This window comes from Methylobacterium sp. Ger2507 (genome assembly GCF_055231875.1).
Genome location: NZ_JBUYVC010000001.1, coordinates 2376158 through 2489674, shown reverse-complemented (window position 1 = coordinate 2489674; position 113517 = coordinate 2376158). Strand labels below are relative to the sequence as shown.

The window sequence follows — 113517 nt, the reverse complement described above, 5'->3', positions numbered from 1 at the left end:
CTGGCGGCCGAAGCCGGTGCCGCCGAGAACCAGGATGGCATCGCCGGTCTGCTGACGCAGCGCATCGGCGATGGCCTCCGGCGTGTCGGCTGCGATTACGGCGTCGATGCTGGCACCCGCCCGGGCGGCCAGGGTCGCGAGCAGCGGCGACAGGGAGTCGGCTTCGGCAGCCCGGACAACGATCAGGCTCAAGCGGGGCCGGCGCAGGGCTACGCTCGCGAATCCGGCCGCCTGCAGCGCGAGCCGGTTCAGGGCCGTGATCCGGTCTCCGACGGAAAGGAGACGCGCACCCGATGCGATCTCCTCGCCCGCCCGGCGGACACCTGCACCGGCCGGGGCATCCGCCACCACGACGTCGCCCTCGATCGCTTCGGGCGACAGGATCGTGTCGAGGCCCTCTGGCATCCCGGCGCCGGCCTCGACCCAGATCAGGGGATGGGGAGCGGGAATCGGCGCGTACGGAGAGGCGCCGACGATCGCCTCGGCGCGCACAGCCCATCCGTCGCGGAGCGCGGTCGGTTGGGCGGGATAAGCTCGCGGCGCTTCGAGGTCAGCCGCGCTGATGCCGCCAAGGGACTCGCCGAGCGGGACCGCCTCGGGCGGGATCGGGACCAGGTTCGCCGTCAGCTGCTGCACGGCCTCGTCGAGCGGCATCAGGGCCGCGGAGGCGGCGCGGTGCGGGGGCGACCCGTGATCCGATGCGGCCGGATCGACCTCCGTCTCGATGGCGCTGCGGGCGTGAGCGATCATGTCCCGAGCGATGCGCTATCGCCGGGCGATGATCAAGCACCTCGCAGGCCTGCCGCGTCACCGGGTCCCGCCCGGGCGCCGCGACATCCTGCGGGCGGATCGTCTAGGCTTGCTGTCTGCACTGCACATCCGGTCTGTGACGAGAGGAATGCCTTGCGGCGTATCGGCCAAGTTTTGGAGCCTGTCGGCAAAGCCACGGCGGGAACCGCTTCGACTTTTCGGACACTCGCCTTCTGCTTGGCGACAACCCTGGCGGTCGGCTTCCCCGCCGAGGCGCAGATGCGCGGGCATGGCGGCCCCGTCCGCGCGCTCGCGGTGGCGCCGGGTGGCGGCCTCGCGATCTCCGGCGGCTTCGATCAGGCCGCCATCCTGTGGGCGATCGACACCGGCACGGCCCTCACCGTGCTACGCTTCCACGATGGGGCGGTGAACGCGGTCGCCGCCCTCCCCGATGGTAGCTTCGTCACGGCGTCGGAGGATGGCCGCATCGCTGTGTGGCGCGCCGGGCAGCCCGAGCCGGAGCGTGTCTTTTCCGAGCATGCCGGACCGGTCGCGGCGCTCGCGCTCTCATCCGACGGCAGCCAACTGGCCTCGGCCTCGTGGGACGGCACGGTCCGCATCCGACCCCTGACCGGCGGCCCGGCGCGCGTGCTCGCAGGCCATCAGGGCAACGTCAACGCGGTCGGCTTCCTGGCCGATGGACGACCGGTGTCGGCCGGCTACGACACCACGCTGCGGATCTGGCCCCGGGCCGACGACCCGCAGGGCGTGCCGATGGTGCTCACTTTGCCGAGCATCCTGAACGCCCTCGCGGTGATGCCGGACGGGGAGATCGCGGTTGCGGGCGGGGACGCCGTCGTGCGCCTGCTGCGGCCGGACGGGCGCACGCGCGCGGCCGTCGATGTCGGCCCGAACCCGGTGATCGCCCTGGCGCCCTCCCCCGACGGGAGCCGAATCGCCGCCGCCACGGCCGGCGGTGCCGTCGCGGTGATTGATCGAAGGCGGGGGACGATCCTGCATCGCCTCGTTGGACCGGGACTCCCGGTCTGGTCTCTCGCCTGGCGGCCGGACGGACGGGAACTCCTCACCGGCGGCGGCGATCGCCTGATCCGGCGTTGGAACGCCGAGACCGGCGCGCCGATCGGGCCCCTGGCGATGCCGCGTCCGGCCGACGCGCTCGCGGCCTATCACGACGACCGCGGGGCGGAGGTGTTTCGCGCCTGCGTCGCCTGCCACACCCTGACGCCCGAGGACGGCCCGCGCGCCGGGCCGACCCTCGCCGGTATCATGGGGCGCCGGATCGCGACGGCGCCGGGCTACCGCTACTCGGAGGCGCTAAAGGGTATGGATATCGTCTGGGATGCCCGGACCATCGCCCGGCTCTTCGAGGTCGGCCCCGCCAGCTACACGCCGGGCACGCGCATGCCGGAGCAGACGATCACCCGTGCCGAAGACCGGGAGGCCCTGGTGAAGTTTTTGGAGAGCGCCACCGCCCTCCGGTGAGCCGGCGTCACAGGTCCTTGATCATGTAGCGGGCCTCCGCGCCGTAATCCGCGAGCTTGGCGGCGAAGGCGGCCCCAGGCGCCCGGACCGCGAAGCCGAGGGCCTCCCAGAACCGCACCGACCGGTTCACCGCCACCAGGGCGAGGCGGGCGTATCCCCGTGCGCGAGCCCGCTCGCCCACCATCGCCGCGCCCGTCCGGGCGTGACCGTGCCCCGCCGCGGCGGGCGCGATGCCGAGATCATGCAGGTAGACGCTGTTCGGCTTGTCCAGGGTCGCGAGCGGCCGGTTGAGAGCCGGAATCGACCCGAGCGGCCAGGGATAGGCGATCGCGTAGCCGGCGATTCCCGTCTCGGGATCGCACAAGGACAGGCACAAATCGGTGCCCCGGGCGAGCCGTTCGCCGAAATGCACGGCGTCCTCGGGATGGTCGGGAAACAACCGGTCGGCCAGGGCCACCACCGGCGCGAGGTCGCCCGTGTCCATGCTCCGCCAGCGCCGTTCCTGCATCCGAAGACGGGCCTAGATCGCCTCACCCCGGGCGGCGCGCTCGCGCAGGTAGTCCTCGGTGGTGCGCGGACGGTCGCGTTCCGGTCCGGCATGCGGATCGAAGCCCTGGTTGACCGCGACCTCGACGCGACAATCCTCGCACATCATCAGCGCCTGGACGCGTGCCTCGCCGGCTTCGCCCCGGAACATCCAGTGGCGGTCGCGCAGCTTCTCCACCACCCGCTCGATGGTGCTGCGGGTCCCGAACGGCTTGGCGCAGGTGATGCAAGCGAAGGGCTCCTCCTCCTTGACCACCCGGCGCGGCGCCTTCCAAGCCTCGAAATCGACGCCCGGCCGGAGATCGATCACGTTTTCCGGGCAGGTGTTGGCGCACAAGCCGCACTGGACGCACAGGCTCTCCTCGAATCCGAGGAACGGGCGGTCGGCGCTGTCGGACAGGGCGTGGGTGGGACAGGCGCCGACGCAGGCGAGGCAGAGGGTGCAATCGTCGGTGCGGAAATGCAGGCCGCCGAACGGCGCGCCCGCGGCCAGATCGATCCGCGCCACCGGCGCGGGGGCCGCTGCATGCATTTCGTTGAAAGCGAAGCGCAGCACCTCGCGCTTTCCGCCCACCGGCATGAAGCGTGAGGGCGCCTGCGCCGACACGCCTGCAATCCGAACCGCCAGGGCCTCACCCAGGGCGTCGGGGTCGTCAGTCTCGATCAGCGAGACGACGGGGTCTCCGCCCTCGCCGCCATAGCCGAGGCCGCGAGCCAGGGTGTCGCCGAGGGCGACCGCGCGGCGCAGGCTGTCGAGATCGTGCTTGGGGCGGGCACGGGCGAGGATGCGCACCCCGGCGGCGCCATAGGCGAAGAGGGCGGCGAACGCCTCGGGACCGAGCTGGGTGATTTCGTTGACCCGGACCGGGAGGATCGCGGCGGGCAGTCCATTGCCGTGGCGCGCGAGCGCATCGATCAGCGGTTCACCGTGCTCGCCGTCGTGGAACAGGACCACCGCGTCGCGACCGCCCGCGGCCCTGTAGGCCCCCATCAGGGTGCGCAGACGGCGCATGAGCGCGTCGGCCGGCGGCAGCGCATAGGCGGCCGCTCCCGTCGGGCACACGGAGGCGCAGTTGCCGCAGCCGGCGCAGATGTAGGGGTCGATCGCGACCGTATCACCCGCCGGCGAGATCGCGCCGGTCGGACACACCTCGAGGCAGCGGGTGCAGCCGGTGATGCGCGAGCGCGAATGGGCGCAGAGCTCGGCATGGAAATCCACGAACCGCGTCTTGTCGAAGGTGCCGACGAGATGCGACGCCTCGGCGATCACCCGCTCGACCGCCGCCGGATCGCGCGGGTCGGCCCGCAGGTAGCCGAGGCGGACCTCATGGGCCGGAAACAGAGCCGTGCCGCCGCCGACATCGACGACGACGTCGCAGGTGGAGTTCGCTCCATGACGGCCGGGTCCGAACACGAGGTGCGAACGTGAGGACGGAGCCGGCAGCGCATAGTCGTCGATGCGCAGATCGAAGGCACCGAGACGTCCCTTCGCGCCCACGATGGTACCCTTCACCACCGGGAAGTCGTTGCGCTGTGGCGGTTCGACGTCCTCCGGCCGGCTCAGCAGAACCGTGACGTCGAGATGCTCAGCGAGCCGCCGCCCGACCTCGATCGCGGTGGCATTACGCCCATAGATCAGGGCGACACCCTGGCTCTCGATCGGCACCGTGGCGGCATCCGGCACGGGCTCGGCGCAGGCGGCGAGGAGGGCCGCCATTTTCGGGCCGGCCTGATCGGCCTCGGTGGACCAGCCCGCATTCTCGCGGATCTTGGCGTAGGAGACCCGATCGTCGGCACCCAGTTCGGAGGCGACCTCGTCGAACAGCGGCGATTGCAGGGTGCACGAGACCGTCACCGGTCGCCCGGATTGCAGGGCGGAGCGGAACCGGTCGAGTTCACGGCCGCAGAGCTGGTCGGCGGTCTTCACCTCGCCTGAACAGCCCCGCCCGATCGTGCCGGCATCGAGCGGCATCGTCTTTTCGCAGGAGCAGGCGAACACGATACGATCGGACAAGAACAGACCCTGGATTCAAGTGCTCGGGAACGGGCGGGAGCGGATCGGACCGATACCGGGCGGCATCGCTGCCCCTTCGCGTCCGGCTCCGTATCTTATATACTCAAACGGTTCAAAACTACGATCCGACACACGGGCGCAGGGACCTTGCGTCAGGCGCTGATCTTCCGGGCCGCGCTCGCGCCATTCTCTCCGTCTTGTTGCCCGGCCGCCGACAGCACATGTGGTCACCGAAGTTCGACATCCATTCCGGCCCGAACGCGGGATCGGTTCCGCCTCCTGGATCGACCCGTCAGGTCTCACGTTCATGATCGCTTCTCCGACGGCCTCACCCCTCAAGTTCCGGCCGGCGACGGATCTCGCTCTGCCTCCGTCCCTGACGGCGCGAGTGGTGCCGGCCTCCCGCCATGCTTTTGCCGAAGCGTGCGCGATTGCGCGCCGGGAGGGCGCGGAGGCGGCCGGGATTCTGGTTCTCGCCGAGCGGTCGGATGTTCTCGACGTCGCCGTGGTGCTGGTGCCCGAGGAGCCGCTGGCCTCGGCGCGGCGCGCCTTCCTGGCGGCCATGATGGCCCTGGCCGACGCGGTCGGCGCGCACGGCCCACCGGAAATGCCGCTGACCTTCGGCTGGCCCGATGTGCTGATCTTCGACGGGGCGCGTCTCGGCGGCGGTCGCCTCGGTTGGCCGGAGGCCTGCTCGGAGGAGGTCGTGCCCGACTGGCTCGTCTTCTCTGCCATGCTGATCCTGAGTAAATCGGGTGCTGGCGATCCGGGCTTGACGCCGGGATCGACTGCCCTCGACGAGGAGGGGTTCCCACCCGATAGCCGCAACGCGCTGGTGGAGAGCTTCGCCCGGAACCTGATCCGGACCTTCTCGCTCTGGGAGGAAGATGGGTTCTCCGGGATTGCGGCGCGTTACCTCAGCCATCTGCCGACCCCTGCCGGGATGCCCGTGCGGATCGACCGGACCGGCGATGTCATCCTGGGCGGCGAAACGGGAGAAGCCGGGGCGGGAAAAGCCGGGGCGGCTGAGACCGAATGCTGGCCGCTCGCCTCTCTCCTGCGCGCGCCGGGCTGGCAGGACCCGGCGACCGGGACAGTCCGTCTGTGAGTTCGCTCCGGCTTCCGCGTACCCTGCGGCTCGATGTGTCCGACACCTTCGTGTTCACCCACGCCGCCGAACCGGGCGAGTGGGCCGTGACGGGCTCGTTCCTGTTCTGGGATCAGGACCTTCCGAACCTGGAGGGGAAGGCGCGCGCCGCGTTCCGCTCTGGTTTCGTCGGCGTCTCCTCGCTGGGGTTCTCCACCCTCGTGGTGGTCAGCGAGGCCACCGAAGCCGAGCGCGACGCGGCGGTCGAGGATCTGGCCCGGCACATCCACGAGCGCCTTGGCGCTCCGGATCGGGCCATGGCCCGCGCGGCTGCGCGCGAAGAGATCGATTTCGCCGCCACCCTGTGCGGGGTCCCGGTGGGGAGCGTGGTGGCGATGCACCGGACGCAGGTCGACGGAGCGATATCGGAAGCCTTCCGCACGCTCCATCAGCGCGATGCGGGGACCCCCGGGGCCGATCGCCTGCATGCCCATGCCCGGGCCTTTCGCTTCGTCGAGACCGATGACGAGGAGCCCGAGGAGCGGGCCGATCTGATCGGTCTCGCCCGAGATCGGCCGGGGACGGGATCCTGATCGATGGCCTGCTCGCAACCACCTTGTCCGTCGCCCTTTCCGCCGTCAGGAGCCGCCCCCCAATGACCGAATTCTGGGTGTCCAGCGGCCACCACCTGACGCAGCGCACCGAGGGGGGCGGCCTGGCCGTCACCGACGAACTGATCCTCGCCTACCTCGCGCGGCCCGAGCTCGCGCCGCCCGAGGAGGCCTGCCGGGCGGAGCGGAGCCTCTACGCCGATCTGCTGGCAGACCCGCGGCGGACCGTACCGCCTGAAATGGTGGCCGCGATCGCCGATGCGGATGCGCGGGAGAACTGGACGGTGCTGCTGGCCTTCCGCGACCGCCTGCTCGCATCGCGCTCGATCGAGGCCGCCTATCTCGGGCTGGTGCGGCAGGGATTGCAGGGCACGCCCGCCTTGTTCCTGAATCAGCTCGTGCACCTGATCCTGCGCAATGCCCTCGACGGCTGCGATGATCCGTTCGTCCTGCGGGCCGCCGAACTGATGTTCCGGCCGCAGCGGGTCAGTCGCCTCGACGGAGCCGTCCTGCTTGCCGATGCCGAGGTGATCGAGGCGCGCGAGGGCAGCGCGCCGCTGTCGCCTCTGGTGGCCATGCTGGGCAAGGAGGCGGCGAATGAGCTCGACATCCTGAACGCGGAGAATGCCTGGACCTACTGGAGCCGGTCCGACGCCTTCTCGATGGCCCTGAACCTCGGATCGAGCGCCCGGAGCCGCGACGGACTGGCTCGCGTGATCGAGGCCTTCCTCCGGCATCTCCTTCATGTGGACGTGCGCGTCACGCCGCTCGACCGCCTCGACGATTCCGATTGGCGCTGGTTCGTCGGGCTCGATGCCGAGGCGACCCGGATCGGCAACGCCCTGTGGCGGGGGGAGGCCGCCTCGCCGGCCGATCAGGAGCGGGTGGTCGCCCTCTTCAGCCTGACCTTCGAGGATCGGATGCGGGTCGATTCCTCTGTCGGCGACAGGCCCGTCTACCTGCTGCTGGCCGCGACGCCCGCCAATCTCGTGACGATGAAGCCGCAGAACCTGATCGTGGGCCTGCCCCTGAACGACGCCACCGGAGCCAGCTGATGCAGAACGACGGCGACCGTGTTGACCCTCCGGGTGAAGGACCGATCCCGGTCGCACCCGCACATGCAATCGTGTCCGAGCAGGAACGGGTCAGGCCCGACAACCATTTCGAGGTCGGCATCCTGGTGGCGCGACGGCGCCTGCGAGGCCCCTGGGCGACCCATGCCTGGCTGCCCGTCGCCGCTCTTCCGGCGGCTCCCCCGGTGGCGGCCTGGACCCGGCTCTCGGAGACCGAGGAGGAGGCGGTATTTTATGCCGGTGCCTACGACGTGCTGCTCCATCCGGCCGAGACCTCGCATTACCGCGACAACCTCGTCTCCGGTCGCCCGTCCCTCTGGGTCGCCCTGCGCAAGCTCGGCGAGGATGCCTATGAGATCGCCGCCGTGACGGCCGATCCCTACGAGGGCGAAGCGATGGCCGAGGGGATCGGCGAGATCGTGGAGGCGGTGCCGATGCCGACGGAATCGCAAGGGATCCTGCTGGCGTTCTTCGAGGCGTTCCACGTCGAGCGCAAATTCGAGAAGCGCAAGCGCGATCGGGCCGATCCGGAGGCGCTGGCGCGGGGCGGCCGGGGGCGCGGCGAATGAGCGACGGTATTCTCTCGCGCTGGGCGAGGCGCAAGCAGGCCGTCCGACAGCAGGAGCGCGCGCGAGCCGTTCCGAAAGCGGACGAGGCGAGTGGCGCCGTCGAGGCCGATAGCGAGGCCAGGGCACTTTCGGATATCGAGGCGAATCCCCAGGCGGATGAGGAACTGGCCGAAGCCATCGCACGCCTGCCGAAGCTCGAAGATCTGACAGCCGAGACCGACCTCGCGCCCTTCCTCCGGGCGGGCATCCCCTCCGCCCTGCGAAACGCCGCTCTGCGCCGGATGTGGTCGGTCGATCCCGGCATCCGCGACTTCGTCAGCGAAGCGCGGGAATACGCTTATGACTGGAACACGCCGGGCGGAGTCCCGGGCCTCGGGCCGATGCTGCCGACGGACGACATCAAGGCCATGGTCGAGCGGATCATGACGGGCGCCGGTCCGAAACCCGCGCCGACACCGCTCGAACCCGGGGACACGCGCGAGCCGGACGCGGACCCGGACACCCAACGGACCGCCGAGGACCAGGATGTGGTCGAACTCGCCGAGACGCTGCCCGCGCCCGCTGTTTCCGACGCCCATCGCCCGCACGTTGCAGCGCCGGAGCCGCTTCCGATCACGGTTGCGGGGGAAGAGTTTCAATCGCCCACAATCGTTTCGCGCATGCGACGCCATGGCGGCGCGATGCCCAGCTAATTCGTACAAACGCGATTGCGGTGGCGGCAAACGCTTTTTATTATCAATACAAACTGGGCTGCACGACGAAGTCGAGTGACCGGGTACCTGTTGGATTGAGGCGGCGCGTGCGTTCCGGCGCGACGCTTTCGGAGCTGTCAGCGGAGATGGGTGTCGGTATCGGGGATTCGATCATCACGGCCGACGCGCGCGAACTCGTCATCGACGAGGTCGATCAACTTCGCGCCCAGCAATACGATCTTCTGGCCGTCCTGCTTGGCCGCCCGCCGAACGGCGCTCTGCTCGATGCCCTGAAGGGGCTCAAGGGGGGCGACAGCGTGCTCGGCCGGGAGGTCGGCATTCTGGGCGAGGCCGCCGCTGCAACGTCCGAGGCGGCGGCGGAGCGGGAATATTTCGCGCTGTTCGTCGGCGTCGGGCGCGGGGAGCTTCTGCCCTATGCGTCCTACTATCTGACCGGGTTCCTCAATGAGCGACCCCTGGCCCGGGTCCGTGAGGATCTCACGGCTTTGGGGATCGAGCGGGATCCGTCGATGACCGAACCGGAGGATCACATCGCGATTCTCTTCGATGTGATGGGGGGGCTGACGTCCGGCCGGTTCACGGCAGGGCCGGATGCCGCGCGCGACCTCTTCCTCCGGCACATCGCGCCGTGGGGGATGCGGTTCTTCACCGATCTGGAGCGCGCCAGGGCAGCGCGCTTCTATCGTTCGGTCGGGGCATTGGGACGGGCCTTCCTCGAGATCGAGGCGGCCGCTTTCGCGATGGATGCCTGAGGCATCCATTCCAGTGGGATTGGGGCGTCGGACCTGAACAGGTCGGAGCCCGTCAGGGAGTTTGGGCGATGGGACAGGATCAGAAGGACCAGCTCGGCCGTCGCCAGTTCTTTCGCGCCCTCGGTGGCGGCACGGTGGCGGCCGCGGTCGGCGTTTCCACCGCGCCGCTGACCGCGACGGAAGCCCAGGCCTACGACCCGGGCACGGACGAGACCCGGTCGCGCTATCGCCTCAGCGACGAGGTGAAGGCGTTCTACCGGACCAACGGCTACGAGACTCTCCAGAACAGCACGAACGCCGGAAAGAAGTGAGCCTGCGATGCTGACCAAGCGCAAGAGCGGCGAGGCGAGCCGCACCAAGCACCAGGCCGTTGCGGCCGGCCTCGCAGCCGGCGTGCTGGATCGCCGTGGATTCCTGAAGAAGTCCGGCCTGACTGCAGGCGCTCTGGCTGCGGCCGGAACGATCCAGCTCGGGTCCGTGCGTCAGGCGCGGGCTGCGGGCGCATCGGCCGTCGGCCCGGACGTTCAGATCAGGAAGAACGTCTGCACCCACTGCTCGGTGGGCTGCACGGTGACGGCCGAGGTGGTCAACGGTGTCTGGGTCGGCCAGGAGCCGTCCTATGCTAGTCCGATCAACCGCGGCACTCACTGCGCCAAGGGCGCGGCGATCCGTGAGCTTGTCTCGTCCGACCGGCGCCTGAAGTATCCGATGAAGCTCGTCGGCGGGCAATGGCAGCGCGTGTCCTGGGAGCAGGCGATCGAGGAGATCGGCGACAAGCTGGGCGCCATCCGCGAGAAGAACGGCGCGGATTCGGTGTACTGGCTCGGCTCGGCCAAGTTCACCAACGAGGCCGCCTACCTGATGCGCAAGTTCGGGGCCTTCTGGGGCACCAATTCCGTCGACCATCAGGCGCGTATCTGCCACTCGACCACGGTGGCGGGCGTCGCCAACACCTGGGGCTACGGCGCCCAGACCAATTCCTACAACGACATCCGCAACGCCAAGACGATGATCATCCTCGGCGGTAATCCGGCCGAGGCGCACCCGATCTCCATGCAGCACGTGCTGTCGGGCAAGGAGATCAACCGCGCGAACATGATCGTCATCGATCCGCGCTTCACCCGGACGGCGGCCCACGCCACCGAGTATGTCCGCATCCGCTCCGGCACCGACATTCCGGTGGTGTGGGGCATCCTCTGGCACGTGTTCCAGAATGGCTGGGAGGACAAGGAGTTCATCGCCCAGCGCGTCTACGCCATGGACGATGTCCGCAAGGAAGTCGCCAAGTGGACGCCGGAAGAGGTCGAGCGCGTCTCGGGCGTGCCCGGCGAGCAGCTGCGCCGCGTCGCGGAGAAATTTGCCAAGGAGAAGCCCGCCACCCTGATCTGGTGCATGGGCGCGACCCAGCACACGGTGGGTACCGCCAACGTGCGCGCGCTCTGCATCCTGTGTCTCGCCACGGGCAATGTCGGCAAGCCCGGCACCGGCGCCAACATCTTCCGCGGCCACACCAACGTGCAGGGCGCCACGGATTTGGGCCTCGATGTCACCTCGCTGCCGCTCTATTACGGTCTGGTCGAGGGCGGCTGGCGCCACTGGGCTCGCGTCTGGGACGTGCCCTACGAGTGGCTGCAATCCCGCTTCGACGAGGTTCCGGCCGCGGCCGGGCGGAAGGCCCGCTCGCGCAAGGAGAACATGGAGGCACCCGGCATCACCTCGACGCGCTGGTTCGATGCCGTGAACCTGCCGCCCGAGCAGATCGACCAGTGCAGTCCGATCAAGGCCTTCATGGTCTTCGGCCATGGCGGCAACACCGTGACCCGCCTGCCCGAGGCGATCGAGGGCATGAACAAGCTCGAGCTGCTGGTCGTCGCCGACCCGCATCCGACGACCTTCGCGGCCCTCGATGCCCGGCAGGACAACACGTACCTGCTACCGATCTGCACGTCGCTGGAGATGGACGGCTCGCGCACGGCCTCGAACCGTTCGCTGCAATGGGGTGAGCAGATCGTGAAGCCGGCCTTCGAGTCGAAGAACGACTACGAAGTGCTCTACCTCCTGGCCAAGAAGCTCGGCTTCGCCGAGACGCTGTTCAAGAACATCAAGGTCGAGAACAACGTCCCGTCGGCCGAAGATCTGCTGCGGGAGATCAACCGCGGCGGCTGGTCGACCGGCTATTGCGGCCAGAGCCCGGAACGGCTGAAGGCGCACATGCGCAATCAGCACAAGTTCGACCTGATCACCCTGCGGGCGCCGAAGGACGATCCGGAAGTCGGCGGCGACTATTATGGCCTGCCCTGGCCTTGCTGGGGCAAGCCCGAACTGCGCCACCCGGGTTCCGCCATCCTGTACAACACCTCTCTGCACGTGAAGGACGGCGGCAGTACGTTCCGGGCCCGTTTCGGCACCGAGCGCAACGGCCAGACGTTGCTGGCCGAGGACAGCTTCACCAAGGATTCCGATCTCACCGACGGCTATCCGGAATTCACCTTCGGGGTGTTCAAGAAGCTCGGTTGGGACAAGGACCTGACTGCGGACGAACTCGCCACCATCCTCAAGATCGGCGGCGACAAGCCCGACACCGTGAGCTGGGCCACCGACCTGTCGGGTGGCATCCAGCGCGTCTGCCTCGATCACGGCGTGATTCCGTTCGGCAACGGCAAGGCGCGGGCCAATGCCTGGAATCTGCCCGACCCGGTGCCGGTGCACCGCGAGCCGGTCTATTCGCCCCGTCCCGATCTGGTGGCGAAGTACCCGACCCGGCCCGACGAGCGGCAGTTCCGCATGCCCAATATCGGCTTCTCGGTGCAGAAGGCGGCGGTCGAGCGCAACGTGGCGCGCGACTTCCCCATCATTCTGACCTCCGGTCGTCTCGTCGAGTACGAGGGCGGCGGCGAGGAGACCCGGTCGAACCCGTGGCTCGCCGAGCTTCAGCAGGACATGTTCGTCGAGATCAACACCGGCGATGCCGCCGAGCGCGGCATCAAGGACGGCGGCTGGGTCTGGGTCACGGGCGCCGAGAACAGCTCCAAGGCCAAGATGAAGGCGCTCGTCACCGACCGTGTCGGCAAGGGCGTGGCCTTCATGCCCTTTCACTTCTCGGGTTGGTACGAGGGCAAGGACATGCGCGACTACTACCCGAAGGGCACCGACCCGGTGGTGCTCGGCGAGAGCGTCAACTCGGTGACCACCTACGGCTTCGACCCTGTGACGGGCATGCAGGAGACGAAGTGTACCCTATGCCAGATCAAGGCCGCGTGAGAGGAGCGCATCCACCATGGCCCGTATGAAGTTCCTCTGTGACGCAGACCGTTGCATCGAGTGCAACGCCTGCGTGACCGCGTGCAAGAACGAGCACGAGGTGCCCTGGGGCATCAACCGTCGCCGCGTCGTCACTCTCAACGACGGAAAGCCCGGCGAGCGCTCGGTCTCGATGGCGTGCATGCACTGCACCGACGCGCCCTGCGCCGCCGTGTGCCCGGTCAATTGCTTCTATACCACCGCCGACGCGGTGGTGCTGCACTCCAAGGATATCTGCATCGGCTGCGGCTACTGCTTCTACGCTTGCCCGTTCGGCGCGCCGCAATATCCGCGCGTCGGCAATTTCGGCTCGCGCGGCAAGATGGACAAGTGCACCTACTGCTCGGGCGGTCCGGAACCGGACCTCTCGGTCGCGGAGTACGAGAAGTACGGCTCGAACCGGCTCGCCGAGGGCAAGCTGCCGCTCTGCGCCGAGATGTGCTCGACCAAGGCCCTGCTCGCTGGCGACGGCGAGATGATCGCCGAGATCTACAAGCAGCGCGTGATCAAGCGCGGCTACGGCTCCGGCGCCTGGGGCTGGAAGACCGCCTACCGCGAGACCGTGGCGATCTGATCGCCGCGGAAACGACCTCGGGACCTCTGCTTAGGCGGAGGTCCCGCATCACGCCATCGAAAGGAACGCCGATGCGGCGGGCAGTCACGCTCCTCAGCACCCTCGTCGTCGCAACGACGCTCCTGGCCGCGCCGGCGGCGTTCGAACCGGCTCGGGCACAGAACCCGATCACCCGGGACGGGCAGAACCCGATGGGCGCCAGGCCCACGGCGGATTCCGTCAACGAGGAATTCCTCTTCAAGAACGCCGACAAGATCACGGGGCGCATCAGCATTCCGGATCAGAAGGCGGCGAACCTCATCCAGCCGCAGGGTCGCGAGTACCAGTCGTTCCGCGAGCGCTACCTGCCCTGGATCGGCGCGGCCTTCATCCTCGGCATGATCGCGGCCCTCGGCGTGTTCTTCCTCTGGCGCGGACGCATCCTGACCGAACACAGCCAGGAATCCGGCAAGAAGATCCTTCGGTTCAACACGTTCGAGCGTTTCACTCACTGGATGACGGCCGTGTGCTTCATCATCCTGTCGCTCTCCGGCCTGAACTACATCTTCGGCAAGCGCCTGCTCATGCCGCTGATCGGCCCCGAGGCCTTCGGCGCCCTGGCGCAATGGGCCAAGTACAGCCACGTCTACCTCGCCTGGCCGTTCATGTTCGGCGTGGTGATGATGTTCGTCGTCTGGATCAAGGACAACATCCCGAACCGCCTCGACTGGGCTTGGATCAAGGCCGGCGGCGGCTTCATCGGCAAGAAGCACCCGCATGCCGCCCGCTTCAATGCGGGCCAGAAAGGCGTGTTCTGGATGGTCGCTGGCTTCGGTGTCGCCATGAGTGTGACGGGCCTGATGATGCTGTTCCCGTTCGCGCTGCTCGACATCAACGGCATGCAGGTCATGCAGGTGATCCACTCGCTGATCGGCATCGCCTTCATCGCCGGCATCCTCGCCCACATCTACATCGGTACGCTCGGCATGAAGGGCGCCTACGACGCGATGGGCAGCGGCAAGGTCGATCTCGCCTGGGCGCGTGCCCACCACGATCTCTGGGTCGAACAGGAGCAGGCCAAGACCGCAAGCGGTCCGCAACTCTCCGGACGCCACCCCGCCCCTGCCGAATAATCGAAGCCCCAGCCTGACGATGCCCAAGCGGCGAGGACCGAGACCATGAAAGCCTTCATTCTTGCCGTGATCGCGGCCATCGGGCTCGGCGTCCTTGCCATGTACGCGCTGACGAGCAATCAGAAATTCGCCTACCAGGCCTTCGCGACGTCGGGGGCGCGCGTCTCGGAGCCGGGAACCAATCTCGTCGGCGAGAAGTGGAACGGCGACCCGAACACCAACGACACCGGTGAGTCGGCCCATGGCAAGGCGACCGGCGAGCCCTCGCATCCCAAGCGGTCCTGAACCGACAGCCCATCGCCGAACGTTTCCCGCGCCCAAGATTCCAGCGCCCAAGATTCCAGCGGCCGAGATTTCAGGGACCCGAGCATGACCCGACGCCTGCCTTTCGCCGCGCTTCTCCTGTCGGGCTGCCTCGTGGCACCGGCCGCCTTCGCCCAGGATGCGGCGCCCGCGCCCACCTCGTCGAAGGGGCCGGCCAACCTGTGCCAGGAGCTGGTCGCCTTCGTAAAGCAGCCGGAAGAGAAGAAGCAGGAGGCTGCGACGCCGGCAAAGCAGGCCACCGCCGTCTCCAACGCGTCGGGCAAGAGCGATGGGCAGCCCTCCCCGTCCGGCGGAGAGCCGCAGCAAAAATCGGGGCTCAGCGGGCCGGCAAATCCCGAGACCAAGGCACCGACCAGCGATACGCGTGCGCCGGTCAGCCACGGCAAGACGGTGCTGTCCCAGGCCAATGCCAGCGCGAAATCTCCGCTGGCGCCCGGCGCCCCTGCCCCGAGCCCAAAGCCCGATCCAGCCTTGGTTGCCAAGATCGAGGCAGCTGCCGGATCGAACGATCAGCCGGCCTGTCGTGCGGCCGCTCGGTCCATGCGCGTCGCGGGCGTGATCATGCCGCCGCCGCTCCTGGCCCTGGCGGCCCTCGATCCGAAATTCTTCTCGACGCCACAGCCTTAAGTCGCCCACCTGGCCCTGCATCAGCGCGGGGCTTGGCCTGACGCTCGTCGTCCATCCGAACGATCGCTCAGGCGACGATCGAGGATTGCTGCACGCCTGAGGGCGTGTGCAGGCCGATGCGCCCATCGTTGCCGCTCGCACGCGCGTCACGGGTGAAGAAAGCCTCCAGCAACTGTTCCAACTGACGGTTCGGCTTCTTCATGCCGGTGATGAAGCGCGATATCCGGGGCTGATTGACCCCGAGTTCCCAGGCCAACCGCGCCTGGCTCCATCCCGATCGATCCAGAAATTGACAGACGTCTGACGGTCGGACCGGCATCGCTCCACCTTTCGCGATCGGCTGTGCGATCCCACCCCAGGTTAGGGAAGGCAAATGACGCGTTCCAGGGTCGGCCACGGCTTAATCCCGTCGGTGATGATCAAATACGCGTGATGAGGCGGATCGTTCGGATACCTTTGCGAGAGCGGGGGTTAGGTATGGCTGGTCAAGAAATCGATCCGAGAGGAACCCCCAAATGCGGTCTATGATGATCGGTGCCGTATTCGCCGCTTTGCTGCCGATGGCGGCCCATGCGGAAGGTGATGCGGCTGCGGGCGAGAAGGCCTTCGCACCGTGCAAAGCCTGCCACGCCTTCGGTAAGAACGGGGTCGGGCCGAACCTGACCGGCGTCGTCGGCCGCAAGGCCGCATCCGAGGAGGGCTACAACTATTCCGCCGCCCTCAAGGGCTCCGGGATCACCTGGGATGAGGCCAACCTGCACGAGTGGCTGAAGAACCCGAAGACCAAGGTTCCGGGCACCAAGATGGTGTTCGCCGGCTACCCGGACGACAAGAAGATCGACGACGTCATCGCCTACCTCGCCTCGAAGAAGTAGGCTCGAACGGGGTGTCGCCGCGTCCCGTTTGGTAGGCGGCGGCCCGTTCACGAGACCAGTTTGAGAAAAAAGCCGCCGGCATCGCGCCGGCGGCTTTCTTCGTTTGAACCCCGTGCCCGGATTATCGCGGAGCCGGAGCCGTCTCAGGCGGGACGGCCGGGGCCGTAGGCATGGGAGTCGCCGGGTTGGCCGCGACCGTGTCCGTCGCCCGGGCGAGTTCCGGGTAGGCCTCGATCACGTGGGCGCCGTTGAGTGGCTTGCTGACCCCGTTGTGGCAGGTGGCGCAGTTCACCTTCGGCACGTCGCCGAGCACGCCCAGCCGGTTCTTTGGAAAGGTCGAGAGCAGCGGCTCGAGATAGTTGCCGTTGATGTCTCGCACCATCCGGATGCCGTGCCAGGCAGTGACCCGCTGGGGTGTGCTCTGCGACCAGTCCGAGATCGCACGCGTGTTGTGGCAGAAGGTGCAATTCACCCCGAGGCCCTCCGACATGTGGATCATCAGGGCGTAGGTCTTCTCCGCATCCTGGATAGGCTTGCCCTTGGTGGTCGGCAGCGCCGTCGTGGCGTTCACCCGGATCGCGTTGTTGTCGATGGTCTTATCGGCGAGATACTGGGTGAGGGTGTCGTAGGGCAGCGAAGCCAGCCCGACCGAGGGAGCGGCGAGGTTCTGCCCGTTGTTGCGGGCGATGAAGCCGCCGGGCCGGTTCGGGCCCGGATCGGTGAACCAGACGTTGCTCGGCACCGGCTGGCCGCGGTGGCAGGTATAGCAGGTGACGCCGGCCCCACCCGTATGGCTGTCCTTCCAGTCGGTGTTGAGAGCTTGCGTCATCTGCAGCATCCGACGCGCGACCTTCTTCTGGTAGAGGCTGTCGTCGGCCATGTTCTCGGTGTTGTGGCAGTAGGTGCAGCCCTGCTCCGGGCTGACCCATTCGGTCATCGAGGCCATCAGGCGATTGAACTCGTTGACGCTGACGTTCTTGAGGACCTGCACGTTCTCGTAGGTCGTGCCCGCTAATTCTTCGCCGGGTTCGGCGGGATCGGCGGGAGCCGGGGCGAGGTTGGCCGCCTTGGTCTCCGCGGCGCCGGCTCGGGTGTGGATCTGCGCCATCGCGGTCCCGCGAAAGCCGCTCTGCTGAACCGCCAGCGGCGGTCGGTCCCAATCGGTCAATCCGAACATCGCAACTGTGAGAAAGAACGCGATGGAGGCCCCGAGGACGATGAAGAAGGTCTTCATGGGGCTCCCCCCGTGAGGCTGCTGGGCGAGACGGCGAGCGGATCGACGACGGGCGGATAGACCTGCGGGTAGGAGGGGGCGACCCCGTGCTTGACCGCCCACAGGTACCAGTTGTCGACCACCGTGCCGGTGAGCAGGATGCCGATGCCGCCCGTCAGGGTGGTGAGGACCGCGAACCACCAGGCCCAGCGGTGGACCGATTCCATGGTGGCGTTGAAGCCCATGGTCCAGCGCCAGAACAGGGCGGCGCGCTCGGTGGCGGTGCCGCGATCGACGATCTGGTCGATCTCGCGCTCACCGCCGAAGCGGCTCACCGCCAGGATGGTCCCGCCATGCATCGCGAACAGCAGCGTCGACCCATACAGGAAGACGATCGAGAGCATGTGGAACGGGTTGTAGAAGAGGTTGCCGTAGCGCAGCGAGAAGGCGGCGGTCCAGTCGAGGTGCGGGAAGATGCCGAAGGGCACCGCCTCGCTCCAAGACCCCATCAGGACCGGGCGGATGAAACCCAGCACCAGGAATAGCCAGATCGCGGAGGCGAAGGCCCAGGGCACGTGATAGCCGAGGCCCAGCGCCTTCGCCCTGCGGAACAGGCGCAGCCACCAGAGCAGCACCGAAGCGGTCAGGAAGAAGCCCGCGATGAGCCACCATCCGCCCTCGGCGAGCGGCGGCAGCACCTTCAGGCCGTATTGCGGGCGTGGCGGCTCGAGCGCGAGCCAGGGCAGTTGCCGGACGAACTGGACCGGGTCCCAGTTCACGGAGGCCCACATATTGAGGCCGATGATCTCGAACGCGATCAGCCCGCAGACGAAGGAGAGACCCCCGAGATAGCCGATATAGATCGGCCCGACCTGGGCGTTGCCGATCAGGCCGAACAGGTAGGAGTTGAACGGCGTGCCCCAGCGCTTGTCGACATCCACGGGGATGCCGTGTTCGGGCTGAATCGGACGGACTTGCACTTCGGAAAAGATGTTCTGGTAATAGGCCATGGCGTCACGCGCCCCCCTGTCCCGAGATCAGTTTCGTGCCAGCTCAGCGCCAGACGGGCAGGTTGAGCCACCAGCCCCACCATTCGGGCCAGCCGCGGGTCCAGATCGGACCACTGATCACGATGCAGACGGCACTCCAGAACCCCGCAGACAGGGCCAGGAACAGGCCGAGGCGGTGGATGCCGAGCGTCCCGATCGAGTAGCCGATGGTATCGCGGAAGAAGGTGTCCTCGTGCTCGGGCGTCTTCACCACCTCGCCCTTCCCGGGATTGGTGGAGGACAGGATCAGCGAGCCGTGGAGCGAGAGCGCCAGCGTCGTGGTGAAGAAGAACGTCACCGCCAGCATGTGCGCCGGATTGTAGTGGAAGTGCAGGTATTGGTAGCCGGTGTTCGACACCCAATCGAGGTGCGAGAGGATGCCGTAGGGGAAACCGTGCCCCCAGGCGCCCATCAGGAGCGGGCGGACCACCACCAGGGTGACGTAGGCCAGGATCGCCACCGAGAATGCAAAGGGCACGTGGTAGCCGATGCCGAGTTTGCGGCAGATCTCGACCTCGCGCAGGGCCCAGGACGAGAAGGCCCCGACCGCGCAGAAGGTGATGATTTGCCAGAGGCCGCCCTCCTGCAGGGGCGCCAGGGCGAGGCCGTATTTGAGGTCGGGGGGCGCGATGTTGATCTGCCAGACGTTCCACGTCGGCCCGAGCGCTGCGCCGTAGATGATCAGGGCCGTGCCCAGCACCGAGAAGAACAGCGTCGTGACGCCGAAGAACCCGACGTAGAACGGCCCGACCCAGAAATCGAACAGGTCGCCGCCCATCAGGGTGCCGCCGCGAATGCGGTATTTTCGTTCGAAACTCAGCATCGCCATCGCGACCTCCCCCGCTCCACCACATCTCTCCGGCGATGGTCGACGGGGGGCTTGCAGGCCGCCCGCCGATCATCCGTGCTCGAGGTGCGCGCCGGTCAGGCGGGCATCGTGGGCAGAACCAGCGTCTGCGCATTGGCGGCGCGCGGCGCCTTGGGGCCTTCCAGCCAGTTGAACCGGTCTGTGCTGAGCAAGATGAAGTGAATCAGCAGCGCCAGAATGAACAGGAAGGTGAAGAGCGCCACGAGCGTGCGGCGCGGATCGAAGAGAAGCCAGACCTTGTGCATGATGAGGGTCCTTCTCAGGAGAGCAGGGAGACGACGCCGTGGGCGGCCGTCTCGAGGGCGGCGTAGCCCTTCGGTCCGGGCAGCCACGGGCGCCACAGCCACACGAGGATGTGGGCGACCACGGCGATCGCCGTGAAGATGATGAAGCTGGTCAAGAAGATCGCGTGGAACTCCTTGGCTTCCGGTTCCGTCAGCCCGGACAGGCTGCTCGGTTTTTCGACAATGCCATTGGCCATCGGTTCAAACCTCCGCTGTGACTGGTCGCGCCCGCAGGTTCGGGCACGGGGGGTGACGCCGGACCGCGCGGAGCGGCCTCGGCGGTCCTTCCCGCCTGTTGGGACGGGAGGTCGATCGGGGGCGGGCGAAGCGCCTCGACCCGAAGGCGAACTCAGCCCATGAACACGAACGGGATGGCCGAGACCGCCATGGTGCGTGCCTCGGCGAAGACCGAACGGCGCTGTTGCGGAAGCGCGGTCTCGGCTTGCGGGATCACGCGCTGCACCAGGGCTGCGGCCAGAAAGAACGGGTAGGTGGTGGCCAGGAGGATCCGGGCCTGGACCTCGTCCTGATGCAGGCGCGACACCGAATTCAGCGAACGTTGCATGGGATGATCTCCTCGTGGCGCTCCGCGGCGGGACGCGTCCGGTTTGGGACGCGCGGGGTCGGTCTCGACCGGCCGGACGGCGCCGCGCCGCTCCAGCCGGAAAGGGAATGGGGGGCGAGACCGGGACGCGCGCTCATGCGGCAGCTCCGAGGCTCGCCTCGGCGCGGGCGCGCTCGACATGGTCCGGGTCGACGCGGACCGCGCCGGATTGCCGGGCCACCCGCTCCGCGGCATCGCGCAGGCGTTTGGCCGCCGAGATTCGCACCAGCACCGGATGGGCCTCCACCAGCGCGTCGAGGCGCGCCCGGGCCGCCTCGTCCCAGGGCAATTCGCGGTGCAGACGCGCGGGCGTCGCCTCGACCTTGTCCATGTCCCGGGCCAGCGGCAGAATGTGGAAGAGCATGTCGAAGAGCGCGTTGCAGACCTCCTGAACCAGGTAGGTCGCGCCTGAAAACCCCATGAAGGGCGTGCCGGTGTGCCGCCGGATGATCGCACCCGGGAACGAGGCCGGCACGAAGACCGCGCGGGCGCCGGCTTCCGCCGCGTACATCCGCTCGTTGAACGAGCCGAACAGCACCAGCGGCGGGTTTGTCGCGATCAGGTCGCGGATCTCGGCGTTATCGGTCTTCTGTCCGGCCTTGCGGGACACGGCGAAATGGCAGGGCAGGCCCATCTCGTCTTCGAGGAAGTGGCGGACGCCGCGAGCGTAGGTGTCGGACGCGACGATCCCGAAACTGGCGGTCCCGAAGAAATCCTGGGTCACCGAGCGCCACAGGTCCCAGACCGGCTTGATCGTGGTGTGCTTCTCGCGCTCGATGAACGGCTCCGGGTCGAGGCCGAGTGCATCGCCGAGCGCGCGCAGGAACCGCGTCGTCGAGTGGATGCCGATGGGCGCCTGGAAGTACGGACGCTCCAGGGCCTCGCACAGCAGGCGGCCGAACTCACGGTAGAGGCAGATGTTGGCATCAGCGTTCACCAGGGCGGGAACGTCGGCGAGATGCGAGCCGAGCGGGAACACCAGGTTCACCTCGGCGCCGATGCCTTCGACGAGGCGACGGATCTCGGCCAGATCCGAGGGCATGTTGAAGGTGCCGTAGGCCGGGCCGATGAGATTGACCCGCGGCTTGACACCTTCCTGACGGGCGGGCCGGACCGGGATGCCCTTCTTGGCGAAGCGCTTGGCGCCGTACTCGTTCCAGAGCCAAGCCATGGCCCGGTCGGCCGCCTGCCACTGGTCCTCGTCGATGGTACGGGGCAGGAAGCGCTGGAGGTTGGTACCTTCCGGCGTCACCCCCCCGCCGATCATCTCGGCGATCGAGCCGGTGACGACGACGCTCGGCTGGGCCGGATCGAGGGTGGCGTGAGCCCGCTTCATCGCGGCCTCGGTGCCATGGCGGCCGAGTTCTTCCTCCGCCAGCCCCGTGACCACGATCGGCAGTTCGTGCGGCGGCAGGGCATCGGTGTAGTGCAGCACCGAGGTGACGGGCAGGTTCTCGCAGCCGACCGGTCCGTCGATGACGACCTGCAGGCCCTTGATGGCGGTGAAGACGTAGACGGCGCCCCAGTAGCCGCCGGCCCGATCGTGATCGAGGACAAGCATCAGGCCATCTCCCCGATCGGCGAATGGTCGAACTTTCCTGGGGCGGGCTTGGCGCGCACGGCCGAGGCGACGTTCTGGCGAAGCTTGGGCACATCCTCCCAGATGCCGGCTGCGTGACCTTCGCCGACCCCATCGAAGAAGGCCCGCATCGTATCGAAGCGACCGCGATTGCCGAGCGCCGCGTTGATCACCTTGGCCAGCGATCCGGCGCCCGCCACGCCCATCAGCGGGCGGGCCGAGATCAGGTTGGTGAAGTAGAGGGCGGGTATTCCCATTGCCTTGGCCTTCTGCACCACGGGCGTGGTGCCGATGGCGAGATCGGGCCGCGCATCCATCATGGCGCCAAGGTCGTCCTCCAGGGAGGCGCGGTAGCGCACGGTGACGCCGCGCGCCTCGAGCCAGGCCTGGTCGGCCTCCGAATAGGGCGTGCGCGGACAGGCGGTGCCGACATAGGCCAGATCCGCACCGCTCTCGACGAGGAGGCGCCCGACCAGGAGTTCGGAGCCTTCGTAGCCCGACAGGGTGATCCGGCCCCGGATCGGGCTGGCGGCGAGCGCGCCCTTGATCATCGGCAGCAGCCGGTTCTTGGCGGCCCCGACGGTGGCGCGGGGGACCGCACAGGCCTCGCCGATCCGGTCGAGCCAGTCGGCGGTGCCGTCATGGCCGACCGGAGCCGAGCCCACGATGGGGCGCCCGGCGGCGGCGAATTCCCGGATTGAGGCTGTGTAGAACGGGTGGATCGCGGCGACCGCGGTGCAATCGAGGGCGGCGTAGAGTTCGCGCCATTCCCGCGTCGGCACCACAGGTCCGGCCGCGAGGCCGAGTGGCTCCAGCAGACCGCCGATGACGACCGGGTCGGCCGGGAACATCTCGCCGAGCAGCGCCACGGTCGGGCGCTCGGACCGACCGGCGCGGGGCGCCTGGACGGGGCCTTGCTCGGCCTCTGTCCGGGCGAATTTCAGCATCGCCCCAGCAAGGACGTCCTTGGCCTCGGCATGGGTCGGCACCCCGAAGCCCGGCACGTCGATGCCGATGATGCGGACCCCGTCGATCTCCTTCGGGAGAAGCCGCAGGGGCACGCCCGAGGCGGTCGGCACGCAGAGATTGATGATGACGACGGCGTCGTAATCGGCGGGCTTGGCAACCTGGAACACCGCCTCGCGGATGTCCTCGAACAGCTTGCCGGTCACCAGCGTCTCGGAGTTGAAGGGCACGTAGCCGACGCTGCGCTTGGCGCCGTAGAAGTGCGACGTGAAGGTCAGCCCGTAGACGCAGCAGGCCGAGCCCGAGAGGATCGTCGCGGTGCGCCGCATGCGCAGGCCGACCCGGAGCGAGCCGAAGGCCGGGCACATGCTCTGGGGCTGGTCGTGCGGACCCGCCGGGTAGTCCTTGCGGAGCTGCTCCAGGGTGTCGGACAGGCCGGCCGCCTCGGCCGCTGCCCGCATCGTCGCCTTGCCGGAGTGACACCCGAGACCATCGGCCTTCGTGGCGGCGATGTTCACCACCTCGGCCGGGGCCACGATGGGCACCAGGGTCGAGGCCGGGCGCTCCTTGCGAGCGCGAAGATCGGCGATGTCGAGGGTGACGGCCATGCGCGTCAGACCTCGTCGTACACGACTTCGAGGGACGGCTTCACGACCTGGGTCGTGCCGCACATGTCCTCGAAGGTGGCGGGCACCAGGGTGACGCCCCGGCCGACCGCTTCGCCCTTGAACAGGCCGAGCAGGCCGTCCTGGCTCAGGGGCGTCGGGTGGTTGGCCGCAGCGTCGTGAACGTTCTGGGCGAGATCGGCGAAGAGCGAGCCCCAGGGGCTCTCGGGCCGGCCGATGATCTCGTAGTTCGCGCTCTTCTTCCGGATGTCGTCATGCGCCGGGATCGAGGCCAGAACCGGGATGCCGACCGCCTCGGCGAAGGCCTGCGCCTCACCGGTGCCGTCGTCCTTGTTGATGACGAGGCCGCCGACGCCGACATTGCCGCCGAGCTTGCGGAAGTATTCCACCGCCGAGCAGACGTTGTTGGCCACATAGAGCGACTGCAGGTCGTTCGAGCCGACGACGATGACCTTCTGGCACATGTCCCGGGCGATCGGCAGGCCGAAACCACCGCAGACCACATCGCCGAGGAAGTCGAGCAGGACGTAGTCGAACCCCCACTCGTGGAAGCCGAGCTTCTCCAGCAATTCGAAGCCGTGGATGATGCCGCGCCCACCGCAGCCGCGCCCGACCTCGGGGCCGCCGAGTTCCATGGCGTAGACGCCGTCGCGCTTGAAGCAGACATCGCCGATGGCGACCTGTTCGCCGGCGAGCTTCTTCCTCGTCGAGGTTTCGATGATCGTCGGGCAGGCGCGGCCACCGAACAGAAGCGAGGTCGTGTCGCTCTTGGGGTCGCAGCCGATGAGCAGGACCTTCTTGCCCTGCTGGGCCATCATGTAGCTGAGGTTGGCCAGGGTGAACGACTTGCCGATGCCGCCCTTGCCGTAGATCGCGATGATCTGCGTTTCCTTGGTCGCCGTCACCGGAACGGGGTCCGGCTCGATGCCGGCCTCGGCCCGCAGCGCTTCGGAGACCCCGTTCAGCTGCAGATTCGTCAGCTGGATGTTCATGCCGCTCTCCAATCCAGGATCATCTTCAGGCATTCGGGCTCGCCGAAAGCCCTGCGGTAAGCGTCCGGAGCGTCCGAGGCCGGGCGCCGATGGGTGATGAGGCCGTCGAGGGAGAGACGGTCGCGTTCGACCAGGGACAAGGTCGCGGCGAGGTCTTCGGGCCGCCACTGCGCGGCGACGCGGATGCGGGCTTCGCGCAGGAAGGCGGGCGCGAAGTCGAAGCCGAGGCGGCGCTCGTAGAACCCGGCGAGCACGATCTCGCCGCCGGGGGCGAGACGCGCGATCCCGCTATCGAGGATCCTAGCGTCGCCGCTGACATCGAGGATCGTGGCGTAGTCGTGTCTGGCATCCGCCTCGGGGGTGCTCACAGCGTAGGCGTCTGCGCCCGCGTGGCGGGTCGGATCGATCTCCCAGACCTGCGGCGTGCCGCCGAGGGTCCTGGCGAGGCGGGCGACCAGTCGCCCAAGCACGCCGTGCCCCACGACCAGGAGCGGCCGGGTCAGGTCGATGCCCGCGAGGGCGTGGTGGGCGGTCGCCGCGAGTGCGATCAGGGTTCCGCGCTCGCCCCAGGCCCGATCGATGGGGACGAGGCGGTCGCCGGCACTGACCAGATGGGAGGCTGCGCCGCCGAAGAGGCCGCGAACGGGTCCGAAGCAGCGGGCTCCGGGCACGAACACTGTCTGTCCGACCCGGATACCGGAATCCGCGCCGGCCTCGACCACTTCGCCGACCGACTCGTAGCCGGGCACCAGCGGATACCCCATGCCGGGAAAGGCCGGCATCGTCCCGGACCAGAGCAGGCGCTCGGTACCGGTGCTGATTCCGCTCCACCGGATCGCCACCACCGCGTCAGCGGCCGTCGGCGTATCGAGGTCGAGAGTTTCGAGGTCGAGCCGGCGGGGGGCATGAAGAAGCACGGCGTTCGTCTGCATCGAGCCTGCCCTCCCCTCATCCGACGATTCGGTCCGTTTGGCTTCGAACTCGATGTGTCATCCTAGATAGACACTTTCGAACGTCAAGCAGAACTTACGTTATTCGGTGTCTTAACGGGTGGACACCAGCATGCGGGTCAGGAGCGGGCGCCGGGTCGCGACCTCGCGGATACGCTGGAACCCCGCTTCGGCCAGCAGCGCGGTCAGTTCCGCAGCGGTGCGGCAGTGACCGCTCCCCATCGCCAGCAGGTAGAAGCCGAAATACGCATCGGTGATCGGCTCGGCCCCGGCGGTGCCGCTCATCGGTTCGGCCAGCACCAGGCGTCCGCCGGGCGGCAGCGCCGTCCAGGCCGCTCGCAACAGCCCTCGCACCGTCGCGTCGTCGTGGTCGTGCACGACGCGGATCAGGCTGAGTGCGTCGGCACCCTTGGGCAGTGGATCGATCAGAAAACTGCCGCCGACGGCTTGAGCCCGCTCGGCGAGGCCCGAGCGGGCGAATTGCGCCGCGGCGCGCCGTGCCACTTCGGGCAGATCGAACAGCCTGAGCGCGAGGTCGGGCGCTGCGGCGGCGGCGGCCGACAGGAAGGCGCCTTCGCCGCCGCCGACATCCAGCAGGCAACGATGCCGCTGAAACGGATAGGCCTCGACGATGTCTTCGGCGATCAGCGCCTGCGAGGCCGACATCAGCGCGCTGTAGGGGGTCACGGCCTCCGTCGACAGCTCGGCCCCATCGCCTCGCGCGTACGGCCAGTAGCCCGCGAGCCGGGTCGGCCCGCTCTCGCCGCGCAGGAGTGCGACCGGATCGGACAGATCCGCGTAGAGCAGGGCGTGATGCTCGATCATGCGGCCGATCGAGGGGTTCCCGATAAGCGCCGCCCCGAGATCGGCCAGGACGAAACATCCATCCGGCAGGCGCCGGATGAGATCGAGCGAAACGGCCGCCTTAAGGAGGCGTGCCGACGCCTCGCGGGACAGATCCATCCGGGCTGCCAGGAGATCGGCGGGAACCGGGCCCTCGGCGAGCAGTGCGAAGAGATCGAGCTTCAGGCAGGCAAACAGCGTCTGTGAGTAGGTGAAGCCCGCGCACAGATCGAACAGCGCCCGGGTGTTCGACCGCGCGATGCGCCGGGTCAGCGGAAAGCCGGCGGCCCAGCGCTGGAATCGCGGATCGGCGATGATGCGGGCTCTGAGCGTGTACCAGCGGGACCGCACGCTGCGGGGGCGGAGGGTGGGCGGCGCCCCGGCCGTCGCACCACCGGCCACGTCAGGCGAGTTCCCGCGCCAGGCTTGCCGGCAGGAACAACCGCGTCTGCGCCACGATCTCCGCCCGCAGGATGTCGGCACCGGAGCAATCCGGTATGACGTCGACGGCCTCGCGGACGAGGCGCTTCAACCGGGCCAGCGCGCCGCTCATGCCGAGCAGCGCTGCTGCATTCGGCCGACCGAGGGTCGAATCACGCCCCACCGGCTTGCCGACCTCCTCCTGGCGGCAGGCGACGTCGCGCAGGTCGTCGGCAACCTGATAGGCCTCGCCGAGGCATTCTCCGAGGAGCCGCCACGGCAGGGATGCCGCACCGGCGGCGGCGGCGCCCGTCACGGTCGCGGCCGCGAACAGGGCTCCGGTCTTGGCCTGCTGATATTCCGTGAGCGCCACGTTCGGTTCCGATTCCCAGGCCTGTCCGGCGGCGATGCCGGCGGGGGAGCCGGCGGCGCGGGCGACGAGCCCGACCAGGGCCGCCAGGCGCTTCGGACTGCGCGCCGCGCCGCGAGCCAGCGTCTCGAAGGCGGAGACGATGAGGGCGTCGCCGGTCAGTACCGCCAGGGGCTCGCCGAAGGCTGCGTGGACCGAGGCCTGCCCGCGCCGCAGGGGCGCGTCGTCGAAGCAGGGCAGATCGTCATGCACCAGGGATGCGCAGTGCAGGAGTTCGATCGCCGCCGCCGCCGCGTCCGAAGCCGCCGGATCGTCGTCGCCACAGGCACGGGCCACCGAGAGGCACAGGCGCGGACGGATGCGGTGCCCGCCCGGGAAGACCGCATAACGGATCGACTCGGCTAGGCGGGGTGGGGCGCCGGGCGCTTCCAGATGGGCGACGGCGGCGTCGAGGGCCTGCTCGATGCGACGGTTGGCGTCCATGACCCGTCTCTCCCTGTCACTTGTTCTTGCTAAAACAAAGTGTCAGTATTTATTGACACTCGTCAAGGTCGATCGGTGTGACGGGAGAGGCGCACGTGAAGGTCGTGATCATCGGGGCCGGCATCGGAGGTTTGGTGGCGGCCCTGCGGCTGGCCCATGCCGGGCTCGACGTGACGGTGATCGAGCAGGCCCTTCATCCCGGCGGCAAGATGCGGCGGGTTCCGGTCGGGGGAACGGCCGTCGATGCCGGCCCTACGGTCTTCACCATGCGGTGGGTGTTCGAGGAGATCTTCGCCGAATGCGGTGCGGATCTCGCCGCCCATGTGCGTCTGGAACCGGCCGGCATCCTGGCGCGACACGCCTGGGGGCCGGACGAGCAGCTCGACCTCCATGCCGATCCCGAGGCCTCCGAGGCGGCGATCGCCACCTTCGCCGGGACGGGGGAGCGGGACGGGTATCGCCGCTTCCGCGCCCGGGCCGCCGAGGTCTACGCCACCTTGGAGCGACCGTTCATCCGGGGCGAGCGCCCGAGCCCGATCGACCTGACGCGACAGGCCGGGCTCTCGGGCCTCGGCGACCTCTGGCGCATCCAACCCTTCACCACCCTGTGGAGCGCGCTCGGCGACTACTTCGCCGATCCGCGCCTGCGGCAGCTGTTCGGGCGCTACGCGACCTATTGTGGCTCGTCGCCCTTCGCGGCGCCCGCTACCCTGATGCTGGTGGCGCATGTGGAAAGCCAGGGGGTCTGGCACGTCGGCGGCGGCCTCAGCCGGCTGGCCGCCGTGGTCGCGGATCTCGCCGCCGACCGGGGCGCGCGCTTCCGCTACGAAACCTCGGTGCGCTCAATCGCCATCCAGGGCGGTCGCGTGGTCGGGGTCGACGTCGATGACGGCGAGCGGCTGGCGGCGGATGCGGTGGTCTGCAACGCCGACGTCGCGGCCCTGGCCGACGGGCTTCTCGGGCGCGAGGCCGCCCGCGCCGCCGACGCGGTACCGGCCGGCGATCGTTCGCTCTCGGCGGTCACCCTGTGCCTCCAGGCGCGGACCAGCGGTTTCCCGCTCGCCCGGCACACGGTGTTCTTCTCAGGCGATTACGCGGCCGAGTTCGCCCGCATCCGCGCCGGGCACCTGCCGGACGACCCCACCGTCTATGTCTGCGCGCAGGATCGATCCGACCTCGCCGCTCCGTCCGACCGGCCCGAGCGCCTCCTCTGCCTCGTCAATGCCCCTGCCCGGCCCATCGGCCCCTCGGAGATCGAGACATGCGTGACCACGATGCGGCGGCGCCTCGGCGCGAGCGGCCTGACCCTCGCGGAAACGGCGGAGCCGGTGACGACGGGACCGGCGGATTTCGCGCGGCTGTTTCCGGGGACGGCGGGGGCTCTCTACGGCCGAGCCTCCCACGGCTGGATGGCGTCGTTCAAGCGCCCGGGAGCACGCACCCGGATCCCGGGCCTGTACCTCGCCGGGGGGAGCATCCACCCGGGGCCGGGGGTGCCGATGGCGGCGCAATCCGGGCGGATCGCGGCGGACAGCCTGCTGCGGGACCGGACTGGCGCCCGCGCTTCGATACGCGGGTGGATCGCGACGGCTACGTCTGGTGGTACGTCGACGCCCTGAGCGCGGACGGGCGACAGGGCCTGACCATCATCGCCTTCATCGGCAGCGTGTTCTCGCCCTACTACGCCTGGGACCCGACGCGCGATCCCTTCGACCACTGCGCCGTCAACGTGGTGCTCTACGGCGAACGGGCCAACCGCTTCTGCATGACCGAGCGGGGGCGCGCCAGCCTCAGGCGCGACGCCGATCACATCGCGATCGGCCCGAGCGGGCTGTCGTGGGATGGCACGACGCTGACCATCCGGATCGACGAGGTGACGGCGCCGATTCCCACGCGGGTGCGCGGCACCGTGCGGCTGCGGCCCGGCGGCATCACGCCCGGGCCGCATCACCTCGACGCCGCGGGCCAGCACCGCTGGTGGCCGATGGCGCCGTCCTCCCCGGTCGAGGTCGCCCTCACCGAGCCGGATCTGAATTGGCGCGGCACGGCCTATTTCGACACGAACCACGGCGACACGTCCCTGGAAGCGGCGTTTCGCGATTGGACCTGGTGCCGGGCGGACCTTCAGGACGGGGCGGCGATCCTGTACGACGTGCATCGCCGCGACGGCTCGCGCCAGGACCTGACCCTGTGCTTTGCCGCCGATGGGACACCCCGGGACATCGATCCGCCTCCGCGCGCCGCGCTTCCGGCGACGCGGGTCTGGCGCATGCCGCGGCAGACCCGCAGCGACGACGGCCGCGCCGACATCGTGCGGACCTTCGAGGACACGCCGTTCTATGCCCGCTCGCAGCTCAGCGCGACCCTGCGCGGCGAGGCGGTCCGGCCGATGCATGAGAGCCTGTCCCTCAGGCGATACGCGAATCCGCTGGTTCGCCTGATGCTGCCGTTCCGGATGCCGCGCCGGGTGGGGTGATCGTCGGTCAGCCCGAACGGTCTCCAGACCGCTCGGACGCCTCCGCCTTCTCCAGGGCGGCGGCACGGTCGCGCCGAATGCTGCGCTTCAGGACCACGAGCTGCCAGATCGCCAGCCCGAGGGCGAGGGCGAAGACCAGCCCGATATCGAAGACGGCAAAGAGCGGATCGCTCACGGGCTGACCGGCACCGCGCCCTCGCGCTCCCGCAGGGTCTCGATCAGATCAAGGACCCGGGCGACCTGACCGGGCACGTTCCACCAGGCCGGCGGCACCGGCACGGGCTGGGCCGCGACGGCCTCCACCAGGAAGGCGGTTTCGGCGAGTGGCGAGGCCGTATGATCGGAGATGGACGCCAGCGGCAGCAGGGCGCGGGCCATCAGGACGGCCTTGCGCCGGCCGGGCACCCGGGCGCGGATCGCGACGGGGTCGAGGTCGCCCCTTTCCAGATCCCGGCCGATCTCGGCGTAGATCAGGCGGGCGGCGCGAATGGCGGGCCGGCAGCCGAGGGGCAATCCGGGGATGCCGGCCTCGGCCCGGGCGTAGAGCGCATCCGCGACGGCGAGCAGGCGGGCGACCAGGGCCTGGAGGGCGGGGCTCGCGACCGGGTCGGCGAGGAACGCGTCCGGGTCGAGGCCGACCTCCCGCATCCAGGAAAGCGGCAGGTAGAGCCGTCCCGCCCGGGCATCCTCGCCGATGTCGCGGGCGATGTTGGTGAACTGCATGGCGACGCCGAGGTCGCAGGCCCGGGCGAGCACGACGGCGTCGCGCACGCCCATCAGCACGGTCATCATCGCGCCGACGCTGCCGGCGACCCGCGCCGCGTAGGCGGTCAGGTCCGACAGGGTCTCGTATCGACGCCCCTGCGCATCCCACGCCAATCCTTCGATCAGCGCGCCGGGCAAGGCCTGCGGCAGATGATGGGCCGCGACCAGATCGGCCATCGCCCGGTCGGCTGGAGCGTCGCTGGGAGCTTCGTCGTAGATGCGGGCGAGGCGCGCGGCGAGGCGGGCCAGGGCCGCCGGCCGGTCGCGAGCCTGTGCGTCGTCGACGGCATCGTCGGAGAGGCGGCAGAAGGCATAGAGCCCGTAGGCCGGGCGGCGCACCCGGGCCGGCAGCAGGGCGGAGGCGGCGAAGAAGCTGCGCGAGCCTGTCCGGATCGCGGCCCGGCAGGCGGCATGATCGGCCGCATCCGCGTGCGGAATCGCCCAGAGCGGTGCCCGGACCGGGGCGTACCGAACGGCTTCAAGCGTAGAGACGCGCATCCGGCACCACCGTGTCGAGGACTTTGGCCGAGGACAGGACGCCGGGCAGCCCGGCGCCCGGATGGGTGCCCGCGCCGACGAGATAGAGGTTCTTGAAGGCCGACGAGGCATTGTGCGGCCGAAACCACGCCGATTGCGTCAGCACCGGTTCGAGGCCGAAGCCGGACCCACGGAAGCTCAGAAAATCGCTGGCGAAATCCGCTGGTGTCGTGACCCGGGTGGTGACGATCGATCCGGACAGGCCCGGCATGACGGTGGCGTCGAGGCTGTCCGCGATGGCCTGCCGGTAGGGCTCGGCACGCTGCGACCAGTCCTGCCCGCCGGCGAGGTTCGGCACCGGCGACAGCACGTAGAAGGCGTCGCAGCCGGGCGGTGCCAGGAGCGGATCGGTGGCGGTGGGGCGATGCAGGTAGAGGCTGAAATCCGGCGCCAGGACCTTGCGGACGAAGATGTCGGCGATGAGCTCGCGATAGCGCGGCCCCATCAGGATGGTGTGATGCGCGAGGTCGGGGAATTTGCGGTTCGTCCCGAAGTACCAGACGAACAGCCCCATCGAGGAGGACGAGGCCTTGAGCTTCGCCCGGTGCCAGGATCGCCCCGCCCCGCCGAGCAGGGTCAGGTAGGTCGCGGCCGAGTCGGCGTTCGAGACCACGATGTCAGCGGGAATGGCGGTCCCGTCGGTCAGCGTCACCCCCGTGGCGCAGCCCGCCGCCACGTCGATGCGGGCCACCTCGGCCCGGTAGCGGATCGTCCCGCCCTGCCCCTCGATCAAGCCCAGGAGGCCGTCGACCAGCCGTCCGGTCCCCCCCATGGCGAAGTGCACGCCCCAGCGGCGCTCGAGGTGGGCGATGAGGCAATAGATGGCGCTGGCCCGGAAGGGAGAACCGCCGATCAGGAGCGGATGGAAGCTGAAGATGGTGCGCAGGCGCTCGTCCCGGATGTAGCGCGCCACGAGATCATAGACCGAGCGATGGCCGCCGAGGCGCAGCAGGGACGGGGTGATCCGCAGCATGTCGCGGACGGAGGAGAAGGCCACGTGCCCGAGATCTTCGAAGCCGACCCGGCAGATCGCGGCGCTGCGCTCCATGAACCGTTCGTAGCCGTCGACGTCCTCGGGCGAGAACCGGGCGACCTCGGCCCGCATCGCTTCCGGATCGCCGCTGTAATCGAAGGTGGCGCCGTCCGGGAAGCGGATGCGGTAGAACGGCAGCATCGGCGCCAGGGTGACATCGTCGGCCATGCGCCGCCCGCACAGGGTCCACAATTCCTCGAACAGGAACGGCGCCGTCACGATGGTCGGCCCGGCATCGAAGGTGAAGCCGTCCTGTCGATGGACGCGAGCCCGGCCACCGGCCTGCTCCAGCCGCTCCAGCACCGTCACCCGGTAGCCCCGCGCACCGAGGCGCACCGCCGCCGCCAACCCGCCGAAGCCGCTGCCGATCACCACCGCGTGCGGGCGCGGAGACCGGGTCGTCGCGAGGCTCGGTGAGTCTGCGAGTGTCAACATAGAGTGACACTATTCGCGGGAACGCGTCCGTTGCAAGCGCTGATTTGGCCAAACCGTTCTGTCGGTTCGAATGCCAGCCTGCCCGTCATACCGATGCCGACGGATGGGACGCGACGGTTGGAGAACATCAGGTTCGTCGCGAAATCCCTCGGAGGAATGCAGGTTGCCAGGGTCAGCCCAAAGGTCCACTCGGATCGCGCGCAGCGTTTCACGCGCAAGGTTCGAACCGTTGCGTGATGGGAGTCGATCACCCCTTTGTTTGAGAGGATCGATGCGGGATCAGCGGTCGTCGCGGTGCGAGCGCCCATTCGCGGCACGGTTCCTCACGTGAGTCCTGCGCGTATCGAGACTGGATACGGATGGTGCGTGATCGACGCGATGTACCCGCTTTCCGTACCGTCATGTCGCGATGATGGTACGTTATAGGACCGAAAATCCACGCCCCGATATTGCAAAACTGTATCACGTTAACGTAAGACTTCGTAAAAAGCCTAGGTATAAAAGTCTATATGTAGCTTTAGCCTTGATTTCGCAGGTCGAATTGATTGAACCGCAACTTTCGGCTGTTTTGGTCGGCGCGCGGCAGGGGCACCGTTCCGAAGTTATAGCCGCAACGCAGCAGAGCCTTCTCATGTCTTTGCGGGCCTGAATAAAGAATTTTTTGCAGACCAATGGCGGAGGTTCGAAAAAAGTTAGGATAAATCAGGTTTTGAGAGCGTCAGGAATAAATACTTCACAGGCAAGACGGGTAATCACCAAAACGAATCCTGGCTTGTTGCTATTCATCAAACGGTGTTCCAAGAACAATCCAGCGCATACGCTTCGCCTCCGGTCAGCCATCTGATTGCAAATCGGTTGATGTGTCTTGGGTTTTCTCAGTTTCGCAGCGATTTTGGGCGGAGGATTAACGGTCGCAGTGACATGGCCGATCATAGGGCTGTGGTCTTTGCTTGCCGCGCCGTTCGGTGCCAGTTTTTTCACCCTGGGTGCGGTTCTGGTGATCGAGCGTCCTGCTGAGGCCGCGTCACGGCAGAAAGCCGAAGCGGGTGAGACGGAAGCCGGTCTCGGCAAGCCTTCGGACGCGCGTGGACCGCGAGAGATGATGTCTGTCGAGACGAAGGGATCTTCGCGGTAATTGGGACGGCAGGGACTTCGGTCTGGCCCTGATCGCCTCCACGCGATCCGGACCATCCTTGCGGGAATCGCAGGTCGTTTCCCTCAGCGTCGGGCTTCGCTCGCCATCCGCACCGCGAGGCCGGCCAGCACCGTTCCCATCACCCACCGCTGGACCATCGCGAAGGACGGTCGGCGCGTCAGGAACGTTGCCATCGCACCGGCGGATACGGCGATCGCGGCATTGACCGAGAGGCTGAGCACGATCTGCACCGTGCCGAGCACCAGGGCCTGGACGAGGACGCTGCCTTTCGTCGGATCGATGAATTGCGGCAGCAGCGACAGGTACATCACGGCGATCTTCGGATTGAGCAGGTTGGTCAGCAATCCCATGACGAACAGCCGGCGCGGGCTGTCCTCGGGCAGTGTCCGGATCTCGAACGGCGAACGCCCGCCCGGTCGCACCGCCTGCCATGCGAGCCAGAACAGGTAGACCGCCCCGGCCATCCGGATGGTGTCGTAGGCGAAGGGAACGGCCAGCAGCAGGGCCGTGATGCCGAACGCCGCGCACAGCATGTAGACGACGAACCCGAGGGCCACGCCGCCGAGCGAGATCAGGCCGGCGGTCCTGCCTTGGCAGATCGACCGCGAGATCAGGTAGACCATGTTCGGCCCCGGTGTGAGGGCCATCCCCAGGGCGATGGCGGCGAAGGCCAGCAGGCTGCTCAAATCAGGCATCGGAAGCTCTTTCGCTGCATCGGTCTCAGGCGGGTGATCAGGGACTATCCCGGGCCGAGCCGACATCCCGCCCGGGCCGCACGGTACCATCACGTGCCGCAGGGAATCCGGTATCGTCGATCGGCGGCCTCGCAAATTCCGTACCTTCGCCAAGCCGGGGGCCAGGGCGGTTGGCGCGGCCCTTGCGTCGGCCCACGGGCAGCGCAGAGCCTTTGGCTCTCATGGGTTGGCGTGCCCATCCGAGGAAGCCCGTCCCGGACGGTGCTGCCCGCTCCGACTGCATCATGCCTTCTCCCGATGCAGTCCTGCGTCCGGCAGACCCGAGGGTTCGCGGCATCTTCGCATTCTGCGAATGTCGGAGAGCATCATGTGCGAACGTGACGGCCTGTTCTTCCAACGCTTTTCCCGGCGCGGCCTCCTTCGCGGGATGGGAACCGCCGGCGCCGCCATCGCGCTGCCTGCCCACTTGGCGGCCCTGATGGCGCCGGCCGCTGCCGCGGGCGCCATGACCACCGTCAAGGCCACCCACGGCTCCGGCTTCTGCAACCTCGGCATGTTCCTCGCCCACGAGCGCAAGCTGACGGAAACCGATGGAGTTACGCTGGACTTCGTGGTGACGCCCTCCAATGCCGAGATCACCACGATGTTCGGGGCCGGGCTCGTCGACATGTCGATGATCCCCTACTCGAATTTCATGACCCTCTTCGACGCCGGCGCGCCGGTGAAGATCGTCGCCGGCGGCGGCGTCCAGGGCTGCATGATCGTGGCGCGGGAGGGCATCCGTTCCGCTGCCGACCTGAAGGGCAAGACCCTCGGAACCTTCCAGGCCGACACGCTCGAGGTGCTGCCGTTCGATTACCTGAAGAAGGCCGGCCTGACCTTCCAGGACCTCGACGTGCGCTATCTTGATACCTCGCCGGAGCTGGCCCAGGCCTTCATCGCCGGTGCGGTCGATGCGATCTGCCACATCGAGCCCTATGCGACCCAGTGCCTCCAGTCGCGCAAGGGCGCCACGCTCCTGTCGGATGGAACCGACGTCTACGGCGCCGGCTATTCCGACTGTGTTCTGGCAGCCCGGACGCCGTTCATCGAAGCAAATCCGGCTGCCGTACGGGCCGTGATCAAGGCGCTGTTCACCGCGCAGGCCCAGATCGAGTCCGATCGCGATGCGGCCCTGAAGGACACCGTCGGCAGCTACTACAAGACCACCATGGCGGCTGCAGTCGATGCTTCCGCCAAGCAGCCGGTCTGCACCGACCAGCGCAATCAGACCGACTTCATCATCGCGCGCGGCCAGTCGATGAAGGAGATGGGCTACGTCAAGACGGCGCCGGGCCGCGAGGCCTTCGACTGGCGCCTCATGGAGCAGGTCATCGCCGAGAACCGGCCCCTCTACGATGGGCTCAAGCTGAAATCGGCCTGACGCACCTTGCGGTCACCCGACCGGATGCCGGACCCGATTCCCGATCTCCCGAAAGGCAGCCTCATGGCAGCAACGGATGCCTCCCTCGGCGCGGTGGCGCCGGTTCCCGTGCGCGCGGCCCAAATGGCCCCCACATCGGTGCCCTCCCCGACGCCAGCGCGATACCCCCAACTCCGCTCCGCTCTGACGACGCTCGGCTGGAGCATCGCCTCCCTCGGCTTGTTCGCCGGCCTGTGGGAGACGCTGTGGGCGCTCGGCTTCCTCAATCCGCTGCTCCTGCCGCCGCCACACCTGTTCCTGTCCGACCTGCCCGGGACCCTGACATATTTCGACCGGGCCAATCGCATCGGCAGTCGGGGGGGCGGCGGGGGCGTGATGCCGCTGCTGGCCACCATCGGGTGGACGACGATGCGGGTGACGGTGGGCCTCGTGCTCGGCTTCGTGGGCGGCGTGCTGGTGGGGGCGCTCCTCCACTACATCCGGCTGTTCCGCAATCTCGTCCTGCCCACGGTCCTGCTGCTGGCGCCGATCTCGCCCGTGGCCTGGCTGCCGGTGGCGATCTTCGTCTTCGGGATCGGCGACGTGCCGGCGATCTTCCTCGTCTTCATCACGCTGTTCTTCGCCATCGCGCTCACGACGAGCGCGCAGATCGCGGCCGTGCCGGTCACCTACCTCAACGTCGCCCGCATCATGGGGGCGGATTCCCGGCAGACCTTCTTCCGCGTGGTCCTGCCGGCGATCCTGCCTGGCCTGTTCATGACCCTGCGTCTCAACCTGTTCGCGGCCTGGATGGTGGTGCTGATCGCCGAGGCGGTGGGCGTCGGAAGCGGCCTCGGGCAAATCGTGTCGCTGGCGCGCTCGACCTTCAACGCGCGGCTGAGCTTCTTCACCATGGCGATCATCGGCCTTCTCGGCTTCAGCTTCGACTGGGCCCTGCGACAGATCCAGGCCCGCATGTTGTGGTGGATCGCCCCCCAGGGAGGTGGCCGATGAACGCTCCGGTTCCACGCGCCGCGGCGCGCCGCCCGGCCGTGCGCCTGTCCGGCGTCGGCAAGACCTGGACGCCCGCCGGTCGATCTCCAGTCCAGGCCCTGCGCGATATCGAGCTTGATATCCTTCCCGGCGAGTTCGTGGTCTTCCTCGGTCCGTCCGGCTGTGGGAAGTCGACCCTACTCTACATAATCGCCGGGTTGGAACCGGCGAGCGCCGGCACCATGGCGGCGGATGGCCTGCCGATCACGGGACCGTCGGCCGAGCGCGGCCTGATCTTCCAGGACGCCTCGCTGTTCCCCTGGCTGACCATTCTCGACAACGTCGCCTTCGGCTTGGCCATCGGCGCGGTGCAGAAGCTCAAGCGCCGGGAGATCGCCGCCGAGATGCTGCGGCGGGTCGGCCTCGCCGACATGATGGACAAGAAGCCGGACGAACTCTCCGGTGGCATGCGCCAGCGCGCGGCCTGCGCCCGGGCGCTCGCCATGCGGCCGAAGGTTCTCATGATGGATGAGCCCTTCGCCGCCCTCGACGTCCAGACCCGGGCGAAGATGCAGGATTTCCTGCTGCAGATCTGGCGCGACAGCGGCGCGTCGATCGTCCTCGTCACGCATTCCATCGACGAGGCGATCGCGCTGGCCGACCGCGTGGTGGTGTTCACCGCCCGCCCCGGTCGCGTGAAGACCATCGTGCCGGTGGACCTGCCCCGGCCGCGCAATCCCCGCGATCCGCGCTTCCACGACCTGCGCGACCGCTTCGGCGAACTCCTCGCCGACGAGGTCGACCGCGCCTTCGCGGAGCAGGAGGCGCGCTGAGCGCCGTCCTCGTCCGCGACCTCCACCCTCATCCGTCCGAAGGATCAGCATGACCGAGATCATCGTCGAGGCCCGCACCGTCATCACCGGCGTTCAGGACCGCCATACCCCCATCCAGCACGACAACGCCGCCGTGCTGGTGCGGGACGGCCTCATCGTCGAGGTCGGCCCTCCGGAGTCGCTGCGCGCCAAGGCGCCGGACGCGGTCACGCATCGTTATCCGCGCCACGTGATGCTGCCGGGCTTCGTCAACAGCCACCACCATGTCGGGCTGACCCCCCTGCAGCTCGGCTCGCCCGACCACGCCCTGGAGTTGTGGTTCGCCACCCGGATCGCCGCCAAGCGCGTCGATCACGGGCTCGACACGCTCTATTCGGCCTTCGAGATGCTCGCCTCCGGCGTCACCACCGTGCAGCACATTCACGGCTGGATGGCGGGTGGTTACGAGCAGGTCCACGGTGCGGCGTCCCAGGTGCTCGGCGCCTATCGCCAGATCGGGATGCGCGCCTCCTACTGCTACGCCGTGCGCGAGCAGAACCGCCTCGTCTACGAGGCCGACGAGGCCTTCTGCGAGCGCCTGCCCCAGCCCATCGCCGGGCACTTGATGGCGCATCTCAAGGCGCAGTCGATGCCCTTCGGCGATTTCATGACCCTGTTCGAGACGTTGAAGGCCGAGAACGAGGGCGAGCGCCTGACCCGGATTCAGCTGGCCCCCGCCAACCTGCACTGGTGCAGCGACGAGGCCCTGCAGACCCTTGATGCGGCGGCCCGCAAGCACGGGGTGCCGATGCATATGCACCTGCTCGAGACCGCCTATCAGAAGGAATACGCCCGGCGCCGGACGGGCAAGACGGCCGTGGGCCACCTCCACGACCTCGGCGTGCTCGGGCCGCACCTGACCCTCGGGCACGGTGTCTGGCTGACGGCGGAGGATGCCGACATCGCCGCCGATTCCGGCACCTGCATCTGCCACAATTGCTCGTCGAATTTCCGCCTGCGCTCCGGCGTGGCGCCCCTCAACCTCTACGAGGCCAAGGGCATGACCGTCGGGATGGGCCTCGATGAGGCCGGGATCAACGAAGATCGCGACATGCTCCAGGAACTGCGCCTCGTCCTGCGGGCCCACCGCACCCCCGGCATGGACGACGACGTGCCGACCTGCCCGCAGGTCCTCCGGATGGCGACCGAGCATGGCGCCAAGACCACCGCCTTCGGCCAGAGCGTTGGCCGGCTCGATCCGGGCCGCTTCTTCGACGCAGTGCTGATCGATTACGACCGGGCGACTTATCCCTACCAGGACACCGACATTCCCCTCCTCGACGCGCTGATGCAGCGGGCCAAGACCGGCGCCGTCGATGCGGTCTTCGTCGACGGGAAGATCGTCTACGCCGATGGCCGGTTTACCCAGGTCGATCGCGACGCGGTCCTGGCCGAGATCGCCGAGACGTTGGGCAGGCCGCGCACGCCCGAGGAGGTGGCCCGGCGCGAACTCGGGCGCGCGGTCACGCCCTACGTCAAGGCTTTCTACGACGGCTATCTGCCGGATGCTCCGCGCCAGCCCTTCTACGCCCCGTCCTCGCGCAACTGACGAGGGGCCGATGATCCGCCGCAACACCACGGGGTGCAAAACGATGACACGTCGAAACCGCGCGGCGCTGGCCGCCATGGCGCTTGGGGCGTTCGCTTCTTCTGCCCAGGCCGAGAGCCTGTTGCGCATCGCCATGACGGCGACCGACATCCCGACCACGACCGGCATGCCGAACAACGGCTTCGAGGGCCTGCGCTTCCTCGGCTACCCGATCTTCGAGGGGCTGGTCTCCTGGGATCTGACCCGGGCCGACCGCCCGGCCACCCTCCGGCCGGGGCTGGCGGACCATTGGGAGCAGGCCGCCGACGACAAGCGGACCTGGCTCTTCCACCTGCGCGACGGGGTCGCGTTCCACGACGGAACGCCGTTCGACGCCGATGCGGTGGTGTGGAACCTCGATCGCTACTTCAAGGCCGATGCACCCCAGTACGAGGTGGCGGCAGCCGGCATCACCCGGACGCGGGTGCCGATCATCGATCGCTACCGCAAGGTCGATGACCGCACCGTCGCGATCACCACCACGATCCCGGCATCGTACTTTCCCTACATGATGGTCTACCTGCTGATGACCGCGCCCTCCTCGTTCGAGAAGGGCGGCCGTACCTGGGCCGGCACCGCGATGCTGCCGGCGGCTGGCACGGGGCCGTTCCGGATCACCCGGGTCAGCCCCCGCGAGGCGGTCGATCTCGCGCGCTTCGACGGTTACTGGGATGCGGGTCGCCGCGCGAAGCTCGATCGCATCCGGCTGATGCCGATCCCCGAGGCGAATGCCCGGATCGCGGCCCTGCGGTCGGGACAAGTCGACTGGATCGAGGTTCCGGCCGCCGATGCGATCCCTTCACTGAAATCTGCGGGCTTCACCGTCACCACCGGGTCGTATCCGCATGTCTGGCCGTGGTTCTACAACATCGGCGCCAAGGACAGCCCGTTTCGCGATGTCCGGGTTCGGCAGGCGCTGAACTACTGCGTCGACCGCGATTCCATCGTGAGCTTCCTCAACGGCACCGCCGAGCCCGCAATCGGCTGGCTGAAGCCGGGCGATCCGGGCTTCGGCGCGCCCGCAAACAGCTACGGCTTCGATCCGGAGAAGGGCCGATCGCTCCTGGCCGCGGCGGGCTACGGACCGAAGAAGCCGCTCGCCTTCCCGGTCATGATCTCCACCTCGGGGTCGGGCCAGATGCTGCCCCTGCCGATGAATGAGTTCCTCCAGGAAAATCTCAAGCAATCCTGCGGCGTCGAGGTCAGCTTCAACGTGGTCGAGTGGCAGGTGCTCCTCAACGCCACCCGCGCCCTGCCGGATGCGCCGAGTCTGTCCGGGGCGATGGCGCTGAACGTCAGCTCGCCCACCTCGGATGCCGGGGTGATGGCTCGCTATTTCTCCTCCGACCGCTTTCCGCCGAGCGGCTTCAATTTTCCCAACTGGCGGGACGAGACCTTCGACGCCGCGCTCCAGCGCTTGTCCGAATCGACTGATCCCGCCGTCATCGCGGAGGCCACCGGCACCGCGCACGCGCGCCTCGTGGACGATCCACCCTGGCTCTACGTGGTGCACGACCGCAACCCGCGCGCGATGTCGCCCCGCGTGAAGGGCTTCGTCTCCGCCCAGTCCTGGTTCCTCGATCTGTCCCTCGTCAGCGTTCCATAGGCGTCTCATGTCAGACCCCACCGATCTCACCGCCCTGGCGCTCGCCGAGGCCATCGCGGCCCGTCGCCTTTCGCCCGTCGAGGCGGTCGAGGCCCATCTCGCCCGGATCGCCGCGCACGAGCCCAAGCTCCAGGCCTTCACGGACGTCTATGCCGCCGACGCGCGCCTCGCAGCCGAGGGGGCAGACCGGGCGATCCGCTCCGGCCATGCCGTCGGCCCCCTGCACGGGGTGCCGGTGGTCCTGAAAGATCTGATCGATCTCGCCGGGCGGATCACCATGGGCGGCTCGGCCGCTCACCGGGGCCGACGCGCGCAAACCACCGCCACCATCGCCCAGCGGCTGATCGCCCAGGGCATGATCGTGCTGGGCAAGACCCACACGGTCGAGTTCGCCTATGGCGGTTGGGGCACCAACCAGCACCTCGGCACGCCCTGGAATCCCTGGGACCTCGCGGTGGCCCACACACCCGGTGGATCGAGCAGCGGGACCGGCGTGGCCGTGGCCGCCCGCCTGGCGCCCTGGGGGATCGGTACCGACACGGGCGGATCGGTGCGCCTGCCTGCCGCATTCTGCGGGTTGACCGGGCTCAAGGTCACGGTAGGTCGCGTCAGCACGTATGGAATCGTGCCGCTCAGCACCACTCTGGATACCCCCGGCCCCCTCGGGCGCTCGGTCGCCGACGTGGCGGTGCTGTACCGGGCGATCGCGGGCGCCGACCCGCTCGATCCCTCGACCCGCGGCGTGGCGCCTGCCGACGCGTTGCCGGATCTCGGCCGGGGCGTACGCGGCCTGCGCCTCGCGCGGATGCCCGAGGCCGAGCGCACGGGCGTCGCGCCTGCCATGCTCGCCGCCTATGACGACGCCCTCGCGACCTTCGAACGCCTCGGCGCCGAGGTGGTGGAGATCGCCCTGCCCTTCCGCTTGTCCGACCTCGTGACCGCGCAGGCCAGCGCCATCACCAATGCGGAGGCCTACTTCGTCAACGGGGCGCTCGCCGAAGACCCGGACGCACCGCTCGGAGACGCCGTCCGGGCTCGCATCCTGGCGGGCGCCAGCGTTACGGCGCAGGACTACCTCGGCGCCCAGCATCGGCGACGCGACCTCCAGCGGCAGTTTTTGACGGCGATGGATGGGTTCGACGCCCTCCTGACTCCCACCACCGAGACCCCGGCGATCCCTCTCGCCAGCGTCGACGAAGGGCATCTGCCCTCGCGCTTCACCCGATTCGGCAACCTCCTCGACCTATGCGCCCTGGCGCTCCCGAACGGGTTGACCGCGGACGGGCTCCCGCTGTCGCTGCAGATCGCCTGCCGGGGCTACGACGAGGCGATGGCCCTGCGCATCGGGCAGGCTTACCAGTCGGCGACCACGTGGCACCGGCGCGCTCCCGTCGGTCTGGCGTAGGTCAGCCCGTCCGGGTCTCGCCCGCGAAGGCCGTCAGGATCGCCTCGGCGATGCGGTCCGGCGCCTCCTCATGGGCAAGGTGGCCGAGGTTGCGGATCAACTGGACGCGGGCGTTCGGCAGCCGGTCCTTGAGGGCGAAGGCCGTCTCCGGGGCGATCGCCTTGTCGTCTCCGCCGACCAGCAGCAGGGTCGGCACGCTCAAGCGGGTGATCTCCCGGTCGAGGCTCGCGAGGTCCCAGTTCGCCATCATGCCCAGCGCTCCGGCCACATGGCCGGGCCGGCGGAACAGGCGCCGGTAGAGGTCGAGGCTACGCGCGTCGAGCCGTGAGCCGGTGCCTCGGATCAGGCGTTCCACCGCCGGGCGGTCGGCGGTCCAGGCAAAGACCCGCGGGGTGATGGGGTTGAGAAAGAGCATCCGGGCAAGACCGGGAAACAGCACCGAGGCCAGACCGGGAAACGGCGTCAGCGCGCCGTTAAGGGCCACCAGCAGGCGCGGGGCCAAGCCGTCGAGGCAGAGCCGCACCAGGATCGCCGCTCCGGCGGAATGCCCGACCACCAGGTCCGGCGTGACGTCGAGGGTCGTCAGCAGGTCGCGGATCGCCTTCGCCATGCCGGGCAGAGACAAACGTCCGGCCGGCAGCGGATCGGTGAAGCCGTGGCCCGGCAGGTCCGGGGCGACGATCCGGAAGTGATCGGCAAGTCGCGGCGCGAGGCCGGCCCAGGAATGGGTGGCCGCCCCGGTGCCGTGCAGGAGCAGGAGAACCGGCGCATCGGATCGACCGAATTCCTGCACGTGCCAGGTGAGGTCCGAAGCGCGGACGAACCGGCTCGCGTCCCAATTCGGCCAATCCGCGCCGTCGCGCTCCCAATCGGGCCGGTCGCTCGGCGCGGGCATCGCATGTCCTTCAACGGGCCGAGCGGATCGCATGGCTCATGGCCGTGGCATCGGCGTAGGGCAGCGGGAGATAACGCGCGCCCATGGCGTCCGCCAGATGGCGGGCGGTGTCCTGCGGTCGCGCCGCCGTGTCGATCAGGATCGTGCGGATGTCGGCCGCCCGCAGCAGGGCCGCCGCGTTGAGGGCATCGGCACTCGCGGCGGCCCGGCCGGGCACCCCGGAGCGGGCGACGTTGGCCCGCCCGTCGGTGAGCACCACCACCACCGGCGTGCCGCCGCTGCGCCGGACGGAACGGGCGAGTTCGGTAGCGGCATCGATACCGGCCGCCAAGGGCGTGCCGCCGCCGCCCGGTAGCGCCCCCAGGCCGCGCCGGGCCCGGGCCAGGGCGCGGGTGGGAGCCAGCACGACCTCTGCGCCCGTTCCCCGGAAGGCCACCAGGGCGACCTTGTCGCGGCGGACATAGGCTTCCGCCAGAAGCAGTTCGACCGCGCCTTTGGCCTCGGCCAGCCGCTCCAGGGCCGACGAGCCGGAAGCGTCGACCGCGAAAATCGTGGTGGTTTCGCTGCGCTGGCGGAACCGGATGATGCGGAAATCCGCGCTGCGGACTTGGATCGGCAGCAGGGCGTCGCTTGGTGCATTACTTGGCACGGCCTTTGGCGCGGCGCGCAGGCGCTGCCAGGGCGCGGCCGCCCGCAGGGTCGGCAGCAGGGCGAGGCGGCCGACGCGGAGGGAACCGGGCCGCGTACCGGCTGGCCGCCCGGTGCGCGGCGCCTGCATCGCCGCGCCGACTCGGCCCGCCTTCGGTGCCGGGGGCGCATGAGCGGCCTGCGTCAGGCGGGCGAGGAGGTCGGGGGGGATCGCCGCGCGGGTGGCCTCGACGAGGCTGTCGGCACCCGCCTCGAGGGTCGCGTCAGGATCGGGTGATCCGTCCGGCGGTGAAGCATCCGGCCGCTCGGCGGGCGCGGCCTGCGGTTCCTCGGCGTCGGGCGGCAGGCGCGTTGCGCGCGGGGCGAGGACGAGGCAGGCGGCCGCGCGCACGTCCGCGTTGGTTACATCCGCTCCGCCCGCCAGCAGGCGAGCGACCCGCATCGCCAGCAGCGGTGTGCGCAGGGAGGCGATGCCGAGATGGGCGGCCGCCCGGCACAGGTCCGTGATGGCCGTATCGACGCCGTCGGGATCGCCGAGGTGCGGGCGCGCCTCGTCCGGCGCCGCCCCGGAGGTGTCGCCCCAGGCGATGCCGGTCAGGTCGAGGCGGAAGGCGAGGCGGTCCGCCAGGGTCTCGGGCACCCGCGCGTCGTCGCCCTCCCCCTCGTCGAGGAGGATGAGGCCGATCCGGGCCGGTGCCCGGGCCGCCATCCCGTCGCGCTCGGCCCGGACCGCGCCCGCATCCAGCGTCGCGGCGAGGCGGGCGGCGGTTCCGGAAGACAGGCGCTCGGCCATCGGCACGACGACGACACCGCCATCGGCCTCGGCCAGGAGGCCCGATTGGGCGATCGGCCGCCCGGCCGCGAGGGTGGCGGCAAGGTCGAGCCCCCCCAGCAGCCGGTCGTCGGCGATCCCCACCGGTAGGCGGCGTATCGGACGGGACCCGAGATCCGAGGCCAGGTGATCGAGCCAGAGATCGCGGACCGGCCCGGCACCGGCCCGGACCAGGACGCCGCCGCAGCCATGCGGATCGAGGGCGGCGAGCCGCGCCACCCGCAGGGCATTGGCCCAGGCTGGACTCATCGGCTCAGGATCTCCGCGACGGCCCGGGTGACCCGCGCGGTGGAACCGGACTCGTCGAGGGGGTTGCGGCGCAGGCGGTGGCGCAGGGCCGAAGGGGCGATGCGGGCGAGATGGTCGAGACTCACGGTGTCGGACCCCTCGTAGGCGGCCAGCGCCCTTGCGGTACGCATCAGGGTCAGCTCGCCGCGCAGGCCGTCGGTGCCGAGCGCGAGGCAGAGCCGCGCTGCGGCTTCCAGGGTGGCATCGGGCACATGCAGCCCGGGAAGCCGCGCGCGGGCGGCGGTGAGCGTCTTGCGGATGGCGCGATCGGTCTTGGCGTAGTGGGCGCAGAAGGCGGCCGGATCGCGCTCATAGGCGTCGCGGCGGCGCACCACGTCGATGCGGACGGCCAGATCGGTCGGCGTCGTCACTTCGACCGCAAGTCCGAAGCGGTCGAGGAGCTGGGGCCGCAACTCGCCCTCCTCCGGGTTGCCGCTGCCGACGAGCACGAACCGGGCGGGATGGCGGATGCTCAGCCCCTCGCGTTCCACCGTGTTGACGCCGGACGCCGCCACGTCGAGCAGCAGGTCGACCAGGTGATCCTCCAGGAGGTTGACCTCGTCGATGTAGAGGAAGCCGCGATTGGCCCGTGCCAGCAGGCCCGGTTCGAACGCCTTCTCGCCCCGGGTGAGCGCCCGTTCCAGGTCGAGGGCGCCGACCACCCGGTCCTCCGTGGCGCCGAGCGGCAGGTCCACCACCGGGACCGGGACGGACTCGGCCCGCAGCACCGCCTGCTCGCGGCAGCGATGGCATAGCTCGGCCGGCCGGCCGGGATCGCAGGCATAGGGACACCCCGCCACCGCCGCCATCGGTGGCAGCAGGGCGGCGAGCCCCCGGATCGCCGTCGACTTGCCGGTGCCGCGATCGCCGAAGACCAGGACCCCGCCGACGGACGGGTCGACGGCCGCGATGAGGAGCGCCCGGCGCATCTCGTCCTGGCCGACGATGGCGGAGAACGGGAAGGTGGGGGCCGCAGCGTCGGGCCTCGCCTCGGGGGGCGTCGACTCGGGGGGCGTCGTCCTGGGACGACGTCCTGTCTCGGCTTGCAGGGGCTTCACGATCGCGGAGGTGGCGGGCACCTTTTCACCCGCCCTCGCGTGGGTCGATCCGTTGACGATCATGGGCTTCAACTTCCCTGTCTCGATCTTTTCAGGCCCGATCGTCTCTGGCCCGGTGACACCGACCGGCCCCTTCGCCGCGCAGGTTCCACCCTCCCGGCAGGGAGGGGCCGGGGATGCTCCTGCCCCTCACTCCGCGGCCGCGCGCCGGACGCCCATCCGTGCCCAGATCGCGCTGAGCGCGCCGACCAGATGGTCGATGTCGGCATCCGAATGCAGGGGCGAGGGGGTGATCCGCAGGCGCTCGGTCCCACGCGGAACCGTCGGATAGTTGATCGGCTGGACGTAGATGCCGAACTCATCGAGCAGGGTGTCGCTGATCGCCTTGCACAGCACCGGGTCGCAGACCATCACCGGCACGATGTGACTGTCGTTGGGCAGGGTCGGGATGCCGGCGGCATCGAGGCGGGCCCGCACCGTGGCGGCCCGCTCCTGGTGCCGGGCGCGCTCGCCTCCGCTGACCTTCAGGTGGCGGATGCTGGCGGCAGCGCCCGCCGCTACGGCCGGCGGCAGCGACGTGGTGAAGATGAAGCCCGAGGCGAAGCTGCGCACGAAGTCGCAGAGCTTGGCCGAACCCGTGATGTAGCCGCCATGGACCCCGAAGGCCTTGCCGAGGGTTCCCTCGATGACGTCGAGGCGGTGCGCGATGCCGTCGCGCTCCGAGATGCCGCCGCCATGGTCCCCGTAGAGCCCGACGGCGTGGACCTCGTCGAGATAGGTGAGAGCGCCGTGCGCCTCGGCGACGTCGCAGATCTCCGCGATCGGTGCGATGTCGCCGTCCATCGAGTAGATCGATTCGAAGGCCACGATCTTTGGCCGGGCCGGGTCGACGAGGCGCAGCTTGCGGTCGAGATCCTCGGGGTCGTTGTGGCGGAAGATATGGCGCTCGGCGCGGGACGCCTTGATCCCCTCTATCATCGAGGCGTGGTTGCCGGCATCGGAGAAGATCGCACAGCCCGGCATCTGCGACCCGAGGGTGCCCAGAGCCGCCCAGTTCGAGACGTAGCCGGAGGTGAATAGCAGCGCCGCCTCCTTGGCGTGGAGGTCGGCGAGTTCGCGCTCCAGCAGCACGTGGTAGTGGTTGGTGCCCGAGATGTTGCGGGTGCCGCCGGCCCCGGCGCCGCAGCGGTCCAGGGCCTCGTGCATGGCGTCGAGAACGGCCGGGTTCTGGCCCATGCCGAGATAGTCGTTGGAGCACCACACCGTCACGGGCCGCGTGCCGGCCGGCGTGTGGTGGGTGGCATGCGGGAAGCGGCCCGCCTGCCGTTCGAGGTCGGTGAAGACGCGGTAGCGTCCCTCACGGTGCAGGCCGGCCAAAGCAGAGCCGAAGATCGCTTCGTAGTCGATCCCTTCGTGTGTCATGCCTGTCCCCTTCCCTCGGTGTGCGGCGGGTTCTTCCAGCCCGCTCAAGTGACCTGCCGCATTGGCGGCGTCGACGAATCCGACCCCACGAGATGGGGCGGACAATCAGTGTCCCTCGATGTCGCTGCGGGTCGCCGGGATCGGCGAGGCCAGCGGGCGCGGGGGCGACAGCTTCGGCAGGCTCCACTGCCAGAGTGCGGCCGAGGGCAGCGGCAGCATCAGGAATCCGTGCTCCAGGGTGGCCAGGGCCATCAGGGTCGCCAGAATGCTGAGACCCGCGACTTCGTGGGCGGTCAGGCCTTCGCCCAAAGCCGCCAGCACCAGGGCGCCGGTGGCGAGCCCCGCCGCCATCACCGAGACCGGGAAAAGCGGGTTCATGGCGCGCACCCGCAGGTAGCTGCCGAGATAGGCGAGGTGCTCGGGCAGGAACTCGGCGTTGAGGTTGCGCACCCCGAGGAAGAGGTTGAGGCGGGCCGAGAGGTTCATCCCCCACAGGACGAGGTAGGTCCACAGCGCGAACAGGTTCGGCTGGCGCCAGGTCAGGGCCAGGATGGCGAGGCCGCCGGCGACGATGGCCGCCTCGTGCCACAGGCTGGTGGCGGCTGCCGCGCGGAAGCGCGCGAAGCCCCGGGCGCCCGGCGGACAGCCGAGGGTGCGCGGGCCGGAGACGAAGCCCATGTAGTAGCTCATCTCCTGCCAGCCCCAGACCAGGAGCGCCGCCGTGAAGGCGGTGTAGGCGCCGCCCGCGCTGGCATCCCCGGCCGAGGCGCCGATGGCCCAGAGCGCCAGGGCGAGGACGGCCGTGCCCGCCACCATGCTGGCCGCGTGCGTGGCGCGCGGGCGATGGTCGAGGAGCAGGATCAGCCCGGTGGAGAACCACCAGACCAGCACCGCGTAGAGGGCGGGGAGCGCATAGGCCGCCATGCTACCAGACCGGCTCGAGGCGGATCTCCGCCGGCATCGGATTGTCGAGAGTCGGGAGGGCGTAGAGCCGGGCGAAGTTCACCGCCGAGGCGGCGATCCAGGCGCCGTGCCGGAGCTTGCCCAGAAGTCCGCCCTGGATCTTGGCGTCGGCAATCTTCTCCGAACAGACCAGCAGCCGGTCCAGCGCCTGCTTGAAGCGCGGATTGTCGAGGTCGAGGGTGAGCGGGAAGGTCTGCTTCGAGATCTCGGAGGTGATCCGAAACACCTGGAAGTCGTAGTCGGTCGGGTCGACCCCCAGGGCCTCGTGGAAGGCCGGGCGGCAATGGTCGCGGACATACATGGTCGCGAAGACCGCCAGGAGGAAGAACTTGATCCAGTAGCGGTTCACGCCCGAGGTCAGCTTCGGGTTTGCGCGCATCAGCAGGGCGAAGGCCTCGCCGTGGCGGAACTCGTCGTTGCACCACTTCTCGAACCACTTGAAGATCGGGTGGAAGCGACGCTCCGGATTGCGCTCCAGTTCGCGGAAGATGGTGATGTAGCGGGCGTAGCCGATCTTCTCGGAGAGGTAGGTGGCGTAGAAGATGAATTTCGGCCGGAAGAAGGTGTACTTCTTCGACTTCGTCAGGAAGCCGAGATCCACGCCGATGCCGAAATCCTTCAGCACGTCGTTGATGAACCCGGCATGGCGCGCCTCGTCGCGGCTCATGAAGCCGAACAGTTCGCGGATGTCGGGATTCTTGGCGCGCTTGCGCATCTCCGCATAGAGCACGCAGCCCGAGAACTCGGCGGTGATCGAGGAGACCAGGAAGTCCATGAATTCCTTGCGCAGGGCCGGGTCGAGCCCGGACATGTCACAGTCAAATTCGTCGTTGCGGGTGAAGTGGCGCTTGTTCGGGTCGGCGCGCAGCTCGGCGATGAGCTTGTTCCACTCCGCCCGTACGGGCTCGACGTCGGTGCGGTCGAGCTCCTCGAAATTGGTGGTGTAGAAGCGCGGGCTCAGGAACGTGGTCTCCTGCGCCGCCTTGGTCCCCTCGTTCATGGGGAGCTTCGGCGAGAACTTCGGCGAAGCGGTCGGGGTGGGCTGCTGGATCGCTGCGGTCACAGGCGCCTCCTCTCGGAAAAGCTGACTTCGTAGAGTTCGGTGAGTTCGAGGTGGCCCGCGAGCTTGGTCCAGAGCCGCTCGATGCGGCCGGCGCGGGTCACGGTGGCGGTCCGCTGCACCACGAGGCGCTCGCCGTAGGGCACCGAGGTGGGGGCGTCGTGCACCTGCACGGCGTCGCCCGGCTCGATCTCGAAGGCGGCGTCCAGCACCACGTGGGCGTGCAGGCTCTCGGCCGTCTGCTCGATCTCGACGGTGCAGGGGACGTCGACGGTTCGGCGTCCGTTCAGCCAGGCCATCATCGTACGGCTCCATGGTCGGGCATCAGGCGGGCGAAGGCGGCGTAGTTCGAGGGGCCGAACGCGCCGAAATCGACGCTGCGCCCGGTGAGCGCGTCGTCGAGGCGCAGCGCTCCGTCGTCGAAGCGGGTCAGGCGGAACGGCACTTCGCGGGAGAGACCGGCCCGGAGGCGCCCCTGCGCGAAGCCCCGCAAGGTGGCGCGGATGAAGTTGTCCGCGCCGGGCCGGACCGTGGCGATGAGAGTGCCGCGCTCGGCATCCCGCAGGGTAATCGAGCCGTCCGCCACATCGTCGACCCGGAGGGCGAGGCTCTGAACGGGGCGCGCCGGCTCCATACGGGTCAGGCCGACGCTCTCGACCCGGCCGACGGTGACGGCCGCGATGACGAAGCCGAGGAGGAGGCCGGCCCCGACGACAAGCGTGCGGGAGGTGCGGCCGGCGCTGCGCGCGAGGGGGTGCGGGCGGGTCATCGCGTCAGCTCGCGGCGGCGAGGTGGGGCCGCGGCGGCGTGCGGGGCCGCAGCATCACCGGTCCGGCCGCCTCCTCGGGCGCCGCCCGGTGCGCCGCCAGCGCACGGCCCAGGATCTGCGCCACGTCTTGGCCCTGCGCCACCGTGCGCAGCATCGGCTCGGGCCGGTTGACGCGCCAGGGGCGGGCATGGGGCCAGAGGTGGAGGTAGGCGACGCGGTTGCCCGGGCGCAGGCGCAAGGGCAGATCGGCGCTGCCGTCCCGGTAGAGCCGGCACTCGGCCGCGTCCACCAGGGCGAAGGGCAGGTTCAGAGTCATCGGCAGGGCGATACCGATCCGCATCACCACCCGGCGGTTGGTGATGGTGTAGGTGGTGGTGCGGGCCGAAAGCCAGCCGAGCAGCGCGAGCAGCAGGACTGCCCCGATCCCGACCGCCAGGGTCGGCAGTGCCAGGGTCGCGGCCTCGCGCCAGACCCCCGACAGGAGTGGCGGCAGGGCGGCCCAGAGGGCGAGCGCTCCGAACCACAGGCCGACAAGGCCGAGATGCAGGGCCCGGAAGGCGATGCCGAAGCCGCAGGGCCGGCCCTGCCACAGGATGTGCTCGCCGGCCGGCAGCGGGGCCGGCAGGCCGCGCGGCGCGTCGAAGGCGTTGGCGGGAAGGGAATGGGTCGCGCTCACAGGATCGCCTCCTGGCGGGTCGGCGTCGCGTAGAGCGTGCCGCCGCCGTAGAACGCCATGATCCGCTCCTCCTCGTTGAGGGTAACCGAATCCGGGTCCTTGGTGGTGGGAACATCGGCGAACTGGTGCGCCAGCAGGGCCTCGCAGGTCACCGTCTGGGAAAAGCGCCCGGTCCGGCAGAAGGTGGCGGGCATCAGCACCCGGCGACCGCCGGCTCCCAACTCGACCTCGTAGTAGCGCACCATCGATTCACCCCGGTCGACCCAGAGGTCGCTCACCGTCCCGGCCACCTGGCGGTCGGCGCCGAAGACCGACATGCCGATGGGGTTGGGGCCGAGCTCGTGGACCACGAAGTGGTCGGCGACCCGCAGGGGGACGATGCGCTTCTCGCGGTCCCAGGTCTCGTCGTGGCTGTCCTCGCGGTTGGCGTAGGAGCCCGGGCCGATGGCGTCGTGCAGGCCGTCGGTGTCGGGTTCGAGCGGCGCGCCCGGCCAGACCTCGAACTTGTGGCCGCGGTAGTTCCAGGGGGTGCGCTCGCCCGTCTGGGGCGCGTATATCACGTGCCCGTTCGACAGCAGGAACTGTTTCGGCGATGGGATCAGGAACGTGTCCGGCGGCATCGCCCGGCCGCGGGCGGCCTCGGATTCCAGCGGGTAGCCCTCACGGCGGTCCTCGCGGCGGAGATAGAAGACGAGGCCGGCGAAGAAGATCCAGAAGGCGTAGAGGACCACCTGCGCGACGTCGACGTAGCCCGTGATTTCACCTCTCGGCATGGCCGGTCTCCTTCAGGCTGAGCGGGGCAGGGATTGAGGCAGGGCGCGCGACCGGGGCGTGCGGTTCTCGGCCCGGACGAGGGGGCCGATGGCCAGCAGCGTCGCGAACAGCAGCGCGATCTCGAGGTGGTAGACGATGAGGTATCCGGTCGAGGGCAGGTTCATCGCCTCGCCGAGCGCACCGGATTCGGCGAGATGGGCGCCGAGATCCCGCAGAATGCCGCTGGCCGCGATGGCGAGGCCGGCCGCGCTGGCCTGGACCGCGCCCCAGGCGCCAAGCGCCAGCCCGGTCTCCTCCGGCCCGGCCTTGGCCATCGAGGCCGTCAGGGTGCCGTGGGCGAACAGGCCGCCGCCGAGACCGATCAGGCTGACGCCGACCGCGAACAGTCGAGCCGAATCGAGCGGTGCGGCGAAGATCACCGCTGAAAAGGCCGCGATGCCCACCCCGGCGCCGGAGGCGGCGACCCGGAAGGCGTCGCCGCCCCGGTCGAGCCAGCGCGCGGCGATCAGCAACCCGATGCCGCCGCCGGCCGCGAGCAGAGCGGTCAGCGCCGTGGTGGCGGCCACCGGCAGGTGCAGGATCTGGCCGCCATAGGGTTCCAGTAGGATGTCCTGCATCGAGAAGGCGGCCGTGCCGAGCCCCGTGGCGACGAGACGGCGGCGCGCCCGGCCCTTGCCGGCATAGAGCGCCCAGGATTCCGAGAAGGCGGGGCGTGGCAGGTCCCGGGCCGTGCGGCTCGGGGCGCGGGGCTCCTGCTTCCACAGGGCGATGCCGTTGAGCACCACCGTGAGCAGTGCTGCGCCCTGGATGACCTTGATCAGGCGAAGCGCCGAAAAGTCTGCGAGGAGCAGCCCGAACGCGACGGCGCTCACCACCATGCCGGCGAGCAGCATGACGCAGAGGAGCGCGACGACCCGGGGTCTGGCATGGGCCGGAGCGAGGTCGGTGGCAAGTGCCAGGCCCACGGTCTGTGTGGTGTGGAGCCCCGCGCCGACCATGACGAAGGCGAGGGCCGCCGCCACGTGGCCGGGCCAGACCGGGCCGGTGGTGTCGCCCGACAGGATCAGCAGGGCGAACGGCATGATGGCGAGCCCACCGAACTGCAGCAGCGTGCCGAACCAGATGTAGGGCACCCGGCGCCAGCCGAGCACGGAGCGGTGCGTGTCCGAGCGGAAGCCGACCAGCGCCCGGAACGGTGCGAAGATCAGCGGCAGCGACAGCATCACGGCGACGATCCAGGCCGGCACCGCCAGCTCGACGATCATCACCCGGTTGAGAGTACCGATCAGCAGCACGGCCGCCATTCCGACCGTGACCTGGAACAGGGCGAGACGCAGCAGGCGCCCCATGGGCAGCTCCACCGTCGCCGCGTCGGCGAAGGGGAGGAAGCCCGGGCCGACGCGCTGCAGGGCGCGGGCCATGGAGGCGCCGAGGCGCGTCATGCTGACCGCCGGAGTTCGAAGGCCTGGGACAGGTAGAACCCGCTGTTCACCCGATGCGCGCGGCCGATGCGGACGCCCGACAGAGCCGGCTCGGCCGCCACCCGGCGGCGCAGGTCCGCCTCGCCGACGGGCACGATGGCCGGGGCGCGGTCGCCGCGGGGAAAAACCCGCCCGGCCATGTGCATCAGGGTCAGGAGCGGCGTGCGCGGCGCCACCGTGAACAGGATGGCGGCATCGGTGCGCGCCGCCAGCGTCGCCAGGGCCTGGACGATATCGGGCGTGGCGTAGTGGATCAGCGAATCCATCGCGACCACGTAGTCGAAGCGGCCGAGACCGGGATCGAGCATGTCGCCGACCCGGAAGTCGATGCGACCCGAGGCCGAGATGGCCGTGCGCTCCCGCCCCAGGGCGATCAGGGTCGGCGAGACGTCGATGGCGACGACGTCCGCGCCCCGGCGGGCCGCTTCCAGACTGAGTGCCCCGGTGCCGCAGCCGGCATCGAGCAGGCGCGTGCCGCTCAGGTCGGCCGGCAGCCAGGACAACAGGGTGGCCCGCATGGCGTCGCGCCCGGCCCGCACCGTGGCGCGGATTTTCGAGACCGGTGCGTCCGACGTCAGCCGCGCCCAGGCGTCGACGGCGGTGCGGTCGAAATAGGTGGTGAGTTGCGAGCGGCAAGCGGCGTAGCTGTGCGAGGTCATGATGCGGCTCCCGCTCAATCGAAGCCGAGGAATTCGAACAGGTCGCGGTCCTTCATGGGAATCGCGTTCAGCGGCTTGCCGCCGGCCCAGAGATGGGCCGCCAGCCGCATGTATTCGGTGGTGACGGCGACCAGCTCCGGCGTCGGTTCCATCTCGAACAGGGTCGACTTCTTGAGGCGCGAGCGCCGGACCACGTCGAGGTCGGGAAAATGGGCGATGCGCTCCAGGCCGACGGCGGCGTTGAAACGGTCGATCTCGTCGGTCTTGGCCGAACGGTTGGCGATGACGCCGCCGAGGCGCACCGGATAGTTCTTCGCCTTGGCGTGGATCGCCGCCACGATGCGGTTCATGGCGAAGATCGAGTCGAAGTCGTTGGCGGTGACGATGAGGGCCTGGTCGGCGTGCTGGAGCGGCGAGGCGAAACCGCCGCAGACCACGTCGCCGAGGACATCGAAGATCACCACGTCGGTGTCTTCGAGCAGATGATGCTCCTTCAGGAGCTTCACCGTCTGTCCGACGACGTAGCCGCCGCAGCCGGTGCCGGCCGGCGGGCCGCCGGCCTCGACGCACATGACGCCATTATAGCCTTCCGCCACGAAATCCTCGATGCGCAGCTCCTCGGAGTGGAACTGCACGGCCTCCAGGGCATCGATCACCGTGGGGGCCAAGCGCTTGGTCAGCGTGAAGGTCGAATCGTGCTTTGGGTCGCACCCGATCTGCAGCACGCGCTTGCCGAGCTTGGAGAACGCCACCGACAGGTTCGACGAAGTGGTCGACTTGCCGATGCCGCCCTTGCCGTAGACGGCGAACACCTTGGCGGTGCCGATCTTCAGGTTCGGGTCGAGTTCAACCTGAACGCTTCCCTCGGGCTGCCGGGCGGCGACCGGATTGCGGATGGCGATGTTCATGCGGCGACCCCTGCGGTGATGCCTTCGACGCGGTCCTCCAGTTCCTCCTCGGCGCGGTCGAGCGCGTCGCGCGTCGCCGCGTCGGGGGTCCAGAAGCCGCGCTGGTGCGCCTCGATCAGCCGGTGTGCGACCTTGGCCGAAGCGGTCGGGTTGAGGGCCGCCATGCGTTCGCGCATGGCGGGGTCGAGGACGTAGGTTTCGGTGATGCGCTGGTAGACCCAGGGGGCGACGCCGTTGGTGGTGGCCGACCAGCCCAGGGTGTTGGTGAGGTGCGCCTCGATCTGGCGCACGCCCTCGTAGCCGTGGCCGAGCATGCCCTCGGTCCATTTCGGATTGAGCATCCGGGTCCGGGTCTCGAGGGACACCTGTTCGGTCAGCGAGCGCACCACGCCCTCGCCCCGGGTCTGGTCGCTGATGAAGATCGGCACGGCCTCGCCGCGGGCCTTGGCGACCGCCCGGCCCATACCGCCGAGGCCGTCGAAATAATGGTCCACCGAGGTGACGCCGACTTCGACGGAATCGAGGTTCTGGTAGGCGAGATCGACCGTGGCGAGCACGGCTCCCATCAGGGCGCGCTGGGCCGTCGGCACGCCGGTGCGGCCGTAGGCGAAGGATTTGCGCCGCGCGAAGGTCTCGGAGATCTCGTCGGCATCCTCCCAGCGGCCGGATTCGACCAGCTGGTTGACGTTGGCGCCGTAGGTGCCTTCGGCGTTGGAGAACACCCGGAGCGCCGCCGTCTCGAGATCGATGCCGTGTTCGACCTGAAGCGCCAGGGCGTGCTTGCGCACGAAGTTCTGTTCGGACGGCTCGTCGGCGGTTGCCGCCAGATACGACGCCTCCGCCAGGAGCTTCGTCTGCAGCGGCAGCAGATCGCGGAAGATGCCCGAGAGCGTGACCACCACGTCGATGCGCGGGCGACCCAGGGTTTCGAGCGGGATCAGGGTCGCGCCACTGAGCCGTCCATAGCCGTCGAATCGCGGAGCCGCGCCGATCAGCGCCAGGGCCTGGGCGATGGGTCCACCCTCGCTCTTCAGGTTGTCGGTGCCCCACAGGACGAGAGCGATGCTCTCGGGCAGCGCAGCCCCTTCGTCGCGGTAGCGGGCGAGAAGCCGCGCCGCCTGCCGGGCGCCATCGGCCAGCGCGAAGGCGGAGGGCAGACGGTAGGGGTCGAAGCCGTGCAGGTTGCGGCCGGTGGGCAGAATGTCCGGGTTGCGCAGGAGGTCGCCGCCGGCGACGGGCGCGATGAACCGGCCGTCCAACGCCCGAAGCAGGCCCTGGATCTCGTGATCCTGTGACAACAGGCCATCGGTCTCGCGCAGGGCCGCGAAGGCGGCGCGGTTCGGTTCGGTGAGGGCGAGGCCACCCTGTCCCAGCGCGATGTCGATGGTCTCCCCCGCCACCAGGGCCTCGAGGCCGGCCCGTGCGGACACGAGACCGTGGCTGGCCTCGGCGAGCGCGAGCAGGATGTCGGCCCGCTCCTCCGGCGGAGTCCCCTGCCCCACAACGTGGAGCCCGTGCGGGATCAGGGTGTGCTCCAGCTCGTGCAGCGCTGCGCCGAGGCGGTGGACGTGGCCCGCGAGGTCATCCGTCCAGGCCGGTTCGGCGGCGGTGAGGTCGAGGGCGGACCCTTGCGCCTGGATCAACTCGGCGAGATCGCGGCGCTCGCCAACGGCTTCCGGCTCCAGGGCGCGCCAGCGCTCGATCGAGGCTTTCAGATCGATGAGCCCGCGATAGAGTCCGGCCTGGGCGAGGCTCGGCGTCAGGTAGCTTACCAGGGTCGCGGCGGAGCGGCGCTTGGCCAGCAGGCCCTCGGACGGATTGTTGGCGGCATAGAGATAGACGTGGGGAAGCGCGCCGATCAGCCGCTCGGGCCAGCAGGCGCCGGAGAGGCCGGTCTGCTTGCCGGGCATGAATTCCAGAGCCCCGTGAGTGCCGAAATGCAGCACGGCGTCGGCGCGGAAATCCTCGCGCAGGTAGCGGTAGAAGGCCGAGAAGGCGTGGGTCGGAGCGAAGCCGCGCTCGAACAGCAGCCGCATCGGGTCGCCCTCGTAGCCGAAGCCCGGTTGAACGCCGACGAAGACGTTGCCGAACTGGGCACCGAGTACGAAGATCTGCGAACCGTTGCTGTTCTGGCGCCCCGGGGCGGGCCCCCACTGCGTCTCGATCTCGGCCAGGTGTCGCTCGCGCCGGACGTGATCGTCGGCCGGGATGCGGTGGTGGACGTTGGCGGGGGTGCCGAACCGGCTCGCATTGCCGTCGAGCAGAGCCGCGCGCAGAGCGTCGACGCTCGACGGCAACGCGACCGCGTAGCCCTCGTCCTTCATCGCCGCGAGGGTGTTGTGGAGGGAATGATAGACCGACAGGAAGGCGGCGGTGCCGATGCTGCCGGCGTTGGGCGGAAAGCCGAACAGCACCACGGCGACCCGTCGCTCGGCCCGCGCCTTGCGCCGCAGGACGACGAGGCGCTCGATGCGGGCGGCGAGCATGTCGGCGCGCTCGGGGTGCACGACCATGTCGCGGGCGCTGGCGCCGAGCGAGCGGCTGGAGCGGCCGCCGAACACCATCGGGGCGGTGGCGCCGTCGAGTTCGGGGATCGCCACCATCATGGTGGCCTCCACCGGCGACAGGCCCCGATCGGAGGCCTCCCATTGTTCCAGAGTCTGGAACTCGAGGGCGTGGGCCGCCAGATAGGGCACGTCGAGGTCGGCGAGCAGCGCCTGCGCCCCGGCGGCGTCGTTGTAGGCCGGGCCACCGACGAGGGAGAAGCCGGTGAGCGAGACCAGCGCGTCGATGGTCGAGCGCCCGCCGTGCCGGAAGAAGGCGTCGACGGCCGGGCGGTTGTCGAGGCCGCTGGCGAAGGCCGGTACGACGGCGAGGCCGCGCGCCTCCAAGGCGGCGATGACGCCGTCATAATGGGCGGTGTTCCCGGCCAGCACGTAGGAGCGCATGACGAGGAGGCCGACGCGACCCTTCAGGGGGCCTGCGGGCGTGGGCACCCTCGCCCCATCCTCGCCAATCCGGCCGGCCATGCGCGGATGATAAAGGCCGGTCTCGGGGTAGCTGAGCGGCGCGGGTGCGGCCGCGATCCGGCGCCAGCCCTCCCGCGGGCCGGCGGCGTAGCGACCGACCAGGAAGCGCACGAGGTTGGCGATGTTCTCGTCGGACCCCGAGAGCCAGTATTGCAGGGTGAGGAAGTAAGCCCGCACGTCCTGGGCCGAGCCCGGGATGAAGCGCAGGATCTTGGGCAGTTTCCGGATCATCGCCATCTGGCGGGCGCCGTTGCCCTGGGCGCCGGGCTTGCCGCGCAGCTTTTTCAGAAAATCGAGGGCGCCGCGCTTGGTGCCGTCCATGTCGAAGCGGTTGAGACGGGTCGTCTTCACCACTTCGCTGGCCGATAGGCAGCCGATCATCGCGTCGCAATGCGGCCGCCGCGCCAGCAGCGACGGCAGGATCGCCCGGACGTGTTCGTCCATGAACAGCATGGTCGAGAGGATGATGTCGGCGCGGGCGATGTCGGCCTTGCAGGCCTCCAGGGCGGTGGGGTCGGTGTCCCAGGCGGCGGCCGCGTGGAAATCGAGCGTTAGGCCCGGCAGGTCGCGGGCGAGTCGCTGACGGGCGCGCTCCAGCGCGCTCGCCACGTGATTGTCCATCGTCACGAGGACGACCCGGAGCGCCGGGCGCTCAGCGTCCGAAATGCGCTTTGGCATCGTATAAGGTCTCGACGGTGATGAGCGGCAGGGCACGGTCCCGTGCGAAGCGCTCGGTGTTCGCGCGGGCCTTGCCCCGCACGAAGAACGGGATCTTCTTCAATTCCTTCTCGGCATCGCTCGCCCAGGTCAGGAGGATCGGACCGGGCGGTGCCAGGGGCGCCGAGGGCGCCTCGGCTTCGGGTGGCGCCACATCGACGCCGTGCCTCGGCAGGTGCGAGGGCGCGGCGGCGCCGTGGAATTCGGAATCCTCGCGGAACATGCCGAGCAGGTGTTCCTCCAGGCCCATCATCAGCGGGTGGACCCAGGTGTCGAACAGGACGTTGGCGCCTTCGAACCCCATCTGGGGCGAGTGGCGTGCGGGAAAATCTTGGACGTGGATCGGCGCCGAGATCACCGCGCAGGGCAGCCCCAGGCGCTTGGCGATGTGGCGCTCCATCTGGGTGCCGAGCACGAGTTCCGGCCCGGCGGCCTGGATCGCGGCCTCGACGTCGAGGTAATCGTCGGTGATGGTGGCTTCGATGCCGTGAAGCGCCGCCTCGGCGCGGACCTCGCGGGCGAATTCGCGGGTGTAGGTGCCGAGACCCACCACCTTGAAGCCGAGTTCGGTGGCTGCGATGCGGGCGGCGGCGAGTGCGTGGGTGGCATCGCCGAAGATGAAGACCCGCTTGTCGGTGAGGTAGGTCGAGTCGACCGAACGCGAGTACCAGGGCAGTCGCGAGGGCGCGCCGCCGAGCACCGGCGCCGGATCGACATGTGCCGCGGCCGCGACTTCCTCGACGAAGCGGATCGTGGCCTGGATACCGATCGGCACGGTCTCGATCATCGGCTGGCCGAAGATCTTCTGCAGGTGTGCTCCGGCGGCGCGGGCGATCTCGGGATAGAGCACGATGTTGAAGTCGGCCGCCCCGAGGCGCCCGAGATCGGCGGGCGTCGCGCCGATCGGCGCCACCAGGTTCACGTCGATGCCGAGGGCGGCGACGATCTTCGTGATTTCCACGAGGTCGTCGCGATGGCGGAAGCCGAGCGCCGTGGGGCCGAGGATGTTGCAGAGCGGGCGGCGCCCGTCGCGCGGGCTCGGCGTACCACCGGCCAGGGCCCGGACGAGGCGATAGAGGGTTTCCGAAGCGCCCCAGTTCTCCTTCTTCTGGTAGGCCGGGAGTTCGAGGGGGATGACCGGGATCGGCAGGTCGAGGGCGCGGGCAAGACCACCCGGATCGTCCTGGATCAGCTCGGCGGTGCACGAGGCGCCGACGAGCATCGCCTCCGGCTGGAAGCGCGCATAGGCCTCCGCCACGGCATCCTGGAAGATCGCGGCCGTGTCGGCGCCGAGATCGCGGGCCTGGAAAGTGGTGTAGGTCACCGGCGGGCGCGCGTCGCGCCGCTCGATCATGGTGAAGAGCAGGTCGGCGTAGGTGTCGCCCTGGGGGGCGTGCAGCACGTAGTGCAGGCCCCGCATCGCGGTGGCGACGCGCATGGCGCCGATATGGGGCGGTCCCTCGTAGGTCCAGAGCGTGAGCTGCATCGCCTCAGACCTCCAGCCGCGCGCGGCGCTTGAGTGGCCGCGCGAACAATTCGGCGAGGTCGCCGGCTTGGTCGTAGCCCTGGATCGGCGTGAACAGCAGTTCGATCGACCACTTGGTCGCCAGGCCCTCCGCCTCCAGCGGATTGGCGAGGCCGAGGCCGCAGATTGTCAGGTCGGGCTTTGCGGACCGGCAGCGATCCATCTGCGCGTCGAGGTTCTGGCCCTCCACCACCTGCGTGCCGGCCGGCAGCAGGGCCAGTTCGGGCGCGTGGTGCTGGCGGTGCAGGTAGGGCGTGCCGACCTCGATCAGCTCGGCGCCCATCTCGCGCGACAGGAAGCGGGCGAGCGGCAGTTCGAGCTGCGAGTCGGGGAAGAAGAACATCCGCTTGGCCGAAAGCCGTTCGCGGTAGAGGTCGAGGGCGATGGCGGCCCGCGCTCGTCCCGGCGCGGTGACGCGCGCGACCGTCTCGCGATCGATGCCGAAGGCCTCGGCGGCGGCGGCGAGCCAGCTGGTGGTGCCCTCCGACCCCAGGGGGAACGGGGCGGCGATCCGCAGGGCGCCACGCGCTTCCAGGGCCCGGGCGGTCTCGGCCAGGAAGGGCTGGGCGAGGAGGTAGCGGGTGTTCGCGCCGAGCACCGGCAGATCGCCGGCCCGGCGCGCCGGCAGGAAGGCCACGTCGGCGATGCCGAGATCGGCGAAGAGGCGGGCGAACTGGTCCTCGACCACGTCGGCCAGGGCGCCGACCACGAGGAGCGAGGGCGCGGCGGTCTCGTCTGCCCGCGGCATCTCGGGCACCAGGGCGGCGAGACAGGCATCTTCGCCCTGCGTAAAGGTCGTCTCGATGCCGCTGCCCGAGTAGCTCAGCACGCGCACGCCGGGATGGAAGCTGCGGGTGAGGCGCTGGGCCGCCCGCGAGAGATCGAGCTTGATCACCTCCGAGGGGCACGAGCCCACGAGGAACAGCAGCCGGATGTCGGGGCGGCGCTCGATCAGGCGCCCGACGACCCGGTCGAGTTCCTCGTTGGCATCGACGAGGCCGGCAAGGTCGCGCTCGTCGAGGATCGCGGTGGCGAAGCGCGGCTCGGCGAAGATCATCACGCCGGCGGCCGACTGGATCAGGTGTGCGCAGGTGCGCGAGCCGACCACCAGGAAGAAGGCATCCTGGATCTTGCGGTGCAGCCAGACGATGCCGGTCAAGCCGCAGAACACGGCGCGCTGGCCCCGCTCCTGGCGGATGTCGCAGCCGGTCTGCGGGGCCGGCCCGATGGGACGGGTCTGGAGCGGCGCGTGGGCGTTCATCGGGCGGCCCCCGCGACGAGGCGGCTGGGCGTGGCCTGGAGCCGGGCGGCTCGGAGCTTGAGCACGAACTGCGCGGCGTTGACGGCGTAGGAGGCGTAGGCCGCGAGCGCCAGAACCATCAGGCCCGCGGTGTCGAGGGCGCCGGTGGCGAGGGCCGCCAGGTAGGCGGTGTGCAGGGCCAGCACCAGCATGCTGACCATGTCCTCCCAGTAGAAGGCGGGGGCGAACAGGTAGCGCCCGAAGACCGCCTTCTCCCAGATCGAGCCGGTGATCATGATGGCGTAGAGGACGAGGGTCTTCACCACGACGGAGAGGTTGGCGGCGAAGGCGCCCTCCCCGGTCGACAGGGTCTTGAGAACGAGCCCGAGGCTGATCGCGAACACCAGGAATTGGAGGGGGGCGAGAATGCCCTGAACCAAGGTCCAGGGCGTGGCATCGCGCCGGGCGCGCTCATCGGCGTCGTAGAGGGGTCGCCTGGGCCTGTCCGCTTTCCGGATCATGCTGATCGCCCCCTTTCTGAGCACCTTGCGACCGGGTCGCCGGGGCTCGTTGAAGGGAGGTTAGGAAGGGCATCCCCGAGTGTCAAGCCAGCTTTACGTCAAAATGCGATGACAGAATGAATGCAGAATAGTTATAAAACGGATATTGAAAAAGCAGTTCGAGCAGGTATCGTGTCGCTCGATCGCAAGTGCTGGGACACCAGCCCTCCCGTCGCCGGAGTATCGAGGCGGATCTTTCGAAATTCCGGAATTCGACGCGCAAGATCGAACCGAATTTTACCCCGTCAGCGACATTGGGAGGGACCAATGGATGATGTGAGGCAGTTCGGCGATTGTTTGCGCTACGAACCGACCGGTCGTGATGTCAGCGACCTGTACGATGCCGGAATCGGCGCGCAGCTAGCGGTCTTCGGTCAGGCGATGCGCCTGCAGCGGGACTTGGCGCGCGTGGTCGAGACGGAGATCATTCCGCGCCTGATGCTGGCGCATCAGATCGAGCCACCGCCGCAAACCAGCAATATTTTGCCGGATGCCGTGCAGATTGCGGCGTTCACGGCGCTGATGCTGGCCCCGGCCGGCGACGACCTCGAGTCCCGCCTGACCGAGCTGCTGGCGACCGGTCTCGGTCCCGAAAGCCTGCTCCTCGACCTTCTGGCGCCGACGGCGCGCCACCTCGGCACGCTGTGGGAAGACGATCTCTGCGACTTCGTGGAGGTGACGCGCGCCATGGGTCGCCTGCAGCGAATCATGCGCGAGATGACCAGCCGCTTCGGCGGCGAGCCGACGGTCGTCCGGAGTCATCGCAGGATCCTCCTGCTGCCCTGCCCCGGAGATTCCCACAGGTTCGGCCTCACGGTCGTCGAACGATTTTTCCGGGAGGCCGGGTGGTCCGTCACTTGCACCGCCGCCGAGCCGGACGACGTCAGCCTGCGGCGGATTCGCGAGGGCTGGTTCGACATCGTCGGTCTCTCGCTCGCCTGCGAGACGCTGTTCCCCCGGATGACCGAGACCGTCGCAGCCCTGCGCCGTCACTCCCACAACGCGGCCGTCCGGGTGATGGTCGGCGGCCCCGCCTTCGCGACCGATCCCGAGAGCTTCCGGTGCGTCGGCGCCGACGCGAGCGCCGGCGACGCGCGACACGCCGTGTCCGTGGCGGAATGCTTGCTTGATCTGTCGCCCATACCCTGCTGAAAGACGTATCCGATCGATCGCTTCGATCACAAGATCTCGATCCGACCCATCCGACCACATCCCGACGTGGTGATCCGTGACCAGCCTGGCGCTTCCTGCCGCGAGCCATGCGCTCGCGGCGCTTCAAAAATCCCTCGGTCCTCTCGACGCTCAGGCGGCCGGGCTGCTGGTGGCTGCCGCGACGGATCTCTCCCTGGTGATCGACGCTGAGGGGGTCATCCGGGAAGCGACCTTCGGCAGCGCCGATCTCGCGGATGAGGGGTGCGAGGCCTGGCTCGGCCGGCCCTGGGTCGAGACGGTCACAGTCGAGAGTCGCCCGAAGATCGCCGCCCTTTTGAAGGATGCGGCTCCCGGTGCGGTCACGCGCTGGCGCCAGGTCAACCACATTTCGCCGACCGGCACAGACCTGCCCGTGCGTTACGCCGCCATGCGACTCGCCAAGGACGGGCAGATCCTTGTCCTCGGGCGCAACCTGCGGGCCATGGCTTCGCTGCAACGGACCCTGGCCGAGACGCAGCAGGCCCTGGAGCGCGACTACCTGCGCATGCGCGGGGCCGAGACCCGCTACCGCCTGCTGTTCCAACTCGGGTCGGAGCCGGTGCTGGTGGTGGATGCGGCGACCCGGCGCGTCACCGATGTCAATCCTGCCGCCTCGCGGCTGATCGGCCGGGCGGAGAAGCGCATCGTCGGGCAGGATGCGGTCGACCTGTTCGACGGCGCCAGCCTGCGGGACCTCGAATCGCTGTTCGCCGGGCTGCGGGTGACCGGTCAGGCCGCCGACCTCGATGCGGCGCTTAGCCAGGGTCGCGGCTCGGTCCGTGTCGCCGCCTCGCTGTTCCGGCAGGAGAACGCCACCAGCGTGCTGCTCCGGCTCGCCGCGCCCGACACGGTGGCGCTGGAGGCGGGCGCGGCGCGCGCGGGCATCGGCGCGCTGGATGTCCTGCGCAACCTGCCGGAGGGGTTCGTCGTGACCGATCCGGCCCGGCGCGTGCTCTCCGCCAATCCGGCCTTCCTCGATCTGGTGCAACTCGCCACCGAGGAGCAGGTGCGGGGCCAGCCCCTGGAGACCTGGCTGGGCCGCGAAGAATCGGAGGCCTCCGCCCTGTTCGCGACGCTGGCCCAGCACGGCTTGGTCCGGCACTTCCCGACCCATATCCGCGGCGCCTATGGCGGCGTCGAGGATGTCGAGGTCGCGGCCGTTTCCGTCACCGGCGGAAGCCATCCCTGCCTCGGCTTCACCCTGCGAGCTACGCCGCGCCGGGCCGCGCCGGTCTCCGGCGGGCGTGAACTGCCGCGCTCCGTCGAGCAGATGACGGAGCTGGTCGGCCGCGTCTCCATGAAGAACCTGGTGCGCGAATCGACCGATCTGATCGAGCGCCTGTGCATCGAGGCTGCCTTGCGCATCACCCGCGACAATCGCGCTTCGGCCGCCGAGATGCTCGGGCTGAGCCGGCAGGGCCTCTACGCCAAGATGCATCGCTACGGCATCGGCGATCTCGATGGCCGGGACGTCGCCGACGACGCCTGATGGGCGGGGGCGACTGCGCGCCTCTGGGGCCAACCCGTCGCGCCGCGTCTGATCGCCGTCGCTCCCTCCGCGACCGGCATGGTCGACGTCGCGACATTGTTGTAAATCAAACTTGACACTCATGGGTGTAAATATCTAGCGTCGTCTCCATGGCAACGCCAGCACCCAGCGCCCTCATCGAGCTTCTGAAGCCGATCACTTGGTTCGCGCCGATGTGGGCCTTCACCTGCGGCGTGGTTTCCTCGGGCGCCTCGCCCTCCGGGCAATGGCCGGTGATCGCCGCCGGCGTGATCCTGGCCGGACCCCTGGTCTGCGCCACCTCACAGGCGGTCAACGACTGGTACGACCGGCACGTCGACGCCATCAACGAACCCAACCGGCCGATTCCCTCCGGGCGGATGCCCGGGCGCTGGGGCCTCTACGTTGCGGCCGGATGGACCGTCCTGTCGCTCCTGGTCGCGGCGGCGCTCGGTCCCTGGATTCTCGGTGCCGCCCTGGTCGGCCTCGTCCTGGCCTGGATCTACAGCGCCCCGCCCCTGCGCCTGAAGCGCAATGGCTGGTGGGGCAACTCGGCGGTCGCCCTGTGCTACGAGGGCCTGCCCTGGTTCACCGGCGCCGCCGTGATGGCCGCGTCGGTGCCGGACCGCCGGGTGCTGCTGATCGCCCTGCTCTACTCGGTCGGTGCCCACGGCATCATGACCCTCAACGACTTCAAGTCGGTCGAGGGCGACGGCCGCACCGGCATCCGCTCGCTGCCCGTGCAACTCGGCACCCTCGGCGCCGCCCGCCTCGCCTGCCTGGTCATGGCGGTGCCGCAGGTCGCCGTCATTATCGGGTTGTTCGCCTGGAACCGGCCCTGGCACGGCGCCGTCATCGGCGCCCTGCTGATCGGACAGTTCGTGCTGATGCGCCGGCTCCTCGCCGCACCACGCGAGCGAGCCGCTTGGTACAACGGCACGGGGACCACGCTCTACGTCCTCGGCATGCTGGTGGCGGCCTTCGCCCTGCGGCCCCTGGTCCAGGGAGGTTTCTGATGGCATCCGCGTCCTTTGGCTGGCTCGCCATCGCCCGACTCGGCCTGGTCCAGACCGCGCTCGGCTCCGTCGTGGTGCTGATGACCTCGACCATCAACCGCGTCATGGTCGTGGAACTCGCCCTGCCGGCCATCGTGCCGGGGGCGTTGGTCGCCCTGCACTACGCCGTGCAGGTACTGCGCCCGCGCTGGGGCTACGGCTCCGACCGCACCGGGCGGCGCACGCCCTGGATCGTCGGCGGCATGGCGGCCCTGGCCCTCGGGGGCTTCGGCGCCGCCGTCGCCACCGCGCTGGCCGAGACGCATCAGACCGCCGGCCTCGCCCTTGCGGTGCTGTCGTTTCTCACCGTGGGCATGGGCGCAGGGGCCGCCGGCACCTCGCTCCTGGTGCTTCTCGCCACCGGTGTCGAGGCGAGGCGCCGGGGCGCGGCCGCCACCGTCGTGTGGGTGATGATGATCGCGGGCTTCGCCATCACCGCACCGCTGGCCGGGCACTTCCTCGATCCGTTCTCGGGCGCCCGGCTAGTCGCCGTCTCCGGCACGGTCTCGCTGATCGCCTTCGGAGTCGCGTGGCTGGCGATCCGGGGCGTCGAGCCGGCGGCCCGGATCGCCGACAGCGCCGGCTCGACCGAGAAGCGCCCGTTCCGCGACGTGCTGGCGCGGGTCTGGGCCGAACCCGAATCGCGCCGCTTCACGATCTTCATCTTCATGGCGATGCTGGCCTACAGTGCCCAGGAACTCATCCTCGAACCCTTTGCCGGCCTCGTCTTCGCGATGACGCCCGGCGTCACCACGAAGCTGGCCGGCCTGCAGCATGGCGGCGTGCTGGCCGGCATGCTTACGGTGGCGGGCATCACGATGGGGATCGGCGGCCCGGTGCTCGGTTCGCTCAAGCTGTGGACCACGCTCGGCTGCGCCGGCTCGGCCCTCGCCCTTCTCGCCATCGCGGGGGGCGGCCTGATCGGCGCCGACTTTCCGCTGCGGGTGCCGGTCTTCGCCCTCGGGGTGTTCAACGGCATCTTCGCGGTGGCCGCCATCGGCTCGATGATGGCCCTGGCCGGTGCAGGTGGCGAGGCCGAGCGCGGGACCCGCATGGGTGTCTGGGGCGCGGCCCAGGGCGTCGCCTTCGGGGCCGGTGGATTTCTGGGCACGGTGGCGGTGGATCTCGCGCGCCTCGTCACCCCGCGGGTGGTCGATGCCTATGCGGGCGTGTTCGCCGCCGAGGCTGTCCTGTTCGTGTTCGCCGCAGGGCTCGCCCTGCGGATCTCCCACGCTCCGGCGACGCAGGTCCCGCGCGCCCGGCGATCCGCGACATCCTTCGAGGCAACGCTTTCTGCGAGGTAGGACCATGCTACGAGACCGGACCATGGCCGCGCTTCGGGATACCGATGGGGAGACCTACGACGTGGTGGTGGTGGGCGGTGGCCCCGCCGGCGCCACGGCCGCCACCGACCTCGCCCGTGAAGGCAGGCGCGTTCTGCTCCTCGACAAGCCGGGCCGGATCAAGCCCTGCGGCGGCGCGATCCCGCCCCGCCTGATCCGCGACTTCGCCATTCCCGATCATCTCCTCGTCGCCCGCATCCGCTCCGCCCGCATGGTCTCGCCCAAGGACAAGCGGGTCGATATGCCGATCGGGGACGGCTTCGTCGGCATGGTCGACCGGGCCGATTTCGATCCGTGGCTGCGCGCGCGCGCCGCCGCCGCCGGGGCGGTGCTGCGCCCGGCCACCTTCCGCCACATCGAGCGCGACGGCGACGGCACTACCGTTCACTATCTCCAGGACGGCTATCCCCGCGCCGCGCGGACGCGCCTCGTCATCGGCGCCGACGGAGCGAGTTCCCCGGTCGGCCGGGCCGAGATCCCGGGCCACGCCGCCATGCGCCAGGTCTTCGCCTATCACGAGATCGTCCGGCTCCCCGAGACCGGGACCCACGATGTCGAGGCCACCCGCTGCGACGTCTATTACCAGGGCAAGCTCTCGCCCGACTTCTACGCCTGGGTCTTCCCGCACGGCGACACCGTGAGCATCGGCACCGGCAGCGCCCGCAAGGGGTTCTCCCTCCGGGGCGCCATCCGGGCGCTGCGGGCCTCCACCGGCCTCGAGGGCGGCGAGACCGTCCGGCGCGAGGGCGCGCCGCTTCCCCTCAAACCCCTGCGCCGGTGGGACAACGGCCGCGACGTCCTGCTCACCGGGGACGCCGCCGGTATCGTGGCACCGGCCTCCGGCGAGGGCATCTACTATGCGATGCTCGGCGGGCGCCTCGCGGCCGAGGCGGCGCAAGCCTTCCTCGCCACCGGGCAGGTCAGGGCGCTTGCCGGCGCGCGTCGCCGGTTCATGCGCCTGCACGGCCGGGTCTTCCTGATCCTGCGGATCATGCAGGGCGTTTGGTACCGCAACGACGGCCTGCGCGAGCGCTTCGTCTCCATCTGCCGGGACCGGGACGTGCAACAGCTCACCTGGGATTCCTACATGAACAAGGAGCTGGTGCGGGCCAAGCCCGCCGCCCATGCGCGGATCTTCTTCAAGGATCTGGCGCACCTCTTCCGCTGGGTCTCGCCATGATCGCCGCGCTGTGGGGACCGGCCGGCATCGCCGCCGTTTCGGCCATCCTGGTGGCCCTGGCGGGCGGGCTTCTGACCACCACCGGACCCTGGTACCAGGCGCTTCGGCGCCCGGCCTGGAAGCCGCCGGACTGGGCCTTCGGTCCGGTCTGGACCACGATCTTCACCCTGACGGCGATCTCGGCCGTGCTCGCCTGGAACGCCGACGCGAGCGTCGCGGCCCGGAGCGCATTGGTGGCGGCGTACGTCGTCAACGCCGTGCTCAACATCGCCTGGAGCGGCCTGTTCTTTCGCCTGCGCCGTCCGGACTGGGCCTTCGTCGAGGTGCTGTTCCTGTGGCTCTCGATCGCGGTGCTGATCCTGGTCACCGTTCGGGTCTCGGGCTTGGCTGCGTCCCTGTTGCTGCCCTATCTCGTCTGGGTCGGCATCGCCGCCTGCCTCAACCGGGCGATCGTCCGCCTCAACGGCCCGTTCCGGCGCGCCTGACATGGAGGCGCTTCTGGCCAGCGGGCACCTCCTCGATGCCATCCTGCTCCTGGTCGCGATCGAGGCCCTGGCCCTGATCCTGTGGAGCCGACGGGTGCGGGGCACCTGGCCGGTCGCGCTCCTGTTCAATCTCGGCTCGGGTGCGGCTCTGATGCTGGCCCTACGCGCCGCGCTGACCGGCGCGGCGTGGCCTGCCATCGCCGGAGGCCTCGCCGTGTCCGGGCTGGCGCACGGTGCCGAGATGGCCCTGCGCCTCGGACTGTTCGCGAGACCGCCACGCTTCGCTGCCCGACCCGTCCGCCGACCCGTCCGCCGGCGCGAACCCGAACCCAGGGCCGCCCCCGATCCAAGCCCCTGACCGATCCCCGCACAGCCCGATTCGGAGAGACGCCATGAGATATCGCCGCCCCGCTCTCCCGCTCAGGCCCTGGCGGGTGCTGAATCGCCCCGCCCTAGCGGCCGTTGCCCTGGCCCTCGGTGCTCATGCCGCCGCGGCCCAGAGCGCGGCCCCGGCCTCCGGCGATGCCGACCTGATCAAGCGCGGCGAGTACCTCGCCACCGCCGGGGATTGCGTCGCCTGCCACACCGCGCCGGACGGCAAGCCGTTCGCCGGCAACTACGTGCTCAACACGCCGATCGGCAAGATCCGGACGCCCAACCTCACCCCCGACCCGGAGACCGGCCTCGGGCGATGGAGCGCCGACGATTTCTATCGCGCCTTCCACGAGGGCATCACCAAGGACGGCTCCTATCTCTATCCGGCCTTCCCGTTCGCTTGGTACACCAAGGTCACGCGCGCCGATTCCGACGCGATCTTCGCTTATTTGAAGTCGCTGCCGGCGGTGCACGAGCCGCGCAAGCCCTCCGAGATCCCCTTCCCATTCAACATCCGCACGGCGCTGATCACCTGGCGCACCGCCTTTTTCACGGCGGGCGAGTTCCAGCCCGATCCGCAGGCGAGCCCCGAGGTCAATCGCGGCGGCTACCTCGTCGAGGGGCTCGGCCATTGCGGCATGTGTCACAACGCCAACAAGATCGTGGGCAACAGCGGGCTGGCCGGCAAGCTCGGCGGCGGCGTCATTGATGGGTGGTACGCGCCCAACATCACGCCGGACGACCACACCGGCATCGGCGCCTGGAGCGACGAACAGGTGGTGACCTACCTCAAGACCGGGGCCGCGCCCGGCAACCAGCCCGGCGTCGCGGCCGGGCCGATGCGCCAGACCATCGAGGAATCGCTGTCCAAGCTGACCGATACCGATCTGAAGGCGATGGTGGCCTACCTGCGCACGCAGAAAGCCAAGGAGAGCTACAAGGTCAAGGACATCCAGGCCTTCAATCAGGCCGACGCCCCCGGCGCCGCGACCTATCTCAGCTACTGCTCGTCCTGCCACAAACCGGATGGCCGGGGCGTCGAGGGCGCGATCCCGGCGCTCGCCGGCAACACCTCGGTGCAGGCGCAGGGGCCGGAGACGGTCATCCGCGTGATCCTCGGCGGCCTCGCGGCGCAGAACGGCTACGCGCCGATGCCGGCCATCGGCGTCGGCATGACCGACCAGGAGGTCGCCGACGTCACCGACTATGTCCGCAATGCCTGGGGCAACGCCGCCCCGGTGATCGGCGAGCGCGGCATCGTCGCCGCGTCGCGCAAGGCCACCGAGACCATGCTGGCCGGGAGCGCGCCCTGTGCCGAGATCGCTCAGCCGGAGGTGGCCAAGGCCATCGCCGAATCCGGCGCAGCCCAAAGCCTTGCCGGCCTGGAGCCGGAGAACTTCATTCCGGTGATTGACGCGCTGCTGCCGAAGATTCGGGCGGCCGCGCCGGAAGCGAAGGGCGACGACATCGTCAACGGGCTGACGACCGCCTTCTGCAAGGCTGCCCGCCAGGATCCGCGCTACGACAAGGCCGGCTGGCACGCGGTGATCGGCAGCTTTTCCAGCGTCACCTACAGCCAGCTGAAAAACCCGGAGCTGCGCGCCGCAAAGCCCTGAGACTCCGGCGCGGGCGCACCCGCGATCTCCGGCCTCTCAGTGTTCGGTACCCGGCCGGTTCGGCCGGGGCGGCCCGCCATGGGTCTCGACGAAGGCGGAGCGCTCCGGCGACTTCTTCTTGGCCGCGACTCGAACCCGCATCACGAGCAGGGCCGCGATGGCAACGGCGAATGTCGCCAGTGCCAGGCCGAAGATCAGCGTTTGGTCCTGCATGTGCCCCCCTGGTGGGATGTGTCGAGATCAATCGACCAGAGGATATCCAGTTCCAGCTTGACGATAACGAGAGCGGATACAAGGAAATGTTGTTGTTCGAGTTCTGAAGCTCAGAGATCCGGTTTTCGAATACACGACATCATCGTTCGCGATGCGCACCCCGTACGGACGACCTGCCTGCGCCCTCCGGTCGGCGGGAGCGCGGTGAACACGCCCGCCTTCCGCGAAGTCGAGCGGACGAAAAACCTTCGGAGGACAAGCTGTCCGAGGCCAAGATGGCGCTTCAGCGCGCCATCGACCTCAACGCCGAGGGCGACCCGTCCTGCCGCGACGCCGCTGCGGATCCTCGCAAGCTGAGGCCGCACAAGGGCCGCTGACCCGCAAGCGCAACGAACGTCCGTGCCAGCTGACCGGCGTCGCCGCTCAGAGGGGACGCGTCGCCCGAAGGCGGGACAGTTCGAAGGCGGCGAGAGCCATCGGGGTTCCGATGAGGAACAGGGCGAAGAAGAGGGCCATGGTCGATCGTCCGTATCCGTCGGGTGGAGGCGTTGCGCCTGTGCGCGGACGCCCGGGAGACAGACGGTTCAACGCCGATGAGCGGAAGACGGTTCAGACGCGCCGCGCGCCGGCGGCACATGGGCCGGCCAATGCCAACGGCCATGCCGATCGGATTCCTGTGCGCGTACATCCGGCGTCACAGGAATCCGGCAGCATGGCCGTTGCCGGTCAGGTGGTCCGAGACCGCCACCGGCTTGCCCCCTGTGTGAACGAACAGGGTTAAGGAAGCGTGAACGTCGCCGATCCAGGGCGCGGGGCCGGCCGACCCGCCTCCCCTAGAGCGGGGCGCGCCCACTTCAAGAATATCGCCCACGGCCAAGCTTTGCTATCGGCCGGCAACAGACGCGGAGAGACGATGCATGGCGGTGGAAACGCAGGGCGGACCGAAGGACGGGCGCGCGAAGCGCCTTCGGCGGCTCTGGCGCAGGCATGATTCGAACCTCCGGTCCAGCGGCCTTGCGCAAGGCCGACCCCTCATGACCACCCGGCCCGAGGAGACCGATCTCCCGGCGCGCGGATTGACGGCGCGCGAACTCATCAACATGGCCCGGGCGGCCCGCCGGGAACGGCCCCGGGAGCCCTCGACGAGCCACTGAAGCTGGATCGGTCCGCTTCTCGGAACACCGCCTCATCGCTCCCGTTGAGATTGCAACAGGGAGTGAAACCGATGGTCGATGTCGCGCAGATCAAGGAACACGCGAACGTGGTGGGCTCCGATGGCGCCCATGTCGGCACGGTCGATCACGTCGACAAGGGCGAGATCAAGCTGACCAAGACGGACCCGGAGGCCGGGGGCCTGCATCACTTCATCCCCGTGGACTTCGTGCACTCCGTCGAGGGCGGCACCGTGCGGCTCGATCGGCCGGCGGAGGAGGTCAAGCGGGAATGGTCGACGTCCTAGCGCTGCATTGAGCGGCAGCGCTAGGACGTCGCGGGCGGCCCATGCCGGGCCGTCCGTCCGACGCGGCCCGTCCGCGGAACTCAAGGGTTTTTCCTCATGGCTGACGTGATCAACGGCGATTTCGGAACCGGCCGGGCCGTGCTTGCGGGCCTGGAGCGGGTGTTCGGCGAGGCGGCGGGGCTTCGCGTCGGATTGCGCCGCATCGAGGCACCGCATGGCGACGAGTTGCAGGTCACGGTCGGCGCCGAAGGTCTGTCGGTTCCGAGGCATGTGGCAGTGGTTCTCGCCAACCCGGCTGGAGAAGACGAAGCGGACCGGATCGGCAAGGCTGTGCTCGAAGCGCTGCAACTCGCCGAAGGTCTTCGTGATGGAGCCGTCTGAATATTAATCGGATAAGACCTGAATGAAGATGGTTTCTTCCGTTTATGTCCAAATCATCCGGCTTATCTATCAATACTGAAATAATATCTCTGAGTCGAAGAAAATATATTTCGTCTAAGATTCGGGCTATGCAGCCGATCTGATTGCTTTTTATAAACATTCCATGAAATTTATCGGCGTATCCACTGAATATGACCGTGCCTCACACAATCGATCGGAATCTCAAACGAGTCTCTAGTGTTGCATCGATGCACTAGGGACTCGCCTGGACTCTGGATAGACAAGTTTTACACGCATCGTGAATGCGGTCTTCGAGCCGGGCCTGAAAACCAATGATCAAGAAAATCCTCGTCGCTTCCACCGTGCTCGCCGGCCTGACGGCTGCAGCTTCGGCCGCCGATCTTCCCCGCCGCGCGGCTCCCCCGGTTTTCGTGCCGGTGCCGGTGTTCACCTGGACCGGCTTCTATGCCGGCTTCAACGCGGGTTACGGTTTCGATACGGCCAAGAACCAGAGCAACGTCTTCAACAACGTGTTCCCGAACCTCGATGTCGGACCGAGCAGCCCGTCGCAGATCGCCTACTCGAACAACTCCAACGAGGGTTTCACGGGCGGCGGTCAGATCGGCTACAACCACCAGTTCACCCCGGGTTCGGGCTTGGTCGTCGGTGTCGAGGCTGACGCCCAGTATGTCGATTTCGGCCGCAGCCGCACCGCCGCGATCCTGACCCCCGGCTTCGCCCCCGCGCCCGGCGTCACCTTCGTCGATCCGCGCGGCACGGCCGGTCTCGACTACTTCGGCACCGTCCGCGGTCGCGTCGGCTATGCCTTCGACCGCACCCTGGTGTACGGCACCGGCGGCTTCGCCTACGGCGCCGGCAGCAACGAGCGTTCGTTCGGCGGCTACCGCGGCAACGACAGCTTCCGCACCGGCTGGGCCGCTGGCGGCGGTATCGAGTACGCGCTCCCCACCGACTCGTTCCTGAACTTCTTCCGCTCGTCGGCCGTCACGCTCAAGGTCGAAGGCCTGTACGTGAACCTCGACCAGGGCAACAAGAGCCCGGGCGTCTACGCCGTCGACACCAACAACGTGCTCTACCGCCAGCCCGGTTTCACCAACCGCAACAGCGGGACCGAGTTCGCCGTCGTCCGCGCCGGCCTGAACTACAAGTTCGGCGCCTACTAAGACCGCGAGAGCACTCGGTTCGGCCGAAGCGCTCCCCAGTCCCGATCATCTGGCCGCTTTCGTCGAAGCGCGCCCCGAGGAGCGATCCTCGGGGCGTTTCTACGTTTGAGTTCGCTCGGCACCTGGCCCGCCCGCCTGCCGGTATGGGCGGGCTCAGGCCAGGGGTTGGCTCACATAGGCCACCATCATCTCGGCGACGGCGCGGTCGGCGTAATCGGCAAGGCTCTCGCGGCCCGCCACCGGGAACGCCTCGACCACGCGGCGCCCGGCAAGCAGGGCGGAGAGTTCGTGCGGCAGCAGGCCATTCTCGATGGCCGCCTCGGCCGCCGCCCTGCCGTAGCTGCGCCGAAGGCTGCGTGGCCCGAACAGGGCGGCGCCACCGGCCGGTCCGGCGCTCTCAGTCGATCTGACGTGAAGTTCCATGACGATGGTCCCCGATCCTCGTGTCCGTTGCGCATGCTCCCTCGATCGGCCAGCGGCAGCGGCAGCAGGATGGGCGGACGGAGATGGGGTTCGAGATGGACGTGGACATCGGCACAGGCATCGGCACGGGACTCCTCTCCATCCGGCGGCTGATTGGGACCGCCGACGGCAGAAATCTACCGGATCGCCTGGGCAAAGTGCTTCTGAAGTTCCGGCCGGCGGTAGGCGCAAACGGATGGCCGGGGCCTCTTCGAGAGAACGTGCTGCCCGGCGGTGACGAGCAAGCCTGAGCGCCGGTGGATCGCATCAGCCGGAGATCCGGCGCGCCACGCGGTCGGCGAGGTCGCCGGCAGCGTCGCGGATATCCGGTACGGCAATGCATTCCCAGAGCACACCGCGCAGCATCGGGCCGAACGCCCAGAGCGGCGCATCGGTCGCTCGGCCCTCCTCCGGCCCGGTCACCGCACCGCCGGGCGTCGCCGCGATGCCGAGGCCGAAGGGACCGGGCTGGATCAGGCCACGTCTCAGCAGCGCGCGGATGAGCGGATCCTCGGTCTCGGCGAGGCGGCTGAAGCCGGTGGCGTCGAGGATCGCCTGGGCCGCGATGGTCTCGCGATCCCGGGTTCCGCGCGGGCGGATGGTCACCACCGCATGCTCCGGCGTATCCGAGAGGGCGACGATGCGCCCGGCCCGCACGACCAGCAGCCCGCGCCGGATCTCGGCGGCGATGGCCTCGGCGGCCGGTGGCGCCGTGCGGTGGCGGTGCACGTCCCAGTAGGGCCGGATGTGGCGCAGCACCCGGGCCTGCTCGGTCGGGGGCAAGCCGGTCCAGAGTTCGTCGGTCACCGGGCGAAGGGCGTCGATCACCCCGCGCCAATCCGCCCCCGCCGCCTCGGCCGACGCGACCGCGTGCCGAACCGCGCCGAAGAGCTTGCGCGCCGAGGCCCGGATCTCGGGCGTCAGGCTCGGGCGGTGCCCGGCCGCGACCGGCGCGTGGGGCTTCGGTAGCAATCCCCGGCGCGATACGGCGACGATGCGGCCCGCAAAGCCCGCATGCCGGAGGGTCGCGACGGAATCCATCATCGTCAGGCCGGTGCCGATCACCAGCACATCGCGGTCCGGGTCGAGCGACCCGAACGTGTCCGGCCGCCAGGGATCGCGCCGGTACCGGCTCGCTGCAACGACCGGCCCCGGCAGGTTGCCCATGGCGAGGACGAGGCCGGCCACCCGTCGGGTCGTTCCATCCCCGTCGTGCAGCACGAAGCCCTCGGGGGTTCGTTCGACATCGACGATCCCCGCATGGATCGCCTGAAGCCGGTCGCCCGCCCCGGCGACCACGCGCTCCCAGCGGGCGGCGAGATAACGGCCATACACGCCCCGCGACGCGAAGGTCCCTGCTTCGGTGACGCGGATGCCCCTGCGCTCAGTGACATCGAACGGAGTGCGGGCCAGCCACTCCGCAAAGTCGTCCTGACGGTCGGGGTCGGCGCTCATCTGTGTCGCCCGCAGGTTCAGCAGATGATCCGGGTTCGCGGTGGCGTAGGCGAGCCCGAGGCCGAAGGGGCGGCTGCGCTCGTAAAGCAGCACCGGGCGGTCGGGCGGGAGCGCGCCCAGCAGACGCTCCGCCGCCATCAGGCCACTGAACCCGCCGCCGATCACCGCAACGGGCAACGGCCGTGTTTGTGAGGTCATGGGCTCCACTCCCGAGGCGTCGCGCTGTCATAGGATCGTCCTTTTTAAAGAACAAGGCGTTTGGGTGTTCGTCGATCCAAAGCCCGGTTGGTCAAAGATCTTCGCGGGTTCCATCCGGATATCCTGGTCTTGGAATCGAAATTCTCGCTGAGCCATGCGGATTGGAAAGATCTTCTGTGAGGCATCGTTCTGAAAAACGAACGTTCTCGTTGACTTCACGATGCTGCGAAAGGACCATTGGGGGGATCGCTGCGACCCGTCGGAGCGGGCCGAACCCAGCACGTTTGAAATCTTGCTCCGTCGACACTCGCCCCAAGCCCAGGAGACCCCATGAGCTTCCTCAGTCCGGATGCCGTCGAGTTCATCGGGTTCGCCGCCCCGCGCGACCAGTCGGAAACCCATGCGGCTGCCGGCCCCGCCATCGATCGCGATTACCTCAACCTGCTGGCGCAGGCCCATGAATGGGGCGGATTCGACCGCATTCTGGTGGCCTTCTATGCGACGGCGCCCGACGCCCTTCTGCTCTCGGCCCAGATCGCGGCGGTGACCGACCGGATCGGCCTGATGATCGCCCACCGCACCGGCTTCACCGCCCCCACCGTGGCGGCGCGCCAGTTCGCCACCCTCGACCAGCTCACCGGCGGACGCGTCGCCATTCACGCCATCAGCGGCGGCGACGACCGCGAACTGGCGCAGGACGGCGATCACCTGACCAAGGACGAGCGCTACGCCCGCACCGACGAATTCCTGACCATCGTCCGTCAGGTCTGGACGGCCGCGAAACCCTTCGACTTCGCTGGCGCGCATTACCGGATCGCGCGCGGTTTCTCCGAGGTGAAACCGGTGCGCCAGGGCGGCATCCCGGTCTATTTCGGCGGCGCCTCGCCGGCCGCCATCGCGGTGGCGGGCCGCCATGCCGACACCTACGCCCTCTGGGGCGAAAGCCTGGATCAGGTCCGCGAGGCCATCGGCAAGGTCCGGGCGGCGGCCGCTCCGTACGGGCGCGACCCGCGTTTCAGCCTGTCCTTCCGGCCGATCCTGGCGGCGACGGAAGACGCGGCCTGGGCCCGGGCCGAAAACATCCTGGCCCGGACCCGCGCGACCCGCGCCGCGCAGGGCCTGGGTCCGGCCGCCTCGCCGCAGAACGAGGGCTCGCGCCGCCTGCTCGCCGCGGCGGCGCAGGGCACCCGCCTCGACGCCCGGCTCTACACCGCCATCGCCCACGAGACCGGCGCATCCGGCAATTCCACCGCCCTCGTCGGCACGCCGGAGCAGGTTGCCGAAGCGCTGCTGGCCTATCACGACCTCGGCGTACGGACCTTCCTGATCCGGGGCTTCGACCCGCTGGAGGACGCCATCGCCTACGGTCGCGACCTGATCCCGGCCTTCCGCCGGCTTCTCGCCCGACGCGGCGCCCGAGCGGAGGCGGCGTGATGCGGATCGTCCTGACAGCCCTCGCGCTCCTGGCCCTCACGGCCCTGGCCCGCGCCGACGAGGCGGTGCTGCGTGTCGGCGATCAGCGCGGCAACGCCCGCGCGCTGATGGAAGCGGCCGGCGTGTTGGGCGACCTGCCCTATCGCCTCGACTGGAGCGAGTTTCCCGCCGCCGCGCCCCTGCTGGAAGCCCTCAATGCCGGGGCGATCGATGCCGGGGGCGTGGGCGACGCGCCCTTCACCTTCGCGGCCGCCGCCGGAGTGCCGGTGAAGGCCTTCCTGGCTTTTCGCAACCGTCAGGACGGGCTCGCGATCCTGGTGGCCAAGGACTCGCCGGTGAAGACGGTCGCCGACCTGCGGGGCAAGAGCATCGCCACCAATCGCGGCTCCATCGGCCATCAGGTCGTGCTGGCGGCCCTGGAGGAAGCGGGTCTTCCGGCCGGCGCGGTCACCCTGCGCTTCCTGCCGCCGGCGGATGCCAAGATCGCGCTGGCCAGCGGCAGCGTCGAGGCCTGGGCGACCTGGGAGCCCTACACCTCCACGGCCGAACTCGCCGGCCTCGCCCGCGTGGTGCGCGACGGCAACGGCATCACGCCGGGCCTCAGCTTCGCGGTCGCGAGCGATGCGGCCCTGACGCGCAAGCGTGCGCTGCTCGCCGATTTCGGTCGTCGCCTTGTCGCGGCCCGCGACTGGGCACTGAAGGACCCCGCCCCCTATGCCGCACTCTGGTCGAAGCTCATCGGCCTGCCGGAGGCGGTGCCCCTGCGCTGGTTCGCGCGGGCGCAGTACCGTGCCGTGCCGATCGACGAGGCCGTCATCGCCGACGAGCAGCGCAACATCGACCTGTACGTCCGTTCCGGGCTGATCCCACAGGCGCGCGCACCCAAGGCCGACGCGATCCTCGACCGCAGCTTCGCGCCCGCCGCCGTCGCGGTACGATGAGCCGCACCGCAGGAGGAGGCGAGACATGCACGGCGACCACGATCACGACCCGACCGATCAAGCTCATGTGCACCGAGAGCACGACGATGCCGCCCCGGCGGATCGCTGGAAGCACGATGGCGTGCGGGTGATCCCGGGCGACAAGCTCGATCCCAACACCGCCCAGACCCCCGGCATGTTCCGGCAGGCGGCGATCAACCACGCGCGCGTCGGTGCCCAGAAGATCTGGGCCGGCACGGTGGCGATCGCCCCGGACGCCAAGACCGGAGTGCATCATCACGGCGCTCTGGAAAGTGTGATCTACGTGGTCTCCGGCCGCGCCCGCCTGCGCTGGGGCGACCGGCTCGAATACGTGGCCGAGGCCGGCCCCGGCGACTTCATCTTCGTGCCGCCCTACGTGCCGCACCAGGAGATCAACGCCGATCCGGACCAGCCGCTGAACTGCGTCCTGGTGCGCTCCGACAACGAGGCCGTGGTGGTCAACATCACCGATGTCGAACCGGTCGAGCGCCCCGAGACCGTCCACTGGGTCGATCCGATCCACAAGCATCCCTGACCGCTGCGCACTCCGCACAATGCTTCCGACGAAACGAGACACGCCTCCATGATCGACCGTCGTCACGCGCTGAAGGCCGCCGCCGGCCTCAGCCTCCTCGCCCTGTTGCCCCGAGGCGCCCGGGCGGAGCCTGGAAAACTCCGCATCGGCTTCCAGAAATCCTCGACGCTGATCGCCCTCCTGAAGGAGGATTCCGCCCTGGAGAAGGCCCTGGCGCCGCTCGGCGTGACCGTCTCCTGGCATGAATTCACCAGCGGCCTTCCGATCATGGAGGCGCTCAATGCCGGGCAGATCGACGTCTCGGCGGACGTGGCCGACACCGTGCCGATCTTCGCCCAGGCCGCCCAGGCGCGGATCACCTACATCGCCCAGGAAGCCGCCTCGCCCAAGGCGCAGGCGATTCTCGTCGGCGCCGAGTCCTCGATCCGGTCCATCGCCGATCTGAAAGGGCGCAAGGTCGCGGTCACCAAGGGGGCCGGCAGCCATTATCTGCTGCTCGCCGCCCTGGCCTCGGAGACGCTGCCCTTCAAGGCGATCAGCCCGGCCTATCTCACGCCCTCGGACGGACGCGCGGCGCTGGCCAGCGGCAGCGTCGAGGCGTGGGTCGCCTGGGACCCGTTCCTGTCGGCGGCCGAGCAGCAGACCGGTGCCCGGGTGCTGCGCGACGGCACCGGTCTGTCGCAGTACAAGCGCTACTACCTGGCGGGTGCCGATTACGCGACACAGCGCGCCGACGTGCTCACCCTTCTGTTCGCCAAGCTGCGCGAGACCGGCGCCTGGGTGAAGGCCAACCCGGAGGCCGCCGCGGCGCGCCTCGGCGCCCTGTGGAAGCTCGACCCCGCCATCGTGCTGCAGGCCAACGGGCGCCGCAGCTACGCGGTCGAGCCGGTCACCCGCGCCGGCCTGTCCGAGCAGCAGACCATCGCCGACGCGTTCCGGGCCGAAGGGCTCCTGCCCCGCGCCGTCGACGCCTCCGCCCTCCCGATCTGGGCGCCGCCGGGGCTCTGAGGCGAGCCGGTTCCGACCGGGTCGTCACCCACCCGGTCGGTTTGTCCCGAACCAGCAGCAAGGGTGCGGGGCGGTCCGGAAGCCGAAGGGGTCGCGGTAGCAGGGAAAGTCGCCCGGCCGCGCAAGCGCCGCCGGTTCGGCCGCTCCCTCGTCGCCTCGCCCTACGCAGCGCCCGCCAGTGCCTTCCGGAACTCGGCCTCGGGCAGCAGGGCACCGCCGGTCGTCCACACCACGTGGGTCGCAATCTGCAATTCGGGGAGGCTGGCGAGCGCTGGGCGGATGGCGGCGAACGCGGCGGCCGCCGAGGGTTCGAGGCGCATCTCGGCCCGCTGCCACAGGGCGCGGACCCAGGTGAACAGGTCCGCATCCGCCACCGTGACCACGCTGGCGATGAGCCCGCCGACGGTGCCGGCCACGAGGAGCGAGGCGCTCGACACCGCCAAGCCATCGGCGGCGGTGCGGTTGTCGAGGCCGATATCGTAGACGCTGACCGGCCGGTCGAGTCCGGCCGCGAGTTGCACCAGCATGCAGGGGGCGGCGACCGGCTCGACGAAGACGCAGTGCACGGCATCGCCGAACAGCAATGTCAGCCCGAGGGTCACGCCGCCGGGCGCGCCCCCGACCCCGCACGGCAGGTAGACGACGAGCGGGTGGTCGGAATCGACACGCACCCCGGCCTCGTCCAACTGGCGTTCGAGGTCGAAGGCCGCCGCCGCATAGCCCAGGAACAGGTCGACCGAACTCTCGTCGTCGACGAAATGCGCGTCGGCCCGACCCGCGAAGGCGTCGCGCGCCGCCGCGACCGCGCTGCCGTAATCTCCTGCATGCTCGACCACGCGGGCGCCGAGATCGCGCAGGCGCTGCTTCTTCCACGCCTTGGCGTCGTGGGACATGTGGACCTCGACCTGGAAGCCGAGGGCGCGGGCCATGACGCCGACGCTGAAGCCGAGATTGCCGGTGCTGCCGACCGCAACCGTGTAGGCTCCGAAGGCGGCCCGCATCGCGGGCTCGGCGAGGCGCGCGTAGGATTCGCCCTCGCGCAGCCAGCCCTGGTCGAAGGCCAGCCGTTCGGCCGTGACCAGCACCTCGTAGACGCCGCCGCGCGCCTTGATGCAGCCCGTCACCGGCAGGTCGTGATCGGCCTTCACCCACAGATGCGCCGCATCGAGGCCGCTGACCTCGGCGGCGAGTGTCGGGTCCAGCGGCAGGAAGGGCGAGTCGATCCGCCCGGTCTCCAACTCGGGAAACAGTCGGGCCAACAGCGGATCGAAGCGGCGCCAGCGCGCCTCCGCCGCCCTGACCTCGGCCAAGCCGAACGCCAGACCGGGCAGAACCTCTCTCGCCACCCGGCGATGGGGATTGCGCCATACGGTCGGACGCCCCGCCCGCACGGCGTCCGGGATTCCTGCCGGATGATCGGTCATGGGCGGCGTTCTTTCGGATGGGGGCGGTGCAACGATGCCGGAATGGCAGGGATATCAGAGAACGCGCGGCGTATCGTCGAACCCGGTGCACAGGACCGAGGCGTAGGGCAGAGAAATTTTCCTCGCATCGGTTCCTTGAACGCACGGCTTCGCCGGATCGACGCGGTGATGTCGGCCTGTCTGAACCGGGAGAGTGGTCGGGTCCGGGGGCACGAGGTGAGCCCAGGCCTACAAGCTGAACGCTCGCTCCGAAAAACGTTATGGCAGGCGAGCATGAAGCACACTTGATATATGTTACAGATATCGAAGCATCGATTTGAAAGCCTTAGCTCTGGACGGAACGGTTTCGACGGATTGATTCACTTTCGAACAACTACGAACGACGAATGTTTTGCCATCCGCCAAATTGCAACGATCTCGGAACCGTGACCGTTTAGGCTCTCGGTGAAGGATTTGCATCAGGGGTTGGAGAGCGGCGCCGGGTTATGAGCGATCTGAGCAAGAGGCGCGGTTGGTTGTTCGTCCTGCCGTTGACGGGCTGTCTTGGATGCCTCCAAGCCGATGCCGAGACGTCGAACATCGCCGGCATCGTCATCCAGAAAGCGCGACGGTTCGGCTTTCAGGCGGTCAGCTTACAGGCCGGGGGATCTATCGTTCTGTCGAACGAGGAAGCGACCGCCGTCCACCACGCCTATATCGAGGCCGATGGCGTTCGGCGCGACTTCGGCGACCAGGCGCCCGGCAGCCGCACCACGATGATGTTTCCGCAGCGGGGCGACTTCATCGTCCTGTGTGGCGTGCACCCCAAGATGAAACTCGCCGTCCATGTGGAGTGATCCGGCATCCGCCTGATCGGTGCCTATTCCGGATCGGCGGACCTGCGCGGCACGGGGCGAGGCCGAACCATGCTCTCCCGACGGAATCGACCGGCGCTCGTCCGAGCGGCGGCCGTTCTCGGACGTCGTGTTTCCGATGGACCCGCCGGGACGGTGGCCGCCGGGAATAGGGGAATCAGCCGCCGCCGATGCGGCGCCATGACGGCGCGATGACGGCGCTCCTGCGATCCGCAATCGAGGTGTGACGCAAGCGCACAGAGCCGTCAGGAGGGTAGAGCTTGGCTAAAGCATTAGTTTTGCGTTCGTGTTTGGCCGCTAACATCGCTGCAATACTAACATGAGCTAGGCAATGGCGACCCTTAAATCCGAAGACGAACGGCTTCATGCTCTTAAGCAACTGAGGCTCCTCGATACGCCTCCTGCCGAAAGCTTCGATCGCATCACCCGAATGGCGAGCCAGCTGTTCGATCTCCCGATCGCCGCCATTTCACTGACGGACAGCGATCGGCAATGGTTCAAATCCCGGGTCGGCGTCGATCACTGGACGATTCCCCGGGATCGCGCGCCCTGCGCTGAGGTGGCGGACACGTCCGGTTCCCTGGTGATTCCCGACCTGATGGAGCATCCCAATTATCGAGACAGTCTCCTGGCTCGATCCGGGATTCGATTCTACGCAGGTGCCCCGCTGACCACACGCGAAGGGTTCTGCCTCGGGGCCATGTGTGTTCTCGGTCCGGAGCCGCGCCAGGTTTCCCAGCAGGAACAGGCGGTGCTCATCGATCTGGCCGCCATGGTCATGGCGCAGGTCGAACTTCAGCACGCGTTCGGCCGTGTCGATGCGATCACGGGGCTGCCGAACCGGCATCAACTGCTCGAGGACCTTCACGATCAGGCGGCCACGGGAAACGGAGGGCTGCGTCACCTCGCGCTGGTTGAGGTCATCGACGCCCTCAAGATGTCGGATGCGGTACGGGTCCTGGGTGTCGGGGTCATCGAAGACCTCATGCGAGAGGCAACCCGGGTGATTTCCAGCAATCTTGGGCTGAGCACACAGGTCTATCATGTCGGGGCAGCCCAATTCGCATGGATTGTCCCCTCGTTTCACGGCGAGGCCATGTTCAAGGATCGTCTCGGGAACTTGGCTGGCACGCTGCACACCCACCTAAGTTCGGCCCCGGTGCGGATTGCGCTGAACCCGGTCATCGGGGTCGCGCCGCTGGCGGTCGGACAACATCTTGCCGAAGATGCGATCCGAATGGCTCACAACGCAGCCCAGGAGGCGCGTCTCACGGGCCATTCCGTCAGCACCTATTCAATGGTCGCCGACGATCACCATCGGCGGCGCTTCCGGCTGCTGAGCGACATGCGTACGGCGCTCGTTTCCGGCCAGGAACTGTCGCTCGTCTATCAGCCGCGCATCGCTCTGAGCACCGGAGACTGCATCGGCGCCGAGGCACTGCTTCGCTGGCAGCACCCGGAACTCGGCGCCGTCTCACCGGGCGAATTCATTCCGCTCGTCGAACAGACCGATCTGGCCGGTCCGCTCACGGCCTGGGTGATGGCCGAAGCCATTCGGCAGATTGTCGCTTGGCGAAACATGGCCATCGACTTGGCCATCTCGGTCAATGTCTCGGTGGCGAATTTGGACCAATCCGAGTTCGCGACCGACCTCATCGGGCAATTGCGAAAGGCCGGCATTCGTCCCTCAGCCTTCGAGATTGAAGTGACCGAGAGCGCACTGATCAAGAACCGGATGCATGTCGAGGAGCAGCTTCGGGCCATCCGAAGCGCGGGCATCCGTGTGGCCATCGACGATTTCGGAACCGGCTACAGCAGTCTTTCCTACTTACGGCACCTGCCCGCGGACCTGGTGAAGATCGACCAGTCGTTCGTGCGCGATCTTGCCGACGACCCCAAGGGGCAAACGCTTGTGCGGCATCTCATCGAGATGTCCCGTGGGCTCGGCTTCCGCGTCGTCGCCGAAGGTGTCGAGGACGGGCAGGCCTACGAGATCCTGCGGGCCTGGCAGTGTGAGGAAGCACAGGGCTACTGGATGTCGCCGCCGCTGGCCCCCGCCGATCTCCAGCATTGGCTCACCACGCGGATGTCTTCCCGGAACGAGGCCGCGTAGATCACAACTATGCCTCAGCGTTTCGGGAAGCAGATGGCATTCGCGGGCGCTATCGGCGCGCCCACGCGCACCTGGGCAAGGTCGAATTCCAGCCTTCCGAAGAGTCCGAATGGCAGTAAGGACCGGAACTGCCGGGACGCCGGATACGCGAGGAAGCACGCTTCCCTTCCGCGCGGCCGCACGACATGGTTCGTCCGCACCGGCCGACCCGATGCGACGCCAGCCACGAAGAGCCCTGCCCCATGTCGGAGTCCCTGTCGAACCGCGACGCCCGCAATGGCGATGCCCCCAATCGCGACGACCCCAATCGCGACGACCTGGCCCCGTTCGAAGCCGTGCTCGGGGTCGGCGGAGTCCTCACCGATCCGGGAATGACCGCCCGGTACACGCGCGACCACCGCGACCTGATGCAGGGCGAGACCCCGGCCGTCTTGCGCCCGCGCAGCGTCGCGGAGGTCCAGGCCCTCGTCGGGCTCGCCCGCGCAGGCGGGTTCGGCCTGGTGCCCCAGGGCGGCAACACGGGCTATGTCGGTGGAGCGACGCCGGAACCCGGCCGGCGCCAGCTGGTGGTCAGCCTGGAGCGGATGACCCGCATCCGTGCCGTCGATCCGCTGAACTTCACCCTGGCTTGCGATGCCGGAACGATCCTGGCGGACGCCCAGAAGGCGGCCGAGGCGGACGGGCTGTTCCTGCCGCTCAGCCTCGGCTCCGAAGGCAGCTGTCGCCTCGGCGGCAATCTCGGCACCAATGCGGGCGGGCTCCAGGTCCTGCGCTACGGCATGGCCCGCGACCTCGTCCTCGGCCTCGAAGTTGTGCTGCCGGACGGAACGTTGTTCTCCGACATGCGGACCCTGCGCAAGAACAACATCGGCTACGACCTGAAGCAACTCTTCATCGGCGCCGAGGGAACCCTGGGCATCATCACCGGCGTGGTGCTCAAGCTCTGGCCGGCGCAAACGCAGCGCGCCACCGCCTGGCTCGAACTCGCCGCCGGCGCGCCGATCCCGGACATGGCCGCGACCGTGCGCCGGGAGACCTCGGACCTCGCCTCGACCTTCGAACTGATCTCGGCTTCCTCCCTCGGCCTCGTCGCCGATCTGCGCGGCGGCGAGATCGGGTTGAGGGCGGGTCCCGGCGGGGCCGTGCTCCTGGAACTCACCGCCTCCTCCAACCGCATCCCCCTCGACGACGTGCTGATGGGCTGCCTCGAAACCCTGATGGAGCGCGGCTGGGTCACCGACGCGGTCCTCGCCCAATCGGAGGCGCAGCGCCGCGCCTTTTGGGCGGTGCGCGAATCGATCCCCGAGGGGGAGAAGCATGCCGGCGGCTCGGTCAAGCACGATATCGCCCTGCCGATCTCGCGGCTGACCGACTTCCTCGCCAGCGCCGCCGTTCTGCTGGCCGAGCGCCTGCCCGAGGTGCGCCTCTCCGTCTACGGCCATGTCGGCGACGGCAATCTGCATTACAATCTCGTCGTGCCGCCGGGTCAGGATCGGCTCGCGTTCACGCGCATGATCGAGGCCGGTTTTGCCCGTGACCTCTACGCGATCGCGCTGGAATACGGCGGCAGCTACAGCGCCGAATACGGGATCGGTCGCTTCAAGCGCGACCTGCTGGAGCGCTATTCCGATCCGGCCCGGCTTCGTCTGATCGGGGCCCTGAAGCACGCTCTGGACCCGGACGGGATCATGAACGCTGGTGCCTTGGTCTGAACCGGCTCACCCTTGGAACGACAGCGTCGCCCGGGTTCCGGCGCTCCCGGTGCCATAGACCAGGGCCGATCGCAGGTTCGCCGCCATCGCCTTGACGATGCGGGAGCCGAGGCCGGTCCCCCTCGGCTGTCCCTCGCCGGTCCAGCCGATGCCGTCATCCTCCACCGTCAGGGTCAGGCCGGCAGGACCCTCGCGGGCGATGGAGACCCGGATTTCTCCAGGGATCTCAGGTGGATAGGCGTACTTGTAGGCGTTGGTCACGAGTTCCGTGACGACGACGCCCACCGACACCGCCTTGTCCGTCGCGAGCCGGATCGGCGCCGCGTCGAGGCGGATGGCATGGTCGCGCCCGGCCGCCTTCATCGCCGCTTGAAGCTCCTCGACCAGGCTCGCCAGGTAGGCGTCGAGATCGACGGCCTCGACGTCATCGGAGGTGTAGAGCCGCCGGTGGATACCGGCGATCGCCGAAATCCGCGCCTGCATCTCCCGCAGCGCCGCCTTGGCCGCCGGGTCGGTGACCGCGTTGGTCTGCATGTGGGTCAGGGCCGCCACCAGCGCCAGCGAGTTCGCAACCCGGTGGTTCACCTCCCGCAACATGATTTCGGCCCGGTCCCGCGCTTCCCGGACTTCGCGTTCCGCACGCTCCTTGTCGCGCCTTAGCGCCTCCTGACGTAGGGCCGTATCCACCGCTTCGCCCAGGAGTTCGCGGAACTGGCCCTGCAGGTCCTTCCAGACGTAATCGACGGCACCCGCCTTCAGGGCTGCCACCGCGACCCGACTGTCCTCCGATCCCGTCACGTAGACCACCGGCGGCGCCTCCGGCAGGGCACGGATGCAGGGGAGGATGTCGAGGCCGGTCTGCCCGGGCATGTGATGATCGAGGGCCACCACGTCGATATCGCCCTGAGCCAGGCGCCGGAGGCCGCTATCGCCATCGAGTGCGAGGTCTACAGCGTAGCCCCGCGCCTGCAATGCGCGTTGCACGAGCCGCCCCAGACCCGGGTCGTCGTCGATGTAGAGGACGCGACCGCGGCCTGGGGGCGTCGGTGCAGTCATGGAAGCGAAGGCTTCATGGATTTTCTGGGACCTGCATGACCGAGAAGAACAGCCCGAGCTGCCGAATAGCGTTGGCGAAGCCCTCGTAGTTCACCGGCTTCGTGATGTAGACGTTGGCTCCGAGATCGTAGCAGCGCTGGATCTCGCGCTGGTCATCCGTGGTGGTCAGGACCACGACTGGCGAGCGCTTGGTATGCGGGTTCGCCTTTACCTTCTCGAGGATGTCGATACCTGTCATATCGGGCAGGTTCAGATCGAGCAGGATGAGCAGGTGCCGCTTGGCGCTGACCTCGCCGGATCCGTCCGCACCCAACAAGTAGTGCAGTGCTGAGGTGCCGTCCTGGAACGGCAGGATCGTGTTGTTCACGCCGGCGCGACGGATGTTGCGCTCGATCAGGCGCGCATGGCCCTCATCGTCCTCGATCATGACGATTTCGACGGCGTTCACGCTTCGCTCCACCCCTATTCGGCAGCGAGCCGCATCGGCGACCCGTTCTGTCCCTGACCTGTAGCGGTCTCGCGGGGCAGCGTCACGCTGAAGGTTGTGCCGATTCCCAGTTCCGACGCGACCTCGATACGGCCGCCGAGAGAGCGAACCAGCGCCTTCACATGAGCGAGGCCGATCCCTTCCCCGGGCCGGTCTTGAGCGCCGGACCGCCGGAACAACTCGAACACCCGGGCGTGGTCCCGTTCGGCGATGCCCCGGCCGTTATCCGCGATACGGTAGCGGATCCGGCCGCCGCCGAGGGCCTCAGCCGTGATCTCGATGCGTCCCGGCCGAGCCGGGTCGAGATATTTCACAGCATTATCAATCAGGTTGCCGAAAATCTGCTCGATGGCGAGCCGGTCGGCGACGAGGCGGGGCAGGTTCGGGGCGACGATCACCCGCGCGCCGGCCTGCTCGATTTGATGCTGCTGCGCGGCGGCGAGGCGCTGGAGGAGGCTCGTCATGTCGAGGCGTTCGGGCGTAAAACTGCGCCGCCCCTCGCGGGACAACTTCAGGATTGCCGCGATGAGCCGCTCCATTCGGGTCACGGCCGCCTGGATGAAGCCGAGCGCTTCGCCAAAATCAGCGTCGATCCGGGCCGATTGTGGATGCCCCTGGAGGGCGGCGCCGACGTCTGCCCGCGTCGCCTCCAACTCGCTGGTGAAGCCCATCACGTTCACCAGGGGCGCCCGGAGGTCATGGCTGACGATGTAGGCGTAACGCTGGATCTCCTCGTTCGATTCGCGCAGTTCCGCCTCGGCTTGGCGCTGCTCGGTGATGTCGGTATGGACGCCGACCCATTCCCGTATCGAACCATCGCCGTTCGTCACTGGCACCGCGCGAATGGCATAATGGCGGTAACTGCCATCGGCGATGCGCACCCGGTGTTCGTGGACGAAGGTCCTGCGTGCCCTCACCGTTTCGTTCCAAGCTTCGATACTGGCTTGGGAATCGTCGGGATGTACGGCATTCGCCCAGCCGTAACCCGCGTACTCGGTTGGGCTCTGCCCCGTAATGGCGCTCCAGCCCGGCTGTTCGCCGATCATCCTGCCCTCGGCATCATTGGTCCAGAGAACTCCGCGCACGGCCTGGATGGCCGCACGAAAGCGGGCCTCGCTGCCGCGGAGTTCCTCTTGCACCCGTTGCTGGTCGAACGACGAAGCCAGCATCGCCAGGAACAGGATCAGGAAGGTCGCGCCCGCCACCGCAAGGGCGAGGTTCTGTTGGCCTTGACCCAGGTCTGTAATGTGCGCCGCCTGGGCGCCGGCGGCCTCGGCGGTGAACGTGGCCGCCGCCATCCCGGTGTAGTGCATGCCGGCGACTGCGATGCCCATGACACTGGCCGCGATGAGCGTCTGCCACACACTGTTCTGGCGCAAAGTCAGCCACAGCGCTGCCGTCGCCGCCGTGATCGCGATGGCGACCGATATCCCGACGAGGCGCCAATCATAGGCAAGATTTCCGGGGACGTGCATCGCGGCCATACCCGTGTAGTGCATCGCCGCGACCCCAAGTCCCATCACGGGGCCAGCGATGAGCAGGTCTTGTCTTGTTGCCCCTCGCCGGCTGATCCAGGCGAAACCGGCGCCGGTGCAGGCAACGGCAAGAGCCAGCGACAGGAGGGTCGTTCCAAGATCGTACGCAGCCGGCATTCCCATCTCGAACGCCAGCATTCCGACGAAATGCATCGACCAGATTCCTCCGCCCATCGCGGCTGCAGCGGCAGCGATCCAGACGTGGCGTCTTCGGCTTGCCGCACCCCGCGCGCGGCTCACGAGATCGAGTGCCGTGTAGGATGCGAAGATCGCGATGGTGACGGACAGCGCGACGAGCGCCGGGTTATAGCCGGTGTGAACCATCGTTGGGGCGGACAACCATTCTGCGGAAGGATGTGTCAGCCTATCCCGTTCGGACGCCAGGAACCATCAGGGTTTCAGATGTCCGGAGTTCCGGCGCGGTGCCGCCTTGCACTACCGTTTGCGGGCAGCATGCCGTAAGGCCGCTGCATCCGCCAAAACTTCCGTGACCCCATGATCCGCCTCGAAAAAATCGGTAAGCAGAACGGCCGCCAGATCGTCTTCATCGAGGCGTCGGCCGCCCTACAGAAAGGCGAGAAGGTCGGCCTTGTCGGCCCAAACGGCGCCGGCAAGACGACCCTGTTCCGGATGATCACCGGCGAGGAGCAGCCTGACGAGGGCCAAGTCGCTTCCGACCGCGGCATCTCCATCGGGTATTTCAGTCAGGATGTGGGGGAGATGTCCGGCCGTACCGTCGTCTCCGAGGTGATGAACGGCGCCGGTCCCGTCAGCGAGATCGGAGCCGAGTTGAAGGAGGTCGAGCAGGCGCTCGCAGATCCGGACCGAGCCGATGAGATGGAAGCGCTGATCGAGCGCTACGGCGAAGTGCAGGCGCGCTTCGAAGAACTCGACGGCTATGCCCTGGAGGGCCGCGCCTACGAAGTTCTGGCGGGCCTCAGCTTCTCCCAGGAGATGATGGACGGCGATGTCGGCAAGCTCTCCGGTGGCTGGAAGATGCGCGTGGCGCTCGCTCGTATCCTCCTGATGAACCCCGACGTCATGCTCCTCGACGAGCCAAGCAATCACCTGGATTTGGAAAGCCTGATCTGGCTCGAAGCCTTTCTCAAGGGCTATGAGGGCGCCTTGCTGATGACCTCGCACGACCGCGAGTTCATGAACCGCATCGTTACGAAGATCGTCGAGATCGATGGCGGGCAGCTCACCACCTATTCGGGTGACTACATCTTCTACGAGCAGCAGCGGGCGTTGAACGAGACGCAGCAACAGGCCCAGTTCGAGCGCCAGCAGGCGATGCTGGCGAAAGAGATCAAATTCATCGAACGCTTCAAGGCCCGGGCTTCCCACGCCGCCCAGGTACAGAGCCGGGTGAAGAAGCTCGACAAGATCGAGCGGGTCGAGCCGCCGAAGCGCCGCCAGAGCGTTGCCTTCGAGTTCCTACCCGCCCCGCGGTCCGGCGACGACGTCGTCATGCTCAAGAACGTACACAAGCGGTACGGCAGCCGAACCATTTACGACGGCCTGGATTTCTCGATCCGCCGGCGTGAGCGCTGGTGCGTGATGGGTATCAACGGCGCCGGCAAGTCGACGCTCTTGAAGCTCGTCACCGGAACCGCCACGCCCGATGACGGCAGCGTCGCGGTCGGCGGCAGCGTGAAGCTTGGCTACTTTGCCCAGCATGCCATGGATGTCCTCGACGGGGACCGGACGGTCTTCGGCTTCTTGGAAGATGCCTTTCCGCAGGCGGGTCAGGGCTCCCTGCGGGCGCTTGCTGGGTGTTTCGGTTTCTCAGGCGACGATGTCGAGAAGCGCTGTCGGGTGCTCTCGGGTGGAGAAAAGGCCCGCCTCGTCATGGCCCGGATGCTCTACGATCCGCCGAACTTTCTCGTCCTCGACGAGCCCACGAACCACCTCGATATGGGCACCAAGGAGATGCTCATCGCGGCACTCGCGAACTATGAGGGTACGATGCTGTTCGTGAGCCACGACAGGCACTTCCTTGCAGCCCTATCGAACCGGGTCCTGGAACTGACGCCGGACGGCATCCATCAGTACGGCGGCGGTTACACCGAGTACGTCGCACGGACGGGCCAGGAGGCACCGGGGCTGCGCAGCTAAGTCCACGCACCGAACCCTGTCATTACACGGACTCTGACGTTCGGCTCAGAACGATACCCGTCGGGGAAATTTGGTACGCGGAAGCCTGCTCGCGGGTCATGCCTGCGAAAGATTGGAGAGGTGGATCAGCGTGTTCCGACCCTGAACTTGAAATGAACAAAAAGTCATATTAACTGAACATGAACGATCAGCCTTCCACACTGGGCTGCCACTCACCAACCAGGAGTACGGATATGTCCAGCGGACTGTTCCAGAACCTGCCGGGCGCTCATGAAATGGGAGGGCTTCAGGCTCTTCCGAGTGAGCCGTGGCTTCTCCCGATCTCCGACCGGATCGCCTCCGTGTCGATGGATGCCGATCGACTGGAGGCGTCCGTTCGTTTATCCGCCCGTCCTTTCCAGCGCGCCGCACAGGCGCTGGTCGTGGCGCTGTTGTTTATGCTGACGATCCAGATCAGTGTAGACTTGATGACCGCCCAGCCCCCCCACCGGACTACCGGCCAGATCGCGGATGCCACACCGCCCGAGTTGCTGGTGTCGAAGGCCGCGCTGACCAGCAATAACTGATTGGTCGGCGCTGCTCATCGACCGGCCCGCTGGTTGCGGGCCGTACTGCTTTGCCAGCACAACTATCGCGACAGCGGCAACGTGTCTGCTCGGGCGAGACCCGACACACAGCTTGACCGGAATGCATCAGCGCGAGAAGGCTTCTCGGTTGCTATCGGCTCAATCCACCTAAATCGCATCGAGTTTTTGCGGGACTGAGTTCGCTTTGCGCGGCAACCAGCCAAGGGAAATGCAGCACCCATCGATTAGGTCAAACCGGATGCTGGCTTCGCGGCGCTTATCTCTATGTCCTCGCTTTCGGCCTGTTTAGGGTTTCGCCGCGAGAGCGCGAGAATGAGCGCTGGCAGGATCAACAGGATGAGGAGCGGCGCCAGACTCATGCCGCCGACGACTACCAGCGCCAGAGGTTTCTGAACCTGGGAGCCGACTCCGTTGGAGAAGGCAGCCGGCAGGAGGCCGACGCCAGCCACGACGCAGGTCATGACCACCGGCCGGAGTTGCGTTCGGCAAGTGCGCAACATGGCCCTTACACGCTCTTCGCCCTCCGCGATCAGTGCATTGTAGTGTGAAAGTACGATGATGCCGTCCATGACGGCAATGCCGAGGAGTGCGATGAAGCCGATTGCGGCGGATACACTGAACGGTGTCTCCGTGATGACAAGCGCCAGGACTCCTCCGGCCGCAGCCATTGGGATGACACTGAGCGCCAGTAGCATGTCGATGGCGGATCCGAAGTTCATGAATAGCAGGATCGCAATCAGGCCAATGGCAATCGGAACTGTGATGGAAAGGCGCGCGAGGGCGCCTTGCATGTTGTTGAATTCGCCGACCAGCTCAAGACGATAGCCGCGCGGCAGAGAGACCTCGGTGTTCACACGCTCGCGTGCTTCCAGGATTGCGCTACCGAGATCGCGGTCGCGGACACTGAACTTCACCGGCAGGTATCGTTCCTGACCCTCACGGTAGATATAGGCCGGTCCTGAAACGAGAGCGACCTGAGCAACCTCGCTAAGGGGCACCTGCATCAATGTGCCATTTGGGCCCTGTCCCGAAATGCGAAGGGCACGGATCGAAGCCACACTCTGCCTGAATTGCTCGGCAAGGCGGATCACGATTGGATAGTGGCGATCTGAACCGCTGTCGTAGAGATCTCCAGCGCTGTCACCGCCGATGGCTGTGCGGACGGTTGCGTTGATGTCGCCAGGCGTCAGCCCATAGCGGGCCGCCCGGACGCGATCGACGTCGATCTGTACCGTTGGTTGGCCCAGGGATGTGAAGACACCGAGATCGGTTACGCCTGGCACTTGACGAAGAACTGCTTCGACGCGATTGGCGACCTTCGTAAGGGTCTCCAGATCTGGGCCGAAGACCTTGAAAGAGTTCTCTCCCTTGATGCCGGACACAGCTTCCGCGACGTTGTCCTGCAGGTATTGCGAGACATTGAACTCGATACCGGGGAACTCAACGCGCAAGTTTTCGAGGAGGTCGCTGACCATCCTGTCCTTTGTCACCCCCGGACGCCAAGCCTCTGCGGACTTCAGCGGCGCGAAGAATTCGCCATTGAAAAATCCTGCTGCGTCCGTTCCGTCATCTGGTCGGCCGTGTTGTGAGACGACGCTTTCTACCTCCGGTACGGCCGCGATGATGCGGCGAATCCGATTGACGTAGAGATTGCCCTCTTCGAGCGAGATCGTCGCCGGCATGGTGGCGCGTAGCCAGAGGTTGCCCTCCTCGAGTTTCGGCAGGAATTCCAGACCGAGTTGACGTCCTGCCACGCCGACACCCGCCAAGAGCAAAACCGCTAGGCCGAGAGTCAGGATGCGGTTGCTCAACGCGGCGTGGATTGCTGGCCGGTAGAGTCGATCAAGGCTGCGGACCAGGAGCGTCTCAACCTCTTCCACGTGGTTTGGGAGCAGGTAGGCGGAGAGGACGGGTGTGACCGTGAAGGTGGCGATGAGCCCCCCCAGGAGCGCGTACGCATAGGTCTGCGCCATTGGTCCGAAGATATGGCCCTCGACACCGGTGAGGGTAAAGAGCGGAAGAAAACCGGTCACGATGATGATTGCGGCGAAGACGATCGAGCGGCTCACGTCGGCGGAGGCCTGACGAATGCGCCCAAGCTTGCCGGCTAGGCCAGACTGGATGATGGTTCCTGTCGGGTCACCGTGACCCGATAGCCGCCGGAAGATGGCCTCAACCATAATCACGGTTCCGTCGACGATCAGGCCGAAGTCCAGGGCGCCGACGGATAACAGGTTCGCGGATTCGCCACGCAGCACAAGGATGATCACGGCGAAGAACAGCGCGAACGGGATCGTTGCAACCACGATGAGCGCACTGCGCAAATTGCCGAGGAATAGCCACTGGACGATCAGGATGAGCACGATGCCAACGAGCATGTTGTGCAGGACGGTGTGCGTCGTGACGGCGATTAGATCGGCTCGATCGTAGATCCGCTCGATCTTCACGCCCGGTGGCAGCAGTTCCATCCCCGCGATGCGCGAGACTTCCGCCTGTACAGCCTGGATGGTCGGTGTGCTCTCCTCTCCGCGGCGCATCAGGATGATGCCCTGGACGATGTCGTCGTCATCGTTCATGCCGGCGATGCCGAGGCGTGGTTGATGTCCGATCGTCACCGTGGCGACATCGCGAACGAGGACCGGTGCGCCACCGGATTGAGTCAGGACGGTGTCGGCGATGTCGTCGGTCGAACGGATCAAACCGACGCCGCGCACCACCGCAGATTGCGTCCCAAGGTTGATCCGGTTCCCACCGACATTGAGGTTGCTATCGTTGAGCGTCTTGACGACGCCCGACAGGGTCAGTCCGTAGGCGGTAAGTCTGTCGAGATCGATGGCGATGTCGAAGGTCTTCGTCTTACCACCCCAGCCGATGACGTCGATAACGCCGGGCACGGCACGGAAACGACGGCGCAAAACCCAATCTTGCAGGGATTTCAGATCAAGGACGCTGTAACCGGCCGGAGCAGTCAGCTTATAGCGAAAGATTTCGCCGATGGGGCTCACCGGTGAGATGGTTGGCTTGGCACCGTTGGGCAGCGCGTCGAGTTGGGCCAGTCGATTGAGAACCTGCTGCTCGGCCTCACGATACGTGAATTCAAATCCGAACTGTAGCTTGACGTCCGAGAGGCCGTAGAGTGAAACCGAGCGAACCTGCTTCAGGTTTGGCAATCCGGAGGTGATCACCTCGATCGGAACGGTCACGTATCGCTCGATTTCCTCGCCCGACAAGCCTGATGCCTGCGTGATCACATCGATCATGGGCGGAGTCGGATCGGGGTAAGCCTCGATGTTAAGTGTCCGAAAGGACACGAGCCCGCACGCCAGCAGCAGGACAAATGCCAGCACCACCAGGGCACGCTGACGAAGCGCGAGTTGGACGAGTCCAGTCATTTGCGGTGGTTCCTGCGAGCGAGCGCTGACGAATCAGCCTCGGGTCAGCATCCGATCGATGAATAAGGAGCCGCGCGAGATGACGCGCTCGCCGGATACCAGACCTTCCAGAATCTCGATTTTGCTTCCGTCGATGATTCCAGGTTTGACGATTCGGCTCTCGACCGAGTTATCCGGCTTCAGCACCCAAACGCTTGCCTTGCTGCCTTCAAGCACCACCGCCGCACGCGGCACGGACCGCGAAAGGCTCTCACGTTCATTGATGATCCGAACCGTAGCGTACATCTCAGGCTTGAGAAAATTTTGTGCGTTGTCGATGTCGGCTCGAACAGTGATGCGTCGTGTAGCCGGATCAACCGAAGCGCCGATGAAGTTGATCCGGCCTTCGAAAATCTTCTCGGGATAAGCCAGCACGCGGAATTTGAGGCGCTCCCCAAGGTCGACCTTGGCTGCATCGGGCTCCCGCAATTGCGCGATGAGCCAGACTTTAGAAAGGTCGCCGATAATGTAGGACGGGTCGCCCCCCGCGGGGCCGATATACTGTCCTGGTCCGATCTTTCGCTGGATAATGGTACCTTTCAAGGGCGCGTTGATCGCTGTCTCGGGATTGATCGATCCCTTCTGAAGATTGGCGACATCGTCATCGCGCAGACCGAGGATGCGGAGGCGATTTCGTACGGCCTCAAGGCCTACTTCTGCGGTCCGTGCGTCGTTGGTCGCAGTGTTCAGATCGTTCTGTGCAGACTGCAGCTCGCGCAATGTTGTGACGCGGGAGTCGTAGAGGTCATGGAGCCGCTTCTCGGCAGCCTGCGCGTAGCCCAGTTGCGATCGTGTCTTCGCCAATACATTCAAAGCGGCCAGATAATCGTTCTGTGCCTGGACCATTTCATTGGCTTGAATCGAAAAGAGGCGCTCACCCTTTTGCACCTGTTCTCCGGTCCGAGCAAAGATGGCAATGACTCGGCCCGGATAAGGTGAGAAAACCGGCGTTGCCTGATACTCATCGACACCGATCTTACCCTCAGTGGTGATCTCTTCGTAGAAGAGGCGCTGTTCCACCGTCTCGACTTCAATTGCAGCGAGTTGATCGGCAGAGAGGACGAAAATCTTATTTCCAAGAGATGGAGAGGGTACAGCTGATGGCGCCGGTGCTATCGCAGCCCCGGCGAATGTCCCAGAGAACCACGATAGGGGGCCGATACAAATCACAGCAACAACGAACAAAAGCAGGATTTGAGTACGGCGCTTCAATCCGGAGAGTGGAGCGAAGGAGCCCTGTGGTTCGCTCATCATTTCGATCTCGGGCAACTTCGCGTTCGCGCACGTATCCAAAGCCATATTGGATCGCGGGTCGGTCTCTAGAGGTCGGCTTCTCGGGGCACAAGCGAGTCCGGATCACTTTAGCTAGAGACCGCCTTTTGCTTCGCGAGTGTGGTCTCTGCGTCAGCTTCGGAAATGAGCGGACTGTTCCTCGGCTCCTCCGCCTGCGCCGCGTTATCCATTCCGTTCCGTAGCGCCCGTCGTCGCGCGCCAGCAGCCTTTGACAACAAAACCCCGCAGACCGAGGGACTGCGGGGTGAAGTTGCGTCACATGGGTCCCTGGGAGGGACGGCTGGTATACTACATGCCATAGCGCAAACGACAAGACCAGTGCCGAGGCTCCAGAGCTATTCTGCCTATGAAAAGCGGGAATTCCTGATAAATTTTGCAACCTTGTGGAAGCTCAGGATCGTCATTCCCACTCGATCGTACCGGGTGGCTTCGAGGTGATGTCATAGGTCACCCGGTTGATCCCCTTGACCTCGTTGATGATCCGGGTCGCAACGCGTCCGAGGAAAGCCATGTCGAAGGGATAGAAATCCGCCGTCATCCCGTCGACGGAGGTTACGGCGCGAAGGGCGCAGACATGGTCGTAGGTCCGGCCATCGCCCATCACACCAACCGTCTTCACCGGCAGGATCACAGCGAAGGCTTGCCAGATCGTGTCGTAGAGGCCGGCCTTCCGAATTTCATCAAGGTAGATTGCGTCTGCTTTCCGGAGGGCTTCGAGCTTCTCCGGCGTAATCGTTCCCGGGCAGCGGATGGCAAGACCCGGGCCCGGGAAGGGGTGTCGCCCCACGAAGGCATCGGGCAGACCAAGTTCCTTACCGAGGACGCGGACCTCGTCCTTGAACAATTCGCGCAGGGGCTCAACGAGCTGCATATTCATGCGCTCAGGCAGTCCGCCGACGTTGTGGTGGGACTTGATGGTGACCGAGGGTCCACCCGTGAACGAAACGCTCTCAATGACGTCCGGATAGAGCGTGCCTTGAGCGAGGAAGGCTGCGCCGCCAATCTTTTTCGACTCGGCTTCGAACACGTCGATGAACAAGCGGCCGATGGTTTTGCGCTTCTGCTCGGGATCGCTGACTCCGTCGAGTTCACCAAGGAAGAGCGCCTGTGCCTCTACGTGGACCAGGGGAATATTGTAGTGGTCGCGGAAAAGGCGGACGACCTCTTCAGCTTCACCCATGCGCAAAAGGCCGTGGTCCACGAAAACGCAGGTAAGTTGTTCGCCGATCGCCTCGTGGATCAGGACTGCTGCCACTGCGGAATCGACGCCACCAGACAGGCCACAGATGACCCGCTCATTTCCGACCTGGGCGCGAATTTTCTCGATTGCCTCTTCGCGGTACGCGCCCATGGTCCAGTCGCCGGAGCAGCCCGCAATATCGCGCACGAAATTGCGGATCAGCAGTGCGCCATGCGGGGTGTGGGCCACCTCCGGATGGAACTGGACGGCGTAGTAGTTCCGCGCTTCATCGGCCACCGCCGCGAAGGGGGCATTCTTCGACATGGCGACGGTGGTGAAACCGTCCGGGAGCTTGGTTACGCGGTCGCCGTGGCTCATCCAGACGGGATAATGCTCACCGACATGCCAAACGCCCTTGAAGAGAGCGCAGTCCGACAGGATCTCGATCTCTGCCCTGCCAAATTCCGCATGGTGACCGCCTTCGACCTCACCGCCGAGTTGCGCCGCCATCGTCTGCTGCCCGTAGCAGATGCCGAAGACGGGAACACCGGATTCGAACACCACCTGAGGCGTGCGGGGCGATGCCTCGGTGGTCACCGATTCGGGGCCGCCGGACAGGATCACACCCTTTGGCTTCGTCTCCGCAAACGCCTCCGCAGCCTTGGTGAACGGCACGATCTCGCAGTAGACGCCCTCTTCGCGCACGCGGCGCGCGATGAGCTGCGTCACTTGGCTACCGAAATCCACGATGAGGATTTTGTCGTGTTCTGTCGTCATGGAACCGGAGTTAGACGAGGCCTCGATCCCGTGCAACGGACGAACCTGCAGAGCGGCCCCGCGACCGGCATCGGACTGGGGATGCGCGTGCCGCCGCGTTAAGCGGCTGTTCACCGTCAGCGGTCGAAACCCTGCCCCCCAGAAACGAACAGGAGCCTCCGCTGTGAGAGCCACCATCTTCGGGATTGCCGCCTTCGCCCTGACCGGGTTCGGAGCGACGTCGGCTTCAGCATTGCCTTTCGCCGCCGGCCTTTCGCCTGGCTCCAACGTCGAGCAGGCGCGTGTCGTTGAACGGACGATTGTCCGCGGGCCACGTTGCAAGACGGTAGTCACCAAGCGTCGTGGCCCATTCGGTCGCGTCGTGGTGGTGCGCAAGCGTCGCTGCGTCTGATCAGCCACTCATCAAACGCTTCGGAATGGCCCCCCATGGGGCCATTTCTTACTTCAGCGGAGGCGTTCCAGGGTCGCGACGTAGAAACCGTCGGTGCCTGTGAGGGCCGGACTCATCTGGAGACCGTGGTTGGTCAAGCGAACGGCTTCAGCCAAACGGGGGGCCCGCTCCGCCAGGACCTCCTTTGCAGGAACTACAGCGAAGTCGTCCGGTCGTCGGCTGATGAAGCTGGCGATAGCCGTATCGTTTTCCTCGGGGAGCAACGAACAGGTGATGTAGGTGATGCGGCCGCCAAGGCGGACCAGCCGACTCGCTCGGTCGAGGACAGTGGCCTGATCCGCGACCCGCGATGTCAGCGCATTGGGGCGCAACCGCCACTTGGCGTCAGGGTTGCGGCGCCACGTGCCCGAGCCTGTACAGGGCGCATCGACCAGCACCCGGTCTGCCATCTCGTCGAGGTCGCCAAGGACGTCGGCGCGAGCCTTACCGGAGCGGGGCGTGCGGATTTCGGCGTCTGCGCCGGCGCGGCGCAGGCGCTCGTGGATCGGTGCGAGGCGACGCGGATCGTCATCGCTTGCCACGAGACGGCCGGTGTTCTGCATCATGGCCGCCAAACTCAACGTCTTCCCGCCGCCGCCTGCGCAGAGGTCGATCACCGTCTCGCCCGGTCGCGCTCCGCTTAGGATACTCGCGAGTTGCGAGCCCTCATCCTGAATTTCGTACCACCCGTCGATGAACTCCGGTTCGACGTGAAGAGCGGGGCCGCGTCCATCCTCGCCGATGGGGATGCGCAGGCCGTTCGGGGCGTGTGGTGTCGGCATCGGCGCGAGATGAGCCAAGCCGGTCATGGCATCATCGCGACTGCGCTTCAGCGTGTTGATCCGGATATCAAGGGGGGCTCGGCGACCGAGGGCTCGTAGTTCCTCATGGGTCGCCTCTCCGAATGTCACCGCCAGGGAGGGCAGAACCCATTCGGGGACATCGCCAGCGACGTGCGCCGGTGCGTCCGCGAGCGTCCCGTCGGTCAAGCAGGCTCGCTCAGCAACCGTCAATGGCTCCGGGGCAAAGCGATCACCGGAGAACATCGTGGCGATCGTGGGCGCAGCGAGCCCGTGATGGAGGCGCAGCATGCCGATGACCAGACTGCGCGGGCTCTCGTCGCCCATGATCCAGGCGGCGGAGGCGCGGCGGCGCAAGGTATCGTAGACCAGACTGGCGATGGCGGCGCGATCGCCCGATCCGGCAAAACGGTGGGCCAGTCCCCAATCCTTCAGGGCATCGGCGGCCGGGCGACGGCGCGAAGACAGATCGGTCAGGACTTCGATCGCAGCGGAGAGGCGGGCAGGCGGGGTCAAGCAGGGTCCTCGATATTCAAACAGCGCCGCGATATGGCCACGCTTCGGGCGGCGGTCAGTCACAGTACGGTCGAGCTTCCGTCGGGTTCACGGCTCAGCTTGAGCGACGGTGCCGCCTCGAACGCACTCGGAGCTTTAGAGAACTGCATGTCCCCCGTCATCCATCTCGGCCTTGCCAGCCTTCTCGCGATTGCCGTGGCCGCCTGTTCCCCGGCCCCAGCCGCCCCCGATCTGTCGCCGCCCCCGCCGCGCCGGCTGGATGCCAAGACCCAGCTCGAGTACGGCGCGCCGCCGCCTCCGCCGCCAGGGCCTCGCTACTAGGATCGTGCCGTGGTTTCTCGGGCGCGACGGTTCTCGTAAGCCTTGAGATGCGTATAGACGCGGTCGAGCATCGGATGCGCGACCGCATCGGACGCGCGCGCGATCAGATCGCCGACGATGTGATCCGCCTCGATGCGGGCTCCGCCCTCGATGTCGCGCAGCATCGAGGCCGTGAAGGCGGATCCTGCAGCGGTCAGGGTCTTGCGGGTGTTGTCGAGTGCACTCGGGCGCGGCGCATAGCCCGCGCTCTCGGCGATGGCGCGGCACTCCTCCATCAGCGCTTCGATGAACGGGAGGCCGCCCGGGGCGGCAACGATGTCGCCGATGGTGGCACGCATCAGGCATGTGGACCCGGCGAGCGTGGCCAGGAAGCTCCATTTCTCCCACATTTCCAACACCATACACTCGCTGAGCCGGGGCTGGAACGTGACGCCCTGCATCAGGGCCTCAATGGCATCGACGCGAGCGGATCGGCCGCCGGAACGCTCGCCATAGGTCAACGTATGCAGCGGATTCATCTGGCGGATCTCGCCGGATGGACCGAGCGTCGCCACGATCGCGCAGGAACCGCCGAGCACGCGGTCGGCGCCGTATACCAAGTCCAACGCGTCGAGGTGGCGCATGCCGTTGAGCACGGGGAGGATCGCAGTGTCGGGCCCGATGGCCGGTGCGACATCCGCGATGGCGCTGTCGAGATCATAGGCCTTGCACGAGAACAGCACGAGATCGAAGGCGCCACCCTGGCCGGCCGCCAGTTCGCGCGCCGTGACGGTCTGCGGCGCGGGAAGCTGGAAATGGCCGACCGGGCTTTCGACCACTAGGCCGGTGGCGGCGAGCTTCTCGGCCCGGGCCGGTCGGACTAGGAAGGTCACGTCGCGCCCGGCCTCGGCCAGGCGTGCGCCAAAGTACCCACCGGTGGCTCCGGCCCCGACGACGAGTACGCGCATGGTCGAATTCCTTCCCTGTTCGTTGGGTGAGCTTGAGCCGAAATGGGCGGTGGCGCTCCAGCGCTCTCCCGCGGGATCAGAGGCCGATCGGGCTGGCGAAGATGCGGACGGCGAAGACGATCCACATCGCCAGGAGCACCAGCGTCCCTGCCGTGTAGGCCTGGAAGCGATAGGGCACATGGTTGCTGGTGAGGTAGATTCCGGCGTGAACGAATCGGGTCGCGACGAAGACCCAGGCCAGGACGACGAAGAGCAGGTCCGCCTTGCGCGTCGCCAGGGCGAATCCGACGAGGACGTAGAACAGCACCGGGATTTCGAACTGGTGCGAGAAGGTGTTGGCCGCCTGCTGCGCCGGAGCGGGCCAGTTGCGCTGGCCCATCGCCAAGTCCCGGCCCTTCGCCGCGCCGCCCCGCACGGCGTCGAGACGGGCCCGACCGAGCCAGAACAGCAGGGCGAAGGTGAGGAACACCTGCGCGAAGACAGGCGCCAGGGTGGCTTGGACGGTCACGGCGGACCTTTCGTGCGGTGGTCACCTAGGCAGCGGTCACCTGGGCAGTGGTCATCCGGAGAGGGTAGGCCCCGATCCCGATCATCGCCTGCGCGGAGCGGCGACGACCGAGACCGGACGAGGATGCCGGCTCAAGCGCGACCCGGGTAGTTCGGGCTCTCACGGGTGATGGTCACGTCGTGAACGTGGCTCTCACGCAGACCCGCATTTGTGATGCGGATGAACTGCGCCTTCTCCTGGAAGTCGGGGATGGTCGGGGCACCGACATAGCCCATGGCGGCCCGCAGGCCGCCGGCGAGCTGGTGCAGCACCGCCGCCACGGGCCCCTTGTAGGGCACCTGCCCCTCGATCCCCTCGGGGACGAGTTTGTGGGTGTCGCTGACCTCGGCCTGGAAGTAGCGGTCGGCGGAGCCGCGCGCCATGGCGCCCACCGAACCCATGCCGCGGTAGCTCTTGTAGGAGCGGCCCTGGTGCAGGAACACCTCGCCGGGCGCCTCGTCGGTGCCGGCCAGCAGCGAGCCCAGCATGGCGACCGAGGCCCCGGCCGCGATCGCCTTGGCAAGGTCGCCGGAGTATTTGATGCCGCCATCGGCGATGACGGGCACGTCGGCGCTCTGGGCCGCCTCGACCGCCTCCATCAGGGCGGTGAGCTGCGGCACCCCGACGCCGGCGACGATGCGGGTGGTGCAGATCGAGCCCGGCCCGATGCCGACCTTGATCGCGTCCGCGCCGGCATCGATCAGCGCCTGGGCGCCATCGCGGGTGGCGACGTTTCCGGCGACGATCTGGACGGTGTTGGAGAGCTGCTTCACCCGGCGCACGGCGTCGAGAACCTTGATCGAGTGGCCGTGGGCGGTGTCGACCACGATCACGTCACAGCCGGCATCGATGAGGCGCTCGGCCCGTTCGAATCCGCTGTCGCCGGTGGTCGTGGCGGCCGCCACCCGCAGGCGGCCCTGCTCGTCCTTGACGGCGCCCGGATAAGCGACCTGCTTCTCGATGTCCTTGACGGTGATGAGACCGATGCAACGATAGTGGTCGTCGACGACGAGCAGCTTCTCGATGCGGAACTGGTGCAGGAGGCGCTTGGCCTCGTCCTGGCTCACGCCCTCCCGCACCGTGATGAGCCGGTCGCGGGTCATCAGGTCGGCCACGGTCTCCGACGAGTTGGTGGCGAAGCGCACGTCACGGTTGGTCAGGATGCCGACGAGCTTGCCGCGCGAGCCGTTGGGGCCGCGCTCGACCACCGGGATTCCGGAAATGCGATTCTGCTTCATCAGCGAGAACGCATCGGCCAGGGTCTCGTCCGGGTGGATGGTGATGGGATTCAGCACCATGCCGGACTCGTATTTCTTGACCAGGCGGACCTGCTCGGCCTGCTCGGCCGGCTCAAGGTTACGGTGAATGACGCCCATGCCGCCGTTCTGCGCCATGGCGATGGCCATCGGCGCCTCGGTGACGGTGTCCATGGCCGAGGCCAGGATCGGCAGGTTGAGATGGATGGACCGGGTGAGCCGGCTCGCGATCTTCACGTCCGAAGGCATCACCGAGGAAGCGGCGGGACGCAGGAGGACGTCGTCGAAGGTCAGGCCCTCGATGATGGAATCTGCGGTGATGCGAGCCATGAACCAACTCCGGAACGGGTGCCTGCGCCGGGCCTTGCGGGCCGTCCGGCGTCAGTGGGTTGGCACGGGCCAGTATCACGCGGGGGGAACCGGCGCAAAGCCGCCGGTCAGGCTGCGCCACAGAAAAAGGCGCTCTGGACGCCGTTCTCCGGTAAGGGTTGCGCCTAGCGCAGGCTATAGGGGGCGCCCGGCAGGCCTTCCGCCGGTCCCTTGTCGGTCCATTCCGGGGGCGCACCGACGTAATCGCCGAGGATTCCATCGAAACCGGGGGCGCGGCCAAAGGCTTCGCAATCCGGATCGAGGGGCGCTTCGCCTAAAGTCGTCACGCGGACGCGGTCGTAGGTCGGCAACGTGAGCGGTGCCTTGAACGGGTCCTGGCCGGTCGCGAGATAGAAGCCGAAATCCTGCCCGAACTCCCCGGCGAGGTCATAAGCGTCGCTGGCCGGCGAGAATCGCGCCTGATTGGTGAAGGCGTTGGTGGCACCGCCCCACACCATGGCGGCGCGCTGCGTGTTGCGGCTGTCGAGGGCCTCGGCCTCGACGGTCAGGCTTCCGAGCCCGATCGGGATGCGCGGGATCGGGATGCGCCCAACGGCCGTCGCGAACCCGGCGCCGAGCTGCGACGCGACGGTGATGCCGGCCGAGGTGGCGATCGTGGCGCCGGCGGCCGGCACGTTGGTGAGGTCGATGCGGGTGACGGCCGAGCGGACCGTCAGGTCGGCCTTCCGCCCGGACACCACGTCGTAGCGCAGGGACAACTCGTAGCAGAGGGCGCGATCGGCGGCGTTGGCAACGAGCTTGCGTTCCGCCGGCGTCAGACCGGGGGCGACCGCCTCCGGGAACGTCGTGGGCACGATCCGCACGGTCCGGGTCTGGGCCAGAGCTGCCTGATCGACGAAGATTCGCGACGAACTGGCCGTCTCGTCGCTGGAGACCAGACGATCGTAGCGGGTCAGCGATCCGGCCTCGGTCAGGATCACGGTACCGCATCCGGCAACCGCGGCCGCCAGAGCAAAGCAGGAGACGAAGCCCGCCAGCCTGCGTCGATGTTCGAACCTCGGGAGCATCGGTGACTTTCTTGAGGACGCGGAGGAGAGCGCCCGGCACGGCTCCGAGGCGGAGTCGCGCGGCGCCCTATCATGCCGTCGAGCTTAGCGACTTCAGCAACAATGTGGAAAGCCGCGCGCCCCTCGGGAGGGCCAATGCTGACGGGATGTGGCCGCAGGGCCACGCTCGTCGGAGCCTCGAACCCTGCACGGACGGCATGGCATTTTCATCCAGCCTGATCCGTCACCGGCCGATCCCTTGCGATCGGCGACGAGACCCCAGCTAAGAAGCGTCCGAACCGCTCGCCGCGACATAGATGGCTCGAATGCGCACGTCCCAGATCGTCCCGCTCGTGGTCGCCACGGCCCTGTTCATGGAGAACACGGACTCGACCGTCATCGCCACGGCCCTTCCGGCCATCGCCCAGAGCCTGGGTGAGGATCCGATCGCCCTGAAGCTCGCGCTGACCGCCTACCTGGTCAGTCTCGCGATCTTCATCCCGATCAGTGGCTGGATGGCCGACCGGCTCGGGGCCCGAACCGTCTTTCGCGCGGCGCTGGCGGTCTTCATGGCTGGCTCGCTGGCCTGTGCGGCCTCGGATTCGCTGGCTGGCTTCGTCGCCGCACGATTCTTCCAGGGCATCGGAGGCGCCATGATGGTGCCGGTCGGCCGCCTCGTGATCCTGCGCAGCGTGCCGAAGAGCGAGCTCGTCAGCGCCCTCGCCTATCTGACGATTCCGGCGTTGGTCGGTCCGATCCTGGGGCCGCCGATCGGCGGTTTCATCACGACCTATTTCGACTGGCGGTGGATCTTCTTCATCAACATTCCGATCGGGATCGCCGGGATCGTGCTGGCGACGTTCTACTTCGAGAACATCCGCGAGGCGGAGCGCCCGCCCCTGGACGTCGTCGGCTTTCTGCTCTCGGGCCTGGGCCTTGCCACGGTGATGCTCGGGCTCGCCTCGATCGGGCGACATCTTCTGCCCGCCTCCCTGTCCTGGGGCTGCCTCGTGGGCGGTATCGTGCTGCTGGTCCTGTACCGTCGGCACTCCCGGGGCATCGCCCACCCGGTGATCCGCCTCGACCTGCTGCGCTACCCGACCTTCCGGGCGGCGGTGACGGGCGGCAGCCTGTTCCGCATCGGCACCGGGGCGATCCCCTTCCTGCTGCCGCTGATGCTGCAGATCGGCTTCGGTCTCGACCCCCTGCGTTCGGGGCTCATCACCTTCGCGGCGGCGGCCGGCGCCCTGCTGATCAAGCTCATCGGCCCACGCATCCTGCGTACCTACGGCTTCCGTCGCGTGATGGTCCTGAATGCGCTGGTGGCCTCCGGCTTTCTGGCGATGAACGGTCTGTTCACGGCCGAAACCCCGCACGCCGTGATCATCTGCGTGCTGCTGATCGGCGGCTGCGTTCGCTCGCTGCAATTCACCTGCGTGAATGCCATCGCGTATGCCGATCTGGAGACGCCCGACATGAGCGCGGCCACCAGCCTCGCCAGCGTGGCGCAGCAGCTCTCGCTCAGTCTCGGCGTGTCCCTCGGGGCCATGGCCCTGGAGGCGACGGCCGCCTATCACGGCCGCACCGACATCGTGGCGGGCGATTTCGGACCTGCCTTCTTCGCGGTCGCGCTGATCTCCGCCCTGTCGTTCTTCTCCTTCCGCCGGCTCAGGCCGGACGCCGGTGCGGAAGTGTCGGGGCACCGGATCGTCGCCGCCGAGCCCCGCAACGCGATGCCGTAGACCTCAGGCGGCGGCGCGTGCCGGGGTTCGCCCGGCGGCGGCACGCTTCGGCTTGGTCCCGGCCCGAGACGCCACGGATTTGGTGGACCCGGCCGACCGGGCCGCCGTGCCGCCGGAGCGGCCGGCCTGGCGCCAGCCCTGCCAGCTCCAGCGCCCCGGTCCGGTCAGTGCGTACATCAGGAAGCCGCCTGCCAAGCCGAAATCAGCCAGCAGGAGGGTGCGTTCGGCGACGGCGCTCGGCCCGGAAAACTGCCAGAACGGATGCAGCAGGACGGCCATGACGCCGACGAAGATCGCAAGGGCCGATCCGCTGAGTCGCGGGAGTACGCCGAGCAGCAGGGCCGCTGGCCCGAACACCTGAACGATCACCGCCGCGGTGGCGAAGGCGTTCGGCGACGGCAGACCGGTCGCCGCCAGCGTAAGGGCGAAACCCGAGACGTTGAGGGCTCGGGCGATGCCGGTGGGCAGGAGCGCGGCGGCGAGCAGCAGCCGTGCGAGGAAGAGCAGTCCGTCTTGGGCACGGCCGGTCACGTATCGGGCTCCGTCTGACATCCGAGATGCGGAGCTTTGTCGGCACCGGCTGAAGACGGCGTTAAGCGTCGGCGGTGCTCAACCCGAAACGCCGCCCCGGAACAGGCGGCCGCGCTCGGTCCAGGCCACCACCGCCAAAGCACCTGCGCCGAGGACGGCGTAGCCGATGCCGATCGGCAGGACCGAGCCGTCGAAGGCATGTCCGATTAGGAAGCCGCAGAAGGCGCCCAGAATTGTGGTGTAGAAGCCGAGGAAGGACGAGGCGGTGCCGGCGATCTCGCCCAAGGGCTGAAGCGCCAGGGCGTTGAAATTGGGCATGGCGAAGCTGATCAGAAATTGGTTGGCCGCCAGGATCGAGAGAAACAGCGCCAGAGGCGGGTGGCCCTGATAGGCGAGGCCCGCGACCACCTGCACCACCGCCACCACGACGAACAGGCTCAGGCCCGCATGCGACAGCGGACGCATGCCGAGGCGGCGCACGAGGCGGGCATTGACCAGGGTCGCGGCTCCCATCGCGCCCGCGACGAGGCCGAAGGCCAGGGGGAACAGGGCGCCGAGCTGGTAGAGCCCCGTGTCGAAGACCTGCTGGGCCGAGCCGACATAGCCCATGATGCAGCCGGTGAGCAGGCCGAGCGCCGTGGCATAGCCAACCGCGATGCGGTTCCGGAACGTGATCCCGACGGCCTGGGCGACGGCTGCCAGCGAGAATGGCCTCCGGTACTGCGGATGCAGCGTCTCGGGCATCCGCCAGGCGAACCAGACCACCAGGATTCCGGCCAGCGCCAGCATCGAGACGAAGACGTAGACCCAGGAGCCGAACAGCAGCATCGCACCGCCGACGGCCGGGGCGATCATCGGCACGATCAGGAACACCATCATGATCAGCGACATCACGCTCGCCATCTCGCGACCGGCGAAGCGGTCGCGCACGATGGCGGTGGACAGTACGCGACCGCTCGCGGCGCCGATGCCCTGGATGATGCGGGCCGCCAGCAGCCAGCCGAACGACGGTGCCACCATCGCGAGTCCGGTGCCGACGACGTAGATCGCGAGGCCAGCGAGCAGGACGGAGCGGCGGCCGTAGGTGTCGGAGAGCGGTCCGTAGACGATCTGTGCCGTGCCGAATCCGATCATGTAGACGTAGATCAGCAGTTGCAGGCTGTTCGGATCGACAACGCCGAATCGCGCCTGGATGGCCGGGAAGGCCGGCAGCAGGTTGTCGATGGAAATGGCGGTCACCGCCATCATCAGAGCGACGATGCCCACGAACTCGCCGAAGCCCGGTCCCTTCCAGGGCTGGGGCGCTGCGGCGCCGGTCGGTCCCGCAGGGGTGTGGAGGGTCGTGGCCGGGGGACTGGTCACCTGAAAACGGTCCTTCGAGGATGGGCGGGCCGGGGGGATGGGCGGGCCGGCCCGATCGTCATCGAGCCAGAACGCTCGCCCCGGCTGTTGGTGCCTTCCGCGCGCCGGCGCCATCGGGGCCGCCGCATGCCAGCCTCGCGGACGGATGGGCGCGCTCGCGCCACAATCGTCGCGAAGCGTGCCTCGACCTTTTCGCGTTACCGGCGGGAAGGTGTGGAATGGGGTCGCCGGACATCGATTTCATCGGCCCGATGCGAGAGGTAAGGCCGCCAGCCCATGCCCGAGACCCGTCGCCGCATCGTTCAGCTCGCGCTCCTGGCCGGTCTCGTCCCGATCCGGACGGTTTTGGCCGGATCGCGCCGCTCCTTGGCGGACGAGGCCGACGCGCTGGTGCGGCCGTATGCGCGCGCGGGCTTGTTCTCCGGCGCCGTCATCGTGGCCCGGGACGGTGTCGTGCTGTTCCGGCAGGCGTACGGCGCCGCGAATCGCGAGTGGGACATCGCCAACACGCCCGACACCCGTTTCCGCATCGCGTCCCTGAGCAAGCAGTTCACGGCCGCGGCGATCCTGAAGCTGCAGGAGGCGGGGCAGATCGGCCTCGACGATCCGGTCTCCCGCCATATGCCGGGCCTGCCGGCGGGCTGGGCGCCGACCACCGTGCGGATGCTGCTCGATCACCGCTCTGGCTTGCCCAACGTGACGGCGCTCGCCGATTACGACAGTACGATCGCCCGCGTGGCGCGCCAGCCAATGGAGGTGGTCGGCCGGCTGTTCGGCGAGGCGCTGCTGTTTCCGGCGGGCTCGGCACAGGAATACAGCAACACCGGATACATCCTCCTCGGCGCCGTGATCGAGCGCCTGACCGGCGAATCGTTCGCGGAGGCGCTGCACGGCCTCGTCCTCGGCCCCGCCGGACTGTCGCGGACGGGCGACGCCGATCCCGAACGGATCGTTCCCCACCGGGCCGTCGGCTATCATCGCGTGGCCGGGCAGTGGCGAAACGCGACGCCCGTCACGGCCGCGGCGGCGCTCGGCGCCGGGGGCCTGGTCTCGACGGTCGACGACCTCGTGGCGTGGGATCGGGCTCTGCTCGGAGGCCGCGTCCTCGGACCCGCCGCGATGGCGGAGCTGGTCAAGGACGAGGGGTACGGCTACGGGCTCGGCCTGTATCTCGGGCAAGCCTATGGGGCGCGGCTCTGGTCGCATGGCGGGTTTCTGCACGGCTTCTCGGCGATCAAGGACACTTATCCGGATCGCGGCCTGACGATCGTGGTGCTCGGAAACACCGAGACGACACCGGCCCAGACGCTGTCGCGACGCCTCGGGGCGCTCGTTCTGGAGCAATCCGAGGCGACCGGGATCGTGGTGCCGCCGAACGTACTCGACCGCTACGCCGGATCGTATCGCACCGGCCCGCGGTCCATCGTCCGGCTGACGCGTGAGGGCGACGGACTGGTGGCGCAGGGGACCGATCTGCCCCGGCTGGTTCTGGCTCCCGAGAGCGACCGGGTGTTCGTGGGCGGGGACGGGACCCGCATCGCCCTCGACATCGAGCCCGACGGGCGGGCGACCGGCCTTCTGCTCGACGCACCGGGCCAAACCCGGGCCGGGCCGCGCATCGATTCCCGCACGGCCCGCCGGAGCTCGACGCGGCGTCTCGCCCGGGCGATCCAGCCCTGAGCGACCCACCTTCCGGGTCGCCAACCCGTCGAAACCGGACTAGCATCCGGAGACCGGCCGGGACGCCATCCCGGACACGGGTGCGTTCCAGCCTGCGGGCTCCGCCGCGCGGTCGATCTGTTGGCCAAAAGTCCATCTTGATTTGACGCGCCGCCTGGCCTTGGCTGCGGTTCATAAAAACAAACCAGGAGGATACGCGATGAACAAGCCGGAATTTCTGAATCAGGGCACCAAGTCCCCGTTCTCGGCCCGGTACGAGAACTTCATCGGCGGCCAGTGGGTCTCGCCCGTCGCTGGCCGCTACTTCGAGAACACCTCGCCGATCACCGGCCGGGTGATCTGCGAGGTCGCCCGCTCGGATGCCGCCGACGTCGACAAGGCGCTGGATGCCGCCCATGCCGCCAAGGAGGCCTGGGGCCGCACCGCGCCGGGCGAGCGCGCCCGAATCCTGAACAAGATCGCCGACCGGATGGAGGACAATCTCGACCTCATCGCGCTGGCCGAGACCTGGGACAACGGCAAGCCGATCCGCGAAACGACCCACGCCGACATCCCGCTGGCCATCGACCACTTCCGCTACTTCGCCGGCTGCGTCCGCGCGCAGGAAGGCTCGATCTCCGAGATCGACCACGACACCGTCGCTTATCACTTCCACGAGCCGCTGGGCGTCGTCGGGCAGATCATCCCGTGGAACTTCCCCATCCTGATGGCGGTGTGGAAGCTGGCGCCGGCGCTCGCGGCCGGCAACTGCGTCGTGCTGAAGCCGGCCGAGCAGACGCCCGCCTCGATCCTCGTGGTGGCCGAGCTCATCGCCGATTTGCTGCCGCCGGGCGTGCTCAACATCGTCAACGGCTTCGGCCTCGAATGCGGCAAGCCGCTGGCCTCGTCGCCACGTATCGCCAAGATCGCCTTCACGGGCGAGACGACGACAGGCCGGCTGATCATGCAGTACGCCTCCCAGAACCTGATCCCGGTGACGCTGGAACTCGGCGGCAAGTCGCCGAACATCTTCTTCTCGGACGTCGCCAACGAGGATGACGACTTCTTCGACAAGGCGCTCGAAGGCTTCACGATGTTCGCCCTCAACCAGGGCGAGGTCTGTACCTGCCCGAGCCGCGCGCTCGTGCACGAGTCGATCTACGACCGCTTCATGGAGCGGGCGATCAAGCGCGTCGAGGCGATCACGCAGGGCTCACCCCTCGACCCCGCCACGATGATTGGCGCCCAGGCCTCGTCCGAGCAGTTGGAGAAGATCCTCAGCTACGTCGATATCGGCCGGCAGGAGGGAGCCGAGTGCCTGACCGGCGGCGAGCGCAACGTGAAGGACGGTGAGTTCGCGGAAGGCTACTACATGAAGCCGACGGTATTCCGCGGCCACAACAAGATGCGGATCTTCCAGGAAGAGATCTTCGGCCCGGTGCTCTCGGTGACGACCTTCAAGGACGACGCCGACGCGCTCTCGATCGCCAACGATACCCTCTACGGCCTCGGCGCCGGCGTCTGGACCCGCGACGGAACCCGTGCCTACCGCTTCGGCCGCGCCATCCAGGCCGGCCGCGTCTGGACGAATTGCTACCACGCCTATCCGGCCCACGCGGCCTTCGGCGGCTACAAGCAGTCCGGCATCGGCCGCGAGAACCATAAGATGATGCTCGACCACTACCAGCAGACCAAGAACATGTTGGTCAGCTACTCGGCCAAGAAGCTCGGCTTCTTCTGAGACCGGCGAACCGTTCGGGACCCGAATGAGACTTGCCCCGGCCGGCAACGGCCGGGGCTTTTTCGTTCCCGTGCTCGTCCCCTGCCCTATCTGTCCGGACAGACCTGTTCACGGAGACCCCGCGATGACCGCGACCGCATCCCTCGATCCGAATTCCGCCGATCAGGCCGGCGCGGACGGTACGCCCCTGCGCGTCACCGCAACACCGGCGGCAGTCGCGCTGATCGAGGAATTGCGGGCCGACCATGGGCCGGTGATGTTCCACCAATCGGGTGGGTGCTGCGATGGCTCGTCGCCGATGTGCTACCCGGTGGGCGATTTCCTGACCGGCGACAGCGACGTCTATCTCGGCACGGTGGCGGGGGCCGATTTCTGGATCAGCCGGCCCCAGTTCGCGGTCTGGAAGCACACGCACCTCATCCTCGATGTGGTGCCGGGGCGCGGCGGCATGTTCTCCCTGGAGAACGGACGCGACAAGCGCTTCCTCATTCGCTCACGGCTGTTCACCGAGGCCGAGAATACGGCGTTGGCGGGCGCCTGTCGGATCTAAAGTCGATCGACGAACGTCACCTTCCCGGACGACAGCGGTCCGGGAAGGTATTGGATCAGGCGCGGCTGACGCTGACGGGGGTGATCTCGGAGAGCTTGGTGGCTCCAACCTGGCGCATGATCGTCTCGAACTCGCGCTGCATGATCGCCAGAACGGTGGTGACGCCCGGCTCTCCGAAGGCGGCCAGACCCCAGACGTAGGGCCGGCCGATGCAGACCGCGTTGGCGCCCAGCGCCAGGGCCTTGATCACGTCGGTGCCACGGCGGAAGCCGCCGTCGATCAGGACCGGGACCTTGCCGTTCACCGCCTTGACCACTTCCGGCAACGCGTCGATCGTCGCCTCCAGGCTCTCCTCGGCGCGTCCGCCGTGATTCGATACGATCAGGGCATCGACGCCATAATCGAGGGCCTTCTTGGCATCCTCGTGCGTGACGATGCCCTTGAGGACCAGCTTACCCTTCACGATGCCGCGCAGGCGTTTGACGTAATCCCAGGTCATGCCGGTGCCGTAGAGGTTCGTCACCTTCGACACGTCGATGCCGTCGAACATCGGCTTGCGGCTGACTTCGTTCTTGAAGCCGGGCGTGTGGCAATCCGAGCAGTTGCGGGTGTCGAGGCGGCGCTCTCGGAACAGCGTCTCGGTGTTACGGCCACCCTGGCGATCCACGGTGAGGACGATGGCGGGGGCACCGGCCTTCTCGGCTCGCTTCACCAGGGCCTCGGTTACGGCCCAGTCGTCGGTCGGGTAAAGCATGTACCAGACCGGCGCGCCACGCTCCTTGATCACGTCCTCGATCGACGTGCTGCCCACGGTCGACAGGATCATCTGGTGACCCTTGACCTTGGCGCCGCGGGCCACGGCGGATTCCGCCTCCGGATGGAAGGCGGCCTGGCTGCTGACCGGGGCCAGCACGATCGGGCTCGCCCAGGTCTCGTCGAAGATCTTCACGGTTGTGTCGATCTTGCGCACATCGACCAGGCGACG

The 113517-nt window shown here is 68.0% G+C and carries 106 protein-coding genes (2 of these 106 only partly in view); 51 read left to right on the top strand and 55 right to left on the bottom strand.

The features are described 5' to 3' along the window. Positions 1-750: the 5' portion of a molybdopterin-binding protein gene (locus tag ACV7NL_RS11540; protein WP_463355740.1), read on the bottom strand. It extends 414 nt beyond the left edge of the window; 750 of the gene's 1164 nt are visible here — the first part of the coding sequence; it begins with the start codon at positions 748-750; its stop codon lies off the left edge, out of view. A gap of 279 nt (positions 751-1029) precedes the next feature. On the opposite strand from ACV7NL_RS11540, the gene ACV7NL_RS11535 reads away from it, so the two are divergent. Then, positions 1030-2253, top strand: a complete 1224-nt coding sequence (locus ACV7NL_RS11535; protein ID WP_463357107.1) for a c-type cytochrome — start codon at positions 1030-1032, stop codon at positions 2251-2253. A gap of 7 nt (positions 2254-2260) precedes the next feature. On the opposite strand, the gene ACV7NL_RS11530 is transcribed toward ACV7NL_RS11535, so the two are convergent. Together ACV7NL_RS11530 and ACV7NL_RS11525 are read right to left on the bottom strand one after the other, a co-directional pair. Beyond that, positions 2261-2737, bottom strand: coding sequence for a GNAT family N-acetyltransferase (locus tag ACV7NL_RS11530; protein ID WP_463355739.1), 477 nt, complete (start codon positions 2735-2737; stop codon positions 2261-2263). Positions 2738-2773: 36 nt separating this feature from the next. Next, entirely contained in the window at positions 2774-4771 is a 1998-nt protein-coding gene (locus ACV7NL_RS11525; protein ID WP_463357106.1) for a 4Fe-4S binding protein, read from the bottom strand. Between the two features lie 349 nt (positions 4772-5120). Here ACV7NL_RS11525 and ACV7NL_RS11520 point away from each other — a divergent pair, with 349 nt between their 5' ends. The 12 genes from ACV7NL_RS11520 (at position 5121) to ACV7NL_RS11465 (ending at position 15555) form a co-directional block, all read left to right on the top strand. Then, positions 5121-5921, top strand: coding sequence for a biotin/lipoate--protein ligase family protein (locus ACV7NL_RS11520; protein WP_463355738.1), 801 nt, complete (start codon positions 5121-5123; stop codon positions 5919-5921). Then, on the top strand, positions 5918-6493 hold the full coding sequence (locus ACV7NL_RS11515) for a DUF6505 family protein (RefSeq protein WP_056479544.1): 576 nt from the start codon (positions 5918-5920) through the stop codon (positions 6491-6493). Before ACV7NL_RS11520 ends, ACV7NL_RS11515 begins: the two co-directional genes overlap by 4 nt. A 62-nt stretch (positions 6494-6555) precedes the next feature. Continuing rightward, complete coding sequence (locus ACV7NL_RS11510; RefSeq protein WP_463355737.1) at positions 6556-7566, top strand: DUF6352 family protein; 1011 nt, start codon at positions 6556-6558, stop codon at positions 7564-7566. Positions 7567-7637: 71 nt separating this feature from the next. Then, a complete protein-coding gene (locus ACV7NL_RS11505; protein ID WP_463355736.1) occupies positions 7638-8153 on the top strand; it encodes a DUF3305 domain-containing protein in 516 nt (171 codons plus the stop codon). Then, positions 8150-8845 (top strand): DUF3306 domain-containing protein, encoded by a 696-nt coding sequence (locus ACV7NL_RS11500; RefSeq protein WP_247635411.1) that lies wholly within the window; start codon positions 8150-8152, stop codon positions 8843-8845. The genes ACV7NL_RS11505 and ACV7NL_RS11500 overlap by 4 nt, the downstream gene beginning before the upstream one ends. A 146-nt stretch (positions 8846-8991) precedes the next feature. Further along, positions 8992-9618: a TorD/DmsD family molecular chaperone gene (locus ACV7NL_RS11495; RefSeq protein WP_463355735.1), complete on the top strand. Its 627-nt coding sequence runs from the start codon at positions 8992-8994 to the stop codon at positions 9616-9618. A 68-nt stretch (positions 9619-9686) separates the two neighbouring features. Then, positions 9687-9929, top strand: coding sequence for a hypothetical protein (locus ACV7NL_RS11490; RefSeq protein ID WP_056186401.1), 243 nt, complete (start codon positions 9687-9689; stop codon positions 9927-9929). Positions 9930-9936: 7 nt separating this feature from the next. Continuing rightward, positions 9937-12879, top strand: a complete 2943-nt coding sequence (locus ACV7NL_RS11485; RefSeq protein WP_463355734.1) for a formate dehydrogenase subunit alpha — start codon at positions 9937-9939, stop codon at positions 12877-12879. A 16-nt stretch (positions 12880-12895) separates the two neighbouring features. Further along, a complete protein-coding gene (gene fdh3B / locus ACV7NL_RS11480; protein WP_055955987.1) occupies positions 12896-13492 on the top strand; it encodes a formate dehydrogenase FDH3 subunit beta in 597 nt (198 codons plus the stop codon). Positions 13493-13563: 71 nt separating this feature from the next. Beyond that, positions 13564-14604, top strand: coding sequence for a formate dehydrogenase subunit gamma (locus ACV7NL_RS11475; protein ID WP_056186409.1), 1041 nt, complete (start codon positions 13564-13566; stop codon positions 14602-14604). A 45-nt stretch (positions 14605-14649) separates the two neighbouring features. Next, positions 14650-14889 (top strand): hypothetical protein, encoded by a 240-nt coding sequence (locus tag ACV7NL_RS11470; RefSeq protein ID WP_056186410.1) that lies wholly within the window; start codon positions 14650-14652, stop codon positions 14887-14889. Positions 14890-14973: 84 nt separating this feature from the next. Then, the gene (locus tag ACV7NL_RS11465) at positions 14974-15555 is read left to right on the top strand and encodes a hypothetical protein (protein ID WP_463355733.1); all 582 of its coding nucleotides are present in this window, start codon (positions 14974-14976) and stop codon (positions 15553-15555) included. A 67-nt stretch (positions 15556-15622) separates the two neighbouring features. Here ACV7NL_RS11465 and ACV7NL_RS11460 read toward each other — a convergent pair whose 3' ends face one another. After that, positions 15623-15811 (bottom strand): hypothetical protein, encoded by a 189-nt coding sequence (locus tag ACV7NL_RS11460; RefSeq protein ID WP_463355732.1) that lies wholly within the window; start codon positions 15809-15811, stop codon positions 15623-15625. 259 nt (positions 15812-16070) lie between these two features. On the opposite strand from ACV7NL_RS11460, the gene ACV7NL_RS11455 reads away from it, so the two are divergent. After that, positions 16071-16430 (top strand): c-type cytochrome, encoded by a 360-nt coding sequence (locus ACV7NL_RS11455; RefSeq protein WP_463355731.1) that lies wholly within the window; start codon positions 16071-16073, stop codon positions 16428-16430. Positions 16431-16551: 121 nt separating this feature from the next. Here ACV7NL_RS11455 and pufC read toward each other — a convergent pair whose 3' ends face one another. The 12 genes from pufC to ACV7NL_RS11395 form a co-directional block, all read right to left on the bottom strand. Next, complete coding sequence (pufC, locus tag ACV7NL_RS11450; protein WP_463355730.1) at positions 16552-17664, bottom strand: photosynthetic reaction center cytochrome PufC; 1113 nt, start codon at positions 17662-17664, stop codon at positions 16552-16554. Further along, positions 17661-18653, bottom strand: coding sequence for a photosynthetic reaction center subunit M (gene pufM, locus ACV7NL_RS11445; RefSeq protein ID WP_056186426.1), 993 nt, complete (start codon positions 18651-18653; stop codon positions 17661-17663). Before pufM ends, pufC begins: the two co-directional genes overlap by 4 nt. Positions 18654-18696: 43 nt before the next feature. After that, positions 18697-19521 (bottom strand): photosynthetic reaction center subunit L, encoded by an 825-nt coding sequence (gene pufL, locus ACV7NL_RS11440; protein WP_056186428.1) that lies wholly within the window; start codon positions 19519-19521, stop codon positions 18697-18699. Between the two features lie 95 nt (positions 19522-19616). Then, entirely contained in the window at positions 19617-19805 is a 189-nt protein-coding gene (gene pufA, locus ACV7NL_RS11435; protein WP_018043293.1) for a light-harvesting antenna LH1, alpha subunit, read from the bottom strand. Between the two features lie 14 nt (positions 19806-19819). Next, positions 19820-20041 (bottom strand): light-harvesting antenna LH1, beta subunit, encoded by a 222-nt coding sequence (gene pufB / locus ACV7NL_RS11430; protein WP_056186431.1) that lies wholly within the window; start codon positions 20039-20041, stop codon positions 19820-19822. Between the two features lie 152 nt (positions 20042-20193). Next, the gene (locus tag ACV7NL_RS11425; protein ID WP_056186434.1) at positions 20194-20409 is read right to left on the bottom strand and encodes a hypothetical protein; all 216 of its coding nucleotides are present in this window, start codon (positions 20407-20409) and stop codon (positions 20194-20196) included. Between the two features lie 133 nt (positions 20410-20542). Further along, positions 20543-22009, bottom strand: a complete 1467-nt coding sequence (gene bchZ / locus ACV7NL_RS11420; RefSeq protein WP_463355729.1) for a chlorophyllide a reductase subunit Z — start codon at positions 22007-22009, stop codon at positions 20543-20545. Further along, entirely contained in the window at positions 22009-23601 is a 1593-nt protein-coding gene (gene bchY, locus ACV7NL_RS11415) for a chlorophyllide a reductase subunit Y (RefSeq protein ID WP_056479498.1), read from the bottom strand. The genes bchZ and bchY overlap by 1 nt, the downstream gene beginning before the upstream one ends. Before the next feature lie 5 nt (positions 23602-23606). Beyond that, positions 23607-24611 (bottom strand): chlorophyllide a reductase iron protein subunit X, encoded by a 1005-nt coding sequence (locus ACV7NL_RS11410; RefSeq protein WP_056186442.1) that lies wholly within the window; start codon positions 24609-24611, stop codon positions 23607-23609. Further along, positions 24608-25543, bottom strand: a complete 936-nt coding sequence (gene bchC, locus ACV7NL_RS11405; RefSeq protein ID WP_056186445.1) for a chlorophyll synthesis pathway protein BchC — start codon at positions 25541-25543, stop codon at positions 24608-24610. The genes ACV7NL_RS11410 and bchC overlap by 4 nt, the downstream gene beginning before the upstream one ends. Before the next feature lie 111 nt (positions 25544-25654). Beyond that, entirely contained in the window at positions 25655-26806 is a 1152-nt protein-coding gene (locus ACV7NL_RS11400) for a methyltransferase (protein ID WP_463355728.1), read from the bottom strand. Between the two features lies 1 nt (position 26807). Further along, the gene (locus ACV7NL_RS11395; protein WP_463355727.1) at positions 26808-27677 is read right to left on the bottom strand and encodes a polyprenyl synthetase family protein; all 870 of its coding nucleotides are present in this window, start codon (positions 27675-27677) and stop codon (positions 26808-26810) included. 95 nt (positions 27678-27772) lie between these two features. Between ACV7NL_RS11395 and crtD the strand changes: the two genes are divergently transcribed. Together crtD and ACV7NL_RS11385 are read left to right on the top strand one after the other, a co-directional pair. Further along, positions 27773-29296, top strand: a complete 1524-nt coding sequence (gene crtD / locus ACV7NL_RS11390) for a 1-hydroxycarotenoid 3,4-desaturase CrtD (protein WP_463355726.1) — start codon at positions 27773-27775, stop codon at positions 29294-29296. Then, complete coding sequence (locus ACV7NL_RS11385) at positions 29254-30153, top strand: carotenoid 1,2-hydratase (protein WP_463355725.1); 900 nt, start codon at positions 29254-29256, stop codon at positions 30151-30153. The genes crtD and ACV7NL_RS11385 overlap by 43 nt, the downstream gene beginning before the upstream one ends. 7 nt (positions 30154-30160) lie before the next feature. On the opposite strand, the gene ACV7NL_RS11380 is transcribed toward ACV7NL_RS11385, so the two are convergent. Genes ACV7NL_RS11380 through ACV7NL_RS11370 form a run of 3 tightly spaced genes read right to left on the bottom strand, consistent with a single transcriptional unit; the run spans position 30161 to position 32923 of the window. Then, the gene (locus ACV7NL_RS11380) at positions 30161-30328 is read right to left on the bottom strand and encodes a hypothetical protein (RefSeq protein ID WP_463355724.1); all 168 of its coding nucleotides are present in this window, start codon (positions 30326-30328) and stop codon (positions 30161-30163) included. Next, positions 30325-31416 (bottom strand): phytoene/squalene synthase family protein, encoded by a 1092-nt coding sequence (locus tag ACV7NL_RS11375; RefSeq protein WP_463355723.1) that lies wholly within the window; start codon positions 31414-31416, stop codon positions 30325-30327. The genes ACV7NL_RS11380 and ACV7NL_RS11375 overlap by 4 nt, the downstream gene beginning before the upstream one ends. Then, positions 31397-32923 carry a phytoene desaturase gene (locus ACV7NL_RS11370; RefSeq protein WP_463355722.1) on the bottom strand — a complete coding sequence of 509 codons (1527 nt, stop codon included), beginning with the start codon at positions 32921-32923 and terminating at the stop codon, positions 31397-31399. Before ACV7NL_RS11370 ends, ACV7NL_RS11375 begins: the two co-directional genes overlap by 20 nt. Before the next feature lie 865 nt (positions 32924-33788). On the opposite strand from ACV7NL_RS11370, the gene ACV7NL_RS11365 reads away from it, so the two are divergent. Beyond that, positions 33789-34058 carry a hypothetical protein gene (locus ACV7NL_RS11365; RefSeq protein ID WP_156634123.1) on the top strand — a complete coding sequence of 90 codons (270 nt, stop codon included), beginning with the start codon at positions 33789-33791 and terminating at the stop codon, positions 34056-34058. 83 nt (positions 34059-34141) lie between these two features. Here ACV7NL_RS11365 and ACV7NL_RS11360 read toward each other — a convergent pair whose 3' ends face one another. Then, positions 34142-34774: a LysE family translocator gene (locus ACV7NL_RS11360; protein WP_056479471.1), complete on the bottom strand. Its 633-nt coding sequence runs from the start codon at positions 34772-34774 to the stop codon at positions 34142-34144. A 367-nt stretch (positions 34775-35141) separates the two neighbouring features. Between ACV7NL_RS11360 and ACV7NL_RS11355 the strand changes: the two genes are divergently transcribed. The 6 genes from ACV7NL_RS11355 to ACV7NL_RS11330 all read left to right on the top strand — a co-directional run bounded on the left by ACV7NL_RS11355 (position 35142) and on the right by ACV7NL_RS11330 (position 42640). Next, positions 35142-36197 (top strand): ABC transporter substrate-binding protein, encoded by a 1056-nt coding sequence (locus ACV7NL_RS11355; protein WP_463355721.1) that lies wholly within the window; start codon positions 35142-35144, stop codon positions 36195-36197. A 63-nt stretch (positions 36198-36260) separates the two neighbouring features. Continuing rightward, positions 36261-37190 (top strand): ABC transporter permease, encoded by a 930-nt coding sequence (locus tag ACV7NL_RS11350; RefSeq protein WP_463355720.1) that lies wholly within the window; start codon positions 36261-36263, stop codon positions 37188-37190. Further along, positions 37187-38002, top strand: a complete 816-nt coding sequence (locus tag ACV7NL_RS11345) for an ABC transporter ATP-binding protein (RefSeq protein ID WP_463355719.1) — start codon at positions 37187-37189, stop codon at positions 38000-38002. The genes ACV7NL_RS11350 and ACV7NL_RS11345 overlap by 4 nt, the downstream gene beginning before the upstream one ends. Positions 38003-38051: 49 nt before the next feature. Next, positions 38052-39590, top strand: coding sequence for an amidohydrolase family protein (locus ACV7NL_RS11340; protein WP_463355718.1), 1539 nt, complete (start codon positions 38052-38054; stop codon positions 39588-39590). Positions 39591-39633: 43 nt separating this feature from the next. Continuing rightward, entirely contained in the window at positions 39634-41235 is a 1602-nt protein-coding gene (locus tag ACV7NL_RS11335) for an ABC transporter substrate-binding protein (RefSeq protein WP_463355717.1), read from the top strand. Positions 41236-41242: 7 nt separating this feature from the next. Then, positions 41243-42640 carry an amidase gene (locus ACV7NL_RS11330; RefSeq protein ID WP_463355716.1) on the top strand — a complete coding sequence of 466 codons (1398 nt, stop codon included), beginning with the start codon at positions 41243-41245 and terminating at the stop codon, positions 42638-42640. A gap of 1 nt (position 42641) precedes the next feature. Here ACV7NL_RS11330 and bchO read toward each other — a convergent pair whose 3' ends face one another. The 17 genes from bchO to bchF all read right to left on the bottom strand — a co-directional run bounded on the left by bchO (position 42642) and on the right by bchF (position 62102). Beyond that, positions 42642-43535 (bottom strand): alpha/beta fold hydrolase BchO, encoded by an 894-nt coding sequence (bchO, locus tag ACV7NL_RS11325; protein WP_463355715.1) that lies wholly within the window; start codon positions 43533-43535, stop codon positions 42642-42644. Positions 43536-43545: 10 nt separating this feature from the next. After that, positions 43546-45264 (bottom strand): magnesium chelatase subunit D, encoded by a 1719-nt coding sequence (locus ACV7NL_RS11320; protein ID WP_463355714.1) that lies wholly within the window; start codon positions 45262-45264, stop codon positions 43546-43548. After that, the gene (gene bchI / locus ACV7NL_RS11315) at positions 45261-46424 is read right to left on the bottom strand and encodes a magnesium chelatase ATPase subunit I (protein ID WP_463355713.1); all 1164 of its coding nucleotides are present in this window, start codon (positions 46422-46424) and stop codon (positions 45261-45263) included. The genes ACV7NL_RS11320 and bchI overlap by 4 nt, the downstream gene beginning before the upstream one ends. Positions 46425-46550: 126 nt before the next feature. After that, a complete protein-coding gene (gene hemA, locus ACV7NL_RS11310; RefSeq protein ID WP_463357105.1) occupies positions 46551-47768 on the bottom strand; it encodes a 5-aminolevulinate synthase in 1218 nt (405 codons plus the stop codon). 120 nt (positions 47769-47888) lie between these two features. Beyond that, positions 47889-48707 (bottom strand): putative photosynthetic complex assembly protein PuhE, encoded by an 819-nt coding sequence (gene puhE / locus ACV7NL_RS11305; RefSeq protein WP_463355712.1) that lies wholly within the window; start codon positions 48705-48707, stop codon positions 47889-47891. Position 48708: 1 nt separating this feature from the next. Next, positions 48709-49746, bottom strand: coding sequence for a magnesium-protoporphyrin IX monomethyl ester (oxidative) cyclase (gene acsF / locus ACV7NL_RS11300; protein ID WP_463357104.1), 1038 nt, complete (start codon positions 49744-49746; stop codon positions 48709-48711). A 59-nt stretch (positions 49747-49805) separates the two neighbouring features. After that, the gene (locus ACV7NL_RS11295; RefSeq protein WP_247635475.1) at positions 49806-50105 is read right to left on the bottom strand and encodes a hypothetical protein; all 300 of its coding nucleotides are present in this window, start codon (positions 50103-50105) and stop codon (positions 49806-49808) included. Beyond that, positions 50105-50575, bottom strand: a complete 471-nt coding sequence (gene puhC / locus ACV7NL_RS11290) for a photosynthetic complex assembly protein PuhC (protein ID WP_463355711.1) — start codon at positions 50573-50575, stop codon at positions 50105-50107. The genes ACV7NL_RS11295 and puhC overlap by 1 nt, the downstream gene beginning before the upstream one ends. A 4-nt stretch (positions 50576-50579) precedes the next feature. Further along, positions 50580-51251 (bottom strand): photosynthetic complex putative assembly protein PuhB, encoded by a 672-nt coding sequence (puhB, locus tag ACV7NL_RS11285; protein ID WP_463355710.1) that lies wholly within the window; start codon positions 51249-51251, stop codon positions 50580-50582. After that, complete coding sequence (puhA, locus tag ACV7NL_RS11280) at positions 51248-52024, bottom strand: photosynthetic reaction center subunit H (RefSeq protein ID WP_463355709.1); 777 nt, start codon at positions 52022-52024, stop codon at positions 51248-51250. Before puhA ends, puhB begins: the two co-directional genes overlap by 4 nt. Positions 52025-52036: 12 nt before the next feature. Further along, positions 52037-53467: an MFS transporter gene (locus ACV7NL_RS11275; protein WP_247635434.1), complete on the bottom strand. Its 1431-nt coding sequence runs from the start codon at positions 53465-53467 to the stop codon at positions 52037-52039. Continuing rightward, positions 53464-54165 carry a magnesium protoporphyrin IX methyltransferase gene (bchM, locus tag ACV7NL_RS11270; RefSeq protein WP_463355708.1) on the bottom strand — a complete coding sequence of 234 codons (702 nt, stop codon included), beginning with the start codon at positions 54163-54165 and terminating at the stop codon, positions 53464-53466. The genes ACV7NL_RS11275 and bchM overlap by 4 nt, the downstream gene beginning before the upstream one ends. A gap of 14 nt (positions 54166-54179) precedes the next feature. Further along, positions 54180-55073, bottom strand: a complete 894-nt coding sequence (gene bchL, locus ACV7NL_RS11265) for a ferredoxin:protochlorophyllide reductase (ATP-dependent) iron-sulfur ATP-binding protein (protein WP_056479443.1) — start codon at positions 55071-55073, stop codon at positions 54180-54182. Next, on the bottom strand, positions 55070-58780 hold the full coding sequence (locus tag ACV7NL_RS11260; protein ID WP_463355707.1) for a magnesium chelatase subunit H: 3711 nt from the start codon (positions 58778-58780) through the stop codon (positions 55070-55072). The genes bchL and ACV7NL_RS11260 overlap by 4 nt, the downstream gene beginning before the upstream one ends. Continuing rightward, positions 58755-60305 carry a ferredoxin:protochlorophyllide reductase (ATP-dependent) subunit B gene (gene bchB, locus ACV7NL_RS11255; protein ID WP_463355706.1) on the bottom strand — a complete coding sequence of 517 codons (1551 nt, stop codon included), beginning with the start codon at positions 60303-60305 and terminating at the stop codon, positions 58755-58757. The genes ACV7NL_RS11260 and bchB overlap by 26 nt, the downstream gene beginning before the upstream one ends. Before the next feature lie 4 nt (positions 60306-60309). After that, positions 60310-61605 (bottom strand): ferredoxin:protochlorophyllide reductase (ATP-dependent) subunit N, encoded by a 1296-nt coding sequence (locus ACV7NL_RS11250; RefSeq protein WP_463355705.1) that lies wholly within the window; start codon positions 61603-61605, stop codon positions 60310-60312. Beyond that, on the bottom strand, positions 61602-62102 hold the full coding sequence (bchF, locus tag ACV7NL_RS11245; protein ID WP_443136767.1) for a 2-vinyl bacteriochlorophyllide hydratase: 501 nt from the start codon (positions 62100-62102) through the stop codon (positions 61602-61604). Before bchF ends, ACV7NL_RS11250 begins: the two co-directional genes overlap by 4 nt. Positions 62103-62225: 123 nt before the next feature. Between bchF and ACV7NL_RS11240 the strand changes: the two genes are divergently transcribed. The 8 genes from ACV7NL_RS11240 to ACV7NL_RS11205 all read left to right on the top strand — a co-directional run bounded on the left by ACV7NL_RS11240 (position 62226) and on the right by ACV7NL_RS11205 (position 70896). Beyond that, a complete protein-coding gene (locus tag ACV7NL_RS11240; RefSeq protein ID WP_463355704.1) occupies positions 62226-63296 on the top strand; it encodes a cobalamin B12-binding domain-containing protein in 1071 nt (356 codons plus the stop codon). A 76-nt stretch (positions 63297-63372) separates the two neighbouring features. After that, positions 63373-64824: a transcriptional regulator PpsR gene (gene ppsR / locus ACV7NL_RS11235; RefSeq protein ID WP_056479428.1), complete on the top strand. Its 1452-nt coding sequence runs from the start codon at positions 63373-63375 to the stop codon at positions 64822-64824. A gap of 149 nt (positions 64825-64973) precedes the next feature. Beyond that, positions 64974-65858, top strand: a complete 885-nt coding sequence (gene chlG / locus ACV7NL_RS11230; protein WP_463355703.1) for a chlorophyll synthase ChlG — start codon at positions 64974-64976, stop codon at positions 65856-65858. Next, positions 65858-67201, top strand: coding sequence for a BCD family MFS transporter (locus tag ACV7NL_RS11225; protein WP_247635441.1), 1344 nt, complete (start codon positions 65858-65860; stop codon positions 67199-67201). The genes chlG and ACV7NL_RS11225 overlap by 1 nt, the downstream gene beginning before the upstream one ends. 22 nt (positions 67202-67223) lie before the next feature. Next, positions 67224-68420 (top strand): geranylgeranyl diphosphate reductase, encoded by a 1197-nt coding sequence (locus ACV7NL_RS11220; RefSeq protein WP_247635442.1) that lies wholly within the window; start codon positions 67224-67226, stop codon positions 68418-68420. Further along, positions 68417-68905: a TspO/MBR family protein gene (locus tag ACV7NL_RS11215; RefSeq protein WP_056186519.1), complete on the top strand. Its 489-nt coding sequence runs from the start codon at positions 68417-68419 to the stop codon at positions 68903-68905. Before ACV7NL_RS11220 ends, ACV7NL_RS11215 begins: the two co-directional genes overlap by 4 nt. A 1-nt stretch (position 68906) precedes the next feature. After that, positions 68907-69263 (top strand): hypothetical protein, encoded by a 357-nt coding sequence (locus ACV7NL_RS11210; RefSeq protein WP_247635444.1) that lies wholly within the window; start codon positions 68907-68909, stop codon positions 69261-69263. Positions 69264-69297: 34 nt separating this feature from the next. After that, entirely contained in the window at positions 69298-70896 is a 1599-nt protein-coding gene (locus ACV7NL_RS11205; protein ID WP_463355702.1) for a c-type cytochrome, read from the top strand. A 36-nt stretch (positions 70897-70932) separates the two neighbouring features. Here ACV7NL_RS11205 and ACV7NL_RS11200 read toward each other — a convergent pair whose 3' ends face one another. Continuing rightward, positions 70933-71109, bottom strand: coding sequence for a hypothetical protein (locus tag ACV7NL_RS11200; RefSeq protein ID WP_200935796.1), 177 nt, complete (start codon positions 71107-71109; stop codon positions 70933-70935). A 917-nt stretch (positions 71110-72026) separates the two neighbouring features. On the opposite strand from ACV7NL_RS11200, the gene ACV7NL_RS11195 reads away from it, so the two are divergent. From ACV7NL_RS11195 to ACV7NL_RS11180, 4 genes are all read left to right on the top strand, one after another. Beyond that, entirely contained in the window at positions 72027-72263 is a 237-nt protein-coding gene (locus ACV7NL_RS11195) for a hypothetical protein (RefSeq protein ID WP_247635447.1), read from the top strand. Between the two features lie 71 nt (positions 72264-72334). Continuing rightward, the gene (locus ACV7NL_RS11190) at positions 72335-72568 is read left to right on the top strand and encodes a DUF2171 domain-containing protein (protein WP_056479407.1); all 234 of its coding nucleotides are present in this window, start codon (positions 72335-72337) and stop codon (positions 72566-72568) included. A gap of 96 nt (positions 72569-72664) precedes the next feature. Continuing rightward, positions 72665-72949 (top strand): hypothetical protein, encoded by a 285-nt coding sequence (locus ACV7NL_RS11185; RefSeq protein ID WP_463355701.1) that lies wholly within the window; start codon positions 72665-72667, stop codon positions 72947-72949. A gap of 335 nt (positions 72950-73284) precedes the next feature. Further along, a complete protein-coding gene (locus tag ACV7NL_RS11180) occupies positions 73285-74133 on the top strand; it encodes an outer membrane protein (RefSeq protein WP_056480167.1) in 849 nt (282 codons plus the stop codon). A 153-nt stretch (positions 74134-74286) separates the two neighbouring features. On the opposite strand, the gene ACV7NL_RS11175 is transcribed toward ACV7NL_RS11180, so the two are convergent. Then, positions 74287-74556, bottom strand: coding sequence for a hypothetical protein (locus ACV7NL_RS11175; protein ID WP_247635448.1), 270 nt, complete (start codon positions 74554-74556; stop codon positions 74287-74289). Positions 74557-74651: 95 nt separating this feature from the next. Between ACV7NL_RS11175 and ACV7NL_RS11170 the strand changes: the two genes are divergently transcribed. Continuing rightward, complete coding sequence (locus ACV7NL_RS11170; protein WP_463355700.1) at positions 74652-74846, top strand: hypothetical protein; 195 nt, start codon at positions 74652-74654, stop codon at positions 74844-74846. 16 nt (positions 74847-74862) lie between these two features. On the opposite strand, the gene ACV7NL_RS11165 is transcribed toward ACV7NL_RS11170, so the two are convergent. Further along, the gene (locus tag ACV7NL_RS11165) at positions 74863-76248 is read right to left on the bottom strand and encodes an FAD/NAD(P)-binding protein (protein ID WP_463355699.1); all 1386 of its coding nucleotides are present in this window, start codon (positions 76246-76248) and stop codon (positions 74863-74865) included. A 330-nt stretch (positions 76249-76578) separates the two neighbouring features. Here ACV7NL_RS11165 and ACV7NL_RS11160 point away from each other — a divergent pair, with 330 nt between their 5' ends. The 4 genes from ACV7NL_RS11160 to ACV7NL_RS11145 are packed head-to-tail and all read left to right on the top strand — an operon-like array spanning position 76579 to position 80187. Then, positions 76579-77682, top strand: a complete 1104-nt coding sequence (locus ACV7NL_RS11160) for an LLM class flavin-dependent oxidoreductase (RefSeq protein ID WP_463355698.1) — start codon at positions 76579-76581, stop codon at positions 77680-77682. Continuing rightward, the gene (locus ACV7NL_RS11155; RefSeq protein WP_463355697.1) at positions 77682-78623 is read left to right on the top strand and encodes an ABC transporter substrate-binding protein; all 942 of its coding nucleotides are present in this window, start codon (positions 77682-77684) and stop codon (positions 78621-78623) included. Before ACV7NL_RS11160 ends, ACV7NL_RS11155 begins: the two co-directional genes overlap by 1 nt. 25 nt (positions 78624-78648) lie before the next feature. Beyond that, positions 78649-79179, top strand: coding sequence for a cupin domain-containing protein (locus tag ACV7NL_RS11150; RefSeq protein WP_463355696.1), 531 nt, complete (start codon positions 78649-78651; stop codon positions 79177-79179). Positions 79180-79227: 48 nt separating this feature from the next. Beyond that, positions 79228-80187, top strand: a complete 960-nt coding sequence (locus ACV7NL_RS11145; protein WP_463355695.1) for an aliphatic sulfonate ABC transporter substrate-binding protein — start codon at positions 79228-79230, stop codon at positions 80185-80187. 161 nt (positions 80188-80348) lie between these two features. On the opposite strand, the gene ACV7NL_RS11140 is transcribed toward ACV7NL_RS11145, so the two are convergent. Beyond that, positions 80349-81611 carry a D-serine ammonia-lyase gene (locus tag ACV7NL_RS11140; protein ID WP_463355694.1) on the bottom strand — a complete coding sequence of 421 codons (1263 nt, stop codon included), beginning with the start codon at positions 81609-81611 and terminating at the stop codon, positions 80349-80351. 485 nt (positions 81612-82096) lie between these two features. Between ACV7NL_RS11140 and ACV7NL_RS11135 the strand changes: the two genes are divergently transcribed. From ACV7NL_RS11135 to ACV7NL_RS11125, 3 genes are all read left to right on the top strand, one after another. Then, positions 82097-82447 (top strand): cupredoxin domain-containing protein, encoded by a 351-nt coding sequence (locus ACV7NL_RS11135; protein ID WP_056186550.1) that lies wholly within the window; start codon positions 82097-82099, stop codon positions 82445-82447. A gap of 349 nt (positions 82448-82796) precedes the next feature. After that, complete coding sequence (locus ACV7NL_RS11130; RefSeq protein WP_463355693.1) at positions 82797-84578, top strand: putative bifunctional diguanylate cyclase/phosphodiesterase; 1782 nt, start codon at positions 82797-82799, stop codon at positions 84576-84578. Between the two features lie 242 nt (positions 84579-84820). Continuing rightward, on the top strand, positions 84821-86290 hold the full coding sequence (locus ACV7NL_RS11125) for an FAD-binding oxidoreductase (protein WP_463355692.1): 1470 nt from the start codon (positions 84821-84823) through the stop codon (positions 86288-86290). Positions 86291-86296: 6 nt separating this feature from the next. Here ACV7NL_RS11125 and ACV7NL_RS11120 read toward each other — a convergent pair whose 3' ends face one another. From ACV7NL_RS11120 to ACV7NL_RS11110, 3 genes are read right to left on the bottom strand one after another with little or no spacing between them, the layout of a single operon-like run. Continuing rightward, the gene (locus tag ACV7NL_RS11120) at positions 86297-87346 is read right to left on the bottom strand and encodes a sensor histidine kinase (RefSeq protein WP_463355691.1); all 1050 of its coding nucleotides are present in this window, start codon (positions 87344-87346) and stop codon (positions 86297-86299) included. A gap of 13 nt (positions 87347-87359) precedes the next feature. Further along, complete coding sequence (locus ACV7NL_RS11115) at positions 87360-87773, bottom strand: response regulator (RefSeq protein WP_056186660.1); 414 nt, start codon at positions 87771-87773, stop codon at positions 87360-87362. A 35-nt stretch (positions 87774-87808) separates the two neighbouring features. Further along, complete coding sequence (locus ACV7NL_RS11110) at positions 87809-89692, bottom strand: MHYT domain-containing protein (RefSeq protein WP_463355690.1); 1884 nt, start codon at positions 89690-89692, stop codon at positions 87809-87811. A gap of 171 nt (positions 89693-89863) precedes the next feature. On the opposite strand from ACV7NL_RS11110, the gene ACV7NL_RS11105 reads away from it, so the two are divergent. Both ACV7NL_RS11105 and ACV7NL_RS11100 read left to right on the top strand, forming a co-directional pair. Next, a complete protein-coding gene (locus ACV7NL_RS11105; protein ID WP_056186567.1) occupies positions 89864-91486 on the top strand; it encodes an ABC-F family ATP-binding cassette domain-containing protein in 1623 nt (540 codons plus the stop codon). A 233-nt stretch (positions 91487-91719) separates the two neighbouring features. Then, the gene (locus tag ACV7NL_RS11100; protein ID WP_463355689.1) at positions 91720-92052 is read left to right on the top strand and encodes a hypothetical protein; all 333 of its coding nucleotides are present in this window, start codon (positions 91720-91722) and stop codon (positions 92050-92052) included. A 245-nt stretch (positions 92053-92297) separates the two neighbouring features. Here ACV7NL_RS11100 and ACV7NL_RS11095 read toward each other — a convergent pair whose 3' ends face one another. The 3 genes from ACV7NL_RS11095 to guaA all read right to left on the bottom strand — a co-directional run bounded on the left by ACV7NL_RS11095 (position 92298) and on the right by guaA (position 98754). After that, on the bottom strand, positions 92298-95465 hold the full coding sequence (locus ACV7NL_RS11095) for an efflux RND transporter permease subunit (protein WP_463355688.1): 3168 nt from the start codon (positions 95463-95465) through the stop codon (positions 92298-92300). Between the two features lie 33 nt (positions 95466-95498). Next, the gene (locus ACV7NL_RS11090; RefSeq protein WP_463355687.1) at positions 95499-96773 is read right to left on the bottom strand and encodes an efflux RND transporter periplasmic adaptor subunit; all 1275 of its coding nucleotides are present in this window, start codon (positions 96771-96773) and stop codon (positions 95499-95501) included. 424 nt (positions 96774-97197) lie between these two features. Next, positions 97198-98754: a glutamine-hydrolyzing GMP synthase gene (gene guaA, locus ACV7NL_RS11085; protein WP_463355686.1), complete on the bottom strand. Its 1557-nt coding sequence runs from the start codon at positions 98752-98754 to the stop codon at positions 97198-97200. Positions 98755-98917: 163 nt separating this feature from the next. On the opposite strand from guaA, the gene ACV7NL_RS11080 reads away from it, so the two are divergent. Continuing rightward, a complete protein-coding gene (locus ACV7NL_RS11080; protein ID WP_463355685.1) occupies positions 98918-99145 on the top strand; it encodes a hypothetical protein in 228 nt (75 codons plus the stop codon). Positions 99146-99198: 53 nt separating this feature from the next. Here the strand turns inward: ACV7NL_RS11080 and ACV7NL_RS11075 are convergent, their stop codons facing one another. Continuing rightward, positions 99199-100500: an RsmB/NOP family class I SAM-dependent RNA methyltransferase gene (locus tag ACV7NL_RS11075; RefSeq protein WP_463355684.1), complete on the bottom strand. Its 1302-nt coding sequence runs from the start codon at positions 100498-100500 to the stop codon at positions 99199-99201. Between the two features lie 147 nt (positions 100501-100647). On the opposite strand from ACV7NL_RS11075, the gene ACV7NL_RS11070 reads away from it, so the two are divergent. Continuing rightward, the gene (locus ACV7NL_RS11070) at positions 100648-100821 is read left to right on the top strand and encodes a hypothetical protein (protein ID WP_463355683.1); all 174 of its coding nucleotides are present in this window, start codon (positions 100648-100650) and stop codon (positions 100819-100821) included. Here the strand turns inward: ACV7NL_RS11070 and panE are convergent. The 4 genes from panE to ACV7NL_RS11050 all read right to left on the bottom strand — a co-directional run bounded on the left by panE (position 100818) and on the right by ACV7NL_RS11050 (position 104968). Beyond that, the gene (gene panE, locus ACV7NL_RS11065; RefSeq protein WP_463355682.1) at positions 100818-101768 is read right to left on the bottom strand and encodes a 2-dehydropantoate 2-reductase; all 951 of its coding nucleotides are present in this window, start codon (positions 101766-101768) and stop codon (positions 100818-100820) included. The genes ACV7NL_RS11070 and panE overlap by 4 nt on opposite strands. A 76-nt stretch (positions 101769-101844) precedes the next feature. Continuing rightward, complete coding sequence (locus ACV7NL_RS11060; protein ID WP_463355681.1) at positions 101845-102276, bottom strand: MAPEG family protein; 432 nt, start codon at positions 102274-102276, stop codon at positions 101845-101847. Positions 102277-102407: 131 nt separating this feature from the next. Continuing rightward, positions 102408-103901 (bottom strand): IMP dehydrogenase, encoded by a 1494-nt coding sequence (guaB, locus tag ACV7NL_RS11055; protein WP_056479350.1) that lies wholly within the window; start codon positions 103899-103901, stop codon positions 102408-102410. Between the two features lie 164 nt (positions 103902-104065). Continuing rightward, positions 104066-104968 (bottom strand): DUF3313 domain-containing protein, encoded by a 903-nt coding sequence (locus ACV7NL_RS11050; protein WP_056189065.1) that lies wholly within the window; start codon positions 104966-104968, stop codon positions 104066-104068. A 305-nt stretch (positions 104969-105273) separates the two neighbouring features. Between ACV7NL_RS11050 and ACV7NL_RS11045 the strand changes: the two genes are divergently transcribed. Then, entirely contained in the window at positions 105274-106689 is a 1416-nt protein-coding gene (locus ACV7NL_RS11045) for an MFS transporter (RefSeq protein ID WP_463355680.1), read from the top strand. 3 nt (positions 106690-106692) lie between these two features. Here the strand turns inward: ACV7NL_RS11045 and ACV7NL_RS11040 are convergent, their stop codons facing one another. Continuing rightward, complete coding sequence (locus ACV7NL_RS11040) at positions 106693-107220, bottom strand: DoxX family protein (RefSeq protein ID WP_463355679.1); 528 nt, start codon at positions 107218-107220, stop codon at positions 106693-106695. A 78-nt stretch (positions 107221-107298) separates the two neighbouring features. Then, the gene (locus ACV7NL_RS11035; protein WP_247635476.1) at positions 107299-108468 is read right to left on the bottom strand and encodes a multidrug effflux MFS transporter; all 1170 of its coding nucleotides are present in this window, start codon (positions 108466-108468) and stop codon (positions 107299-107301) included. Positions 108469-108858: 390 nt separating this feature from the next. Here ACV7NL_RS11035 and ACV7NL_RS11030 point away from each other — a divergent pair, with 390 nt between their 5' ends. The 3 genes from ACV7NL_RS11030 to ACV7NL_RS11020 all read left to right on the top strand — a co-directional run bounded on the left by ACV7NL_RS11030 (position 108859) and on the right by ACV7NL_RS11020 (position 112532). Next, entirely contained in the window at positions 108859-110262 is a 1404-nt protein-coding gene (locus tag ACV7NL_RS11030; RefSeq protein WP_463355678.1) for a serine hydrolase, read from the top strand. Between the two features lie 199 nt (positions 110263-110461). After that, positions 110462-111982: an aldehyde dehydrogenase gene (gene adh / locus ACV7NL_RS11025; protein WP_056479344.1), complete on the top strand. Its 1521-nt coding sequence runs from the start codon at positions 110462-110464 to the stop codon at positions 111980-111982. Between the two features lie 124 nt (positions 111983-112106). After that, positions 112107-112532: a DUF779 domain-containing protein gene (locus tag ACV7NL_RS11020; RefSeq protein WP_463355677.1), complete on the top strand. Its 426-nt coding sequence runs from the start codon at positions 112107-112109 to the stop codon at positions 112530-112532. 55 nt (positions 112533-112587) lie between these two features. On the opposite strand, the gene ACV7NL_RS11015 is transcribed toward ACV7NL_RS11020, so the two are convergent. Continuing rightward, on the bottom strand, positions 112588-113517 hold the 3' portion of the coding sequence (locus ACV7NL_RS11015; protein ID WP_463355676.1) for an alpha-hydroxy acid oxidase. The gene runs 291 nt beyond the window's last position; 930 of the gene's 1221 nt are visible here — the last part of the coding sequence; its start codon lies off the right edge, out of view; it ends in the stop codon at positions 112588-112590.

Coding starts and splice junctions, on each gene's coding strand:
- ACV7NL_RS11535 (WP_463357107.1), top strand. CDS start 1,030: ATGCGCGGGCATGGCGGCCCCGTCCGCGCGCTCGCGGTGGCGCCGGGT.
- ACV7NL_RS11530 (WP_463355739.1), bottom strand. CDS start 2,737: ATGGACACGGGCGACCTCGCGCCGGTGGTGGCCCTGGCCGACCGGTTG.
- ACV7NL_RS11525 (WP_463357106.1), bottom strand. CDS start 4,771: ATGCCGCTCGATGCCGGCACGATCGGGCGGGGCTGTTCAGGCGAGGTG.
- ACV7NL_RS11520 (WP_463355738.1), top strand. CDS start 5,121: ATGATCGCTTCTCCGACGGCCTCACCCCTCAAGTTCCGGCCGGCGACG.
- ACV7NL_RS11510 (WP_463355737.1), top strand. CDS start 6,556: ATGACCGAATTCTGGGTGTCCAGCGGCCACCACCTGACGCAGCGCACC.
- ACV7NL_RS11500 (WP_247635411.1), top strand. CDS start 8,150: ATGAGCGACGGTATTCTCTCGCGCTGGGCGAGGCGCAAGCAGGCCGTC.
- ACV7NL_RS11495 (WP_463355735.1), top strand. CDS start 8,992: ATGGGTGTCGGTATCGGGGATTCGATCATCACGGCCGACGCGCGCGAA.
- ACV7NL_RS11490 (WP_056186401.1), top strand. CDS start 9,687: ATGGGACAGGATCAGAAGGACCAGCTCGGCCGTCGCCAGTTCTTTCGC.
- ACV7NL_RS11485 (WP_463355734.1), top strand. CDS start 9,937: ATGCTGACCAAGCGCAAGAGCGGCGAGGCGAGCCGCACCAAGCACCAG.
- fdh3B (WP_055955987.1), top strand. CDS start 12,896: ATGGCCCGTATGAAGTTCCTCTGTGACGCAGACCGTTGCATCGAGTGC.
- ACV7NL_RS11475 (WP_056186409.1), top strand. CDS start 13,564: ATGCGGCGGGCAGTCACGCTCCTCAGCACCCTCGTCGTCGCAACGACG.
- ACV7NL_RS11470 (WP_056186410.1), top strand. CDS start 14,650: ATGAAAGCCTTCATTCTTGCCGTGATCGCGGCCATCGGGCTCGGCGTC.
- ACV7NL_RS11465 (WP_463355733.1), top strand. CDS start 14,974: ATGACCCGACGCCTGCCTTTCGCCGCGCTTCTCCTGTCGGGCTGCCTC.
- ACV7NL_RS11455 (WP_463355731.1), top strand. CDS start 16,071: ATGCGGTCTATGATGATCGGTGCCGTATTCGCCGCTTTGCTGCCGATG.
- pufC (WP_463355730.1), bottom strand. CDS start 17,664: ATGAAGACCTTCTTCATCGTCCTCGGGGCCTCCATCGCGTTCTTTCTC.
- pufM (WP_056186426.1), bottom strand. CDS start 18,653: ATGGCCTATTACCAGAACATCTTTTCCGAAGTGCAAGTCCGTCCGATT.
- pufL (WP_056186428.1), bottom strand. CDS start 19,521: ATGGCGATGCTGAGTTTCGAACGAAAATACCGCATTCGCGGCGGCACC.
- pufA (WP_018043293.1), bottom strand. CDS start 19,805: ATGCACAAGGTCTGGCTTCTCTTCGATCCGCGCCGCACGCTCGTGGCG.
- pufB (WP_056186431.1), bottom strand. CDS start 20,041: ATGGCCAATGGCATTGTCGAAAAACCGAGCAGCCTGTCCGGGCTGACG.
- ACV7NL_RS11425 (WP_056186434.1), bottom strand. CDS start 20,409: ATGCAACGTTCGCTGAATTCGGTGTCGCGCCTGCATCAGGACGAGGTC.
- bchZ (WP_463355729.1), bottom strand. CDS start 22,009: ATGCTTGTCCTCGATCACGATCGGGCCGGCGGCTACTGGGGCGCCGTC.
- bchY (WP_056479498.1), bottom strand. CDS start 23,601: ATGGCCGTCACCCTCGACATCGCCGATCTTCGCGCTCGCAAGGAGCGC.
- ACV7NL_RS11410 (WP_056186442.1), bottom strand. CDS start 24,611: ATGAACATCCAGCTGACGAATCTGCAGCTGAACGGGGTCTCCGAAGCG.
- bchC (WP_056186445.1), bottom strand. CDS start 25,543: ATGCAGACGAACGCCGTGCTTCTTCATGCCCCCCGCCGGCTCGACCTC.
- ACV7NL_RS11395 (WP_463355727.1), bottom strand. CDS start 27,677: ATGGACGCCAACCGTCGCATCGAGCAGGCCCTCGACGCCGCCGTCGCC.
- ACV7NL_RS11375 (WP_463355723.1), bottom strand. CDS start 31,416: ATGCGCGTCTCTACGCTTGAAGCCGTTCGGTACGCCCCGGTCCGGGCA.
- ACV7NL_RS11370 (WP_463355722.1), bottom strand. CDS start 32,923: ATGTTGACACTCGCAGACTCACCGAGCCTCGCGACGACCCGGTCTCCG.
- ACV7NL_RS11360 (WP_056479471.1), bottom strand. CDS start 34,774: ATGCCTGATTTGAGCAGCCTGCTGGCCTTCGCCGCCATCGCCCTGGGG.
- ACV7NL_RS11355 (WP_463355721.1), top strand. CDS start 35,142: ATGTGCGAACGTGACGGCCTGTTCTTCCAACGCTTTTCCCGGCGCGGC.
- ACV7NL_RS11350 (WP_463355720.1), top strand. CDS start 36,261: ATGGCAGCAACGGATGCCTCCCTCGGCGCGGTGGCGCCGGTTCCCGTG.
- ACV7NL_RS11345 (WP_463355719.1), top strand. CDS start 37,187: ATGAACGCTCCGGTTCCACGCGCCGCGGCGCGCCGCCCGGCCGTGCGC.
- ACV7NL_RS11340 (WP_463355718.1), top strand. CDS start 38,052: ATGACCGAGATCATCGTCGAGGCCCGCACCGTCATCACCGGCGTTCAG.
- ACV7NL_RS11335 (WP_463355717.1), top strand. CDS start 39,634: ATGACACGTCGAAACCGCGCGGCGCTGGCCGCCATGGCGCTTGGGGCG.
- ACV7NL_RS11330 (WP_463355716.1), top strand. CDS start 41,243: ATGTCAGACCCCACCGATCTCACCGCCCTGGCGCTCGCCGAGGCCATC.
- bchO (WP_463355715.1), bottom strand. CDS start 43,535: ATGCCCGCGCCGAGCGACCGGCCCGATTGGGAGCGCGACGGCGCGGAT.
- ACV7NL_RS11320 (WP_463355714.1), bottom strand. CDS start 45,264: ATGAGTCCAGCCTGGGCCAATGCCCTGCGGGTGGCGCGGCTCGCCGCC.
- bchI (WP_463355713.1), bottom strand. CDS start 46,424: ATGATCGTCAACGGATCGACCCACGCGAGGGCGGGTGAAAAGGTGCCC.
- puhE (WP_463355712.1), bottom strand. CDS start 48,707: ATGGCGGCCTATGCGCTCCCCGCCCTCTACGCGGTGCTGGTCTGGTGG.
- acsF (WP_463357104.1), bottom strand. CDS start 49,746: ATGAACGAGGGGACCAAGGCGGCGCAGGAGACCACGTTCCTGAGCCCG.
- ACV7NL_RS11295 (WP_247635475.1), bottom strand. CDS start 50,105: ATGGCCTGGCTGAACGGACGCCGAACCGTCGACGTCCCCTGCACCGTC.
- puhC (WP_463355711.1), bottom strand. CDS start 50,575: ATGACCCGCCCGCACCCCCTCGCGCGCAGCGCCGGCCGCACCTCCCGC.
- puhA (WP_463355709.1), bottom strand. CDS start 52,024: ATGCCGAGAGGTGAAATCACGGGCTACGTCGACGTCGCGCAGGTGGTC.
- ACV7NL_RS11275 (WP_247635434.1), bottom strand. CDS start 53,467: ATGACGCGCCTCGGCGCCTCCATGGCCCGCGCCCTGCAGCGCGTCGGC.
- bchM (WP_463355708.1), bottom strand. CDS start 54,165: ATGACCTCGCACAGCTACGCCGCTTGCCGCTCGCAACTCACCACCTAT.
- bchL (WP_056479443.1), bottom strand. CDS start 55,073: ATGAACATCGCCATCCGCAATCCGGTCGCCGCCCGGCAGCCCGAGGGA.
- ACV7NL_RS11260 (WP_463355707.1), bottom strand. CDS start 58,780: ATGCCAAAGCGCATTTCGGACGCTGAGCGCCCGGCGCTCCGGGTCGTC.
- bchB (WP_463355706.1), bottom strand. CDS start 60,305: ATGCAGCTCACGCTCTGGACCTACGAGGGACCGCCCCATATCGGCGCC.
- ACV7NL_RS11250 (WP_463355705.1), bottom strand. CDS start 61,605: ATGAACGCCCACGCGCCGCTCCAGACCCGTCCCATCGGGCCGGCCCCG.
- ACV7NL_RS11240 (WP_463355704.1), top strand. CDS start 62,226: ATGCAGAATAGTTATAAAACGGATATTGAAAAAGCAGTTCGAGCAGGT.
- chlG (WP_463355703.1), top strand. CDS start 64,974: ATGGCAACGCCAGCACCCAGCGCCCTCATCGAGCTTCTGAAGCCGATC.
- ACV7NL_RS11225 (WP_247635441.1), top strand. CDS start 65,858: ATGGCATCCGCGTCCTTTGGCTGGCTCGCCATCGCCCGACTCGGCCTG.
- ACV7NL_RS11220 (WP_247635442.1), top strand. CDS start 67,224: ATGGCCGCGCTTCGGGATACCGATGGGGAGACCTACGACGTGGTGGTG.
- ACV7NL_RS11215 (WP_056186519.1), top strand. CDS start 68,417: ATGATCGCCGCGCTGTGGGGACCGGCCGGCATCGCCGCCGTTTCGGCC.
- ACV7NL_RS11210 (WP_247635444.1), top strand. CDS start 68,907: ATGGAGGCGCTTCTGGCCAGCGGGCACCTCCTCGATGCCATCCTGCTC.
- ACV7NL_RS11205 (WP_463355702.1), top strand. CDS start 69,298: ATGAGATATCGCCGCCCCGCTCTCCCGCTCAGGCCCTGGCGGGTGCTG.
- ACV7NL_RS11200 (WP_200935796.1), bottom strand. CDS start 71,109: ATGCAGGACCAAACGCTGATCTTCGGCCTGGCACTGGCGACATTCGCC.
- ACV7NL_RS11195 (WP_247635447.1), top strand. CDS start 72,027: ATGGCGGTGGAAACGCAGGGCGGACCGAAGGACGGGCGCGCGAAGCGC.
- ACV7NL_RS11190 (WP_056479407.1), top strand. CDS start 72,335: ATGGTCGATGTCGCGCAGATCAAGGAACACGCGAACGTGGTGGGCTCC.
- ACV7NL_RS11185 (WP_463355701.1), top strand. CDS start 72,665: ATGGCTGACGTGATCAACGGCGATTTCGGAACCGGCCGGGCCGTGCTT.
- ACV7NL_RS11175 (WP_247635448.1), bottom strand. CDS start 74,556: ATGGAACTTCACGTCAGATCGACTGAGAGCGCCGGACCGGCCGGTGGC.
- ACV7NL_RS11170 (WP_463355700.1), top strand. CDS start 74,652: ATGGACGTGGACATCGGCACAGGCATCGGCACGGGACTCCTCTCCATC.
- ACV7NL_RS11165 (WP_463355699.1), bottom strand. CDS start 76,248: ATGACCTCACAAACACGGCCGTTGCCCGTTGCGGTGATCGGCGGCGGG.
- ACV7NL_RS11160 (WP_463355698.1), top strand. CDS start 76,579: ATGAGCTTCCTCAGTCCGGATGCCGTCGAGTTCATCGGGTTCGCCGCC.
- ACV7NL_RS11155 (WP_463355697.1), top strand. CDS start 77,682: ATGCGGATCGTCCTGACAGCCCTCGCGCTCCTGGCCCTCACGGCCCTG.
- ACV7NL_RS11150 (WP_463355696.1), top strand. CDS start 78,649: ATGCACGGCGACCACGATCACGACCCGACCGATCAAGCTCATGTGCAC.
- ACV7NL_RS11145 (WP_463355695.1), top strand. CDS start 79,228: ATGATCGACCGTCGTCACGCGCTGAAGGCCGCCGCCGGCCTCAGCCTC.
- ACV7NL_RS11140 (WP_463355694.1), bottom strand. CDS start 81,611: ATGACCGATCATCCGGCAGGAATCCCGGACGCCGTGCGGGCGGGGCGT.
- ACV7NL_RS11135 (WP_056186550.1), top strand. CDS start 82,097: ATGAGCGATCTGAGCAAGAGGCGCGGTTGGTTGTTCGTCCTGCCGTTG.
- ACV7NL_RS11130 (WP_463355693.1), top strand. CDS start 82,797: ATGGCGACCCTTAAATCCGAAGACGAACGGCTTCATGCTCTTAAGCAA.
- ACV7NL_RS11125 (WP_463355692.1), top strand. CDS start 84,821: ATGTCGGAGTCCCTGTCGAACCGCGACGCCCGCAATGGCGATGCCCCC.
- ACV7NL_RS11120 (WP_463355691.1), bottom strand. CDS start 87,346: ATGACTGCACCGACGCCCCCAGGCCGCGGTCGCGTCCTCTACATCGAC.
- ACV7NL_RS11115 (WP_056186660.1), bottom strand. CDS start 87,773: ATGATCGAGGACGATGAGGGCCATGCGCGCCTGATCGAGCGCAACATC.
- ACV7NL_RS11110 (WP_463355690.1), bottom strand. CDS start 89,692: ATGGTTCACACCGGCTATAACCCGGCGCTCGTCGCGCTGTCCGTCACC.
- ACV7NL_RS11105 (WP_056186567.1), top strand. CDS start 89,864: ATGATCCGCCTCGAAAAAATCGGTAAGCAGAACGGCCGCCAGATCGTC.
- ACV7NL_RS11100 (WP_463355689.1), top strand. CDS start 91,720: ATGTCCAGCGGACTGTTCCAGAACCTGCCGGGCGCTCATGAAATGGGA.
- ACV7NL_RS11095 (WP_463355688.1), bottom strand. CDS start 95,465: ATGACTGGACTCGTCCAACTCGCGCTTCGTCAGCGTGCCCTGGTGGTG.
- guaA (WP_463355686.1), bottom strand. CDS start 98,754: ATGACGACAGAACACGACAAAATCCTCATCGTGGATTTCGGTAGCCAA.
- ACV7NL_RS11070 (WP_463355683.1), top strand. CDS start 100,648: ATGTCCCCCGTCATCCATCTCGGCCTTGCCAGCCTTCTCGCGATTGCC.
- panE (WP_463355682.1), bottom strand. CDS start 101,768: ATGCGCGTACTCGTCGTCGGGGCCGGAGCCACCGGTGGGTACTTTGGC.
- guaB (WP_056479350.1), bottom strand. CDS start 103,901: ATGGCTCGCATCACCGCAGATTCCATCATCGAGGGCCTGACCTTCGAC.
- ACV7NL_RS11050 (WP_056189065.1), bottom strand. CDS start 104,968: ATGCTCCCGAGGTTCGAACATCGACGCAGGCTGGCGGGCTTCGTCTCC.
- ACV7NL_RS11045 (WP_463355680.1), top strand. CDS start 105,274: ATGCGCACGTCCCAGATCGTCCCGCTCGTGGTCGCCACGGCCCTGTTC.
- ACV7NL_RS11035 (WP_247635476.1), bottom strand. CDS start 108,468: ATGATGGCGGTGACCGCCATTTCCATCGACAACCTGCTGCCGGCCTTC.
- ACV7NL_RS11030 (WP_463355678.1), top strand. CDS start 108,859: ATGCCCGAGACCCGTCGCCGCATCGTTCAGCTCGCGCTCCTGGCCGGT.
- adh (WP_056479344.1), top strand. CDS start 110,462: ATGAACAAGCCGGAATTTCTGAATCAGGGCACCAAGTCCCCGTTCTCG.
- ACV7NL_RS11020 (WP_463355677.1), top strand. CDS start 112,107: ATGACCGCGACCGCATCCCTCGATCCGAATTCCGCCGATCAGGCCGGC.